Raw genomic sequence first — 113,827 nt, 5'->3', positions numbered from 1 at the left:
GCGAAGAGATGAGCTCCTCGTCCGAGAGCCTGTCCCAGGGCGCCACGGAGCAGTCCGCTTCCGTGGAAGAGTCCTCCTCGGCCATGGAAGAGATGGCCGCCGGCATCCAGCAGAACGCTGATAACTCGCGCCAGACCGAAGAGATCGCCCTGCGCGCCGCCGGCGACGCCGACAAGAGCGGCCAGGCAGTGCAGCAGGCCGTGGAAGCCATGAAGCAGATCGCCGAGCGTATCTCCATCATCCAGGAGATCGCGCGGCAGACCGATCTGCTGGCCCTGAACGCGGCCATCGAGGCCGCCCGCGCCGGCGAGCACGGCAAGGGCTTCGCCGTGGTCGCCTCCGAGGTCCGCAAGCTGGCCGAACGCAGCCAGAAGGCCGCCGAGGAGATCACCGACTTCTCGTCCAAGAGCACGGAAGTGGCCGAGAACGCCGGCGGCATGCTTGCCCGCCTGGTGCCGGACATCCGCAAGACGGCCGAGCTCGTGCAGGAGATCGCCGCGGCCAGCCAGGAGCAGAGCGCAGGCGCCGAGCAGGTGAACCAGGGTCTGCAGCAGCTCGACACCGTGGTCCAGCAGAACGCCTCGGCTTCCGAGGAGCTCGCCTCCACGGCCGAAGAGCTCTCCAGCCAGGCCGCGCAGCTCCAGAGCTCCATCGCCTTCTTCAGGACGGAGCAGGCAGCGGGCCGGTACGCATCACGGCCAGCCACGTCCAGCCGGGAACAGAGGTTCGAGGCCGTGTCCGTGCCCAAGAGCAGTTCGGCCGGCGGCAACGGCAAGTCCGGCAAGGACGCCAAGGTCAAGCTGGACATGAGTCTGGAAGACGATTCCCAGGATGAGTACTTCGAGTCCTTCTAGGGAAAAGGAGGCAGCCATGAGCGCCAACGAATCAAGAAAATACCTGACCTTCACCCTGGCGGACGAGATATTCGCCTTTGAGATCAGCTCAGTCCGCGAGATCCAGGACGTGGCGGACATTACGAGAATACCCCACAGCCCCGCCTACATGCGCGGCGTGGTCAACCTCCGCGGCGCGGCCATCCCGGTGATGGACCTGCGCGAGAAGTTCGGGCTCGGCCGCACCGAGCACACCATCAACACGCGCATCGTCATCGTGGTCATCGACAACGAGGACGGCGAGAGCATCATCGGCGCGCTGGCCGACTCGGTGCGCGAGGTCCTGGAGCTGGAAAACGATCAGATCGACGCCCCGCCCAAGATGGGGGCGTCGATCCACACAGGCTTCCTCAAGGGCGTGGCCCGGCAGGACAATGAGTTCATCCTGGTTCTCGACAGCGCCCGGGTCTTTTCCTCGGGCGAGGTCGAGGAGGCCGTCGACGAAGCCGCAGTCGCACATGAGGCTGTAGCCGCATGACCCACGGCAAGGAGGAACAAACCATGGTTATCAACTTCCAAGGTGACATGACGGTCGACAAGGCCGGGAGCGTGCGCGACGAGCTGCTTGCCGCGCTGCAGCAAGGCGAGCCGGTGCGTGTGAGCTGCGCCGGCGTGCAAGATGCGGACATGTCATTCTTTCTGGTGTTGCTTGCCGCCGATGAAAGCTTCCGTCGGGAGGGGGTGGAGCTCAGCTTTGCCCCCGACCTCGCCAAGGAGCTCGTACCCCTGGCAAAGGCTATGGGATGCCACAGGTTGTTCGAAGGTGGCGGCGCGGTGGAAAAGGCGGAGATCAACCTTTCCGAGAACGGAGCGCAGTGATGACGCAGCCGACCAACCCAGAGAGCATCTACCGCGACGAGGCCCTTGAGCTGTTGAGCTCCCTTGAGGAATCGCTGCTGGAGCTGGATGAGAATCCAGGCCGCAAGGACCTCGTCAATACAATCTTCCGATCCCTGCATACCATCAAGGGATCGGGAGCCATGTTCGGCTTTGACGAGATCGCCCGCTTCACGCACGAGATCGAAAATACGTTCGACGCCGTGCGGGAGGGCCGTCTTGCTCTGGAGCCGTCGATGATAACCCTGACCCTGAAGGCCAAGGACCACATCCATGACCTTCTGAACATGGCCGAGCCGGACGCCGCGGCCAAGGCGCATTCCGACGAGCTGCTGACTAAGTTCCGCGCGTTGACCGGCGGCGCGGCGGCGCCCGAGGCTCCGGTCAAGGAGCAGGTGCAGCAGGTGGTGGTGGAGAGCGAGGAGCTGCCGCGGGAGACCTTCTGGATCCGCTACATTCCTACGGCGGATTCATTTCTCACTGGCACCGATCCGCTGCGTCTGATCCTTGAGCTTTTCGAGATTGGCGCCGGAGACTCGCTCTTCACCCACCAGATCATGCCCGGCCTGGAGGAGATGGACCCGGAGCGGGCCTTTGGTTTCTGGGATGTTATCATCTCTACCGCACGAGGCGTGGACGCCATTCGCGACGTCTTCATCTTTGTGGAGGACGACCACGACATCACCATAGAGAAGATCGGCGACGACCGGCCACGCGGCAACGACGTCAACGACATGCTGGAGTGTTTGTCCAAGGCGGCCGATCCCAAGGCCGCGCTCCGGGAGATGCGGCAGACGTACGCCCAGAACCTGGCCAAACGCAACGCCGAGCCCGAGGAGCAGAGCGCGGCGCGCACCGAAACCAAGAGTAAGGCCACCTCCCTCCGCGTGGACGCGGCCCGGCTGGACCGTCTCGTGAACATGGTGGGCGAGCTGATCATTCTCCAGACCCGGCTCAACCGGGCCGCCGGCCGGCACGAGGACGACCCGGACCTGCACCAGATAGCCGAGGAGCTGGAGCGGCTCTCCGACGAGATGCGCGACGACGCCCTGGGCCTGCGAATGGTGCCCATCTCCACATCCTTCGGCTCCATGCGCCGGCTCGTACGCGACATCAGTGACGATATCGGCAAGGAGGTCGAGTTCGTCACCGAAGGCGGCGAGACCGAGCTGGACAAGAACGTCATCGAGGAGATCAAGGGCCCGCTCATGCACATCATGCGCAACGCCATCGACCACGGCCTGGAGACGCCGGAGCGGCGGCGGGAGGCAGGCAAGGCCGAAGCGGGCGTCATCCGCCTGAGCGCCAGGCACGCCAGCGGCGACGTGCTCATCGAGATCGCCGACGACGGCGCGGGCATCGATGCCCAGAAGGTGCGCGGCAAGGCCATCGAGCGCGGGCTCATCACTCCGGAGCAGCAACTGACCGAGCCCGAGCTCCTGAACCTGATTTTCGAGCCCGGCTTCTCCACCGCGGACCAGGTCTCGGACCTTTCCGGCCGCGGCGTGGGCATGGACGTTGTGCGCCGGGGCGTGGACGCCCTGCGCGGCAGCGTGGAGATACAGAGCGAGCTGGGCATGGGCACCACGGTGCGCATGCGCATCCCTCTGACCCTGGCCATCATCGACGGCCTGCACGTGCGCGTGGGCGGCGAGCTGTACATTCTGCCCATGTCCGCCGTGGAGTCCTGCCAGGAGCGGTTCGTGGACGGACCCACCAGGATCATCGAGAAGTTCGAGCTGCGCGACAAGATGGCTCCGTGCATCAGCCTGCGCAACCTGCTGCAGGTGGAGGGGGAGCAGCCCGATTACGAGCGCATCGTGGTGACGGAGGCCGACGGCATGTACGTGGGCCTGGCCGTGGACGCGGTGCTGGGCCAGCAACACGCCGTGATCAAGAGCCTCGACGAGTCGTGCAACCACTCCGAGTGGATTGCCGGAACCACGATCAACGGCGACGGCGGCATCTCCATCATCCTGGACGTGCCGCAGCTGGTGCGCTTCGCCAACCGCCAGCACAACTTGCAGTAGATTTTTGGCAGAACGGGCAGAGGAGAGCCGCGCGGGGAAGAGGAGAGATGGGGACGCACAAGGGGAAGGCGCGCCGGGAGAACGTCCAGGGGAGAACGCAGTCCGGGGGGACGGCGAAGGACGGTCGCCCGGCAGCCGTGTGCGGAAGACGACGTGGCGAGACTATGCTGAGGGATGCGTAGGAGACGCACCAGGATTTTCGAGGCGAACGGCCTCGACCGGAAGACGGGCCGGCCGGCGGTATTGCAGTCAGGATAAGCGGCTTGCGCAGCGGGGAATGAGTAAGCCGGACCGGGAAAGACGCCGGACGAGCGAGTCATTCCGGGAACCGGGCAGGGGTGGCAGCGTCAACAGCCAGCGCCTGTGGGGTTCGACAAAAGGGTATGCATGCGGGAACGGGACAACAGGAGACCACCCGCACTGCGTGCCCTTTTTTTAGGCAGGCACTGCGCAACCACAAAGACGCCGTGCGCCGAACGGGCACGGGCCAACTCGCATCCGCATCCAGTGCGGAGGGTTTTGCCGGCAGCTCCACCAGGTCATGCTTGGCAGGAACCGCGATACGCGATCCGTGAAAGACGAATTACGTCAGACGAACCGGGCGCTAGGCGTGGAGACGGGGCCGCTTCCGTTGCACGGGGCGGGCGTTCTTCCTGGCCGCAGCGATCTCGGGTTCACGCACGGTAGCGCGCGCCTCGTCCCACAGGCCGCCTTCGGCCAGGGCCGCGGCGGCGGTCCATCTTTCCAGAAACGCTCTGATCTTCAACATACAGCGATCTCCTTTGACCAGAATATTCCAATATCCATGCCAAGGATGTGCTGCGCTGCAATCGATTGATATATTGGGGAAAAGCTGGAGAAACAGGGGCGTTGCGAGGGCGTTTCGGCCCGGAAATCTGTTTCAAACTGAAACAAATATGGTCGGAGAACAAGATGGGCGCGGTGTGATCTGTGCGGCTGGGCCGCTCATTCGATATTGTACTGCTTGAGCTTGCGCCAGAGGGTGGTCCTGGGAATGTTCAGAATCTGCGCGGCCAGCCCCTTGTTGTAGCCGGTTTTCTCCAGCACCTTGGCGATGTGCCGGCGCTCCAGCTCCTCCAGGCTCTGGAGCCCCTCACCCTCCATGGTGTCCACTTCGAGCTGCTGCAGATCCTGCGGCAGGTCCTGCAGGCGTATCTCTTCGCAGTCGGTCAGCGCCACGGCGCGCTCGATGATGTTCTCCAGTTCGCGCACGTTGCCCGGGAAGCTGTAGCCGATGAGCAGGTTCATGGCCGAGGGATGGATGGAGGCCACGGTCTTGTGGAAGGCCAGGCTGTACTTTTCCATGAAGTGCTTGGCCAGAAGGGGGATGTCCTCCTTGCGCTCCACCAGCGGCGGCAGGTGGATAGTGACCACGTTGAGCCGGAAGAAGAGGTCCTCGCGGAACCCGCCGTCCGTGACCTCCTGCTTGAGGTCCTTGTTGGTGGCGGCCACGATGCGGATGTCGAGGTCGATGGGCCGGGTGCCGCCCACGCGCAGGATCTTGCGCTCCTGGAGCACGTGCAGCAGCTTCACCTGCATGGTCAGGGGCATCTCGCCGATCTCGTCCAGGAATACGGTGCCGCCGGCCGCGGACTCCAGCAGGCCGATCTTGGTTGCGGCCGCGCCGGTGAATGCGCCTTTCTCGTAGCCGAAGAGCTCGCTGGTGATGAGCTCGTCGGTAAAGCCGCCGCAGTTGAAGGAGACAAAGGGGTGGTCCCGGCGGGGGCTGAGGTCGTGGATGGCGCGCGCCACCAGGGCCTTGCCCGTGCCGCTGTCGCCTTCGAGCAGCACGTTGCAGTCCACCGGCGCCACCTTATGGATGAGCGAGAAGATGTCGCGCATGGCATCGCCCGCGCCGATGATGGAGCTGATGCCGCCTTCGGGCTTGATGACGTCGCGCAGGCGCTGGTTCTCCCGGCGCAGGGCGATCTTCTCCAGCGCGCCCTGGATGAGCACGCGGATCTCGCCCAGCTTGATGGGCTTGGTCACGTAGTGGTGCGCACCCAGCTTGATGGCCTCGATGGCCGTATCCACGGCGCCGTAGCCGGTGATCATGATGACCTCGATCTCCGGCCGCAACCCCTTGATCTTCTCCAGAATCTCCATGCCGGAGATGTCCGGCAGGCGCAGGTCGGTGATGACCACGTCGAAGCCGCCTTCCTCCAGCCGGGCGAGGAAGGCCGCGCCGGTGGTGAACGCCTCCACGTCCATGCCGTCCTTGGAGAGCGCCTGGCTGAGCCTGCGGCAGACCGTGACTTCGTCGTCAATGACGGCAATGCGTGTTCTGGACATACGTTTACTGCTCCGCCCTGGGCAGGATCACGGCAAAGACACTGCCTTTGCCCGGTTCGCTTTTCACCTCCACGCGTCCGCCGTGGCGCTGGACAATGGAGTACATCACGGCAAGGCCCAGGCCGGTGCCCTTGCCCACTTCCTTTGTGGTGAAGAAGGGCTCGAAGATGTGTTCGAGCACCTTTGGATCGATGCCTGCGCCGGTGTCGCGCACCTCGATGCGCACCATCTTCTGGCCCTGCTCCCGCGCGGCTATGGTGATGGCGCCGCCGCCCGGCATGGCCTGGATGGCGTTGAGCAGGAGATTCATGAACACCTGCTGGAGGTTGCGCAGGTTGCCCTGGATGTCCGGAATGTCCTCCGGGATGTCCATGTCCAGGGTGACGCCGGTGACCATGAGCTGGTTCTTGATCAGGGTTACGGTGCTGTCGATGACGTCCAGTACCTGAAGCGGCGAGAAGGCCGGCCGTTCCGTGCGCGAGAAGTCCAGGAGATTCTTGACGATCTCGCCGGCGCGCTCGGACTGCATGATGATGTCGTGGACCATCTCGTTGGCGTCTTCGTCCAGCTCCTCGCCGTAGAGCTCGCCCAACGTCTCGGCCGAGAGCGAGATGTTGTTGATGGGGTTGTTCAGCTCGTGGGCGATGCCGGCGGTGAAGGTGCCGAGGGCCGCGATCTTGCGCGCCTGCAGCAGGTCTTCCTGGTTGGCCTCCAGCTCCTGGGCCATGCGGTTGAAGGCGCCGATCAGGCCGGCGATCTCCTCGATCTGGTCGGCCGTGGGCGAGATGGGCCGGAAGTCGCCGCGCGCAACGCGCTGCGTGGTCACCTTGATCGTGGCCAGGGGCACGAGCAGCCCGCGGGAGATGAGCTTGACCACCAGGAACATGAGCAGGCCGAAGACCACGAGCGAGGTGAACGGGATGAACGAGGTGCGCACCACGGCGCGATGGATGCGCTCCCGTTTGTTCTTGAGCAGGGCGTCGGCCGATTCCACCAGCTCCTTGCCCAGGCTTCTGAGCTGCTCCTGGTGGGCGACGGGCTCGTCCCGCGCCTCCTCGATGATGTCCTCATACACAAGGAACACGCCGGTGAGCTGCCTGTAGGCGACGTTGCCGATGACTTGGCGGATGTCGGCGCCCAGCTCCTCGAAAATCACGTCGATGCGCTGCAGATACTCGAGGCTCTCCTGCAGGCTGGTGGGGTCGTTGTAGAAGAGGAAGTTCTTCTCGAAGCGCCGGACCTCCAGGACGTTGTTCAGGAGGTCTTCGTAGCGCTCCAGCAGGTGCAGGCGGTCCGTGACCATGCTCATGCTCCAATAATTGAGCAGCGTGAGCGCGGCAACGGAGATGAAGGTCGAAAAAAAGACAAGGAATATCTTGCCCTTGATCGACCGCCAAAACGTCCGCATCCGGGAGTAGCGGGAGGGTGTCTCAGCCGGTGTGTCAGTCATGCCGTTCCCCGTGTGCCGGCGAAAAAGCCTGGGCGCCGTGGCTGAATCTCTGCCGGCCGACAGACCATATGTTTCAGATTGAACCGTGTCCAGTGAGCAGAGCCGAGTTCCGTTTCATTTTGAAACGTCTGGCGTGGTTTGCGGCGCCTCACGATTTCATAACTACCTGATTTACAAATGTATGCAACTTTGGCTCAGGGCTTGCTAAAAATTTCACGAGGCGAACATGGAACGGATACTTGTCAGCATGAACAGAGGCAAAGTCCCTTGGGAGGCGCTCTCAAGGTCCATTGCATTGGCCAAGAGAATAGGCGCGAGCCTCTACGTGCTTTCAGTTTTTCCGCCGGGAAAACCCGATGCGGGACCCGATCCGGACTCCCGGCGCAAGCTCGATCAACAGATCAAAGACGCCAGTGACGACGGCCTGCACGTCGACTCGTTTATCTCGGAGGGTAGCTATGAGCAGGAAGTGATCAGGTTTGTGGAACAGAACAAGATAACCTTGTTGGTAACTGAATACGGCAACATCGGGCGTGGCCATTCAGAACAGGAGTGGGCGTCGCTGCAGACGATCCGCCATCGGGTCTCCTGCCGCGTCGAGATAGTCACCCCTAGACGAATGACCTCCAGAGGGGAATAACAATGACTCTACCTTTGCATCTTTACCTGCCAATCGCAGGCAACAGCGTTAATATCGCCGCGATCTTCGGACTCGGCGGCGGCGTTGGGTTGCTCTCTGGCATATTTGGCGTGGGCGGCGGCTTTCTCATGACGCCGCTGCTGATCATGCTGGGCATCCCCGCCACCGTGGCGGCGGCTTCGGACTCCAACCAAATTGTCGGTGCTTCGACGTCCGGCACCCTGGCGCACTTCCGCCTGGGCAACGTCGACTTCAAAATGGGCTTTCTGCTGCTGATCGGCGGCGTGCTGGGCGGCACGGTGGGTGTGCAGATAATCAAGGTCCTGCGGGCCATGGGCAACGCGGACTTCCTCATCAGCATCACATACGTGCTCATGCTCGGTTTCGTGGGCGGCTACATGTTCCTGGAGAGCCTGCAGTCCATGCGCAAGAGCAAGACCGCGGAAAAGGAAGCGGCCAAGCCCAAGAAGGAATCCAAGTACGCGCGCATGTTCCAGGCCCTGCCCTGGCAGACCGACTTCAAGCGCTCCGGCGTACGCATGTCCGTGATCATGCCCCTGGCGCTGGGCACTCTGGTCGGCATCCTCGCCGCCATCATGGGCGTCGGCGGTGGCTTCATCATGGTTCCGGTCATGGTCTACCTGCTGCGTATGCCCATGCACGTGGTTGTGGGCACCAGCCTGTTCCAGATTCTTTTCACCTGCATCAACGTCACCATCATGCAGGCCAGCCAGAACCACACGGTGGACTTCGTGCTGGCGTTCCTCCTGCTCATCGGCTCCTCCATCGGAGCGCAGGTCGGCGCCCGCATCGGCCGCAAGCTCCAGGGCGACCAGCTCAAGATCCTGCTCGCAACTCTGGTTCTGGTCGTGATGGGCAAGATGCTCTATGAACTCATCGCCCGGCCGGATATCCTGCTGGCGTACGTGGGAGGTCATTAATCATGAAGCTCAGACACCTCATCCTCACCACGATGCTGATCGCGGCCCTGTGTGTTCCCGCCTTTGCGCAAGGCGACATGTCCATGCAGGTCACGCCTGAGACCATCAAGATCGACACCACCTACAACGGCACCACCGTCAAGGTCGAAGGCCAGGCGCCCGAAGGCAGCCAGATCGTGCTGCGCATCGTCGGCGAGGCCGGCGAGCTGCACATGAAGCGCAAGGACAAGGCCCTGGGCCTGCTGTGGATGAACATGGACTCCCTCACCTTCCACGGCGTGCCGGTGCTCTACATCGTGGGCAGCTCCAAGCCTCTGGACGAGCTGGGCGCCGCCGGCAAGGAGCTGAAGGCCGAGTCCATGCTCAACACCATCGAGATCGAGCCCGACACCGCGGCCCGGCCCGAGCTCATCGATCAGCTCATCAAGCTGAAGACCAAGGAACGCCTGTATCAGGAAGAAGCCGGCGAGGTTGCCATGGGCGAGGTCAAGGACGGCATGCAATCGTTCATGGCCACGCTGCCCATTCCCTCCCGCTTGGCCCCCGGCGACTACAAGCTGGCCAGCATCGCCGTGAAGGACGGGCAGGAGGTCGCCATGACCGAGAAGGATCTCAAGGTCGAGCTGGTCAGCACGCCTCTGTTCATGGCAAAGCTCGCCTTCGGCCACGGCGCCTTGTATGGTATCCTGGCCACGATCATCGCACTTGTCAGCGGCCTGGTCATCGGCCTGATCTTCCAGAGCAAGGGAGAAGCGCACTAGGTCTCTGCGTTAAGGACAATACACGTGAATCTGTTAAACGTACTCGCCTTCTGGCGCCCCAAGAAGCCCCCGGTTTCCTTCACCACGCTCTTTCGCAAGTTCAAGGGGCTTATCGAGCGGAACAACCGCATCCTTGAGCTGATGGGCGACATGGGCGACAAGCTGGGAGGCGAGTACGTCTTTGACAAGCAGTACATCCTCTCCTCGTGCGAGCAGCTCGAGGACCTGGTCTTCAAGCTCATCTCCGACCTGAGCGTGCTGAACCAGGACAAGAACGTGGAGCTCTTCAAGGCGTACGAGCGCATCCGCCACGCCATCCACGAGGAACTCTCCGGCAGGCACGCCTTCGACCAGGTGAGCCTGACCATTCCCCTGGAATCTCTGGACCAGGGCACGGTGGACGCGGCCGGGAGCAAGCTCAACAACCTGGGCATCATCCGCAACACCCTGGGCCACCGGGTGCCGGACGGGTTCGTGGCCACCACCAAGGCGTTCTTCGCATTTCTCGACCACAACGGCCTGCGCCGCACCATCCACGAGGCCGTGACGGCCTGGGACGGCAAGGACGAGGCCGCCTTCGACCAGATGTGCGTGGAGATCCGCGAGAAGATCCTCAAGGCCGACATCCCCAAGCCTCTGGCCGCAGACATCATGGGCGAGGCCGACGCGCTCGTTTCCAGGCTCAGGCGCGAAGGCGATAAGGGGCCCCACCTTTTTGCCGTGCGCAGCAGCGCCTGGGGCGAGGACGAAGAGAGCAGCTTTGCCGGCCAGTACGAGAGCGAGCTGGGCATCAGGCAGGAGGGGCTGCTCGACGCCTACAAGATGGTCGTTGCCGGCGCCTACTCCCCGCAGGCCTGGCGCTACCGCATCATCAAGGGCTTTCATGAAGAAGAGCTGGCCATGGGCGTGGGCTTCCAGCTCATGATCGCCGCCGAGTGCAGCGGCACCCTGCAGACCTACCCGGCCGATCCGTCGCAGAAAGAGGTTATGGTGGTCAACTGCACGCCGGGCCTGGGCGCGCCGCTCATGGGCGGGGTGATCAAGTCCGATACTTTTTATATCGAGCGGCTGGCGCCGTTCGCCGTGCGCTCCACCCACACCGAGATCAAGGACCAGCTTCTGGAACTCAACCCGGAAGGCGGCACGGTCTGGAAGAATCTCTCCCAGGATGAGGGCAAGACGCCCTGCATCTCCAAGGAACAGCTCGTGCAGCTGGCCCGCGCCGGCCTGGACATCGAAAGTTTTCTCAAGCGGCCCGTCGAGGCGGAGTGGTGCTACGACGCGGACGGCGAGCTCTACATCCTCCAGGCGCGTCCCATACGTTTCGAGCTGCAGGCCGATACGCTGCCGCCGCCTCCCGCCCCGGACGTGGAGGACACGCTGATGGCCGGCCAGGGCATCATCGTGCAGCAGGGCGTGGCCTCGGGCAAGGTGTTCGTGGTGGAGAACGACGAGGACCTGCACGACTTTCCCTATGGCGCCATCCTGGTCAGCCACTTCACCTCGCCGCGCTTCTCGCGGATCATGTCCCACGCCAGGGGCATCATCACCGACATCGGTTCCCCGGCCGGCCACATGGCTACCATCGCCAGGGAGCACCGCGTGCCCACCATCGTGAATGCCGGCGACGCCACCACCCGGCTCCAAACCGGCGAGGAGATCACCCTGGACGCCGGCAACAACGTGGTCTACCGCGGCATCGTGCCCGGCCTGAGGCGCTACGAGCTCACCAGCCAGTGCGTGTTTGAAGAGTCGTACGAGTACCGGCTGCTCCGCCGGCTGCTCAAGCGCATCACGCCCCTGCACCTGGTGGACCCGAAGAGCGACGACTTCCGGCCCTCCAACTGCACCACGTTCCACGACATCACGCGCTACATCCACGAGAAGGCCGTGAGTGAGCTCATCCAGCTCAGCGAGCGCCGGGAGCTGCACGAGACCAAGCCCAGACGGCTGAACCTGCACATGTCCCTGGGGCTGACGGTTATCGACGTGGAAGACGGCATGTGCAAGACCGACGAGGACCTGGAGCTCAAGCACGTGCTCTCCGTGCCGCTCAAAAGTCTGCTGGACGGCATGTGCCAGCCCGGCATGTGGTGCACGCGGCCGGTCTCCGTGGACCTGTCCAGCTTCATGTCCAGCTTCACACGCACCTTCTCGGTGGCCGCCACCAGCCGCATCGGGCGGAACTTGGCCGTGGTCTCCAAGGAGTACCTCAACCTGCACCTGCAGCTCGGCTATCATTACAACATCATCGACGCGTTCCTGAGTGAATCCGAGAACGACAACTACATCTATTTCCGTTTCCTTGGCGGCGTCACCGATATCGAGCGCCGTTCCCGCCGGGCGAGCTTCATCGCCGAGGTCCTGGAGCGCTTCGACTTCAGGGTGGAAGTACGCGGCGACCTTGTCGTGGGTAGGATTAAAAAGATATCCTTGGCACGCGGCATAGAGAAGATGAACATGCTTGGCGGCCTGGTCGGCTACACCCGTCAGCTCGACGTGGTGTTGCAGAGCGACGAGGACGTGCAGGACCATCTTGCCGTCTTCATGCAACAGATTTCCAACGGCCCGGGAGAACAGGATGAACAAGGACAACGAGAAAGTTCGAATACTTATACTGGATGACGAGCCCATCGTCTGCAAGCGGCTCAAGCCGGCGTTCCAGAAGGCGGGGTACGATGTCGAGACCCTGAACGACAGCGCCTCAGCCATGGCCCGCATCGAGGAGGCGCACTTTGACGTGGTTATCACCGACCTGAAGATGGAAGGCGTGGACGGCATGCGCTTTCTCACCAGGATCAAAGAAATATCTCCGGATACCGGGGTCATCGTCATCACCGGCTTTGCCACTCTGGACACAGCCAAGGAGTCCTTCCGCAAGGGCGCCTTCGACTTTCTGGCCAAGCCCTTCAAGCTCAGTGAGATACTCGACGCCGTGAAACGCGTGGAGGCCGGGCGGCGGCAAGCCGACTCCGCTTCAGACCAGCCGCAGGACGACACCAACGGAAGCGCCTGATGGCCGGCTACTTGCGCTCACTCTTCTCGCGTCGGGGTGGATGCAAGCAAGAGCAGGAGAGCCCGACGTCGCTGCGCTCCCTGTTCCACAAGTTCAGACGCATTCTGGAGCTCAACAACGCCATCATGGAAAAGATGGCCGAGCTCGAAAGCGCCCTCGGCGGCGAGTACATCTTCGACAACGCCTTCCTCTCACGCGCCGTGCGGGACATGAGCGGTCTGGTCCATCAGGTGGCCTACAGCCTGAACGCCATGACCGACGACCGCTACGTGGAGCTCTACGACCGCTACGAGTACATCAAGGGCGTGCTCGACGACATTCTTTCGGGCGGCCTCGGCCCGCAGGCCTCCCGGCTGGCCATGGGCTTTCCCGAGCTGCATTGGGAGAACCTGCCCCTGGCCGGCATGCCCAACGTCTGTCTGGCCGAGCTGCTGCGCACTCCGCACATCGGCGCCGTGGACGGCTTCGTGGTTACGGTGACCGCCTGCCGCCTGATGCAGGAGAAGGGCATGACCCCGAAGCTGGAGCAGGCCATCTTGCGCGAGACCGACGCCCTGTGGCAGCGCCTGGGCCGTCCGGAAGGGCTAGCCGTCTCGGCCTGCCCGGCCGGCGGTAGCGAGCCGGCCTCCGGCCTGCCGGCGCAGGAATCGAACAGGGAGCACATCGTCCGGGACGTGCTGGAAGCGTGCCGCAAAGGCGTGGCCCTGGGCTGGCGCGATATGGCTGTGGGCGTGCGCGAGCGCGTGCCCAGCGAGTACTGGGGACGCCTGCGCACCTGCTGCCCGGAGTCCCGCACTCTGGGAGCCATGTCCCTGGCCATGAGCGGCCCGGCCGGTGAGGAGCATTACAACCTGCGCCGCGCCCACCCATTTCCGCCGGCAGAGTCCGACATCCGGCCCAAGGACGAGGCCGTGCGCCTGCCCGACGGCGTCAAACCACTCACGCCCGTGGGCGGCGGCCTGCTGCGCGGCTCCGGCCTGCTGCCGGCCGATTCCCAGCGGCTCATCGCCGAGGCGGGCATTGTGCTGGAGCGCGCCCTGGGCGCGCCGCAGGAGCTGCACCTCTGCCTGGACAGGGAAGGGGTTCCGCGCATCCTGGATGCGGCGGTCGCCGAGATCGTGGAGGAGGCCGCGGACGCCGACGATCTGGCCGCCGTGCTGGACCAGGCGAAAGTGCTGCTGCGCGGCGGCAACTCGGCACAGGCCGGCGCGGCCGCCGGCAAGGTGGTGCACATCAAGGAAGGCGACGACCCGGAGGAGTTCCCCCTGGGCGCAGTTGCCGTGGCCCGCGCCGCCTCGCCGCAGCTCGCCCCGTTCCTGCTCAAGGCCGGCGCCCTGGTCACGGAGTTGGGCTCCACCATCGGCCACCTCGCCACCGTGGCGCGGGAGTACCGCATCCCGGCCGTGTTCGGCGCGGCCGGCGCGCTCAAGACCCTCAAGCCCGGCGCGGAGGTCACCGTGGACGCCTCGGTCCCGGTGGTCTACGCAGGCTCCCTCGACATCCTTCTTTCCCAGAGCAGGGCAGGCTCCGAGCTCTACGCCACCGACCCCGAGTTCACCACCCTGCGCCGGCTGCTGCAGTTCATCATGCCGCTCAAGCTCACGGACTCCGGCTCCGAGTCCTTTGCCCCGCAGAACTGCCGCAGCTTCCACGACATCATCCACTTTGCGCACGAACGCGCCGTGGAGGAGCTGCTGGACGCGCACGAGGGCGGCGGCGCGTGCATCGAGCCGCATCGCCTGGAGATGCGCATCCCCCTGAACATCGGCCTGGTGGACGCCGGCGGCGGCTTGGCCGAGGACGCCGGCCCCGTGGTCACGCGCGATGATATTCTCTCCGAACCCATGCACCGCTTCCTGGGCGGCCTGCGCTACGCCTGGGACAACCGGGAGAACCTGCAGGTCTCCATGCGCGACATCTTCTCCGGCATGCAGCGCACCGCGGCCGTGCTCCAGGCACCGGCCGAGCAGGGCATGAACCTCGCCATCCTGGCCACCGGGTACTTCAACCTCAGCCTGCACATGGGCTACCACTACAGCGTGGTGGACGCTTTCATGCAGGACAATCCGCACCAGAATTACATCTACTTCCGCTTTGCCGGCGGCTTTGCCGACGCAGAACGCAAGAACAGGCGTGCGGAGCTGATCCGCCGTGTGCTGGCCACGCTGCAGTTCAACGTGGAGATGACCGGCGATCTGGTGACAGGCCGGCTCAAGATCGTAGACCGCGAGACCATGGCGGACGCGCTGGAGCAGCTCGGTATCCTCACGGCTTTCACTAGGCAGCTCGATATCTCCATGGGCCGGGAGGACAGCCTGGGCCGCATGGAGCAGGCCTTCCGCGAGGTGGCAGCTCAATACGAGGCCGCAAAGGAACTGCCATGATTCGCTGGGTCAGGGATATCTACGCCAGACGGCGGCTGGAGCGGGAACAGGAGGCCCTGCGCATCCTCAAGGCCCGCTACCACACCTTCCGCGCCGTGCTGCACAGCAACGAGCGCGCCCTGGAGCTCATCAGCTCGTTCGACGAGGCGCTGCTGAAACGCTCCGGCCTGAGCACCATCCTGGAAGAGCTGCTGGCCGTAACCTTCGAGCTGGTGGACGGCCTGAACCGGCTCTCGGACAACCGTTACCCGGCCCTGTACAGCGCGCACGACCGCCTGGCCCGGACCACGCGACAGGTAACCGCCCGGCTGGACTCCGAGGGCGACGCCGAGATCCTGGCTATACCCCTGGAGGACGCGGCCACGGAGCAGGCGCGCTCCATCGGCGGCAAGGCCGCCTTCCTGGGCGAGATGATCCGCTCCGGCATGCCGGTGCCGCCCGGCTTTGTGATGACGTCGCTGGCGTGCCGGCGTTTTCTGGAGCGTAGCGGCCTGGACGAGAGCATCCTGCGCATCCTGCGGCCCCTGGACGCCGGGGCAGGGGACCCGTCCGCCGCGGCGCGGGAAATTCGGGCGCTCATCAACGCCGCGCAGGTGCCGGATGACATCCGATCGGCCCTGGCGGATCACTGGCGCGCCATCGGCTCGCCTCCGGTCTCCGTGCGCAGCAGCGCTCTGGTGGAGGACAACCCGGCCCACTCCTTTGCCGGGCAGTTCACCTCCGTGCTCAACGTGTGCAGCGAGGACGCGCTCATCCAGGCGTACAAGGATGTGGTGGCCAGCAACTTCGGGGCCCGGCCCCTGACCTACCGCCGCCAGGCCGGGCTGCCCCTGGACGATTTTTCCATGGCCGCCATTGTCCAGACCATGGTCGATGCCCGCGCCGCCGGCGTGCTTTTCACGCTCAACCCCTCGGACCCGGAGAACGGGCGCATGCTGCTCTCCGCGGTGCGCGGCCTGGGCACCCAGGCTGTTGGCGGGAGCTCCCCGGCCGACGTTTTCCAGCCCCTGCGCGACGACCCGGCCGACGTGCTGAGCATCATTGCCGACAAGGAAGGGGGCGAGGTGCCTGCCGAAGGCGGCGGCCTGACCATGGCCACGCTTTCCGAGCAGGAGCGCGCCGAGCCGGCTCTGATTCACAATGAAATTTCCGCGCTGCTACGTTGGGGCCTGCTGGCCGAGGTTCTATTCGGCGCGCCCCAGGATATGGAATGGGCCGTGGACCAGAATGGCGATCTCTTTTTCCTCCAGTCCAGAAGCATCCGGCTGCAGGGCAAGGCTATCCGCGCGGCGCGCAGAATTACCGGCGAGAAGCTGGTTGCGGACGGCGTCTGCGCCGCATCTGGGCGGGCATTCGGCAAGGCCCGCGTCCTGCGCGACGCCGACAATCTTACCAAGCCCCTGCCCGAAGGCCCGGTGGTGCTCGTGCTGCACCAGAGTCTTGTGGACGCGGCGCAGCTCATGCCGCGGCTGGAGGGCGTGGTGGTGGAGTTGGGCAACCCCACCGACCATCTTTCCTGCGTGGCCAGGGAGTACGGCGTGCCCATGATCACCGGCGCGCCCGGCGCAGTGGACGCCATTCCCGAGGGTGAGCTGGTCATCGTGGATGCTGACGACCACGTGGTGACGCGGGTTCCGCCCGACGTGGTGGCGAGCATGCCGCAGCGCAAGCGCGAGCACGCGCCCCACGCCAGCCTCTCGGCCCGCGCCAGGGAGCTCCGCGACCTCATCGTGCCGCTCAACCTGACCGACGCGTATGGCCCCACCTTCTCCATCAGCGAGTGCCGCTCCCTGCACGACATCGTGCGCTTCTGCCACGAGAAGACGCTGCTCAGCCTGTTCCACGCCGGGGACGAGGCGGTGGAGGAGGCGGACAGCCTGGTCCACTGGCTGGACGACGTGCCGTTGCAGTTTCTGATCATCGACCTGGGCGGCGGCCTAGCCCCGGACGTGGGGCGCAGGATCAGCGTCAGGGACGTGCTCTCCGCGCCGCTCCAGGCGCTCTGCGAGGGCATGAACACTCCGGGCCTGCGCTGGCGGGCGGCCCCGCCCGTGCTTTCCGTGTCCGAGCTCATGTCCCGCTCCATGATCGACGGCGGCGGCGAGCGTCCCCTGGGCAACCAGAACTACGCCCTGATCACCCGCGACTACCTGAACCTCAACGCTCGCGTGGACTTCCACTTCGCCATGGTGGACAGCGTGTGCGGCCCCAACCAGCAGGAGAACTTCGTTCGCTTCCGCTTCAAGGGCGGGGGCACAGCGGCCGTGCAGCGGGAGCGCCGCGCCGAGTTCATCGGCCGGATTCTGCGGGCGAACGGCTACGCAACGGACACCCAGGGCGACCTGGTCACGGCCTCGCTCACGGAGGTGCCCGGCGACGACGTGCGCGAGCAGCTCCACATGCTGGGGCGTCTGCTCGGCTTCAGCCGGCTCATGGACGGCGCCATGGTGGACGACGACGCGCCGCGCAAGGCGGCCGAGGCGTTTCTGGAGGGCGATCTGGCCCTGGAGCACGTTGATTTTCAGGCGTGATAGAAGCGCAGCCGCGGCAGCTCCACGGCCGTGAGCAGGTTGCCGAGCACAGCCCCGGTATCGATGCCGATCTTGCGCTCCGCCACGAACGGCGTTTGGAAGGACGTGTGTCCGAACACGACGGTCTCCGGCCCCTGCCACGGGTCGGTCAGAAACGATCCCCGCAGGGCCAGCATCACGTCGAGCGGGCATTCTTCGGGCGTGCAGCCCGGCGTTACCCCCCCGTGCACGAAGAGATAGCCGTCCTGCCTGTAAAAGGGCAGCAGCTCCTCTAAAAAGGCGGCGTGCTCCGCAGGCATGAAGGAGAGATCGCGCAGCGCGCTGACCGGGGCGTCGCCATAGCTCTCCAGCGTGGCCTCCACGCCCAGGCGTCGCAGCGTCTGCAGATGCTCCGTATCGTGGGTGTGTGCATACTCCAGGAGCTCGTACTCGTGGTTGCCCATCAGAAAGATCGTGTCCGGATGGTGCGCGCGGAATTCGAGCAGCAGATCGATGACGCCTTTGGCGTCCGGCCCGCGGTTGATGTAGTCGCCCATGAACACGACCGTGTCCTGCTCCGTGACGGGCAGGCGGTCCAGCAGGGTGCGCAGCTTGCCCAGCGTTCCGTGGATGTCGCCGACGGCGAATATGCGCTGCTCCATGCGTCAGGGGCTCTGCATCGGCCGGAAGGATTCCGGGTTGGGGTGCTCAAAGGGGATCGTCCGCACTGTGGCCGGGCGCTATCTCTTGTACCGTAGTCCACGCCATCCGTCATGTCCGGACGGCGAGCGCGTTCGGGCAGGGCGTCCATGCTTCCATGGTTCTATCCTGCCGGAATAACAGGACCACACTGCCGTGCGGCGGAGGAATATCCACAACTTTTCGCCGAGCCATTCCGTCTGTGGTCCTGCCATGCTATAGTTCTCTGAAAAATGCGCGCAGTCGCCGCCAGGTCGCAGTGTTCGCGAACGCAAAGGCGGCGCCAGCCGGGCATTTACGGGGGGCAATCCGGATGCAGTATGGAGGGCGTTTTCCGCTGGCCGCGCTGTGCCTCGGCGTCTTGCTCTGTGCGCCGATTGCCGCATGGGGCCAGAGCCGGGAATCAGAGCGCATCGCACTGATGGACGAGATACGCGACGACGTCTCCCACACGGCGGAGCTCATCCAGGGCGAGCCCCTGGACCCGCGCGTGGAGGACGCCCTGCTTACCGTACCGCGTCACGAGTTCGTGCCCCTGGCGCAAAGGCGACACGCCTACGAGAACCGGCCCCTGCCCATCGGCTACGGCCAGACCATTTCCCAACCATACATCGTGGCCCTGATGACCGACCTGCTGGACCCGCAGCCGGATGACGTGGTCTTTGAGCTGGGCACGGGCTCCGGCTACCAGGCCGCCGTGCTGGCAGAGCTCGTGGCCGAGGTGCACAGCGTGGAGATCGTGCCGCAGCTCGCCGCATCGGCCAGAACGCGGCTGGCGGACCTCGGCTACGACAACGTACAGGCGACCCACGGCGACGGCTACTACGGCAAGCCGGGCGCGGCCCCCTTTGACGCGATCATCGTCACGGCCGCGGCCACGCACATACCGCCGCCGCTGGTGGAGCAGCTCCGTCCAGGCGGCCGGATGATCATTCCCGTGGGGCCGGCGTTTCACCTGCAACATCTCATGTTTGTGGAAAAGGACGCGGCCGGGGCGGTGCGAACCCGCAGCGTTCTGCCCGTATCATTCGTACCGCTCACCGGAGGGCATTGATGGCCGTCACGCAACGCCAACCCAGCACGGAGCGCAGCCCGGCTCTGCTGGCCGTGGCTCTGGTTTCCGCCGGAGCCATCGGCCTGGAAATCTCCTTCATCCGCCTCTTCTCCGCCTCCCTGGGACACGACCTGGCCGGCATGGTCATCAGCCTGGCCCTGCTGGGCGTGGGCGCGGCCGGCTCGGTCCTGGCCATTGCGGGGGGCCGCGCCACGGAGCGCTCGGACACGCTGCTTTTTGCGGCGGCCGCCGGGTTCGCCGTCTCGGCCATCATCTGCTCGGTGTGGGGCCTGTCCTGGGATATCCTGCCCGAGGCGTTCGCCTGGCAGCCGCTCCGGCTCGTCAAGCTCGGCTTCCTGTACGTGCTGCTGGCCGTGCCGTTCTTCTTTTCCGGCGGCGTCATTGGGCTGACCCTGGCCACGTACAGGCGCTATCCAGGCGCCATCTACAGCGCGGACCTTGTGGGCGCGGGCATCGGCGGGGGCGGGGCGCTGGCCGCGGCCTACTGGCTGGACCCGAGCCACGGCATTCTCGTTGCCAGCGCAGCCGGGTTCGCGGCCGCGGCGGTCTTCAGCACGCGCAACCCGAAGCGCTGGGTGCCGCTCTCCATGGCCGGGCTGATGGTGGTGTGCATCCTGGTGATTCTGGCGCTGCCCTCGTGGCGGCCGTCGCCGCATTACTCCGATTACCGCGACCTGGGCCGGGCCCTGACCGCGCCGGACTCCGAGATTGCCTACGAAGCGTGGGACCCCCTGGGCCTGATCACGGCCGTGCGCTCGCCGTCCTTTCCCATCCGGTTCGCCCCTGGCCTCAGCATGAACTGCCAGGACCCCATACCTGAACAGGTGGGCCTGTACCTGAACGAGGGCGCGCACGGCGCCGTGACCAGTGCGGCGGAGATTCCCGGATTCGTGCGTTGCCTGCCCACGGCGGCGCCGTTCCGGCTGCGGCCCCAGGCGCGGGTGCTGGTGCTGGACAACGCCGGCGGCCTGCCCGTGTTGGAGGCATTGGCCGGCGGCGCATCGCAGGTGGACGCCGTGGAGCCGCTCAGCCGTCTGCGCGAAGCCTTGACCACCGAGCTGGCCGGCGCGTCCAGCAACCTCTATGCGCGGCCCGAAGTGCACCTACTGCCCGGCACGGCGCGCGCCTATGTGGAGCAGACCGACAAGACCTACGACGTGATCCGCGTGAGCTTCCGCGGCCCGGCCGGGCCCGAGCTTTCCGTGGGTGAGGATTTCCTGCGCACGCGCGAAGGCGTGGTCGCCATACTCTCGCGGCTGGCGCCCAATGGCATCGTCTGTTTCTCCCGGCCCATGGAGGCGCTGCCCTCGGCCGGGGTCCGGCTCATTCCGATGGTGGCCGACGCGCTGGAGGCGCACGGCCTGCCGGAGGGGGCCGCAGCCAAGGATTGTCTGGCCATATTCCGCGGTCCCTTCACCCTGACCATGCTGGCGAGCACGTCGCCGTTCACGTTCGAGGAGCTGATGATCCTGCGCGGGTTCATGGATCAGCAGGGGCTGGACCCGGTGTGGCTGCCGAACATGATCCCCGCGGAGGCGAACCTGCGCAACGTGCTGGAACAGCCGCTGTTCTACGAGGCGGCCGAGTCGTTGCTGGGGCCGGACCGCGAGGCGTATATCGATGACTATCCCTACGACCTGACCCCGCCCACGGACAACCGGCCGTACTTCGCCTCCGTGTTCCGCTGGGGCAGCGCCGGCGAGCTCTATGCCGAGCGGATGCGCGGCTCCATGGGGCTCCTGCAGTGGACGTACCTGCTCATCCCCATCACCCTGGTCCAGGCCGTGGCGGCCGGTCTGCTGTTCATCATCGCGCCGCTCTTTATCGCCCGGCGCATCGCGCCCGAGGAGGAGACGCGGCTGGAACCGGGACCTGCCGCGCGGTTCACGCTCTACTTCATTGCATTGGGCCTGGGCTACATGATCCTGGAGATCATCGCCATCAAGCGGCTCACGCTGTTCATGGGCGGACCGGTGCAGACCACGGCCGCCGTGCTCGGGCCGTTTCTCGTGTTCTCCGGCGTGGGGGCCGGCTGGGCGCAACGCTGGGTGGAGCACTCGGCCAAGCACATCCGCAAGGTCCTGGCCATCGCCATCCTGGTCGCGGCAATCTCGGCGTTCGTGCTCTTCTTCATGGCGGCGCGGTTGCCCATGTGGGCCGGACTACCCGTGCTGGCCAAGGCCGGCATTGTGGCCGCGGTGGTCGCACCACTGGCTGTGTGTCTGGGCTTCCCATTCCCGCTGGGGCTGGCCCTGGTCTCGCGGCGCAACCCCCGCTGGTCGGCCTGGGCATTCGGTGTCAATGGCTGCGCCTCGGTGGCTGGTCCCCTGTGTGCGCAGCTCCTGGCCGTGGAGGCCGGCTTCGGCGCGGCCGCCTTGCTGGGGTTCGTGCTCTACCCCCTGGCGTGGTTCTGCCTGCGCGCAGAAAAGACCGAGCGGAAGCGCAAACGGCGCTCCTCCGGCAGCAGTCGCCGCCGCTGATCCCGACAAAAAAACGCCCCCTGGAGCCATCCTCCGGGGGGCGCGATAATCGCACTATTCTGCGCGGCAGCTACTTGGACTCGACGTAATCGTCGAAAGGCCAGCCGCCTTGCCCGCCTTCCAGGATGAAGATGCGCTCTTCCTCCACACCCTGCTTGGCCAGATAGTTGTAGCAGCGCTCAGCGCCGCCCTTGCCTCGGGGGCAGACGACCACGACGGGCGTGGTGTCGGCCTTGAGCTCGTCGATGATCACGTCGATCTTGTCCGTGTCCTCCTGGGACTTGACCGGGTAGGAGTATGTGGCCATGGCGTCGGCCAGATGGTGGTCGTCGAACTCCTCCTCCACCTGGATGTCCACGATGTGCATGGGCGTCTTGGAGTCGATCATCTCTTTGACCTGATCAGGGGTCATGTACTTGAAATCGCCTGCAGAAGCGGCCTGGGGAATGGCCGTGGCGAGGATGAGCATGCAGGCAAAAATGGCAAACAGGGAACGAGGTTGCATTGGGTCTCCTTGTGGTCAGGGATTGGTTCAGACTATGGAAACTAACCACAGGAGTGGGGAAAGGGAAATTGAAATAATTAGGAGGTTGGGGTGGGGTGGATAGACAGGGGTGATTAGGAGGGCTTGTGGAGGCGCATGAATGTGTGTTAAGTATTATAAGCTAGCCTACAAAATACAATCTATCAGAATTTTTTGAATGAATGGAGGTACTAATATGAGTAAAGTAATGAAGTGGGATGAATTAATTAAGCCCCACCGAGTCCAAAGAGGTAACAAAGGAATACAAATTGATCTACTTGACGGAGGCAGAAGTCCATTTCAAAAAGACCAAGACAAAATATTATTTTCGAATTCATTTAGAAGGTTAGGGAAGAAAACCCAGGTTCACCCGTTGGTGAATAATGATCATATTCATACGAGGCTATCCCATAGCTTAGAAACTGCAAGTGTTGGAAGGTCGCTCGCTGTAAAAATGGCAAAGAAGGTTGAAGACGTTTTTTTAAATAACGATATAAATGCCAAGCATGTCGGAGAAATAGTACAAGCAGCTTGCCTTGCGCATGATATTGGCAATCCACCGTTTGGCCATGCTGGAGAAGATGCAATCAAAGATTGGTTCAAAGATAACGACAACCATCATTTAATAAGCAAGCTGGATGCAAAGCAACAAGCTGATTTTAAATATTATGATGGCAATGCCATGGGGTTCCGCGTGTTGACAAAAACGGAATATGATTCCTTTGAAGGTGGAATGCGATTGTCATTTCCCACTCTAGCAGCGATGATGAAATATCCATGGTCAGCTTTGAAGTCAGAAGATTTTGGGAAAGAAAAATTCAGTAGCTTTAGTTCAGAAGTCGAGATGCTCAATGAAGTTGCAACGCATCTCGGTATGATCCGAAAAGGAGATGATTGGTGGTGCCGCCATCCCTTAGCTTATTTAGTAGAAGCGGCAGATGATATTTGTTATTCTTTACTGGATTTAGAGGACGCAAAAGAGTTGAGAATAGTTAATCTTAAGTATTTAAAAAGGGAATTATTTGATAAATACCACGACGGTGATGATGAATATAGTCATATCGTGGGGAAAAGGGACGTTTCTGACAGAAGGAAGCTTGCATTTATTCGAGGTATCACTGTTGATAAACTAATCGAAGACGTTTCAAATGCGTTCTCAAATAAGCATGAAGAGATCATGAAGGGGTGTCTTGAGGGGTCAATTATTGAGCATTGTACTGAGGACTCGCGGGAATTACTAAAAACGGCGGGAGAGATATGTGAAAGGAGAGTGTATCAACATCATAGAAAAATTGAGTTAGAAATTGGATCGTATAACGCTTTAGGAGCTATGTTAAGCGCGTTCGGTTTAGCGGCAAAAGAATTATCAGAGGTTAAAGAATACGACGAATTAGGTTTCAAGTCTAAAAGGGTTGTAGATTTACTGGGTGTCAATAGGCCTAAGCCAGGGACTGGGTTTCACGAAATTATGATGCGATTTTTGGATTATCTCGGCGGGATGACAGATAATTTCGCTACACATATTTCTTGCCAGATATTAGGACATGGCGCTTCAAGCACCACTAGGTAAGCAATTTATAGCATCGGTCATCCATTTGTCGAATTCGAAGGTCCCTTATTCAACGCATTTAGGTCATACGGCCGGGGTGAACTGAGATGGATATAACCTGACACCTGGGCCACCAAAAGGTTGTGGTCATGCCGTCCCTGGCTGGGTATCGATGGAGTTGCGAAGCTTCACGAACCCTTTCGAGGAGAACGCCATGACCACGAAACGCAAAGTAGCACGAAGGAAGATGAGTCTGCTAGAGCTGGCCACTGAATTGGGCAACGTCAGCAAAGCGTGCAAAATCATGGGCTATTCCAGGCAGCAGTTCTACGAGATCCGGCGCAACTACCAGACCTTCGGCGCCGAAGGTCTATTGGACCGCCTGCCCGGGCCGCGAGGCCCGCACCCCAACCGCGTCGACGAGGCTGTCGAGCAGGCCATCCTCGACTACTGCTTGGCTCACCCCACGCACGGGCCGCTCCGCGTCGCCCAACAGCTTGTCCTGCAAGGCGTCCAGGTCAGCTCCGGCGGTGTCCGCGGCGTCTGGAGCCGGCACGGCTTGCTCACACGCCACGAGCGGTTGCTGCGGCTGGAGAAGAGCGTGCGAGAGCAGCGTTTGGAGCTCTCGGACGAACAAATCCGCGTCCTGGAGCGCTTCAGTCCCGAGTTTCGCGACCGGCACATCGAGACGCGTCACACCGGCGACCTCGTGGCCGTGGACACCTTCTTCGTGGGCACGCTCAAGGGCGTTGGACGCGTGTATTTGCAGTCGGTTATCGACTGCCACAGCCGCTATGCCTGGGGCCGACTCTACACCACCAAGTTGCCGGTTACCGCGGTTCACGTGCTCAATGAGGACGTGCTGCCGTTCTTCGAGGAGCACATCGCGCGCATTTCGACGATTCTCTCGGACAACGGTCGCGAGTTCTGCGGTCGCCCGGACAAGCATCCGTACGAATTGTTCTTGCAATTAGAAGGGATTGAGCACCGGACAACGCAGGTTCGCCGGCCGCAGAGCAACGGCTTTGTGGAGCGGTTGCATCGGACATTGCTCGACGAGCATTTCCGCATCAAGGGCCGCGAGAAGTGGTACGAATCGGTGGAGGAAATGCAAGAGGATCTGGACAGTTACCTGAACCACTACAACCGGGAACGCACCCATCAGGGCCGCGGCATGGACGGCCGAGTGCCCTACCAAGCGTTCCTGGACGGCATCGTAATCGACGAAGCAGAGGTAGAAAAAGAAGAAGCAGCGTAGCCATCACCCCGCCAGGGGCGGAGTGTCAGGTGAATACTATCTCTGTACAGCCGGGGTAGCGTACGCGACAAGCCAGCGCTCAAAAGAGCGTGGCCCGACGGCTCAAGAAACCCAGACAAAGGCCCTCTTCAACCCCCCCCTCTACACCCTCGCTGAAAACCCGGTCGTTGGCCTCCCCTCCACCGGATTCGTGAACAACCCCGCCAATAGCTGGCCCGAGCCGGGGGGCAGTTGCCCTACGGACAGGATGTCGATGCGGTCGAGGTTCTGAACGTTCGGCAGCGCGGCCGCGGCGATTGTCTCCACGAGTTTTGGCAGGACGCGTTTGAGCGGCTCGATGTGCTCCGGCCGCTCCAGGAAGACGCGCGCGCCGGCCACGGGCGGGTGGTGCAGAATGCGCACCTGGCAGCGGCCCCAGTGCGGCAGGGTGAAGGCCCATGCCAGCTCGCGGCCGTGGTTGACGAGGAGCTCGTGGTCCCACGCCGCGGGCATGAGCTCCGGCCGGTAGAGCAGCATGATCTTGCGCGCCGGCACGAGCATGGCGTTGAGAGCTTCTACAGCCGACTGGGCGCGGAGCCATGCGGCCAGGGCGGGCGGATGGGCCGCGAGGTGCTTGTGGAGGCGTGCGCGCGGGTCAGGAGCGTCGGCCAGGTCCTCGGGCAGCGGGGCGTCCTGCACGGCGTGCTCGAAGCCGGCGCGGGCGGCCCAGAATCCGGCCACGGACTCGGCAATGAGACTGTCGCCTCCGGCGGCGGCCGGCAGCTCCTGGAGCACGATGTCGGGTTCGAGGGCCTTGACCAGAAAGGTGAGGGGCGCGCCGGGCTCCGGCCCGGACTCCAGCGCGGCGAGCAGCCGCACGCCCGAGATCTCCACCCAGGCCAGACCGGGAGACTCCCAGCCCAGCATTGTGCCGCGGACGCGGTCGCCCACGCGCTGCTTGCGGCGGAAGCTCTGGCGGCGTTCGCCGGAATCGTCGCGCCTGCCCGATCCCGAGGCGCCGCTGCCCGAACCGCCGGACGTGGAGCGGATGCGCATGCGCTACCTCGATCCTGTCTCCATGAGCATGAGCTCGACCTCGTCCACGGAGAGGTTCATGGCCTTGGCGATCTGTCGCGCACTCATGCCGCGGCGGTAGGCGTTGATAACGGCCTGGCGCTTGGTGCGTGGCGAGTGGGAGATGGAGTCGGCCTGCTTGATGAGCGAACGCAGCTCGTCGGATTTGCGCTCGATGTCGTCGGCCAGGCGGATGAGCTCGTTCTGGCGCTCGCGGAAGGTCTCCATGAGCTGCTCTTCGATGCGGGAGTTGAAGTCGAGCTTGTTCAGGAGGTTCTGCTGCTTGTCCTGGAGCGTGTTGAGCACGGACTCGGAGCGCTTGAGCCGTTGGAAAAATACGATCACGAGGGTGAGAAGGACGACCTCGAGGCAGGAGAGGAGGATGAAGGCCCACTGGAGCATAGAGTAATCGGGGTGCGGCGTCGCTAGATATTGCGGTTGACGATGTTTCCGGACCACGGGGTCTTGCCCTGGTCCTCGGCTGGTTCTTCCGGTTCGTTTTTCTTTCTGCGCCGGGCAGGGCGGCCGGAGCCGCCGCCGCGTTTGCCGGCGTCGAAGTCGGCCTTCACGTTCTCGCTCTTCTCGGTCTCGGGCACCTGCTCGCGCTGCTTGCGCAGGGCCTCGTAGGCCATGTGCGAGGCCGCCGCGGCCTGGGCCTCGGGCGCAGCCATTTCCGCGCCGGCAATCTGTCCGACAAGGGGCAATTGCTGGAAGAGAAGGCTGATCTGGAAGGAGGACATGACGGGCTCCTTGCGCGCGGGCCATTACTTGACCAGATATTCCTCGATAAGGATCGACTCCAGCTGCGCGTTTCCGAGATACTGGTTGATGACAGAGAGCAGGTCCTTCTTCAGTAGCTCCGCATTACTCTTATCGGCCAGGAATGTCAGGTCTTTATTCCGTAGATAGTAGAATATGGCGTCGCGCAGGACAACTTTTTTGTGGCGTATCTCCCAGGCCAGCTTTTCCGAGGGCGCGGGCGCGGCGAACTTGCAGTAGAGGAAGCGCACCGTGCCGTTGGCTTCCTGGTGCTCCACCCAGAAGGGCTCAAAGGATACGATGAACTCCTCGGGCTCTTCTTCAAGCGGCGGCGGAGGAGGCAGGGGCTGCTCGGTGGCTGCTGTCTGCTCGGGCAGCTCGACCGGGATGTCGGGGATGGGTTCATGGGACGGCCAGACGAGGAAAAAGAGCGCGACAAGCAGGATGAGGAGCCCGGCGCCGGAGCCGATCTGGAAGCGGCGGTCCCGGATCAGCGTCTTGATGTCGAACTTCTTGGGCGCGGCTTCGAGGTCGGAGAATTCCTCCTCGCCGGTGGCGGCGGCTTCCTCCTCCTCTTCCTCCTCGTCTTCGAGAAACGGCGCGTCTTCCAGATCCAGCTCGACCTTGTCCGTGTCCGGCGCAACAGGTTCGTCGTCGATGCCGCTCAGTTCCTCGGTGTCGAGGAGCGCTTTCTCGTTGTCGGAGAGGAGTTCTGACTGATCTGCCATGGACTGAAGGGCTCCCGTGGGGAGCTTAGAGGGTGAAATCGGCGCCGTAGCGTTCGCGGAAGAGCTGGCGGAGCCGGGCCATGGCCTGGGAGTGGAGCTGCGAGACGCGGCCCTCGGTGATGTTCATGACCTCGGCGGTCTCGCGCATGGTGAGCTCGTCGCCGTAGTAGAGGGACATGACCATTTTTTCGCGGGGTGTGAGCTCCTCGATGAGCAGGGCGACCTTGTCCACCACCTCCTGCAGGGCCGTGGTGTGGTAGGGTTCGTCGCCGGCCTTGCCCTTGCCTTCGGCGGAGAAAGTTTCCTGGATGGCGTCGATGTCCAGGCAGAGCTGGTTCTGCAGCGCCTCAAGACCGGTGCGGACCTCTTTTTCGGAGAGGCCGGTCATCTCCATGAGCTCTTCTTCACTGGCTTTCTTGCCGTGGCGGTTCTCGAACTGCTTGGAGGCGTCTTCCAGGGTGCGGACGCGCTGGCGCAGACCGCGGGAGAACCAGTCCATGCGCCTGAGCTCGTCGAGCATGGCGCCGCGGATGCGGTTCTCGGCGTAGGTCTCGAACTTGATGCCGAGGCCCGGATCGAACTTGCCGAGCGCTTCCATGAGGCCCAGGGTGCCGGACGAGATGATGTCGCCGAGCTCTACGTTCTGGGGCAGCTTGGCCTTCAGACGCAACGCAAGGAACTTGATCTTGGGCGCATAATGCTGGACGACGTGGCGGCGATCCACCGCGCCCATATCCTCCCATGCAACAGCGCCCGATTCGAGCAATTCCCAGGAATTGACGTCAGGCTTGCTGGAAGAGGAGTTTTTTCCAGAAAAACTTGATGTTACCATCGAGATTCGTTGCCACGTCCCAAGTTTGAATGCGTTTGGCCGCTTCGCGCACAGCCTTGGATGCCGGTGAGTCCGGCGCATACTTTACAAACGGCGTCTGCTGGATAACCGACTTTTTGACCATAGGATCGTACGGTACCGAGCCTACCAGATCGAGCGAGACGCCGTCCAGAAAGTGGTCGCAGGCGCGGTAGAGCCGCGAGAAGACTTCCTTGGCGGCGTCCTTGGTTCTGGCCATGTTCACCAGAATCTTGAAGTGCTCCATGCCGTGCTCCAGCTTGAGCACCTTGATCAGCGCGTAGGCGTCGGTCAGCGATGTAGGCTCCGGCGTGAGCACGATGATGCGCTCCTGCGCCGCAAGGTTGAAGTAGATGACGTTGTCGTTGATGCCTGCGCCGGTGTCCACCACCAGGTAGTCTACCTTGTCCTCCAGGTAGTCCATGGACTCGAGCAGCTCAAGCTTCTGGCCGGTGGAGAGTTCGAGCATCTCGGACACGCCGGACGAGGCTGGCAGGATATCGAATCCGAAGCCGGTGTCCAGAAGTATGGACTCCAGGCTCTCGCCCTCGCGGAAGAGGTGGAAGAGGTTACGCTCCGGCGTGAGGCCCAGGATAACGTCCACGTTGGCCAGACCCAGGTCGGCGTCGAGCAACACAACACGGTTGCCCTGCTCGGCCAGGGCCAGGGAAAGGTTGGCAGAGAGGTTGGTCTTGCCAACGCCTCCTTTCCCCGAGGTGACGGAGAAGACCAGGGGAAGCTCAGAACTCATGACGAACACGCGCTCCTCTTTGAACGTGGAGTGGACGCCGTGTCCCGGACGCCGGCGTGGTCCTCGGTCTTTTCTGCGCAGGGCAGCCTGTGCTTGAAGACGAGCCGCCAGAAGTCGACAGGCTTCGCCGGGGCCAGGGTGTCCCGAAGGCCAGAGCCGCACGAAAGCGCCACAGTGGGCAGGCCGGTGGATTCACCCGTGTTGACCATAGATCCGAAACTAAATGCTTCGTCGAGCTTCGTCCAGACGATACCTGCGAGTCTTTCCGATGCATAGCTGCGGGTGAACGCGGAAATCTGCTCGGGGCCGTAGACTGGCGAGAGCGCCAGATGGATGACGCCGTGGCCGCAGGAAGGGTCGGCGTCGGCCAGGGCGGCGAAGCCCAGGCGGTTGAGCACCTCGTCCAGGCTCTCGCCGCGCGCCAGGGCCGGCAGGTCCACCAGCACGCGGTGGAAGGAACGGGCCTGGGCCGCGGCTTCCATGAACTCCTGGCCCGTGGACGCCTCGCAGTACTCGAACTCGGCCAGCTCGGCATACTGGCGCAGGAGCATGCGGCCTGCGGATTTGGAGGTGTCCGCGTTGACGATGAGTATTTTCAGGGTAGGGTCCTCGTGCCGCAGGGCAAAGGCCATGCGGATGAGCGAGGAGGTCTTGCCTACGCCGTGGGGTCCGGTCACGCCGTGCACCTTCTGCGGCCAGCCCTCCATGGACCACGGCCGCATGGGCGTCAGCTTTCCCAGCGGGGCCAGCACCGAGGCGTTCCTGTCGTGCAGCAGCGAACGGTAGAGAGAGGCAATGACCTCGGTGGAGACGCCTTCGCGCTCCAGATACTCCAGGGGCATCCGCTGGCTCGGGGTCAGCCGGGCCAGGTCCATCTGCGGTTTCATCAGCGCGCTCAGGTGCTCCTTGATGGACTGCCACTCGCGGTGCCACTGCTCCCAGCCCGAGAACTGCGGCGGCTGCGAACCGATGAGATCCGTAACGATGGAGTCGCCCGGCTTTTCCGCCGTGCCGGCGCCGCCGGGTCTGGCCTTGCCGGCCGGGGGGCTGTCGTCCAGGGCGGCGGTTATTTCGCAGGCATTGGCGCCGTCGTCCTTGCAGGATCGTGTTGAGAGAATCACGGCGTCCGGACCCAGCTCGCTTCTGATGCGCGCGAGCACGCTCCGGGTGTCTGTTCCGCGGTAGGTTTTAACGCGCATTGTCGAGTACCACAGTGTTCACGGAGTTCAGGCGGATGTCAGAAGGTATCTCGGCCTGTGAGATGACGGGGAGTGTGGGAATGAAACGCAGGAGCAGCTGTGCCAGGTGGGCGCGAACCATGGGCGTGGTGAGCAGAACGGGCTGGCCGTCGGCCACGGCGCTGGACTCCACGGCCTGGTTGATCTTGCTGATGAGCTTGTGCGCCAGCCCCGGCTCCATGGCCAGGTAGGTGCCGCTGTCGGTCTGGCGGATGGACTCCTGCAGGCTTTTCTCCACGGAGTGGTCCAGGGTGATGATGGGCAGAGTGCCCTCGGAGTCCAGGTGCGGCTTGATGACCGTGCGGGAGAGCTTCTCGCGGACGAATTCGGTGAGCTGGTCCGGGTCCTTGGAAGACACGCCGTAGTCGGCCAGGGTCTCCACGATGGAGAGCAGGTCGCGGATGGAGACGCCCTCGCGCACGAGGTTCTGGAGCACCTTCTGCACCGTGCCCAGGGAGAGCACGTTGGGCACCAGGTCCTCCACGGCCTTGGGTGCTGTCTTGGAAAGGTTGTCCAGCAGGTTCTGCACCTCCTGGCGGCCCAGGAACTCGTGCAGCTGGCGCTTGAAGACCTCGGTGAGGTGCGTGGCGATGACCGTGGATGGATCGACCACGGTGTAGCCGGCGAGCATGGCCTCTTCCTTGTGCGACTCCGGAATCCAGAGCGCGGGCAGGTTGAAGGCCGGCTCCTTGGTCTCCACGCCCTTGATGCGGTGCTTCACGTCGCCGGGGTCCATGGCCAGCAGATGGTCCAGCAGGATCTCGGCCGAGGCCACCTCGTTGCCCTTGATCAGCACGGTGTACTGGCCGGGCTTGAGCTGCAGGTTGTCGCGCAGGTGCAGCGAAGGAACGATGACACCCATGTCCAGGGCGAACTGCCGGCGGATGGAGCGGATGCGGGTGAGCAGGTTGCCGTTCTGTTCCTCGTCCACCAGCGGTATCAGGCCGTAACCCACCTCCAGCTCCAGGGCGTCCAGGGGCAGCAGGCTCTGCACCTCTTCCGGAGAATCCAGCGAGGGAGCCTGTCCTTCCTTGGCGCGCTTGGCGCTGGGTGCGTCCTCGGTAATCTTGCCCTTGCTGACCAGCCTGGCCGCGCCGAACATGAGCGAGGCGAAGATGAGGAAGGGGATGGTGGGCATGCCGGGGACCAGGGCGAAGACAGCCAGCACTGCGGAGACGAGCTTGAGCGAGCGGGCGTTGTAGGCCAGCTGGCCGATGAACTCCTCGCCCATCTTGGCCTCGGAGGCGGAGCGGGAGACGATGATGCCGGCGGCCGTGGAGATGACCAGCGAGGGAATGGTCGAAACCAGGCCATCACCGATCGTCAAAAGGGTGTATGTCTGCGCCGCTTCCTGCCAGGTCATGCCTTGTTGCATGGTGCCGAGCAGGATGCCGCCTACGATGTTGATGATGGTGATGAACATGCCGGCCTTCACATCGCCCTGGACGAACTTGCCCGCGCCGTCCATGGAACCGTAGAAGTCGGCCTCGCGACGGATGGCGTCGCGCTGTCTGGTGGCTTCCTCTTCGTCGATGAGGCCGGAGTTCAGATCCGCCTCGATGGCCATCTGCTTACCGGGCATGGCGTCCAGGGTGAAGCGCGCGGCGACCTCGCCGATACGCGTGGTACCCGCGACGATGACGACCTTGTTCAGGATGAAGAGGATGACGAAGATGACGATGCCGATGATGAAGTTGCCGCCCACCACGAACTCGCCAAAGGACTGGATGACCTTACCGGCCGCGGCCGTGCCTTCTTCGCCGTGCAGCAGAATGAGTCGGGTGGAGGCCACGTTCAGCGCCAGGCGCAAGAGTGTCATGACCAGCAAAAGGGACGGGAAGACCGAGAACTCCATGGGGCTCGTCATGAACATCGCAGTGATGAGTGTGACGAGGCTCAGGGAGATGGACAGCGAGAGCATGAGGTCCAGGAAGATGGTCGGCAGCGGGATGAGCATCACAAAGAGGATGACCACCACGCCGCCGGCAAGGAGAATATCTCCCTGTTTGGCGAAACGCTCGTAATTTATGCGGGGGCCTGCGTAGTCAGCCATCTTTTTGACACCTCATTGTCGTTATCCGACGGGGCCTGCCTGACCCCGGTTCTTGAAGATCTGCGCGAGTATCGTGGCCACCGCCTGGTACAGCTCCTCGGGAATCGTATCTCCCACTTCCACAGCACTATACAAGGCTCGTGCCAGCGGCTTGTTTTCGCGGACAGGTACGTTGTTTTCGCGGGCGACTTCCTTGATCCGCTCGGCCACGGCGTCCGCGCCCTTGGCCAGAACCTGCGGCGCAGGCGCCTCTTGTGGATCGTAGCGCAGGGCCACGGCGATGTGCGTGGGGTTGGTGACGACCACGTCGGCCTTGGGCACCTGAGCCATCATTCGCCGGCTCGACATCTGGAGCATCTTCTGCTTCTGCTGCTGCTTGACCTTGGGGTCGCCTTCCATCTGCTTGCGCTCGTCCTTGACCTCGTCCTTGGTCATCTTCAGCTGTTCGGTGTAGTCCCAGCGCGTGTACCAGAGGTCCAGGGCCGTGATGATAAAGAGTGGCAGCAACACCCAGATCACCATGTCTCCGCCGGAGTCCAGCATGTAAGCAGCCACATTGCGCGCCGGCTGATAGAACATGGGTAGCGATTCCGAGAGCTTGCCCTTGACCATGTAGTAGGCGACCAGGCCGATGACCAAGGCCTGTCCCATGGACTTGAAGAGGCGAACCAGGGTGGAGAGGCTGAAGAAAATGCGCTGCATTCCGCCGACGACGTTGAACATCTTGCCGAATTTGGGCTCGAAGACCTTGGTGGTCCACAAGGAACCGACCTGCAGATAGTTGCTGAAGAAGGCGAAGACTGCCAGGGCGAGCATCACGGGCAGAACCATGACGGCCATGGCTTTGAGTATCATGGAGAATAGCGCGTAGAGACTCTCGGGCGTCAGCGCGAAGGTGGGGGCGGTCTCCATGAACCAGCGGAAGAGCTCCTCCATATCCTCACCTATGTACGACACGTACATCCTGAGAACGACCACGCCGGCCAGCAGCACAAAGGTCTTGCCCACCTCCTGCGACTTGGCGACGTTGCCCTCGTTGCGGGCTTTGTCGAGCCGTTTTTGAGTCGGCTCTTCTGTTCTGCTTGGATCTTGCTGGGGCATGCCGAGACCCTATGCCGCAAGGCGCATGAGCGAGTCGAAGATCGCCAGGAACTGGTCGATGAAGCGGCCCATGTAGTTGGAAATGATTGTGAAAACCAAGCCCAGGAAGAAGAAGCCCACGCCAACCTTGATGGGGAAGCCCACGAACAGGACGTTCATTTGCGGAGCCGCGCGGGAGACCAGGGCCAGGCCCAGGTCCACCAGAAAGAGCGAGACCATGATCGGCGCGGCAATGCGCACCGCGAGGATGAACATCTGCCCGGAGAACTCGAGAACCCGCCCGGCAACGGCAGGCGTGATGAACAGGCTGCCCGGCGGCACCAGCTCGAAGCTCTTGGTCACGGCGAACAGAAGATACAGGTGGCCGCCCAATGTCAAAAATGTGAGCATCGCAACCATCCACAAGAAGTGGGCGGTTACGGCCTCGGACGTGCCGGTGATGGGGTCGATCACGTTGACCATGGCGAAGCCCATCTGGAAGCCGACGATCTGGCCGCCGGTCTGGATGGCGGCGAAGATGAAATGGACGATGAGCCCCAGGGTCAGGCCCATGGCGGCCTCGCCGAGAATCATCAGGATGATGGAGACAGGGTGCGTCGGGAAGGCGGAGCCCGGCAGCGACAGGTGCGGCCAGAACGCCAGCGTGACCACCAGGGTCAGGGCGGCCTTGACCGATCTCGGGATGGTGTCCCCGCCGTAGAAGGGCAGCATGAAGAGCACGATGCTGACCCGGAAGAGGGTCAGCAGAAAGCTCAGGACTGTGTCTGGTGCGATGCCGAGAAACTCCATGCCCACGCGAGATGCAAGGGAGGGGCCAAGCGGCGAAGGTCAATGGATACGGCGGATCGTGCGGTTCAGGCAGGCGATTCTGACGGCTCGGGCGACGCTGCGCCGACACTGCCGCCGGATGCAGGATGGTACTCCGGAACCGCCATGGCCAGCAGCCGCCGCAGCTCGTCCGGCTCGCGCCGGGCGGCCGCATCGGCCAGCGTGGTCAGGATATCAGCATAGGTCCCGGGCGCCGGGCAGGAGGACTCCTCCAGGACAAGGATCTGCGAGTGCTCGGAGGGCGCGGCGTGCTCGTCCGCGCTCACCAGCTCCTCGGCCAGCTTCTCGCCGGGTCTGAGGCCGGTGATGCGTATCTCGATGTCCTTGTCCGGCTCTTTGCCCGAGAGGTGGATCAGGTCTCGCGCCAGGTCGATGATCTTCACCGGGTTGCCCATGTTGAGCACGAAGATCTCGCCGGCCGAGCCCATGGCCCCGGCCTGCAGGATGAGCAGGCACGCCTCCTCCACGGTCATGAAGAAGCGCGTCATCTCCGGGTGGGTCACGGTTACGGGACCGCCGTGGGCGATTTGCCGTCGGAAGAGCGGGATGACCGAGCCGGAGGAGCCGAGCACGTTGCCGAAGCGCACCGCGGCGAGCTTCATGGAGCCGCCCCGGCGGCACTGCATCAACCGTTCGGTGAGCCGCTTGGTCGCGCCCATGACGTTGGCCGGGTTCACGGCCTTGTCCGTGGAGACGATGATGGTGCGTTCCACGCCGTGGGCGTCGGCGATGTCCAACAGGCTCTCCGTGGCCAGCACGTTGTTGGTCACGGCCTGCCAGGGGTGGAGCTCCAGCATGGGCACATGCTTGTACGCCGCGGCATGGAAGACCACGTGGGGCTTGTGCTCGGCAAAGACCCACTCGGTCCACCGGCGGTCCGCCAGGGTGCCCAGCAAGGGCGTGTGCCTGGTAAAGCCCCGTTCGTGCTCCAGCTCCATGGCGATGGTGTAGAGGCTGGACTCGTTCATCTCCACCAGCAGCAGCGAGGCGGGGTCGAAGTGGGCGATTTGCCGGCAGAGCTCCGAGCCTATGGAGCCGCCAGCGCCGGTGACCAGCACCCGTCGGCCCGTGAGATAGGCGGAAATGCGCTCCCGTTCGGGCTGGGCCGTCTCGCGTGGCAGAAGGTCGCGGTAGTCCACCTCGCGCAGGGCGGAGACCGTGACCCGGCCCTGGGCGATCTCGTGCAGGGAAGGAATGGTCCGGTAGCCCAGGCCGGCGCGCTCGCACACGTCCACGGCGCGGCGCATGGCCTCGGGCACGGCTTCCGGCAAGGCGATGAGCGCTTCCTGCACGGGCGCGCGCTGCGTAGTAAGCCACTCCTCCACGTCGTCAAGCCCACCCACCACGGGCACGGCGTGCAGCCGCAGCCCCTGCTTGGACGGGTTGTCGTCAAAGATGGCCGCAACCTCGATGCCTGTCTCGGGGCGGTCCTCCATGTCGCGCAGCAGCGCCTCGGCCGCAGTGCCCGCACCGAACAGCACGCAGCGACGCCGGGCCGCCGGCCTCCAGCGGCCCCGCGCGAGGTGCATGAGCCGCTCCCGCGAGAGATCCGGCCAGCCCATGCCGGCCACCATGCGAATGAACACCCGCACGCCGCCCACCAGCAGCATGGTGAACAGCCAGTCGAGCACAAAGACCGAGCGCGAGAAGCCGTGGAAGCGGTGGGCGATGAGCAGCGCCGCAAGCATGACCAGGGAGGCCAGGGTGGCGGCCTTGGCCACGGCTGCGAGGTCGTGGATGCTGGTGAACCGCCACATGCCGCGGTGCAGGTGGAAGAGCCGGAAAAAGAGCAGCTTGAGCGCGGTGAAGGGGACGATGAAGGCCAGAAGATAGGTCCACTGCTCGGCCGGCAGAGCCCCGCCCTCGAAGCGCACGAGATAGGCCAGGGCATAGGCCGCAGCGGCGAGCAGGGCGTCCACGGCGTTGAACAGGGCGCCGGTGCGTTTCGGGGAGGATGGCATGTGCGTGGATGTACCTTTGGAGTGTGGAACCCCCTGTGCTCTATACCAGAACAGCCCGCAGGTGTGAACGCCTGCGGGCTGTGAAAGATTGTGCGGACCGGCGGCGCATCGCCGGTCCGCAGTCGAGGAGGCTGCGCGAGGCTAGGTCACGCTTAAGCCCTGGTAGAGGACCACTGCCAGGACGAAGCCGATGATAGTGGAGTAGGCGGTTGAGAATATCGCCCACTTCCAGTTTGTTTCCTTGGCAATGGTTACGACAGTCACAAAGCATGGCGCGTAGATCAGCACAAAGGCCATGAGCGCCACGGCGGTGGCCATGGTGAAGTTGGGGTTGCTCTCGATCCGCTCAGCCAGGGAGCCCGAGTCCTCCGGGTCCACCTCGCCCAGGGAGTACGACGTACCCAGCGTGGAGATGACGACCTCTTTGGCCGCGAAGCCGCCCACCAGGGCGATGTTCAGCCGCCAGTCAAACCCGGCCCAGCTGGTCACGGGCTCGAGGGCCGTGCCGATACGGCCGGCGTAAGAGTGCAGGAGCGCGGCCTCGGCCTCCTGGTTGGCAACGTCGTCCAGGGACGAGGTCACAAGGGCGTCGGTTTCCTCAGTCGAGAGGTTCTGAGCCTGGGCCTCGGCCAGGGCCTGGGTCTGCGCCGTCTCGGCCATGGTCTCGAACTGCGTGACCTGATCCTGGGGCAGGGACGGGAAGGTCATCAGCGCCCAGAGCAGGATGGAGACGGCCAGGATGACCGTACCGGCTTTCTTGATGTAGTGCCAGGTGCGCTCCCAGGTGTGGATGCACATGCCGCGGAAGGTGGGCATGCGGTACGGCGGCAACTCCAGGACAAAGGGGGTGGAGGGGCCGCGGATCACGGTGCAGCGCAGGACCTTGGAGGTGACCAGGGCCATGGTCCAGCCGGCCAGGGAAACCAGGAACAGGGCCAGCGCCTGGTGGGTGGGGAAGAACACGCCCACGAGCAGGATGAACACGGGCAGCTTGGCGCCGCAAGTCATGAACGGCGCGGTGAGCACCGTGGCGATCTTCTCCTTGGGGCTGCGCAGGGTGCGCGCGGCCATGACGCCGGGAACGGCGCAGCCGCCGGCGATGCCGCCCGAGATGATGAAGGGCATGACCGAGGAGCCGTGCAGGCCGAAGAAGTTGAAGACCTTGTCCAGCATGTACGCCACACGCGCCATGTAGCCGGAGTCCTCCAGGAAGGAGATGCAGAAGAACATGATCATGATGAGCGGCACGAAACCGAGCACGCCGCCCACGCCGTCAATGACGCCCGAGACCACGAGGGACTGCAGCAGGCCGTCTGGCAGTATGGAGGCGGCCGTGTCGTGCAGGAAGCCGAAGAGCGACTCCAGCCAGCCCATGGGCACCTCGCCCAGCACAAAGGTCAGGTTGTAGATGGCGAAGAGCACGGCGACCATGATGATGGGGCCGACCAGCCGCTGGGTCAGCACCCGGTCGATCTTGTCCGAGAGCAGGATGCGCTCCTTGCGGTCCTCGCGGGAGAGCACGCCCTGCTTGAGGATGGAGGAGATGAAGCCGTAGCGGTAGTCGGCGATGATCGCTTCCGGATCCATGTTCAGGGTGGTGCGGCAGTGCTCGGCAACGCGGCGGGCGAGGTCTTCCAGGGTCTCGGCCACCTTGCCCGCGTTGCGGCCCTGTTCGAGCACGGCGTCGTCGCGTTCGAGGTACTTGATGGCGGTCCAGCGGGCGGGGTAGCGATCGGTAAGGAACTTCTCGCGCTCGATGGCGTCGACCATCTCGGCGATGACAGGGTCCAGGTCCGGGCCGTAGGAGATGGTCAGCGGCTTCCAGTCCGCATTCTGGTTCTCTTGGGCGTGGGTGCCGGCGGCGGCAAGCAGCTCGTCCATGCCCTTGCCGGTGCGGGCGATGGTCTCCACCACGGGAAGGTCCAACAGCTTGGAGAGCCGCTCGGAATCCACGATCCAGCCGTGGGCTCTGGCCTCGTCCATCACGTTCAGGGCCAGCATCACGGGTGCGCCGAGCTCCAGGAGCTGGACGGTGAGGTAGAGGTTGCGCTCCAGGGCGCTGGCGTTGAGCACGTGGATGACGGCGTCAGGACGTTCGTCCGCCAGATACTCGCGTGCGACAACCTCTTCCTGGGAGTAAGCCGTAAGCGAGTATGTGCCGGGAAGGTCGACAAGCTGGAGCTTGCGATCACCGCAGGTCACGCAGCCTTCCTTGCGCTCCACGGTGATGCCCGGATAGTTGCCCACGTGCTGGCGGGCACCTGTGATGGCGTTGAATACTGTTGTCTTGCCGGCGTTGGGATTGCCGGCGAGGGCTATGACAAGGGGCTTCTGCATAAGGTCCCTTCTGTCCATTGTTGAACTCCGCATATTGTCTCGAGCGTCCTTGTGCTCGCTATTCTTAAAGAAATGGGGGTAGGCAGGAGATGTTGTTTATCTAGTTGGAGGAGGCGAGGGGCTCCACATAGATAAAGTCGGCTTCGTTGTTGCGCAGGGTCAGGGTGAAACCGCGGAGACGGAGGGCGACGGGGTCCTTGAGCGGAGCCCGGCCGATGACCTCGATCTCGGTGCCTGGAATCAGGCCCATGTCACGAATGCGGCGGCCAAGCTCGCCATGCGCTTCGATGCGGCGCACCTCGGCCTTCACACCGACAGCCAGACCGCGCAAGCTGTGAATTTGTTCGGACATATTTCATACCTCCATGGTGTGTATTGAACAGATAAAACAATGCGGGCAGGCGGCACGGCTAGGCAACCTACGTCAACGTCCCTTTCAGCTGGGGAAGGTGGGCCGGCGAAGCGGTTTTGCTTGCATCCGACTTCATGTTCGAGGCTGCTTCCTGCGCGGGAGCGGTCTCTTCCCCCCGAACGGCGGCGGAAGCGGGAATGCACAGGATCTTGTCCGCCTGACCACGACCAATGACGATGGAGCTGCCGCGGACCGAGCAGCGCACCGCACTCCGGCCAGGGGACTCGATGACAAGCGCAGTGCCAGGGGTGAACCCCATGGCGTATAGCCGGCAGGCCATGCGGCCGCGCTCGATTCTGTCCACCAGCACGGTTTCTCCGGCGCGGAAATCGGGCAAGGGTTTCGCGTCCGGATGCGCAACTCCGGCAGGTTGCTCGCAACACGGCTTGCCGCAGCCATGACGGCGGCGCCGTTTGTGATGTCTGTGGCCCGAGCCAACCTTGTCTGGTCCGTCGTCCGAGCCAAAAGTGAAGAAACGGAAGTTGCGCATGTCTTGATAGCTATTCTCGTTGAGAATGGTTGTCAAGCGCTGTGGGGAAAAAATCCTTCCGCGATGGTCAGTTTTTTAACAAAGAATGAATATCCTTTGAATAGGGTTGCTTGTGCAAAACGCTGGCAAAGTGGTATCGAGAGAAACACACTGTCTATCCGGTATGGTATCCTCGGCCCATGCAACGGCAAAAGCGAGACATTCATGCGTCGATTGGATGATAACGGCACAGTCGATGGAGGCCTGCTTGCCGTCGATGTGGGGCTTTCAACTGGATTCGCACGGTTCGACGACGAGTGCCGGCTGCTCTGGCATGGCTCGCACAACTTTGGCGCCGCGGCCCGGCACAAGCGCGGCGTTATCCATATATTGGACCGCGCCGGCGAGGTGGACTGGCTGGCCCTGGAGGGCGGGGGGCCGCTCCTGCGCCACTGGGAAAACGAGGCCAGGCGGCGGGGCATCGAGGTGCTGGTCTACAGCGCGGAGGAGTGGCGGGAAACGCTTTTCCCCCTGCGGGAGCGCGCGGACGGCGAGCGGGCCAAGTCCTATGCGCGGCAGGCGGCCGGGCGCATCATCCTGCGCGACGGTCCCTCCGGCCCGCGGGAGGCGCAGGCCGACGCGGCCGAGGCCATCTGCCTGGGCGTGGCCGCGTGTCTGGACCTGGGATTGCTTGTGGAACCGCCGGACGAACTGACCGGCTGAAAGGTCGCCGCAAGGCGCCGTATCAATACAGGAGACGAAACGCCATGCCCACGGGGAATGAAGCGATGGAGGCTCTGGAGGCCAGGCTCCGCGAGAATCCGCCCATGCTGCTGGACGGCGGCACCGGCACGGAGATCGAGCGCCGCGGCGCGGCCATGCACGAAAAGGCCTGGAGCGCCATGGCCTCGCTCACCGATCCGGACATCGTGCGCGGCGTACACCGTTCCTATCTGGAGGCCGGAGCGGAGCTCATCATCGCCAACACCTATCCTTCGAACCGCCATGTCATGTCGCGGGCCGGGCTGGCCTCGGAGTTCGAGCCGGCCAACCGCCGGGCTGTGGAGCTGGCGTTGGAGGCGCGCGCCGAGGTGGAGGCGCGGGGCAGGGCGGCTCCCGGCCGCCGTCTGTGGGTGGCGGGCTCCATGTCCACAACCACGTTTACCGGCGGACTGGACAGCGACGTGCTTGCCTTGGGCGGCGCTTCCGACCATGGCTACCAGGCGCAGGCGCGGATTCTGGCCGGCGCCGGGGCGGATCTGCTCATTCTGGAGATGATGCGCGACGTGGAGGAGACCCTGCTCTGCCTGGACGCGGCGCAGGATACCGGGCTGCCGGTGTGGCTCGGCTTCAGCGCGGAGCGCGACACCCGCGGCGGGCTGCGCTTCTACGGCTCGCAAGCACCCTTTGAGGAGGGCGTGGCCGAGGTACTGGACCAGGGCCGTGCGCCGCAGGCCGTGGGCGTGATGCACAGCCAGATGGAGCTGGTGGCGGACGCCGTCGCCGCGATCAGGCGTGCGTGGGACGGGCCGATCTTTGCGTACCCCCACCACGGCATCTTCGAGATGCCCAACTGGCGGTTCGACGACACCCTGGAGCCCGAGGCCTTTGCCGCGAGGGCCATGGACTGGGTCCGGCTGGGGGTGCGCGCCGTGGGGGGGTGCTGCGGCATCCGGCCGCCGCATATCGCCGCGCTGCAAGAGGCGCTGGCAAGGGACTACGGCGGGTAGGCTCGCTACTCTTCGACGTCGAAGCCGATGGCCTCGATGGCCGAACGGACCGTGTCCTTGTCCACCGGGCCGGAAGTCTCGAAGGTCACATCGCCGGAGGAGAGGTCCACCTGCACGTCATGGACGTTGGGAATGGCTTCGAGGGCCTGGGTGACGGACTGGCTGCAATGCTGGCAGCGCATGCCTTTGACGCGGATTGTCTGCGAGGAGCTCATAAATTCTCCGGAAATAGGGTAGATGCCGCAGGCCGGAGACTCCCCCGACCGTACGAAACAGTCACGTTTTCAAGGATGGTAGCACGGCTGTAGCGTGTGGTCCACAGGCACAGGACACGCACGTTGTCGGCAGGATCGCCTGTTCGTACCGCGAGTTTTCTGTGGGAAGGGAGGCCCGGACAGTTGAGCCGGGTGCAAGGGAAACGGACGGTTACGAATTTTTTATGAAGCCGTGGCAGCCGCGCCGATTCGGGCCGGAGGGGCTGGCGGTGCGCGCCGCGCAGGGATTCCGCCGGGAAGATTGTTGACAGGCCGGCCAACATTTTTATGATGCGCCCTCACCAATGGACAGCATGCACACCAGTTACCGGCCCTTGTGCGGCCGATTTTTCCAAGGATCATCCATGCCCAAGTCGTTGTGGAGCAGGCGTTTTTCGTCGCGTCGCGTCGCGTGTTTCTCCGTGTTTTTCACCCTGGCCGTGCTGCTGGCCGGCATGGCGCCCGCAGCCCATGCGGCGGACGATCTGCGCCGGACCCCGGTGGTGCGCGCCGTGGAGAAGGCCAGCCCCGCGGTGGTGAACATCACCACGGACCGCGTGGTGACGCGCAGCGCGCCCTTTGGCGGGGGCAACAACCTGTTCTCGCCGTTCTTCAAGGAGTTTTTCGGCGATCTGCCCCAGCGCAGCTATAACCAGCAGAGCATGGGCTCCGGCGTGATTATCGACGGCAAGCGCGGCCTGGTGCTGACCAACGCGCACGTGATCAACGGCGCCACCTCGGTTCGCGCGCGGCTGGTGGACGGGCGGGAGTTCAAGGCCCAGCTCGTGGCCTCGGACCCGGACTTTGACATCGCCGTGCTGCGACTGGACGACGCGGCCAACCTGCCGCAGGTGCCCATGGGCGACTCCGACGACATTCTTATTGGCGAGACGGCCATCGCCATCGGCAACCCCTTCGGCTTCACGCATACAGTGACCACGGGCGTGATCTCCGCCGTGGAGCGCTCCATCCGCACGGATCACGGCATCTACACGGACTTCATCCAGACCGACGCGGCCATCAACCCCGGTAACTCAGGCGGTCCGCTGCTCAACCTGCACGGCGAGCTCATCGGCATCAACACGGCGATTCACGCCCAGGCCGAGGGCATCGGCTTCGCCATTCCAGTGAACAAGGCCAAGCGCGTGGTGGGCGAGCTCCTTGGCACGGGCCGGGTAAGCCCGGTGTGGCTCGGTCTCTCCGGCCAGAGCATCGACCCCGGCACGGCCAGCTACTTCGGACTGGACCGGTTGCAAGGCATGATCATCACCAAGGTCTACGCCGGCCTGCCCGCAGCCCAGGCCGGTCTCAAGCCTGGTGACGTGCTGCTTTCCATGCAGGGCGTGCCCGTGCAGGACAAGGACCACTACATGGCCATGCTGGAGAACTACGTGCGCGGCGAGACGCTGACCCTGGGAATGCTGCGCGACGGCAAGCGGTTCCAGGCCAAGGCGATGCCCACGCCGTACGCCACGGACGAGGCGCTGGCCATGGCGCGCGAGCGTTGGGGGGTGGAGATAGGGGAAGCCGACGGCAAAGGCATCCCGGTGCGCAACGTTATATCCAACAGCCCGGCCAGCCAGCTTGGGCTGGAACCCGGCGACGTGCTGCTGCAGATCGGCAGCATCGAGCTCAAGTCGCGCGATGATTTCGCCAAGGCCTTCATGCGCCACCGGATGAACAATCAGGTGCTGCTCATCGTGGGCCGCGCCGGCCGGATGTATCACGTGCGCATGCAGATCTGACGCGGGCTCGCAGCCGGAAGCAGCAAGGCGCAGCAGGCCGCGGCCTCTGCCGGGTTTTCTTGACACATACAAGGCCGAACGCTATGCACGCCTATTGTTTTCCCAAGGGGGAGGCGTTGCGTGCGGCATGCGCCGTGTGGGGGCTGCGTCACAATTTTTGAGGAGAGTTTCGATGGGGTACAAAATCATTGTCGACATCGACAAATGCGTGGGGGACGGCGAGTGCGTGGACGTCTGTCCGGTGGAGGTCTACGAGCTCAAGGACGGCAAGGCCGTGGCGACCAACATGGATGAGTGTCTCGGCTGCGAATCGTGCGTCGAGGTCTGCGAGCAGGATGCGATCGTCGTCGAGGAAAAGTAATATCCACACGGCTTACGCCTGAGCCGTTCACCCGATCCGCATCATGCGTCGGCTCCCCCGCCGGGGGCTCCTTCCGGCGTCAGTCGCCCGTCCGTTTTTTTTCCGCCAGAGCTGTCGACAGCGGCGCAATCATGCTTATCTGCCATGTTGTGTGCCCGTGGCGTGGCGGTGTCTTGGGGTTTCCCCATGGGCGACTCGAGGGCGCACAGGTTGCAGGGCATTCTTCGCGGCGCCGAGACAGGGAAGCCGGCGTATTCCACATATCTAGGAGAGTTCATGGATTTCAAAGAGATATTTGATAAGTACGAAACCTTCGTCGCCGAGATTGACGCCATCTTCGAAAAGGTCAGAGAGGCTCATCCCGAAGAAGTGCAGTGCTCCAAGGGCTGCGACGACTGCTGCTACGCGCTGTTCGATCTCTCCCTGGTGGAAGCCATCTATCTGAACCAGAAGTTCAACGAGCAGTTCTCCGGTGCGGAGCGCGCCGAAGTGCTGGTGCGCGCGGACAAGGCCGACCGCGAGGCCTACAAGATCAAGCGCAAGGTCTTCAAAGCGTCCCAGGATGGCGTGAAGGCCGGCGATATCCTCAAGGAAGTGGCCGCCATGCGCGTGCGCTGTCCTATGCTGGACGATGAGCAGCGCTGCGCGATGTACGAGAACAGGCCGGTCACCTGCCGGCTGTACGGCATTCCCTCGGCATACGGCGGCGAGGCCCGCACCTGCGGCCGCTCCGGTTTCGCGCCGGGCAAGCCGTACCCCACGGTGAACATGGAGCAGATCCACGAGCGGCTCTACAACCTGAGCCGCGAGCTTGTTTCCTCGTTCAACACCAGCCACACGGGCCTGGACGAGATTCTGGTGCCCGTATCCATGGCCCTGATGAACAAGTACGACGACGAGTATCTGGGCGTTATCGAAGGCGAGGCATCGGAGGAAGAGGCGTCCGACTGCGGCAGCTGCGGTGGCGGCCACACCTGGGAGATCAAGGGACCGGAGCGGGAGCGCCACGCCGCGCCGGGCGGCATCGGCGATCTGCGCCCCCCGTCGGACGAGGAGGACTAGCCTGTGAGCCAGTACACCCCGGAGCACGAAGCGCAGAAGCGGGCCATCTACGAGAAGATGAACCCGCGCCGCAAGAAGTTCGTGGACCGCATCGGATACGACAAGTGGGACCCCTTTGCCATGCCGAAGGACCCCATCGAGATACGCAAGGACCCGACCAACCGGACCATCCAGCAGCTCGTTTCGGACTTTTTGCGCTCCCGCGAGGCGCACCAGGGCTACACCCAGGCTTTTGCCTCCGGCGCCATGGAGCTGGCCATGGGCGTGATGCGTCAGGAAGACCGTTATGAGGGCATGATGGAGTTCAGTGCCTGGTACAAAAAACTCATGGAAAAGGAAGGCGTGCAGAATGCAGACTAATGCCACCAATGTTGATGAATTCATCGCCGAGTGTAAGGAAAAGCTGAAGGACAACTCCGAGTGCGGCAACACGCACTACAACCTGGGCGTCGCCTATCTTTCCAAGGGTGACTTCTTCGAGGCCGAGTCCTGCTTCCGCGAGGCGGTGGAGAACTCCCCGACCATGGTCGAGGCGTACGTCCAGCTTGGCGGCATCGCCATGCACCAGGGCGACCTGGAAGGCTGCCTCAACTACAACAAGCTGGCCATCCAGGTGCGGCCCATGTTCGCCACGCCCCACGGCAACGTGGGCTTCGTGCTGCTGCAGATGGGCGAGGTGGACAAGGCGGCGCGCGCCCTGGAAAAGGCCGTGAAGATCGACCCCAACTTTGTGCAGGCCCTGGCCACTCTGGGCAGCGCCTATCTTATGGAAGGGGACCCGGAGCGCGCCATCGAGGTCTGCAAGCGCGCCCTGGAGATCGAGCCCATGTTCGGCCCGGCCTGGAACAACCTGGCCCTGGCCCATCTGGAAAAGGGCGAGACGGCCAAGGCCGTGGAGTACGTCGACAAGGCCATTGAAACCGGCTTCGATGTGCCCCAGGGGCTGCTGGACGAGATAGCCCAGTACCGCTGAGGCTGATCAAAGTCCTTCGCGGGCTGTCGTAGAGGACATATATCGGGCGGATCGGCTTCATTGCCGGTCCGCCTTTTTTTGTCTCCGCCGAGACGCCCTCTTGCCGGTCCGCGTGCGGCGACGTATGGTGCAATCATGGAAAAGGACTTTCGCAGACTCAAGACCAAGGTGCAGGCCCTGCTTGCCGCCGATGAGTGGGAAGCCAATCTCGATGCGTTCGAGGCGTACACCCCGCGTCAGCTCATCGGCCCGCTGTTCTCCACGCTGCTGCGGATGGACGAGGTTCGCTGGCGGGCGGTCACGGCCCTGGGCCTTACCGTGGACCGCATGTTCCAGAACAAGGCGGAGGACGCGCGCATCGTCATGCGCCGGCTGATGTGGAACCTCAACGAAGAGTCCGGCAACATTGCCTGGGGCGCGCCGGAGTCCATGGGCGAGATCATGGCGGTCAACGCCACCATGGCCCAGGAGTACTCTTCCATTCTCGTGAGCTACATGGACGACTCCATTACCTGCGGCAACTTTATCGACCACCCGCCGCTGCGGCGCGGGGTGTACTGGGGGCTGGGGCGGCTGGCCCAGGAGCGCCCGGCCATTCTGACCAAAGGAGCGTCGGCCGTGTGCGTCGGCCTGGAGGATTGCGAGGACGAGCAGATTCCCGGCCTGGCCGCCTGGGTGCTCTCTTCCATGGCTGGCCACCTGCCTGGGGATGTGGACCCGCTGCCCGGGTTGGAGGCGTTGCAGGACAACGAGACAGACGTGGAGCTCTATCGCGGAAGGCGCATGGAGACGACCACCGTCGGTGCGCTGGCTAAAGAGGCGCTTGCCGCGCTTTCAGGTAGCTGACAAAGCCCGCTAGCTTCGTTTCTTCGAAAGATTCAAATCCTCGCGTATGAGGAAGTGTGCGTCGTCCTTGAGTTTTTCTTGCGCCTTGCTCTCAAGCCTTCTCTGCAGCCTGCCAGAGTGCACGGTGTCATCCGTCTGGAAGCGCTCACTGCATCTTCATGCATTTTTCACGCAAAAGCAGAAGCCCAGGGCTTTCCCGGCCCTGTCCTTTCCGGTAGGAAGCATGGATGTCGGACGCGATACGACGCTCCGGCGTTCTTTTTTTGAATACGTATTGGAAAAAAATGATTCCCTACCCGCAGTTCGATCCCGTCGCCATTGAGCTCGGTCCGCTGGCCATCCGCTGGTACGGCCTGATGTACGTCATCGGCTTCCTGACAGCGTGGTTCCTGGGCCGTTGGCGCGCCACCCGCAGCAGGGCCGACTCTCCGCAGGGCGCCTGGACCCCGGCCGAGGTGGACGACCTCATCACCTACTGCATCGTGGGTCTGCTTCTGGGCGCGCGCCTGGGCTACGCCCTGTTCTACGATTTCCCAACGTTCATCGCCCGGCCTCTGGAAATCTTCAAGATCTGGCACGGCGGCATGTCCTTCCACGGCGGGGCTATCGGCGTTGCCCTGGCCTTTATCATCTTCGCCCGGATCAAACACAAGCCGTTGCTGGCGGTGACGGACTTCACGGTGGTGCTCGCGCCGCCCGGCCTGCTTTTCGGCCGGCTCGGCAACTTCATCAACGGCGAGCTCTGGGGCCGCCCCACGGATGTGCCCTGGGCCATGGTCTTTCCGGACCCAGCGGCCGGGGGCGTACCGCGCCATCCCTCCCAGCTGTACGAGGCCGGGCTCGAAGGCATCGCGCTCTTCGCGCTGCTGTGGTGGTTCTCGTCCAGGCCACGGCCCCGCGGCTCGACTACCGGGCTGTTCCTGTTGGGCTACGGCGTGTTCCGCTCCCTGGTGGAGTTCACGCGGCAGCCGGACGCGCAGCTCGGTTTCCTTGCCTGGGACTGGCTGACCATGGGCCAGCTTCTTTCCGCGCCCATGATCCTCTTGGGCCTTGGATTCATCCTGGTATCGTACGCAAAGCGTACGTAAGTTTTTTCGTCATCAAGACGTCCATAACTCGCTGACTCAGTTGACAATCATCAGGTCTCGTGAAAAAAAGAACCAGCTGACGAATTTAAGCACCCCTTGTTAAGGAGTTCTTGAATGGCCAAGGAAGAATCCATTGAGGTCGACGGAATAGTCCAGGAGGCGCTGCCGAACGCCATGTTCCGCGTCGAACTGGAAAACGGCCACGAGGTCCTGGCGCATATCTCCGGAAAGATGCGCAAGTTCTATATCCGCATTCTTCCGGGCGACCGCGTGCGGGTGGAGCTCTCGCCGTACGATCTCTCCCGTGGGCGCATTACCTACCGCATGAAATAGCCACGCCGGTCTTTCTTTTCCACTTCTGCAGGCGAACCTGAGCGCACGCTGCCGTGCGGTCGCACTGCTGCGTCCAGCGTCCGGCCGTGCGTCCACATAAGAAAAGGCCCGCACCGGTACGCCGATGCGGGCCTTGTGACGTTGATGGTATGAAAAAATCTCCTTACGCAACGCAGCCAGCGGGAGATTTTCAACAGTCTGCTAGGGGGCGGTGCCCAGCATGCGCGCCGAGGCCATGCCGCCCTGGAGGTTCTCGGAATCCTTGATGCCTGCGGCATCCAGCATCACCTGCGCCTCGTAGGAGCGCGCGCCGGTGTTGCACACCAGCACCAGCTTCTTGCCGCGGGGCACCTCGTCCATGCGCGCGGGCAGCTCGTCCTGGGGAATGGCCTTCCAGTACGGCGCATCGAGGCGCTTGGCCAGGGGGCCGGAGTCGGCGTCGGCCCGCACGTCCAGGAAGCAGATGTCGCCGGACTCGCGGTCAGCCCAGCGCTCGGCGAACTCCTCGGGCGGAAGGCCGCGGTTGATGCCGTCCAGGACGTTGGCCGCCACGTTGCCCGCGGAGTTGACGATGTCCATGGCCGCGGAGAAGGGCGGGGAGTAGGCGAACTCCATGACCTGCAGGTCGTCCACCGTGATGCCGAAGGGCAGGGCGGCCGCCACGGCGTTGATCCGGCCGACCAGGGCGTCGCGCATGATGGACAGGCCCTGTATGCCCAGGACCTTGCTGCTCTTCTTGTCCACCACCAGGTCCAGGTACATGAGGCCTTTTTCCGGATAGAAGTGGGCGCGGTCCAGCTGGGAGATGTGCACGTTGACGGGGTCGAACCCGGCGCGCGTTGCCGAGGCCATGGTCAGGCCCACGCCGGAGACGGCGATTTCGAAGAGCTTGACGGCCCAGCTGCCCAGCACGCCCGGGAACTTCTTGTGCCGGCCCGTCAGGTTGTCGGCGATGATCCGGCCCTGGCGGTTGGCCATGGAGCCCATGGGCAGGAACACGGGCTGGCCTGTGATGAGGTTCTTGACCACCACGCAGTCGCCGCCGGCGTAGATGTCCGGGTCCGAGGTGCGCAGCTCGTCATCCACGATGATGCCGCCGCGCTCGTGCACGTCCAGGCCGGCGTCGCGCGCCAGGCCGTCGTTGGGCGCCACGCCCACGGACAGGATCACCAGGTCCGCATCCAGGGTGCGCTTGTCCGTGACCACCTTTGTCACGCGGCCGTCCTCGCCTTCCATGGCCGTGACCTTCTCGCCGAAGTGGAAGGTGATGTCGTTCTCTTCCATGTCCCGGCGGGCCATCTCGGCCAGATGCGGGCTCACCAGGCCGGGCAGGAGCTGGTCGGTGATCTCCACCACGGTGGTGTCGATGCCCCACATGTCGGACAGGGCCTCGGCCATTTCCAGGCCGATGAAGCCGGAGCCCACGATGACGGCCTTGCTGACGGAGCCGCTCTGGATCTTCTCGCGAATCTCCACGGCCTCGTCCAGGCCGGACACGGCGTGCACGCCTTCGAGGTCGGTGCCCGGAATGGGCAGCTTGCGCGGGCTGGAGCCCGTGGCGATGACGAGCTTGTCATAGGGCAGGGTGTCCTGCGCGCCGGTATTGAGGTCTTCCACCAGGACTTCCTTCTTCTGCCGGTCGAGGGACACGGCGCGGGTGGAGGGCCGCACGTGCACGCCCTTGGCCGTCTCGAAAAAGGCCGGGGTGCGCACGACGTGAAAGCTTGTGGTCTTCAGCTCATCCGCAGTGGAGACGTCGCCGGAAACATAGAAGGGGATACCGCAGCCGCCGTAGGAGATGGACGGGGACATGTCCACCATGGTCACCTCGGCCGAAGGAACGAGCCGTTTGTAACGGGACGCGGCCTTTGGGCCAAGAGCGACGGCGCCGATGATGACGACTCGATCGGCCATGAATCAACTCCTTGCAAGAGATTGGGTGATATTGCTTGTCAATGGGCTAACAGGTGGGGCACACCTTAGACAAAATTCCCAATAAGGAACAGGGGGATTCCGTGAACAGTTTTTCAAAAACCGGGAGATAGGCGTGTCATCGTCCAATTCAGGCAGAATCAAAATACAAATGAGGCAAGTTGCCGATATTCGACCTGAGACATTTCTGGAAGGTGCGAAGCCCTTTTGGGATAAGGGGTATCTGTTCATGGTTGTTGAGCTGGAAGCATCTGGATATGTGGAGGAGACTGTCGGATGTTGCATGATGGATTTCATAGCCAGATGTGAAAAGGACGTAATGCTTCTGGATTATCATACACTACGCACGGTTTTAGCGGCATCAAGCGTCGATACTTGCATCATCAAAGTTTTTAGACCAGGCACACCGCTTTCGGAGATGGTTGCATGTCGGAATGAAGAGAACACCGCATTTGTTGAGATGGAACTAACAGATGGAGAAGTGTGGGAATTGTATGCGGAAGATCTTCGATTCAACAGGGCTTTTATGAAAGTTTGGCAGGATGCTGATATTGAGCGTGAATGTTAGATAAACGGAGCAAGATTCCATGGCCCATTCAGAGCAACAGACGGAGCTGGTTCGCGAGATTCTGGAAATCCTCCGCCGCACGGCGATTCATTATGGCCTGTGGTACGCCGAGGCCGAGCGCCAGCTGGGCACGGCCGACGCCCACCACGCCGAGATGGAGGCCGGCGACAGGCTGCAGGCCATCCTGCTCGGCCGGCTGTCCAAGATTCTGGGCATGGGCGTTACCGAGGACGGCCTGCCGCAAGGGCTGGTGGACCTGGACGTGGACACGCTGCAGACCCTGCGCGACGGCATGGCCACCAACTGGCTGGCCGCGGACGGCGTGTGGTTCCAGGCCATCGAGAACCGCATCTCCATGCACGACGCCAAGCGCGTGAACGACACCTGCTGGACCAAGTTCTCGCCGTACGAGGCGCTGCGCATCAAAAGCCTGCTGGAACTGCCCGAGTTCGGCGGCCTGCCCGCGCTGCAGACGGCGCTCGCCCACCGCATCTACGCCCGGGTCAATCCCTGGGAGATCGTGGAGGACCGCGAGCACTCCTTTGTCTTCCGCATGAAATCGTGCCGGGTGCAGACCGCGCGCACCAGAAAGGGTTTGGCCGAGTACCCCTGCAAGTCCGGCGGCATGGTGGAGTACCGCACCTTTGCCCACGCCATCGATCCGCGCATCCAGACCGAGTGCGTGGCCTGCCCGCCGGATACGCACCCCGAGGACTGGGTCTGCGCCTGGCGCTTCACTGTGGCCTGATCCGGGAGCCCAGGCATGACGGTGGGCAAAGCCCTTTACAGGATAATCTGGACCACGGGCCTGTTGGTGTGGGGGCTGTACTTCATCCTCGTGCTTTTCAGCCAGTTCGACGAGCAGCAGCTGCCCGAGGTTCAGCAGGTATTGGCGTACAGGCTGGAGCCGAGCGCCATACCGACTGAGGAGAACGGCTTTTATGCGCTCATGGGCTTTGCGGTGCCTGCCGGGCAAGCTCCCTATGGGGCCGGGCTCGTGGCCGTTCACTCACTGCGGGACCGCTCGGCCTGGGGAGAATGCCCGAGCTGGAACGAGTGCTTTGACGCGAAGCCCCTGGAGTTCAAAGGGGGCCCACCGGACATGCCCTCCCGGCTGAGCGAGTACGAAGGCCTGGATGGGGTTCCCGAGCTGCTGCGCGACAATGCCGAGCTGGTCGAGCGCTACGTGCAACTGACCTCGTATTCGGCCATGGACGCCGGCCCGGTGCTGGCGCTTACATTCCAGGGCTTATGCCCCCCGTTCCCACTCCCCCTCGGCCAGGTCTACGAAGTGCACAGGCTCTTTCTGGCGCAGATTGCCCGCGACGTTCTGGAGGGCGCGCCCGTGTCTCGGGCTGTAGATGCGCTCGCCCGGGACCATGCGTTCTGGCGCATGGCGGCCGCCGGCAGAATCGGGGTGATGGAGAAAGCCGCTGCCGCATTGATGGTCTGGCAGAACCTCGATTTTCTGTCGTTGCTTCTGAACGCGTACCCGCACGAGTTCGAGGACGAAGCTTTGTACCATACGGCGCGAGGGATGGTGGTGCCGCCCGAGGCGGACGAGTACTCCCTGCAGTTCCAGACCAGGTTGGACCTGACCGCGATCCTTCACTCCCTGGAGGAGAAGGAGGACGAACCGACGCTGTATAGCTTGAGGGAGCGGCTGCCTATTGAGGAGGCGGGCATTCCGGCGTGGACGCTGCCGTTTATCCAGCCTTTGTACCTGCAGAACCAGACGCTCAATAACGTGTACCGGGTCTATGCGCCGCAGCTGTCCATGCAGGTCGAAGATCCGGCAAGCCGGCGCCTATGCGCATCGGAGTTCAGAACGTATATGGAAGGGGCGCAACCAGGCCTGCATTGGCTGCGCAATCCCAAGGGCAAGCTGTTGATGTTGGGGCTGTCCACCCCGTACTGCGAGATCGCCGAGCGCTGCTATACCTCCCACGTGCTCGAGAACCTGATGGCCCGGCTGCACCTGGAGCTGGTGCACAACGCGGTGCCGCCCTCACAGACCGAGGCGTTTCTGGCGGACCTGCCGGCCGAGCTCCGGAGCCCGGAGACGGGCAAGCCCGTGGGGTACAACGCCACGACAGGCAGGATATTCATGGAGCGTCCGCACGAGAGTGAGCTCCGGCTCATCGTCCATCACGTGCAGTAGCCCAATACACAAAAGAGCAACGCCGGGGTTTCTGTCCCGGCGTTGCTTTTTTATCAGGAGTGCGGGCTGGAGCAGCCGGCGGTTTCCCTTGGTGGGGGCATCCGCTGGTGACGCCCCCTGTTTCGAATCTGCCTACAGCCGTTGCCGCACGGTTCCCGGCTTCGCGGACGGGTGGAAGAGAATTGCCGCGGCGGCGAGGAGTCCGGCTGCAAGAACCAGGCTTCCCGATTCGAGACCCACGCTGTTGGCCAGCAGCGGCCCGGCGAAGTAGCCGCTTCCCCATACCAGATAGTAGTAGCCCGAGACGGTTGCCTGGCGGCCCTCAGCCACGGTCTCGTTGACCAGGGCCATGGACGACACGGCAAACGCGCCCATCGACAGCCCGAGCAGAATGGTGCTGGCAGGCAGCAACGGTTGGGAGCCGGACAGCAGCCCGACCAGTCCCGCAGCTATGCCCAGCAACCCGCCGACCATGAACGGCCTGCGGCCGTAGCGGTCGGAGAGCCTTCCCGCCAGACACTGCGCCGCCGCGATGCCCGAGAAGAGACAGAACAGGAACACGCCCAGTCGGCTTTGCGAGAACCCCCGCGCCGCGGTGAGATAGACCGGGATGCTGCTGGTGATGAGGCCGTAGACGGCGCCGGAAAGAGGCAGGCAGCACGCCAGAGGCCACAGCGATCGCACTGCTGCCGGTGTATCGTGCGTCTTGCCTGACTCCAATCTGGGTGAGGCCGCCGTCCGCACCGTCACCAGGACCAGGACCACTGCAGCAAGGCAGAGCCATGCAAAGGCGGCAAAGGGGCTGCCCGCAATGTGCGCGGCCTGCAACGCTCCGGCAATGGGCCCGAGCATCAGGCCCAGGTGGAACGCGGCGTTGTAGAAGCCCATGGCCCGGCCGCGGTTGTCCGGATACAGGCTTCCGAGCAGGGCGGGAGCCGACGCCCAGACCGGCGCTTCCCCGGCTCCCTGGAGAAACCTGCCGGCGTAGAGGGCCATTGTCGTGTCGGCCTCGCTGAATACCCATGCAGCGGCGGCCATCAGAAGAAAGCCGCAGGCCAGGACGCGGCGGTAGCCGAAGGTGTCCGCCATCCGCCCGGCCGGGTACTGGCAGGCCATGTAGGAGATGGCGAAGAACGAGGACAACCATCCGGCGGAGCGCATGCTGCCGGACAGCTCGATATATTTCTGGGGCAGGGCCACTCCGGCCATGCCCATACCGATCATGGCAAGGAACACGGCGAGACACAGCCCCGCCAGCGGAAGAACGCGTTGCATATTCCCTCCTGGGAACAATCGCTTGCGCCGCGGGTAAAGAGCCCGCGGTCAATCAGCTCGGGGTAGATTCCGAACACGCCTGACGGCTCAGGAGGGGATGAGAAAGACAGGGCGCAACACAGAGCGAACCCGGTGTAATGATTCCATTACAGGTTCGATGGCGGCCCGCTTGCCGGAAAAGCCCCTCCCGTTAGCAGGGAGGGGGAGAAACGCAAAGAAGGGGATGGATCATAGTGTGACGTCTCTTTCCTGTTTTGGAAAAAATGATCGGCGCCGTAGAAATTGTCAATCAATTGCTTGCGCAGGGGGCGGGTTTGCGAGCGGCCGGACCCACAAAAAAGAGCAACGCCGGGGCAGGGATCCCGGCGTTGCTAGAGGGAGGAAAAACTTCTTCGAAGGGCGGGTACGCGGGCTGGAACAGCCAGCTGATTCTGACGGTGGAGCGTCTCAGAACTGTCATGCGTACCTATTCGAATTCTCCCGTGCGCCACAATGCGCCGTTATGAGCGTTCGAATCCATTATTTCGGTCTACCCTCCGTTTACACGTTGCCCGCGTGGTTGTGTGGAGTGTCCTCTGCCGTACTCAAATGATAACCATTCTCATCACCCTGTCCAGGCCGGGGACGCATTTTTTCTCAAAATAATTTCCGGCAGCCCGGCGCGGTGCTGCTGCCGAAGCCGGCCGTTGCCGCGGGGTATTGCGTCCAGATGGTTGTGGGGCTACATGATGAACCCATGAGCGAGTACATCGACGGACTTTCCAACCGCGCCGAATCCGTCGGCATTGTGGAGCGCAAGAGCTTCACCCTGCCGGACGATGCCGGCCCCTTCGAGCTGGAGGGCGGGGCGCATCTTTCTCCTGTGACCATCGCCTACGAGACGTACGGCGAGCTTTCTCCGGCGCGCGACAACGCCGTGCTTATCTGCCACGCCCTGACCGGCGACGCCCACGTGGCCGGCTACTACTCGGAGACCGACCCCAAGCCGGGCTGGTGGGATATCATGGTGGGACCGGGCAAGCCCATCGACACTTCGCGCTACTTCGTGCTCTGCGCCAACGTGCTGGGCAGTTGCTCCGGTTCCACCGGGCCCAGCTCGGTCAACCCGGCCACGGGCAAGGCGTACGGGCTGGAGTTTCCGGTGGTCACCATCGGCGACATGGTCCGGGCCCAGAAGCTGCTTGTGGAGCACCTGGGCATCGAGCGGCTGCTGGCCGCCGTGGGCGGCTCCATGGGCGGCATGCAGGTGCTGGAGTGGGCCGTGCGCTATCCGGACATGATCGCCGCAGCCGTACCCCTGGCCACCACGCCGCGCCATACCGCGCTGAATATCGCCTTCCACGAGGTCGCGCGCCAGTGCATCATGGCCGACGTGAACTGGAACCGCGGCGCCTACTACGACAGTGAGAAGCCCTCCATGGGCCTGGCCGTGGCGCGGATGATCGGCCACGTGACCTATCTTTCGGACGAGGCCATGCGCGTCAAGTTCGGCCGCAAGCTGTACGAGAAGGAGGCCTACAAGTTCGGCTTCGACCTGGAGTTTCCGGACTTCCAGGTGGAGAGCTATCTGCGCTACCAGGGCGGCAAGTTCGTGGAGCGGTTCGACGCCAACTCCTTCATCTACATCACCAAGGCGGCCGACTACTTCGACCTGGCCCAGCAGCACGGCGGCGGTTCGCTGACCGAGGCCATGACCAAGGCCCGCTGCCGTTTTCTGGTGGTGTCCTTTTCCACGGACTGGCTTTACCCCACGTCGCGCTCGCGCCTGCTGGTGCAGGCCATGAAAAAGGCCGGGCTGGAGGTGAGCTTCTCCGAGGTGGAGGCCGAGTTCGGCCACGACGCCTTCCTGCTGCGCAACGAGCGGTTGTTCGATCTGGTGGAGAGCTTTCTGGAGCACGCGCTGGCAACGGAGCGCAAACGGGCCGAGACCGCGCCCAAGGAGGCGTGGGGCTGATGCGCTTCGATTTGCAGGTCATTGCCTCGTGGGTGCAGGCCGGCTCCAAGGTGCTGGACCTCGGCTGCGGCACGGGCTCCTTGCTGGAGCATCTGGTGCGCGAAAAGCACGTGGTGGGCCGGGGCATCGAGATGGACGAGGAAAAGGTCTCCAAAGCCATCGGCCGCGGGCTCAGCGTGGTGCAGGGCGACCTCATCAACGAGGTGCGCGACTACCCCAGCGGCTTTTTCGACGTGGTCATCCTGAGCCAGACGTTGCAGCAGGTCTACCAACCGGAGGAGGTCATCCGCGAGATGCTGCGGGTGGGCAAGCGCTGCATCGTGAGCTTCCCCAACTTCAGCCACTGGCGCATCCGCGCGCAGATCCTGTTCCAGGGCAGGGCGCCGGTCACGCGGGAGCTGCCGCATGAGTGGTATGACACGCCGAACATCCGGGTGATAGCGCTCAAGGATTTCCGGCGGTTCTGCCGCGAGCAGGGCTTTACGGTGGAAAAGCAGGTGGCCATCGACACGGACTACCGGCAGGAGCAGGGCCACGCCCTGCGATTTTTCGCCAACTGGCGTGCGTTTTACGGGATATTCTTGTTGGGGAAGGAGCGATGACAACAACAATTGTATTCTCAAGATCAGCCGGGAGTTGTCTCTCAGCTAATCTCGAACCATGAATAGTTGTTTCCTCGTAATGGAGAATGCCTGCTGGTACAGCGTGTCAAGCGATTGAATACGGTCCACCAAGATAGTCTGCTGAATTACATCAGTCTCGAATTTGATTTATTATATTCTGTACCTGCAGCTCAAGTTCATCTTGGTTGCAGGAATATTCATCGATGCTACCAAAGCATGAGAATGTGGATTGATTGAAGCCATCTTCGATGTCATTAAACCAGATGGCAATACTGCCCACTATTGCAACAACCCAGAAGCCACCACCTTTATTCCCATAGGGCTCTTGACGCCATTTTTGTGGAGGGATTTTTATCATCTCCCATATTTTTCGTTGCTCTGGAGTCATTCTGTCATAGGATTCATTGATGATATTCCAGAGTTCTGCCTCCGTGGCGGGCTTCCATTCCATATGGTTAACTCCACTTCCTAACAACCAACGCCACAAAGCGTTTAGTCGATTTGATGTAGCATGTTTAGTTTTTCCATGCTTCTATTAACACTGGCCCGAATTTGTTGTTACCATCCACATTGTTGAGGCTCAACATGTCACGATGGAGGTAACGTGTTCATTCCCTTCAGAAAAAGCTGGGCCTTGGGTCGGACGGTCTGGAGTCAGTGCGTTATGCGGCCTGAACATATTGTGTTCCTTTCGGCACCGTTTAATCAAGCACGTGGTTATAGTGTCTTTGAAGATACGTAGAAGGGCATGTTTTGAGCCGTCAATCGCACAGCCAGCGTCCACTCGTTCACTTTTGTAACATTTTCCGCCTCTGATGCGCCCTCATAACTCCCCGTCATCGCCTAGGAATTGACTCCAAGCTGTAACACTCTTGCCTCATTTCCCATTGTCAGCTAAGCATTGTGGGTTGGACAATTTTTGTACCCGGGCATAAAGGCGTGTGTTTGCCGCTTATGTCGGTCCGGGACTTCGAGCCGTTTTGATTGCATAGATTCCGCGAGGGATAGAGAAGCTTCTCGCGGTCAACCAACACCACTTGGAGGCATTGATGAAACGACTCTTCGTCGCCGTGCTCGCCGCAGCGCTCGTCATGACTGCCGGCTTTGCGCACGCCAAAACGCTCAAGCTAGCCATGGATGCCGACCCGGTTTCCCTGGATCCCCAGGTCCAGCTCTCCGGCGGCATGCTCCAGTACTCCCACCTTGTCTTCGATCCGCTGATCCGCTGGACCAAGGACATGAAGTTCGAGCCGCGTCTGGCCGAGAAGTGGGAGCGCACCGACGACCTCACCGTGCGTTTCTACCTGCGCAAGGGCGTCAAGTTCCACTCCGGCAACGAGTTCACGGCCAAGGATGTGGCCTGGACCCTGGCCCGCCTGAAAAAGAGCGCCGACTTCAAGGGCCTGTTCGAGCCCTTTGCCGAGCCCAAGATTATCGACGACTACACCATCGACATCGTCACCAAGAAGCCCTATCCGCTGCTTCTGAACATGGCCACCTACATCTTCCCCATGGACAGCGCGTTCTACTCGGGAACGGATGAGAGCGGCGAGCCCAAGGACGCCATCGTCAAGACCGGCCCCTCCTTTGCCAACGCCAACGAGTCCGGCACAGGCAAGTACGTGGTGGCCGAGCGCGAGCAGGGCGTGAAGACCGTGTTCAAGGAGTTCGACGGCTATTGGGACACCAAGTCCCCGGGCAACGTGGACGAGATCATCCTGACCCCCATCAAGGAAGACGCTACCCGTACGGCAGCACTCCTTTCCGGCGATGTGGACTTCATCATGCCCGTGCCGCCCCAGGATCTGGACCGCCTGCGTGAGAGCGACAACGTGAAGCTGGTGACCATGACCGGTTCCCGCATCATCACCTTCCAGCTCAACCAGAAGCGCCGCGAGGAGTTCAAGGACCCCAAGGTCCGTGAAGCCATCGTGTGGGCCACCAACAACCCCGGCATCGTGCAGAAGATCATGAAGGGCTTCGCCACGGCCGCCGGCCAGCAGAGCCCCAAGGGCTACCAGGGCTACAACCCCGATCTGACCCCCCGCTACGACCTGGAAAAGGCCAAGCAACTCATGGCCGAGTCCCAGTATCCCGACGGTTTCACCGTCACCATGATCGCCCCGAACAACCGCTACGTGAACGACGAGAAGGTCTCCGAAGCGTTTGTTTCCATGATGGCCAAGATCGGCATCACGGTTGATCTGAAGACCATGCCCAAGGCCCAGTACTGGGATCAGTTCGACGCTCAGGTGGCCGACATCCAGATGATCGGCTGGCACGCCGACACCGAGGATTCCGCGAACTTCTTCGAGTTCCTGCTGATGTGCCCCAACAAGGAAACCGGCTACGGCCAGTACAACTCCGGCAACTACTGCAACGCCGACGTCGATCAGATCATCCTCGACTCCCAGTCCGAGACGGATCGCGCCAAGCGCTCCGCGATGCTGCAGAAGGCCGAGAAGATCGTCTATGACGAAGCCGCCTACGTGCCCCTGCACTGGCAGGACCTCTCCTGGGCCGGCAAGCCGAACCTGGAGATCGAACCCATCGTGAACGTTATGAACTTCCCCTACTTCGGGGACCTCGTCATCAAGTAACGTTTGCTCCTGACGTATAGTTAATCGCCGGGGGACTCGGACGACCGAGTCCCCCGGTTTGCTTCGCAACGCACCGAACTCCATTTCTGAACAAGGACCAGCACTACCAGCCATGTTCGCTTTCGCCGTCCGCCGTATTCTCCAGGCCCTCGTGGTCATGGTGGTCATCAGCTTTATCGGCTTCTCCATCAAGTTCGCCATCGGCGACCCGGTGCGAGATCTGGTGGGCATCTCCGTCTCCGCCGAGGAGCGCGCTGAAATCCGCGACCAGCTCGGGCTCAATGATCCTTTCATGGTTCAGTGGGTCCGCTTCATGGGCAACGCCATCCACGGCGACGTGGGGCGCTCGTTCTTCTTCAAGAAGCCGGCCATGGACGTGATCGTCTCCAAGGCCCCGGCCACGCTGGAACTGGTCCTGGTCAGCTCCATCATCGTCATTGTCTTTTCGGTGCCCATAGGAATTTTCTGCGCAGTACGGCCAAACCACTGGCTCTCACGAATACTGATGGGCTTATCCATTGTGGGGGTGTCCATTCCGGTTTTCCTCACAGCCATCCTCCTCATCTACGTCTTCGCGGTCGAGCTCCAGTGGCTGCCGTCATACGGACGCGGCGAGACCATCCAGCTGTTCGGATTCTGGGAGTCCGGGCTGGCCACCAGAGACGGTCTGCTGCACATCATCCTGCCGTCCATCGCGCTCTCGTCCATCATGCTGCCGCTCTTCATCCGCCTTATCCGCGCGGAGATGAAGGAAGTGCTGGAGACCGAGTACATCAAGTTCGCCCGGGCCAAGGGCTTGTCCCCCCGCCGGGTGCTCTACCTGCACGCCTTCAAGAACACGCTCCTGCCGGTCATCACTGTGGGCGGCGTGCAGCTCGGCATCATGATCGCCTTCACCATCCTCACGGAAACGGTCTTCCAGTGGCAGGGCATGGGCTTCATGTTCCTGGAAGCGGTGGAGCGCTCGGACACCTCGCTGCTGGTGGCCTACCTCGTCTTTGTGGGAGTAATTTTTGTGATCGTGAACACCGTGGTGGACCTTGTCTACGGCCTCGTGAACCCTATGGTCCGCGTGGCGGGCAGGAAGTAGGAGCGCGCTATGGAACTCTTGCGACGCTTCAAGGACTCGTACTTCCTGTTCTCCTTTCTGCGCGATCCCGTGGCCATCGGGTCCTTCGCCATATTTTTCGTCCTGGCCGTGGCCGGGTTCTCTGCGCCTATCAGCGCGCCGCACGACCCGTACGACACCGCGACCATCGACGTCATGGACTCGGAGCTGCCGCCCGCTTGGATGGACGGCGGGGAGAACCGCTTCCTCCTGGGCACGGACGACCAGGGCCGGGACATGCTCTCCACCATCCTGTACGGTACGCGCGTCTCGCTGATTATCGGCCTGGGCGCCGTGGCCCTGCAGGCGTTTCTGGGCATCCTTGTGGGGCTGGTGGCCGGCTACTCCGGCGGCCGCCTCGATGCCTTGCTCATGCGCATCGCCGATGTGCAGCTCTCATTCTCCACGTACATGGTGGCCATATTTTTCGGGGCCATATTCCAGGCCGTGTTCGGGGTGGGCCGCTATGCGGACATCGCCATCCCGTTCCTGATCTTCGTCATCGGCCTGGCCGAGTGGCCGCAGTATGCGCGCACCGTGCGCGCCTCTGTGCTGGGCGAGAAGAAGAAGGAGTACGTGGAGGCCGCGCGGGTCATCGGTCTGCCGGCCGGTCGCATCGTGCGCCGGCATATTCTGCCCAACACGCTCACGCCCGTGCTCGTCATCTCCACCGTGCAGGTGGCCAACGCCATCATGTCCGAGGCGGCGCTCTCCTTCATCGGCCTGGGCATGCCGGCCACCAAGCCGTCCCTGGGCTCGCTCATCAAGGCTGGGTTCGAGTACATCTTCTCCGGCTCCTGGTGGATCACGCTGTTCCCGGGCATCGTCCTCGTCGCGCTCATTCTGGCCATCAACCTCCTGGGCGACTGGCTGCGCGATTTCCTCAACCCCAAGCTGTACAAGGGATGATTGTGCCGTGACCGCAGCGACGCAGAACACACCCCTGCTCGAGGTCAAGAACCTCACCGTCTCCTTCGCCTTCCGCGGCCTGGAGTTCGACGCCGTGCGCGACGTCTCCTTCTCCCTGGGACGCGGCGACAGGCTCGGCCTGGTGGGCGAATCCGGCGCCGGCAAGTCCGTCACCGGCTTCTCCATCATCAACCTCATCTCCAAGCCGGGCTTCATCAGGGAAGGCCAGGTGCTCTTCGAGGGCAACGACCTGACCAAGCTGTCCGACTCGGCCATGCGTGGCATCCGGGGCAACCGCATCTCCATGATCTTCCAGGACCCCATGATGACGCTCAACCCGGTGCTCACCATAGGCACCCAGATGGTGGAGACGCTGCAGGCCCATCGCAACATCTCCAAGAAGGAAGCCGAGGCCATCGCTCTGGAGAAGCTCCGGCAGGTCTACATCCCCTCGCCGGAAAAGCGGCTGGCCCAGTACCCGCACGAGTTCTCCGGCGGCATGCGCCAGCGCATCGTCATCGCCATCGCGCTCTTGTCCGACCCGGCCCTGATTATCGCCGACGAGCCCACAACCGCGCTGGACGTAACCATCCAGGCCGAGATCATGGAGCTGCTGCTGGACCTCTGCGAGAAGTTCCACATGAGCCTCATCCTCATCACCCACGACCTCGCCGTGGTCAGCCAAGTCACCAAGCGCATCGCCGTGATGTATGCCGGCCGCATCGTGGAGACCGGCGAGACCGAGCGCATCGTCAGCGAGCCGGCGCACCCATACACCAGGGGCCTGCTCGCCGCGCTGCCCGGCGTGGGCGGAGCCCGGCGTTCGCGCCTCAGCCAGATTCCAGGACTCATGCCCAGCATCAAGAACATGCCTGAAGGCTGCGCCTTCCACCCGCGTTGCAGCGACTGCTCCGAGGTCTGCGGCGCCTCCATTCCGCTGCTCTCCCCGGCCCCGCACGGCGGCTACTTCGCCTGCCACATGGAGCAACCCTGCAAGGACCCGCGGCCTGACGAACGAGAGCTCATGCGCGACCGAGGAGCCCCGGAATGAGCACGCCCATAGTCAGCCTCAAAGGGGTCTCCAAGCGTTTCGATATCTCGGGCGGCCTGCTGGACCAGCTCGCTTTCAAGGGCGGCCGCGTCATCCGCACCCGCACCGAGGTCAAGGCGGTCAACAACGTTTCCTTCGACATCCAGGAAGGCGAGACCCTCTCCGTGGTGGGTGAGTCCGGCTGCGGCAAGTCCACCCTGGCGCGCACCGTCATCGGCCTGTTCCCGCCTACATTCGGCGAGATCTACTACCGCGGCGAACGCATCGACCACCTCTCCCCGTCCAAGATGCTGCCTTACCGCACGCGCATGCAGATGGTCTTCCAGGACCCGTACGCCTCGCTCAACCCGCGCATGAAGGTGAAGGAGATTCTGGAGGAACCCGTGCTCTTCCACGGCTCCAGGAACGGCTCCATCAGCCGCGTCGAGGTGGAGGAGCGCGTGGCCGCCGTGATGGAGCAGGTGGGCATCGATCCGGCCTGGGCCAGCAACTACCCGCACGAGTTCTCCGGCGGCCAGCGGCAGCGTATCTCCCTGGCCCGCGCCCTGGTGGTGGACCCGGAGTTCATCATCGCGGACGAGCCCATCTCCGCCCTCGACGTCTCCATCCAGGCGCAGATCCTCAACCTGATGCTCGACCTGCAGGAAGAGCGCGGCCTGACGTATCTCTTCATCAGCCACGACCTCTCCGTGGTGGAGCACATTTCCTCCCGCGTGGCAGTGATGTACCTGGGAACCCTGTGCGAGCTCGCCAAGGCCTCGGCCATTTTCCAACGGCCGCGGCATCCCTACACGCGGGCGCTGCTCTCGGCCATCCCCACGCTGGGCGGCTCGCCTCGCGGCCATGTGAAGCTGGAAGGGGACGTGCCCACGCCCATACGCCTGCCCTCGGGCTGTGTGTTCCACGGCCGCTGTCCCTACGCCAACGCTCGCTGTATGGAAGAGGTGCCCATGGCCATCGAGCAGGACGACGGCGCACTCGTGGCCTGCCACGGCGTGGAGGAAGGCCGCATTCCAGAGGACTCGCCGATCTAGCAGGCTGTCGAAATCTCCGGCCGGCGAAGTTGTCGTATACAGTTCAGACTCTCGCGTATTTTTTGTACGCGTCAGCCTTGAACTTTTCACGCGCCTTGGCAGCACGATTTTTGAACAGCCTGCCATGAGAATATTTTTATTACCAGGAGCACGAAGTTGTTCACTTGGTGCTCCTGCGGCATTCGCCGCGAAGCCCGCCCGAGGCGTGGCCGTTCTTATAACTGGAGAGCGAAAATAGAAGTATTGTCTGCTCCCGGTAATAACAGCTTCCTGAACCTCCTGGCCCGCCAGGGCTGCGAGTAGAGGACGTTGCCGTGTCGTCTTCCGCATCACAGCACCTTTCCACCGGCCTGCCCATAGGGGGGGACGCGCCATGGCTTGCGCCCCTGGCCGGGTACTCCGACTTGGCGTTCCGGCTGCTCTGCCGCGAGCAGGGCGCCGCCGTGGCCTGCACCGAGATGGTCAGCGCCAAGGGCCTGGCCTACAAAAGCCCGGGCACGCAGCCACTGCTCGATACCCTGGCCGAAGACGCACCCCTGGTGGTTCAGCTTTTCGGGGCCGAGGAGTCCTTCCTGGTCCGCGCCGTGGCAGAGCTTGCGGGCCGCGGCTACACGTGGTTCGATCTCAACGCCGGCTGCCCGGTGCCCAAGGTGGTCAAGACCGGGGCCGGAGCCGGCATGATCCGCACGGCGGAAGACCGCGCCAGGCTCGCGGCCATCATCCGCGCCATGGTGCGCGAGGCCGGCGAGGGCCGCATGGGCGTGAAGTTCCGCATGGGATATCACGGGGCCGACGACACGGCCGTGGAGACTGCGCGCCTGCTGGAGGACGCCGGCGCGGCCTGGATCACCATCCATCCCCGCTTTGCCAAGCAGGGCTACGGCGGCCATTCCCGCTGGGAGGTCACCCGCCGGGTGGTGGAGGCCGTCTCCATTCCGGTCATTGCCAGCGGCGATTTGTTCAGTGCGGAGGACGGCCGTCGCTGCATTGCCGAAACCGGCGCTGCAAGCGTCATGTACGCCCGCGGCGCATTGCGCGATCCTCTCGTCTTTGCCAAGTATCTCGGAAGGATGAGCGAGCGCCCGGACCGCGCAACCCTGGCCGCCCTGGTACGGCGGCATGCCGAGCTTTGCCGCGCCCACGGGGACCAGCACCGCTCTCTGCTCAAGATGCGCACCTTTGTGCCGCGTTACGTTCGTAACCTGGATGACGCCTCCGCCTTGCGCAAACGGTTGATTGCATGCAAGACTTGGGAGTGCATTGAAGAGGTGGCCGCCGCCATAGCCGAGCCGGCCGCCGAGTAAACAGCCGGCTCCGCCGTAAACATGGACGGCGTATTGGCCGAATAGAGAGTGAAGAGCATCGACGTGAGCGCGGAGAACGAAACCACACGCATCGTACGGGCCAAGACCGCCGGCTTCTGCATGGGCGTCGGTCTGGCGTTGCGTAAGCTGGACGCTGAAACGCGGGAGGGCAGATTGCCGCTGTTCACCCTGGGCCCCATTATCCACAACCCCCAGGTTCTGGAGCACTACGAGAAACTGGGCGTGCACCAGGAGAACGATCCGGACGCCATCCCGGCCGGTGCGACGGTGGTTATCCGGGCGCACGGCGTGCCCCGCGAGATTGAGAGGGGCCTGCGCGAAAGGGGCGTTTCCATTATCGACGCCACCTGCCCCAAGGTGAAGAAGGCGCAGCTGCTCATCGAGGAGCTGGCCAGCGCTGGCCGCAAGCTGTTGCTGTTCGGCGAGGAGGATCACCCGGAGGTTAAGGGGCTGGTCAGCTATGCGAACGCCGGAGCCCACGTGTTCGGCTCCATCGCTGCGCTGGAAGCGCTGCTCAAAACAGAGATCGACAAGGGTGACAAGTTTTTCCTTGCGGCGCAGACCACCCAGGACCGGGACGTCTTCGAGTCCATCGTGGAGCTCTTGCGCAGACGGCTGGACCCCGAGCTGCCCGTGCATGAGACCATCTGCAACGCGACCCGGCAGCGGCAGGACGAAGCGAGGTCCATCGCCCACCAGGTGGACGCCATGGTGGTTGTGGGCGGATACACCAGCGGCAACACGCGCCGGCTGGTGGACGTGGCCCGAGGGCGGGGCATCCCGTGCCAGCATGTGGAGATCGCCGACGAGCTGGACCTGGACGCTTTGGCCGGCAAACAGCGAATCGGCTTGACAGCAGGCGCGTCCACGCCGAAAGAAATAATAGACGCCGTCGAACATCGGCTCGGAACCTTGTAGCACCCGGGAGGCCCCGTGGCTCAAACAAATATTTTGCTCGAATCCGGAACCAACGAGCTCGAAATCGTTGAATTCTACCTGGAGGAGGAGACCGCTCCCGGCCAGGAGCAGCCGTACCGCGGCTACTATGGCGTGAACGTCGCCAAGGTGCTGGAGATCATCCGCCAGCCCAAGATCACCGAAATGCCGGAGGTCAACCATCCCTCCGTGCTGGGCGCGTTCAACCAGCGCTCCAACATCATCCCCCTGGTGGACCTGGCCATGTGGCTGGGCAAGGACAGGCGCCAGGACGGCGAAGCCAAGGTCATCGTCACCGAGTTCAACAACGTGACCACGGCCTTCCTCGTCTCCGGCGTCACGCGCATCCATCGCATCAGCTGGGAAGAGGTGGAGCCGCCCAACGCCTATGTGGCCTCCATGTCCAACAATTCCATCACCGGCGTGGTCAAGCTGGAGAACCGCATCGTCTTCATCCTCGACCTGGAGAAGATCGTCTCCGACCTGAACCCCGGCCTGGCCATGCGGCTGGACGAGGCCGTGGACTGGACCTCCGACGCCACCTACCACGCCGTGGTGGCGGACGACTCCACGCTCATCCGCGAGATGCTCAAGGATCTGCTGGAAAAGGCCGGTTTCGTGGTCACCAGCTACAACAACGGCCGCGATGCCTGGGAAGCGCTGGAAGCTCTGAAGACCAAGGCCGTGGAAGAGGAGTCGCCCATCACCGAGTACGTCCACGTGGTGGTCTCGGATATCGAGATGCCCTCCATGGACGGCCACAACCTCACCAAGCGCATCAAGGAAGACGGCGTGCTGCGCGATCTTCCGGTCATCCTCTTCTCCTCGCTCATCACGGACAAGCTGCGCCACAAGGGCGACGCCGTGGGCGCGGACGACCAGATCTCCAAGCCCGAGGTAACGCAGCTGGCCAAGCGCGCCAAAGCGCTTATCGAGGAAAAGACCAAAGCCGCGGCGGACTGATACGAGACGGGTCGACCCGCCGGCCGCTGAGCGTGACGCAATACACACTTTGCCTGCCTGCTCACCGAAGACATCCGCCGGCTTCGGCACAACAACTCTGGCCCAGACCCTGCGGGGGTGCTGGGCCTTTTCTTTTGCCGCGTCCAGTTCCCTCCCATATGTTGCACGGCGATACCCCGGACGCGGCCCTTGCCCGCCTTGGCAGCGTGGGCTCGACAGGCGGTGACGCCGCGTGGTGTCGGCGTATTGGCAAGGGTGCGAGCACGTGGGAAAACGGGCCACAGGAGCCGCCGAACATGCGGTTGGGGATGCGGGACGTTTGGGGTAGTATGGGCGCCAACCGGCCATGGAGCGGCAGCGCAAAGCCCCGGACGGCGTGTGGCCGGAACTGAAGCATCCATAGAGGAAGTGCATGAAATCACGAATAGTTTCCAGGCTCATCGCATTAATTTTGGGTGTCGCGTGCTGCGGATCGGCCAACGCATGGGCCGCGCCGTGCGGAACACTGCTGCAAGAGGGCAACCGGTTCGACGCGGTGGTCACGGCCTCTAGCGGCAGGCTGCTCGCCCGCGGCCCGCTGGTGGTGAACGAGGTCCGGCCCGGCCGCGAGGATATCTTTTTTATTGCCGGCTTCGCGCCCAACGACGGCCCGCCACAGCAGCTGAGCGGCATGGCCAGGGGTGGAGAGGTGTCCATGGTTGTGGACGCCGGCGAGCTGCCCGAGGCCGCCGGACAGCCGGCGTGGCTGGGCGTGTGCGGCGATGCCGGCATCACCGGCCGCATCGGCGGCGAGCAGGAGTTTGAGCTTCTGCCCGTGGCGGCGGACGCCAACGGGACCATCGGGATCATCGAGACTGGCGTCACCAATGGCACGGCGAATCAGACTGCCATGAACCAGGACGAGTGGCCGGCAGCCTCCGAAGCGCCGATTATCATCCCGGAGCCCGAGGACGAGTATCAGGAGCGCATGGCCCGCGAGCAGGAGAATGCCTCCGACGCCCAGAACGAGACGGTTGGCGAGGACCCCGTGGCCAAGGCGCTGCGCGAGCTGCAGATGGAAACCCAGGGCGGGGCCGTCAACCAGACTGCGACGGTGGCGGGGCCGGAGTCCGGAGAGCAAGGCGTCAACGGTACGGAAGGCGCGGCGCCATCCGCAAACCAGACGTCTGGGGAGCCGTCCTCGGCTCTGGAAACGGGCTACGCCCTCAACGGCACGGCCGGGCCTGAGGGGCAGGCCAACCAGACCGGAGAGGGCAACGTCACTGCGCCCACTGCGACCGCCGCGCTTGGCAACGAGACGGCGTCTGTCGGCGCAGGCACGGACCTGATCGACAGCGCTGCAGGACTGGACCTTTCGGACACGGACTGCCGCTACCTGCCCAGCGCGGTGTACGCCGGGCAGTTCCCCCACATGCGGCTCTCGCCCATACACTCCACCGAGGCTTTCGTGCCCGGCCAGGACGAGCGGGTCTGCTTCCTTGCCTTGCAGGGCGGCAGCGGCCAGCGCGGCCCTGTGGACTTCGCCTTCTACACCGGGCCCAGGCTGCTGGCCACGCTGCACGGGCCGGGCATTCCGGTGACGGTGAGCGGCATGAGCCTGCGCGATCTGAACGGCGACGGCGCGCCCGAAGTGGTGGCCGTGATGCAGCGCGCGGACGGCGGCTACGAGAACCGCGTGTACTGGTCAGAGAAGAAGGGCGGCGGCTACGAGTGGGTGGATGACCCGGTGGTGAACCGTTACGTGTCCGAACAGCCCACGGTGGGCGGCGTCATCGCCATCGTGACCGGGGAAAAGACCTCCAGCGTTACAGAAGCCTCGGAGACGCCCGCACAGATGCAGCGTCAGGCGATTCCGGCCGAGCCGGCATTGACGCCGGAGCCGATGCGGGCCAGAGACTCCAGCCAGCCCGCGATTAAGCCCGCCTCCCAGGTGCGCCAGGGCGACGTGCTCGACCTTTCCGGCCGCTTTGTCCGGGGGCCCGGGGGCCTTTTGTTCACCACTCATGGCAGCGCGATGAGCGCGACCTACATGGTGGCCTCCATGCCGCCGGACGACGAGGCGCGGCTGGGCGAGCTGACCCGCCGGGACAGCCGCATCTCGGCCGAGGTGATGCGGGTGGAGACGGATGGCGGCAAACGCGTCATCCGCATTCAGGTGCTGCAGGTTGTGCTGCTGTAGGTACTGACAGGCTGTTCAAAAGCACGAGGGCAAGGCGCAAGAAAAGTTCAAGGCCGATGCGTATACAACGATACGAAAGGGTTTGAATGTTTCGAAGCAACGCTGCCGGCGTGGGAATTTCAACAGCCTGCTACCCTGGTATGGTGATGGTTCCGCTCATGTAGAGCACGGCGTCGCCGGCCATGCTTACGCGGTCGCCGTTCAGGGTGCAGAGGAGCTCGCCCCCGCGGGCCGAGACCTGACGCGCGCGCATGGTGCTTTTGCCAAGGCGTTTTGCCCAGTACGGGGTGAGCTGCGTGTGCGCCGAGCCGGTGACCGGGTCTTCCGCCACGCCGTGGCTGGGCGCAAAGACTCGGGAGACAAAATCCACGGCTCTATCCTTGCCCGGAGCCGTAACGATGACGGGCTTGAGCGGCGTCAGGGCCTGCATGTCCGGCGCAACGGCCCGCACCTGCTCCTCATTCTCCAGAACCACAAGATAGTCCCGCGCGGCAAGGACCTCCACGGGCTGTACGCCGCCCAAGGCCGCGACCATGGTCGAGACGTCGCCGTCACCATCGGTGATGGGTCCGGGCTCCCACGCCGGGAAGTCCAGGGCGAGCAGGCCGTCGTCGGTGTACTCCACGGACAGGGGGCCGCTGGCCGAGTGGAAGCGGATCACGGGATCGCTGTACCCCATTTGCGAGATGAGGACGTGGGCCGAGGCCAGGGTGGCGTGGCCGCACAGCTCCACTTCCGTTGTGGGCGTGAACCAGCGGATGGCGAAGTCCTTGCCTTGGGGCGCAAAGAAGGCGGTCTCGGAGAGGTTGTTCTCTGCCGCAATGGCCAGCATCATGGATTTGTCCAGCCAGGATTCCAGGGGACAGACCGCAGCCGGGTTGCCGCCGAAAATACTGCTGGTGAAGGCGTCCACCTGATAGATCGCGATATCCATGGCGAATTTCTCCAAAAAAAAGCCCCCGCACTGGGCGGGGGCTCGTTGTCAGCGTTTTGCGGTGACGTATAGCTCGCCGCCGTGGCTGTCATTGATGACGGTCACGGGGAACTCCTCCACGGTGAGCTTGCGGATGGCCTCGGGGCCGAGCTCTTCGTAGGCCACGATCTCGGCCGCCTTGATCTTCTGCGACAGGAGGGCGCCGGCGCCGCCTGTGCCCCCGAAGTACACGGCCGTGTAGTCCTTGAGCGCCTGCTTGACCTCGTCGTTGCGGCGGCCCTTGCCGATGGAAGCCTTGAGACCCAGGGAGTACAGCCGCGGGGCGTAGGCGTCCATGCGGTAGCTGGTGGTGGGGCCGGCCGAGCCGATGGGGCGACCGGGCGGGGGCGGCGTGGGGCCTACATAGTAGACCACGGCGCCTTTGAGGTCGAAGGGCAGCTCCTCGCCGCGGTCCAGGGTGTCGACCAGGCGTTTGTGCGCCGCGTCGCGCGCGGTGTAGATGGTGCCGGAAAGAAAGACAACGTCGCCGCTCTTGAGCGGGGCGATGTCCTCGTCGGTAAGCGGGGTGGTGAGGTGGTACTCGGCCATCAGAGAGTGACCTCCTTGTGCCGCGCGGAGTGGCACTGGATGTTCACGGCAAGGGGCAGGCTGGCGATGTGGACCGGAGCCATGGCGATCTTCACCGCCAGGCAGGTGGTCTTGCCGCCCAGGCCCATGGGGCCGATACCGAGATCGTTGACGAGCTGAAGCAGCTCCTTCTCCTTGGCCGCGGTCTCCGGATCGGGATGGGTGTCGTCCAGCTCGCGCAGCAGGGCCTTCTTGGAAAGAATGGCCGCGTTCTCGAAGGTGCCGCCGATGCCGACGCCGATGAGGATGGGCGGGCAGGGGTTGGGGCCGGCCTCGGCCACGCGGTCCAGGATGAAGTCCTTGATGCCCTCGTAGCCCTGGGAAGGAGCGAGCATGGTCACGCGGGACATGTTCTCGCTGCCGCCGCCTTTGGCCATGAAGGAAATCTTCAGGGTGTCGCCGGGCACCACGTCGAAGTGGATGATGGCCGGGGTGTTGTCGCCCCTGTTGGCGCGGGTCATGGGGTCGCAGGACGACTTGCGCAAAAAGCCGTCGGCGTAGCCCTTGCGCACGCCCTCATTGATGGCGTCGCGCAGGCCACCGTTCACCGCGACCTCCTCGCCCACCTCGACAAAGAGGACGGCGAGGCCGGTGTCCTGGCAGAGCGGCAGGCCTGATTTTTCGGCAAGGTCGGCGTTCTCCAGAAGCTGGCGGAACACTTCCTTGGCCACGGGGTTGTCCTCTTTGGCCTGGGCCGCTTCGAAGGCGCGGCGAACATCGGCTGGGAGGTACCTGTTGGCGTCGATGCATAGCTTGGCCACGGCATCGACAACCGTGTCACGCTCGATTGTGCGCATCCGTATCTCCTACGGGAGTTGAGGGTTCTTGGGACCCTTGCGTCCAATGGCGGTAAGCGCCGCCTTGCGCCGTAGGTAACCGAGCTGATCTTGCAGGGGCAGCTCCTTGGGGCAGACGTCTTCACAGGCGAGCAGGCCCATGCAGCCGAAAATGCCCTGGTCGTTGCCGATGATGTGGAAGTACTCGGCGTCCGAGCGCTTGTCGCGGGGGTCGACAATGAAACGGGCGATACGGTTCAGGGCCACGGCGCCCAGGAAGTCCTGGCGCATGCGGGCCGTGCCGCACGCGGCAACGCAGCAGCCGCACTCGATGCAGCGGTCCAGCTCGTAGATCGCATTGGCCACGTCGTTCTCCATCCGAGCTTCCTGCTCGTTGGAATCGAACTCGATGTCCGTGTGAATCCACGATTCCACGCGCTGGTACATCTCGCGGAACCAGGTGCCCGTGTCCACGGAAAGGTCGCCCACCAGCTTGAAGAACGGCAGCGGCAAGAGGGTGATCTCCGCGGGGTAATCTGCGGTTTTGGTATGGCAGGCCAGGGTGGGCCGGCCGTTGACGACCATGGCGCAGGAGCCGCACACGCCGGCCCGGCAGCAGAAGTCGAACTGCAGGGAGGCGTCCTGCTCCTCGCGGATACGGTTCAGCGCGATGAACAGGGTCATGGACTCGGTCTCGTCCAGGACAAAGGTGTCCATGTGGGGCGCGTCGTCAGCGTCCTGCGGATTGTAGCGGAAGATGTGGAATGTGAGCGTTCTGGCCATGGCTACTTGTCCTCTTTCGCTGCATCACGGGGGATGATCTTGCCGCCTCCGTAGCCGCGATCGCCAGGAGGTAAGGTGTAGACAGGGGAGGCGTCCTCATAGGTCAGGTTGGGCAGGGACGCGCCTTCTTTCCACGTGGCCAGGGTGCGGGAGAGCCAATCGCGGTCGTTGCGCTCCGGGTAGTCTTCGCGGGTGTGGGAGCCGCGGCTCTCGGTGCGCATCAGCGCGCCGTAGGTCACGCACAGGGCCAGGCGGACCATGCCGGGCATCTTGAGGGCCAGGGCCAGCTCCGGGTTGGCGCCCAGGCCGTTGGTCTTCAGGCCTATCCTGTTGGCGCGCTCGTGGATCTCCTGCAACTCGCCCACGCCGCGCTCCAGATCGTCGCCGTTGCGGTAGATGCCGGCGGCGTACTCCAGCACGTCGAACATGGCCTCGCGCACGTCGTAGACGTTCTCATGGCCGTGCTCGCCCTTGATGAGGGCGTCGATGCGTTCCCTGTCTTTCGTCACCTGCTCGCGGACGATGCCGGTGGGGAAGCTGACCTCGCTGCCCTTGAGGAACTCCACGATCTTCTTACCTACGATGCCGCCGGCCACCACGGTCTCGGCCAGGGAGTTGCCGCCCAGGCGGTTGAAGCCGTGCATGTCCCAGCAGGCGGACTCGCCGGCCGAGAACAGACCGCTCAGGCCGTAGGCCGCGCCGTCCTTGTTGGTGCGGATGCCGCCCATGGAGTAATGCTGCGTGGGCCGCACCGGGATGAGCGACTTCACCGGGTCGATGCCCAGGAAGTACTGGCAGATCTCGTCTACCTCGCGGAGCTTGGTGCGGATGTGCTTTTCGCCCAGGTGGCGGATATCCAGCCAGAGGTGGTCGCCGTACGGGCTGGGCACGCCCTTGCCCTTGCGCATGTGTTCGGTCATGCGGCGGGAGACCACGTCGCGGGAGGCGAGCTCGGCCTTCTCCGGCTCGTAGTCGGGCATGAAGCGGTGCAGGTCCTTGTCCAGCAGGGTGCCGCCGTCGCCGCGGCAGCCTTCGGTCACCAGGATGTCGGTGGGCACGATGCCGGTGGGGTGGAACTGGACCGCCTCCATGTTGCCGAGCGGCACCACGCCGGTGTCCAGGGCAGCGATGTGCGCGCCGCCGTCGTTGATCACGGCGTTGGTGGAGTTTCTGTAGATGCGGCCGAAACCGCCGGAGGCGATGAGTGTGGCGCGGGCCATGTAGACCACCAGCTCGCCGGTGCGCAAAGAGCGGGCCACGGCGCCCAGGCAGTTGCCGTCGTCGTGGATCAGGCTGATGACCTCGGTGCGGTCGTGCACCTGCACGCCCAGCTGGGCCGCGCGGTTGTCCATGGTGTAGAGCACGGAGTGGCCGGTGCCGTCCGAGGCGTAGCAGGTGCGCCACTTGGCCGTGCCGCCGAAGGCGCGGGCGTGGATCAGGCCGCGATTTTCCTCCAGCTCTTCCTTCTCGAAGGGCTTGCCGCCTTTATAGTAGGTGTGCACGCCGGGCTCCACGCGGTTCCACGGCACGCCCCAGTGGGCCAGGCGGCGCATTTCCACGGGCGCGGCCTCGGCAAAGAGCCAGGCTACCTCCTGGTCCGCGCCCCAGTCCGAGCCTTTGACAGTGTCCTGGAAGTGGATGTCCGGGCAGTCGCCCTCGCCCATGGCGCAGTTGCCGAGGGCTGCCTGCATGCCGCCCTGGGCGCAGCAGGAGTGGGAGCGGCGGGCAGGCACCAGGGAGAGGCAGACCACCTCGAATCCGGCCCCGGCGGCTTCCACGGCGCAGCGTTCTCCAGCCAGGCCTGCGCCGATGCACAACAGATCGGTGTAGAAAGTCAGCATGGGTGTCTCCTTAGCAGCCTGTTGAAATTCCCCTGCTGGCTGTGTTGCAAGTAAAGTTCAAACCCTCACGTGCCTTCATGTACGCATCGGCCTTGAACGTTTCTTGCGCCCTGCCAGCGCGGTCTTTGAACAGTCTGCCGAAAAGCATTTTGACAGCCCGTCAGCTCGCGGCGGCCGTGAGGGTGAGGAAGCGGATTATGGTAAGGAAGCCGATGACCAGGAAGACGATGAGCAGTCCGCGCTCCAGCTTCTTGCCGCCGGTGCGGGAGGAGCGCTTGATGAAGCCCCACTTCACGCCAATGCGGTAGAAGCCGATGGAGACGTGCAGCTCCACCAGCGGCAGCAGGCAGAGGTAGAAGATCAGCCACGGCCAGTGCTGCATGCGCGCGGCGCTTTTGGCCGCGGTGATGGGCAGGTCCGTGAGCACGACCCACATGTGCGCGGCGCCCATGATGAGGATGATCATGGCTGAGACGGCCTGGATGACCCAGAGCCAGGTGTCGCCGTGGTGCAGCATGCGAGAATGCTTGAGGAAGACTTTTTGCTGGTCGAGGCGGAAGGGCACCTTGCGCGCCGCGAGCACGAAGTGGAACAGGAACAGCACACCGATGATCGGGCCGCCGACCTGTGCCAGACCGGTGCTTTCGAAGAATACGGCGAGGGCGTTCATCGCTCCGGGACCGATGATCACGCTTGAGACGAGGATCATGTGCGACCACATGAACAGGATGAGAATCGCGCCGGTGAGCATCTGCGCCCAGTCCATGTAGGCGGCGGTTCTGCTCGACACCTTGGCGGGCATGGCGCTGTCCATTGCTGTGTAGGCCATCAGGCTACCTCCAGTGCATCAGTTTCGACATGATATATGTGGCGTTCCGTGGTAGCGTTGAATCAAAGCACAAGGAAAGAGCACACTCGTAACCTGACGTCTAATTTTTTGGACGCTGCCGGTGCGTTGTGCGGAGTAATTTATCAACATAATCAACATGAATTTGAAAGGATTGTCGGCAAGGATGTAAACTAAACTGAATGTCATGTCCATCAGGTTGGCACACTGGCCAGAACGTGCGATGCGCACGGAGGGGGAGAACCGCAATGAATACCAAGGGTTCGAGGTACGGCGCGAAATCGCGCTCGTTGCGGAAGGCGGCAGAAGAGGTGGAGGGGCTGGAGCTTGGCGAGGTTGGCATGGACGAGGCAGAGCTCACGGCGCGGATTGCCGCGCTCGATATGGACGGGACGTTGCCGGAACCCCTTGCAGCAGCACTGCGTACGTTGTCCGGGGGCCTGCGCAGGAGCCATGACGCCCTGCATGGGGACGACGGCACTCCTGCAGAGTAGACCACCCATAGCCCGTGACCATCGCGCGCCGCTCCACGAGACGGCATGCACCATGCGTGGCGGCATCAGTCCGAATCGCCATGCATAGCGGGTTTCGCTGTTCTTGCCTGCATGAATACCCCTAAGGTTTTGGCGCACAATGCCGATAGATACGGATAGTAACGGCGGCATGAATGCACCAACCATAGGCGGTGGTCATGAAGATAGAAGGCGGAACAGGGTTCAACCTGAACACGCTGCTTGGCGCGGACGCAGCGAACACAGCGCAGGATTCAGGCGAAGCTGTGGAGTCCCGGAAGACAACGCAGGCCGTTACGGTTGCGGCTCCTCCACGGCCGCGGAACCTGCTGGAAAACAATTTCGTCACGGCCAACAAAGAGCCGTCCAAATATGTACTGGGCATCCTCTCAAACCTTCGGGTCCAAAATCAGTTCCAGGATAAGCTGACCGGCATTGTCGAGCTGTACAGGCTGGAAGCCGAAAGCGCTGAAGGCTACGCCGGGAAGAACTTGGCCGGGGCTAAGGCGGCCAAGGCGACAGAAGAGCTGGCCGAAAAGGAAGTGCGCGACAAAGAGGCGGAGCGCATGGAAGAGGAACGCAAGGAGTCCGAAGAGCAGAGCGAGAAAAAGCTCGAAGAAAAGGCTACGGGGCAATCCGACGATACGGCTGCTGCGGAGACCGCTCCCGTGGAGCAAGACGACGAGACAGCGGTTGAGCAGATCCCGGCCGAGGACGAACCTGGTCAGGCGGACCGGCAGCAGAAGGCCGAGGCCCCGACCGCAGAGAGTGCGCCGCAGAACGGCGGCGCCGTGGAGGCGCAGCCGGAAGAGACCGGCGCCAGCGCCGCCCCAACAGCGCCACAGGAAGGAAGCACCGCCAGCATGGACCAGATGCGCGTCGATATCGTTGTCTAGAGGATAACGCAGATACCGATGCGCCTTTTCGATCCTTTCAGAGCATCCTGATCCTGAACAGATCTCGATGTTCGCATGCGCTTGTCCGAGATAATCACAGATTGTCTCAGCGCACGAGAACACTCCACCGTCAGCAAGCGCCAGCATGCGCATCCGGCATGCCGGTGAAAGCTTCGCCCCTCGCGATGATCTAGTCGTCCACTTCGATGGACAGGCCCACCGGGCAGTGGTCCGAGCCCATCACGTCCGTGGCGTGCCAGCAGTCCTTCACGCGGCCGGCCAGCTCCTCGGTCACGAAGAAGTAGTCGATGCGCCACCCCACGTTGTTCTGCCGCGCGTTGCGCCACGGCGCCCACCACGTGTAGTTGCCCGGCCCCTCGTGGAACATGCGGAAGCAGTCCACCCAGCCGTGGGCGGTGAACTTGTCCAGCCACGCGCGCTCCTCGGGCAGGAAGCCCGACGTCTTCGCGTTGCGGTCCGGGTGGGTCAGATCCTCAGGCGTATGCGCCGTGTTCACGTCGCCGCACAGGATCACCGGCTTGTCCATGCGCAGGGTTTCCGCGTACTCCAGGAATACGTCGTAGTAGTCCAGCTTGAACTTCAGGCGTTCCTCGTCCCTCTGGCCGTTGGGGAAGTAGACCCCGGCGGCGTAGAAGGCGGGGTACTCCAGAAGCACGAGGCGTCCCTCGCCCTGGAACCGCGCGTCCGGCAGGCCGGTGGATACGGAGAGCGGCTGCCTGCGGTGCAGCGCGGCAACGCCCGAGTACCCCTTTTTGACCTGGGCCGGGTTCCAGATTCCTGTGTAGCCGTGGGGATGGCGCGCCTCGTCATCCAGCTGCTCGGGATGCGCCTTGATCTCCTGCAGAAAGACCACGTCCGCGTCAGAGGACGTGAGCCATTCGCCAAAGCCCTTCTTCCAGACGGCGCGATAGCCGTTCACATTCCATGAGTAGAATTTCCAGAGTGCCATGGCCCCGTTGTACAGATTGGGGCCTGTGTGCGCCACCCCGGATTACCCAAAATGCGGTTCTGGAGCTGAGGAGTGCGGAACGCGTTAGCCGATGATATCGCGCGCCTTGTCCACCTGCGACGGCGAGAGATCCCCGGGCACAGCGCCGCGGCCCTTGGCCTTCAGGACCATGTAACGGGCGCAACCGCTGTTGTCCGACTGGCAGTATTTCTTTTTCATCATGCCTGCCATGGCCGGCATGTTCGCCATGCGGTCATTGAAAAAGATACACGTCTGGAGACATTCGCATTTGGCCATTCGATAAACCACCTGGGTTAAAAAGGGAGAAAACGGGTAGGAGATTTGTAAGCCAATGGATATAAAAAAGGAAGAGAATTCTTTGCAGAAATAGGAAAAGGCGCATCGAATCATTTTCAATGCGCCTTGCTTGTTTTCTAGATAGACGATTGCCTACATGGGCCGAGCGCCGAGGCCGGGACGGGCCATGGGCTGGTGCTCATTGGCCGGGATCAGCCGACCGTCGCGGGTGAGCACCATGTCGGTGATCGCCACGCCGGTTCCCGAGAGCTCGGCCGCCTTGTGTGCGATGGTGGACAGGCCGGTGCAGCAGGGCACCTCCATGCGCACCACGGTAACCTCGCTGGGCTGCGTGGCCTGGAACATGGCCGTGAGCTTCTCCAGAGTGGCTTGCGGGTCCTCGAACTTGGGGCAGGCGATGGCCACGGCCTTGCCGGGCAACAGCTCGCCGTGCAGGGCCGGGTGGGCCACCGGGGCGCAGTCCGCGGCCAGCAGCAGCCTGGAGCCTTGCGGGAAGGGCGGGTTCTGCGGGTTCATGAGGCGCAGCTTGACGGGCCAATGCTCCAGGGCGGACTCGAAGGTTCCGGGCACCTGGCCGGCGCCGGTCTTCTGCACAGCGCCTGCGGCCGCGCCAGGGCATCCGCCGGCAGGGGCGGGGCGTTCGATGCGTCCTGCCTGGCTGCCGGGGCAGCCGCAGCCCATGGGGGCCTTCTCGGCATTCTTCATTTCGGCCAGCCGCTTTTCCACGGCGTCTTCGTCAAAGGGCGGGGCTTCGCGCTCCACGAGCTTGAGCGCATCCTGTGGACACTCGCCCAGGCAGGCTCCCAGGCCGTCGCAGAGCACCTCGCCCACGAGACGGGCCTTGCCGTCCACGATGGCGAGTGCGCCCTCGGCGCAACCGATGATGCACTGGCCGCAGCCGTCGCAGAGCTCTTCGTTGATCTCGATGATGGGTCGGGTGATGGTAGTGGTCATGGAGTGATTCCTCCTATATGGCATGGTGGTTCGTTGAAAAAGTAGTCGTTGTATGGCTCCTGTCTAGCGCAGTGGACCGCGCCGTGCTTTGATCCAGATCAAATGACGCGGTTTTTTTGAAAAAAGTTTCGCCACGGGAATATCCGCCATGGATCAGGAGAAGGCGGCGTATCCGGACAGGATGCGCCGGAAACCCCGCCTCGCATGTTTCCTTTCAATTCACCCCTATGTTACATGGTGTTCATGATTCATCCCGCGACCCCGTGAAGGAGACGTTGCAATGCGCATGAAAAAAGCCGCCGGCCCCCTTGCCGGCGTTTTTGGGCTCGTCCTGCTGATTCTCTGGTCCGGCGGGTTTCTGGAGAAGAAACCCGTAGGGCCCGACACGGCGCTGACCATGCAGGTGGAGAAGCGCTATCCCGAGGCCCCGCCCACGGCCACGGCGGAACGGACCGAGATCGTGGATTGGTACGAGGCCGTGGGCACCGTGCGGCCGCGCACCGAGACCCAGGTGGAGGCGCAGGTCACGGCAATTATCAAGGAAGTCCGCGTGAACCCCGGCGACAGCGTGACCAAGGACGAGGTTCTGGTGGTGCTGGACGACCGGCAGCTCCAGTCCCGTCTGGAGCAGGCCAAGCGTTCGATGGAGTCGGCCCAGGCCGGGGTGGATCAGGCGGCCCAGGCCGTGCAGGCGGCCATGGCGTCCTTTGACCGCGCCAGCTCCCAGTACCGGCGCATCAAGTCCCTATTTGAAGAAAAGGCCGTGGCCGAGAGCGAGCTGGACCAGGCCGAGGCCGAGTACCTGCGCGCCAAGGCCGGCCTGGAGGAGGCCCGCAAGGGCCACACCGCGGCGCAGGCATCTGTGGAGCGCGCGACCGAGGCCGTGCAGGAGGCGAACATTGCGCTCTCCTACGCCACCATCAAGGCGTACGAGGGCGGCGTGGTCACGGAGCGCGACGCCGACCCCGGCGACCTGGCCGTGCCGGGCAAGCCGCTGTTGGTCATGCGCACGGGCACTAACATCCGGCTGGAGGCGCTGGTGCGCGAGAGCCTCATCGGCAAGGTCCGTCCGGGCAAGGAGTTTCCGCTGCACATCCCGGCCCTGGACCTCACCATCACCGGCGTGGTGGACGAGGTGGTGCCCTCGGCCGATCCCCAGACCCGGACCTTTCTCGTGAAAGTCACCATGCCGGACCAGCCGGGCATCTACCCCGGCATGTTCGGCCGGCTGCTCATCCCCATGATCAAGCGCGAGGCCGTGCTGGTGCCGCCGCAGGCGCTGCGCCGCGTGGGCCAGCTGGAAACCGTGGTTATCCACGACCCGAACCAGGAAGGCTGGCGCACCATCTTCGTGACCACGGGCCAGGCCAACGCCACGGCCGTGGAGGTGCTCTCCGGCTTGCACGGCAACGAGACCCTGGCCCTGCCCGTGTCCGTTGCCGGACCAGATAGCGGTAGCCCTGCCGAGGAGGGCGCCGATGGCTGAGCCAAAGCGCCGCGGCGTTATCGAAGCCATTGTCGCCACCTTTCTGCGCGGCAAGCAGGCCATCCTGCTGCTGGTGTTCGCCCTGGGGCTGGGCGCCACGGCGGTGATGATTACCCCGCGCGAGGAAGAGCCGCAGATTGTGGTGCCCATGGCCGACGTCATCGTCCAGGTGCCGGGCGCCTCGGCTGAGGAGGTGGAGAAGCTCGTCACCGCGCCGCTGGAGCGCATCCTCTGGCAGATCGACGGCGTGGAGTATGTCTACGCCAACGCCAGGCGCGACATGGCCATGGCCACAGTGCGCTTCTATGTGGGCGAGGACCGCGAGCGCTCGCTGATCAAGCTGCACAACGCAATCACCACCAACCAGGACCTTGTGCCGGACATCGTCACCGGCTGGGTGGTCAAGCCGCGCGAGGTCAACGACGTCCCCATCCTGCTGCTGACATTCTACTCCGACTCGTATGACGACTACGCCCTCAGGCGCATCGCCGAGGAGTTCTACAACCGCCTGGCCGAGGAGGAGGACATCAGCCGGCTGCAGCTCGTGGGCGGCCGGTCGCGCGAGGTCCGGGTGGAGCTCTCGCCCGAGCGTCTGGCAGGCTTCAACATCTCGGCGCAGGACGTGATGAAGGCGCTTGGCGGGGCCGACGCCTCTGTAACAGCCGGCACGGCGACTCTGGACGATAAGACCTTTTCCGTCACCTCGGACTCCTTCCTGATGGACCCGGCCGAGCTGGGCAGCCTGGTGGTGGGCGTGTTCGAGGACAAGCCGGTCTCGCTCTCGGACGTGGCCGAGATACGCGACGGACCGCAGGAGCCCGCGGCCTACTCGCGCCTGGGCTTCTCCAACTACCACGCCCAGGAGCGCGCCAGGCTGGGCATCCTTCCCGGCGTGAACAAGGACGCCACGGCGCTGCCGGCCAGACTGGACTACCCGGCCGTGACCCTGGCCATCGCCAAAAAGAAGGGCACCAACGCCGTGGACGTAGCCCGGCGGCTGACAGATCGCGCCGAGGAGCTCATACCGCTGCTGCCGGACGGCGTGCGCGTGGAGATAACCCGCGACTACGGCAAGACCGCCCAGGCCAAGGTCAACGAGCTGCTCGCCTCGCTCTTCTTCGCCATCGTCACGGTGGTGGTGCTGCTGGCCATCACCCTGGGCAGGCGGGAGGCGCTGGTGGTGGCCGTGAGCGTGCCGGTCAGCTTCGCCCTGGCGCTGTTCGTATCCATGCTGCTCGGCTTCACCATCAACCGGGTCACGCTCTTTGCGCTCATTCTTTCCATGGGTCTGGTGGTGGACGACCCCATCATGAACGTGGACAACATCCAGCGCCACATCCTGATGCGGCGGGAGGACCCGTTCAACGCGACACTCACGGCGGTGCGCGAGGTGCTGCCCCCGGTGCTTCTGTCCACGCTGGCCATCATCGTCAGCTTTGCGCCCATGTTCTTCATCACAGGCATGATGGGCCCATATATGGCGCCCATGGCGGCCAACGTGCCCCTGGCCGTGACCTTCTCCACTGTGGCCGCGCTCACCGTGGTGCCGTGGCTCTCCTACCACCTCATCAAAGGCCGGGTGGAGAAGGGCGAGGCGCCGTCGGCGGACGAGGCGTCGCAGTCCGAGGACACCACGCCGGTGTGGGTGCGCAAGAATTACAGAAGGATACTGGGGCCGTTCCTTTCCTCGCGGGGCATGCGGTTCGGGCTGCTCGTGGTTGTGCTGGGGCTGCTGGTCGGGTCACTTGCCCTGGCCGGCTTGCGCTACGTGCCACTCAAAATGCTGCCGTACGACAACAAAAACGAGCTGCAACTGGTCATCGACATGCCCGAGGGCTCCAGCCTGGAGGAGACGGACCGCGCTGTGCGCGCCTTCGAGGACTACCTGCGCACCGTGCCCGAGGTGACCACCTACGTGACCTATGCGGGCGACCCCTCGCCCATCGACTTCAACGGACTGGTGCGCCAGTACTATCTGCGGGAGAGCCCGCACCAGGCGGACATCCGCATCAACCTGGCCGGCAAGGACGAGCGAGTGATGCAGTCGCACTCCATTGTGCTGCGGCTGCGCCATGATCTGGAGACAATCGCCAAAGAGCAGGGCGCGACGCTGAAGATCGTGGAGTCGCCGCCCGGCCCGCCCGTGGTGGCCACGCTTACGGCCGAGGTCTCCGGCCGGCCCGGAACCCCGTACAGCGACCTCATCGCGGCTTCGCAGGAGCTTATGGCCAAGATGGAGCAGGAGCCCGGCGTCACGGACATCGACGCCAGCTTCCAGGAGCCATTCACGCGGATCAACTTCGTGGTGGACAAGCAGAAAGCCTCGCTGCATGGCGTGTCCACAGAGGCCATTACCGAGACCCTGCGCATCGCCGTGGGTGGAGCCGATCCGGCCACCATCCACCTGCCGGACGAGCGCCAGCCCCTGTTCATCCGGGTGATCCTGCCGCGGGAGCTGCGCGTCTCCCCGGCGAGCCTGACGCAGATACCGGTGCGCACGGAGTCCGGCGCCATGATCGAGCTGGGCGAGCTGGGCGACTTCGAGCGGCTGGCCGAGGACCAGCCCATCTACCATAAGGACCTCAACCGCGTGGTCTGGATATTCGCGGAGATGGCCGGCCGCGCGCCGGGCGAGGCTGTTCTGGACCTGGACGCCCGCCTGAAGGACGAGCCGCTGCCGCCCGGCGTCAAGGTGGACTGGGCCAGCGAGGGCGAGTGGAAGATCACCCTGCGCGTGTTCCGCGACCTGGGCATCGCCTTTGGCGCGGCGCTGCTGTCCATCTACATCCTGCTGGTTCTGCAGACCAACTCCTTCTCCATGCCGCTTCTGTTGATGACGGCCATACCGCTCACCCTGCTCGGCATCATGCCCGGGTTCTGGCTGATGAACATCCTGTTCACCTCGCATATAGGCGGCTACACCACCAACATCTTCTTCACGGCCACATCCATGATCGGGATGATCGCCCTGGGCGGCATAGTCATCCGCAACTCGCTGGTGCTTCTGGAGTTTATCGAGGAGAGCCGCGCACAGGGCATGGACGTGAAGGAGGCCATTCTGGAGAGCGGGGCCGTACGCTTCCGGCCCATCGTGCTCACCGCGCTGACAACGGCGCTGGGCGCGTGGCCCATCACTCTGGACCCCATCTTCTCCGGCCTGGCCTGGGCGCTCATCTTCGGCCTGGTGGCGTCCACGGCGTTTACTCTGCTGGTGGTGCCGGTGGGCTACTTCGTCACGCGGGGGCAAAAGCCCATGCAGACGTGAGGTCACGCAAGCGTGTTTTTTAATTCTGGATAAGGCGTTGCGAGAGGGGCAGAGCCCCTGGGCAATCCATCGGGGGAGGCTTGCGCAAGCGTTTGCCGGGCGGGATAAATTCATCTAGGCTCACCGGCGAATTCACACCAAGGAGTCTTCATGTCTGAACGCGACGAAACCCAGGCGTTTCTGGACAGCCTGCCCGAGCTCAAGCACGGCGAGCAGTTCTGCTTTCAATGCCACCCCAGCATCGAGTGCTTCAACGCCTGCTGCGCCGATCTCAATCTCTCCCTGACCCCCTACGACGCGTTGCGGCTGCGGCGCGCCCTGGGCGAGGACAGCGAGACCTTTCTTACGACGCGCACTGACATCTCCACCTACCCGGACACTGGCTATCCCCGCGTGCACCTGCGCATGCGCGACGATACGGCGCGGCGGCCCTGCCCCTTCGTCACCGAAGAAGGCTGCAGCGTCTACCTGGACCGGCCGGCGGCCTGCCGCACGTACCCTGTAGGCCGGGCCACGCGCGTTGTCCGAGGCGGCGTGGGCGAACGCTTCTTCGTGGTGCGCGAGGACCACTGCCAGGGCTTTACCGAGCCCAAGGAGTGGACGCCCGAGACCTGGATGGCCGACCAGGGTCTGGAGCCGTACAACGTGATGAACGACCGGACCATGAAGCTCATGGCCCAGCAGAAGTCCCAGGGCCTGGCGATCACGGCCAAGCAGGCCACCATGCTGCTGCTGGCGCTGTATCAGCCGGACAAGTTCCAGAAGTTCGTGGGCGAGATGGGCGTGTTCGAGCACGTGGAGGGCGAGTTTGACCCGCAGACCGTGCTCGCTGACGAGGAAACCGCCCTGGGCTTCGGCCACGACTGGGCCGCGCTCATCCTTTACGGCGATCACGACCGGCTGCAGCGCAAAAAGTAGCCGCAGCCGCTCCGGTTCGGGGCTCCTCTTCCCATATCCTCCCGGATAGGGCATGAACACGGCATGGCCGACCATGTAAACGCCCCCCAACTTGGTAATTTGGAGGTTCCGCCACATCCCGGCGTGCTGGAACGCGCCGCCGTGGCGGAGCGTGTGGCCGCGCACAAGAAGGCCGGCGCCAGCGTTGTCTTTACCAACGGCTGCTTCGATCTGCTCCACCCCGGCCATGTGGACCTCCTGGCCAGGGCGCGCTTTCTGGGGGACATCCTTGTGGTCGGGCTGAACACGGACGCGTCTGTGCAGCGGCTGGGCAAGGGACCGGGCCGGCCGGTGATGCCCTTTGCCGCACGGGCCTACGTGCTGGCCCATCTTGCCAGCGTGGACTACGTGACCGGCTTTGACGAGGACACGCCGTACGAGCTCATCAAGCTGCTGCGGCCGCAGGTGCTGGTCAAGGGCGGGGACTGGCCCGTGGACACAATCGTGGGCGCGGACATAGTGCAGTCGGATGGCGGCTTGGTGGTGAGCCTGCCGCTGCTCCAGGGCTTCTCCACCTCTTCCACTGTGTCCAGAATTCTGGACACATGCGGCCAGGGCCGTCAGTAGGCACGCCCCGCATTTCCCTGGGCGTTGTCCCTACGCCGCGCATTTCGTTTCCCTGTTCCATCCGGAACCATTTCTGATCAGTCTTGGCTCGTGCAGGCCAAGACGTGACCCGGCTCCTCCGGCGCGGTTCCCTCTGTCGGCTGCGTTTCGCGGCCTGCGTTCGCCGGCAACAAGTCTCGTGGAATCGTTCACAGAAAATGCTTGCCGGAACCCCGGCCGGGATGCATACAGCCTTCGTCATGAGGGATGCGCTCCGCGCGCCTCCGCAATGTGTTCCTCGGTCCATGATTCCAGGAGGAACCGGTGCCCACGAAGATCAGGAATACGCACCACTCTCACCACGCCGGCAGTGCGGCCTCGTCCAGGGGCCGTCGCGTGCTGCTCATCGCCACGCCGCGGCGTGACGAGCTCGAATCGTTGCGCACGGCCCTGACCGGGCAGTGGCGTATCGTCAGCTGCACCAACCCCGGCGAGCTTGTCGCCATGAACCTCGCCGGACCGTGCTTCGCCGTGCTGGTGGATGCGGAGTTCCTGCACCGCCTGGCCGGAGAGAACGATGCTGCGGCCGAGGCGTCTGAGCCCTGCGGTTCGTCCGAGGCCGGACTGCACGCCCTGTGGAAGCGCTTCCCCAACGCCAGCGTGGTCATCATGGCCGGCAGCGGGGACATGCGCGAGGTCGTGGCCACGGTGAAGAAGGGCGCGGACAATTATCTGACCTACCCCATTCACCCGGACGAGGTGCGCTACGTGCTGGAGAGCCTGGAGGCCGCCGACCGCATGGAGGGCGAGCTCTCCTACCTGCGCGACAGCTTCTGGGGCGAGGACGTGAAGCGCCTCACGCGCACCGAGAGCCCGGCCATGCGCGAGGTCCTGGCCAAGGCCAAGGCCGCCGCCCCCACCAGCGCGCTCATCCTGCTCACCGGCGAGTCCGGCACGGGCAAGAGCGCTCTGGCCAAGCTCATCCACACCCACTCCATGCGCAAGGACAAACCGTTCGTGGCCGTGCACTGCGGCGCCATCCCCGAGACCCTGGTGGAAAGCGAGCTCTTCGGCCACGAGAAGGGCGCCTTCACCGGCGCGGTGCGACGCAAGCTCGGCAAGTTCGAGATCGCCCACGGCGGCACCATCTTCCTGGACGAGGTCGGCACGCTCTCCATGGCCGCGCAAGTCAAGCTGCTCCAGGTGTTGCAGGAAAAAACCTTCCACCGCGTGGGCGGGGAAACCGACATTCACACCGACGCCCGGGTCATCGCCGCCGCCAACCAGGACCTCAAGGCCATGGTGCGCGAGGGCCGCTTCCGCGAGGACCTCTACTACCGCCTCAATGTCTTCCCCCTGGAGATCCCGCCCCTGCGCGAGCGCAAGGAGGATATCCCCCTGCTCGTGTCCGGCTTTCTGGAGCGCCTCAGCGGCGAGTATGGCAAGGGCGTGTACGGCGCCACACCGGAAACGCTGGACGCCCTGGCGCAGTACGACTGGCCCGGCAACGTCCGCGAGCTGGAAAATCTCGTGGAGCGCGCCTACATCCTGAGCGGCTCGCGCATGCTCACCCTGGAGCACTTCCCGGCCGAGTTCCATCCCGCCCACGGCAGCTACGCCAGCCAGGCCCAGCGCATCGCCGGCACCGGCATGACCCTGGCCGAGGCTCGGGAGCACGCCAAGGATGCGTTGGAAAAGCAGTACCTGCACGATGTCCTGACTCTCCACCACGGCCGCATCAACAAGACCGCGGCCCACGCCGGCATCACCACCAGGCAGCTCAACAAGCTCATGACCCGCCACGGCCTGGACAAGAACGCGTTCAAGTAGCTGGTCCGGGAATGGTCCGAGGGCTTTGCCCTCGGGCTCCCCCAGAAAAGGGTCAAGGGGCCATTGGCCCCTGGCGGGGTGTTTGAGGGGCAGCGCCCCTCAGTAGTCGGTTCCCCTGGCCGCCAGAGGCATACAAGAAAAGCAGGACCCTGCGCTTCCGTCTTTTTTATCGATTTCGGAACGTCGGGTTCCTGTTTGCGCCGGTCTATCCAGGAATCTCCAATAAAATAAGTGCAGTGCATTTCGGACCGGTGTTTGCTCATGGCGCAGCATCGAGGAGGCCGCAAGAACATGCACGCACCGCTGCGAATCTTCACGGGCATTGTCTGCCCGGTATCCACCAAGAAGGATGGTTCCGTGGCCGACGTCGTGCTCGCCTGTGCGGGGGAGCGCGACGTGCGCATCCATATGGATGCCAAGGGCAAACGGTTGGTCCATGCCGCCTTGTCCGGCGGCCGGGGGTCGCTGGTGCATGTTCTGGGCTGGCTGCAGCAATCCTCGAAGGATGACGCATCCGGGGGCGGTGTCCGCCTCCATGTTCATCGATTCGAGCTCTTTTCCGGTGCGGGGCCGGAAAGCAAGCCCAAACCTTTCCCTGACCAGGAGACCGTTGAACGAAAATGACGCGTGACAACGAGATCGAGGCGCTCGAGCCTCCCAGTAGCCGAAAGGCCGCACAAACTGTCCGGGCATCAGCGCCCAAATCCAAACGCACTGGCTTTGCCATGGGGGAGGAGCGCGACGCCTTCCGCAAAGAGTTCTATCCGGGCGTCACGCGCGCCGAGTGGAACGACTGGCACTGGCAGATCGCGCACCGCGTGACCTCCCAGGCCGAGCTCTTCCGACACATCAATCCCACGCCGCAGGAAACGCTGGCCCAGGGCGGCGAGTTCCCTCTGGCCATCACGCCGTACTACCTGAGCCTTGTGAACGGGGCTGATCCGTCGTGCGCCATCCGCCGCGCCGTATCGCCCACCATGCAGGAGGCGGTGCTGGGCCCTGGCGAGGCCGACGACCCCCTGGGCGAGGAGGGCCACAGCCCGACTCCCGGTCTGGTGCACCGCTATCCGGACCGCGTGCTCTTTTTGTCCACAGACTTCTGCTCCACGTACTGCCGCTACTGCACACGCTCCCGCCTGGTGGGACGTGGCAACGCCGGCTCCGTGCGCAAGCGCTGGGACGCCTGCCTCGACTACATCGCGGCCACGCCCACGGTGCGCGACGTGGTGGTTTCCGGCGGCGATCCCCTGACCATGCCGGACGAGGCCATCGACTACCTGCTGGGCAGGCTGCGCGCCATCAGCCATGTGGAGATCGTGCGCCTGGGCACCAAGGTGCCGGCCGTGCTGCCGCAGCGCGTCACGCGCGACCTCGTGCGCATGCTCCGGAAACACAACCCGCTGTTCATGAGCTGCCACATGATGCACCCCAGGGAGCTGACCCCGGAGACGAACCAGGCCTTCGAGCGCCTGGCCGACGCCGGCTTGCCTTTGGGCAGCCAGACCGTGCTCCTGGCCGGCATCAACGACGCGCCGGAGACCCTGGCAGCGTTGTTCCACGGCCTGCTCAAGGTGCGCGTGCGGCCGTACTACCTCTACCAGTGCGACCCCATCCATGGCTCGGCGCATTTCCGCACCAGCGTGGCCAAGGGCGTGGAGCTGATGAGCGCGCTGCGCGGCCACACCTCGGGCTACGCCGTGCCCACCTACGTGATCGACGCGCCCGGCGGAGGCGGCAAGGTGCCCATCTACGCCAACACCATGCTGGGCCGCGACGAGCAGGGCCTGGCCCTGGTGAACTACGAGGGCCGCGTCTACCACTATCCGGACTATGCGCCCGAACCGGTGCCCGCCGCTGCGGATGCAACCTCGTTCGCGACATGTCCGGCAGGATGCCCGGCCGCTTCCCATGCGGCTCCGGTTGTGGGGGCGCACTAATGACCACCATCGCCCTGACATACGATCTGCGGGATGACTATCTCGCGCGCGGCTTCAACGAGCATCAGACCGCGGAGTTCGACCGCGTGGACACCATCGACGCCATCGAGCGCGGCCTGCGCATGCTGGGCTACAGCACGGTGCGCGTGGGCAGCGCCTATGATCTCGTAAGCGCCCTGGCCTCCGATGCGAGCTGGGACCTGGTGTTCAACATCTGCGAGGGGCTCTACGGCTATGGTCGCGAGTCCCTGGTGCCGGCCCTGCTGGACCACTACCGCATTCCCTACGTCTTCTCCGATCCGTTGACCCTGGCCGTGACCCTGCACAAGGGCGTGGCCAAGCGCGTGGTCCGGGACCAGGGCGTGCCCACCCCGGACTTCGTGGTGCTGGAGAGCGTGGACCAGGCCGAGCGGGTGGACCTGCCGGCGTTCCCGTTGTTCGTGAAGCCTGTGGCCGAAGGCACAGGCAAGGGCGTGGCCTCCTCGTGCCTGGTGCACGACAGGAATGCGCTTGTGGAGCGCGCTGCTGCGCTCATCGCCGAGCACGAGCAGCCCGTTCTGGTGGAGGCGTTTCTGCCCGGCCGGGAGGTCACGGTGGGCATCACCGGCACGGGCGAGAACGCTCGCGTGGCCGGCGTCATGGACATCGTGCTGAACAAGGACGCCGACCCGGCCTGCTACACCTACCGCAACAAGGAAGAGTGCGAGCAGCTTGTGGAGTATCGGGCCGTGACCGGGGCTGAGAGCGAGGAGCCCGTGCAGGTGGCCCTGGCCGCCTACCGCGCCTTGGGCGTTCGCGACGCCGGACGGGTGGACCTGCGCCAGGACGCCCACGGCCGCTACCAGTTCATGGAGATCAATCCGCTGCCTGGCATGCATCCGGAGCACTCGGATCTGCCCATTCTCTGCTCGCTGAACGGCATCAGCTTTCTCGATCTGCTCTCGCGGATCATGCGCTCGGCAACGGACCGAATCGCCGCTGCGCGCCAGCCGGGCCGCCGCATTGCGGCATAGGGGGCGAGATGCGCATAGCCGTGATCCATTCGGACGTGGGACCCAGCCCCACGCCCGACGATATGGATACCATCGTCCAGGCTGAGACCGTGGCCGCCGTGCTGGGCGGGCAGGGCCACGATGTGACCATGACGCCGGTGCGCCGCGCCGTACGGCACACCGTGGACGCGCTGCGCCGCACCAGCACGGAAGTGGTCTTCAACCTGGTGGAGACGATTGGAGGCACGTGCGAGGGTGCGTACCTGCTGCCCTCGGCCCTGGAGCAGGCGGGCATTCCCTTCACGGGAGCGGGCTCCCACGCCATGCTCCTTGCCGGCAACAAGCTGGCGGTCAAGCGGTTGCTGCGCAGCGCCGGGGTTCCCACGCCGCCGTGGGTGGAAGAGATGGGCGGCGAGCCCGAACACATGGCCGGGGCGAGCTTTCTGCCTGGGCCGTATGTGGTGAAGTCGGTATGGGAGCATGGCTCCCACGGCCTGGACCAGGGCTCGATCATCGAGTTTGCGGACCGCGTGGCAGTGCAACGCTCCCTGGCGCAAAAACGGCGGGAGCTCGGCGGCGCATGGTTTGCCGAGGCGTTTGTCTCCGGCCGGGAGTTCTGCGTAGGCGTGGTGGAAGAGGCGGACGGACCGCGGCTCCTGCCCACGTACGAGATCTGCTTCGAGGGTGGGAAAGACGCTCCCAGGCTGGTGGACTACGCGGCCAAGTGGGACGAGGCCTCGGCCCAGGCGCTGGCCACGCCGCGCAACTGGGAGTTTTCAGCGGAGGAAGGGGTGCTCCTGCAGCGGATGGAGGCGTCGTCGCTGATGTGCTGGCGTTTTCTCCGGCTCGCCGGGTATGCGCGCGTGGATATGCGCGTGGACAGCGCCGGCGTGCCCAACGTGATCGACGTGAACAGCAACCCGTGCATCAGTCCGGAGGCCGGGTTCGCCGTGCAGCTCGAACGCTCCGGCATTGGCCTGGGCCGCGGCGTAGGCATGATCGTGGAAGCCGCGTTACGTCGCCGCGGGGCTCCGTTCCACAACACGCCCACAAGGAAGGCCGCCTGATGTTCCGTATTCGACGAGTGTTCGACGGCGTGTTGCCGCGCGACGCCCGGACCGTCGAGCAGGTCCAGGCGTTGCTGCGGGAGCGCTTCCCCGGCGTGGAGGAAAAAGAGATCCGGCAGATACCGGCCATGCTGCGCGATCCGCTGCACCACCGCTTCCGGGCCGTGCTTTTCGTGGCGGAGTCGGCGGACAAGCTCGCGGGCTTCGCGCTCATGCTGCACGTGCCGGACGTGGGGTTCTGCTGGCTGGACTATGTGGCGGCCCAGCCCGGCTCGGCCGGCCGCGGCGTGGGCGCGGCGCTGTATGATCGCGTTCGCGAGGAGGCGCGCTTCCTGGGCGGCATCGGCCTGTTCTTCGAGTCTCTGCCGGCCGATCCCGAATTCTGCATGGACGCTTCCCTGCGCAAGGAGAACCGCGCCAGGCTGCGCTTCTACGAGCGGTTCGGCGTGCGCATCGTGGCCAACACGAAGTACGAGACGCCGCTCATCGATGAGCCGGCGCCGTGCCCGCCGCATCTGTTGTTCGACCCCTACACGGCCAAGAAACCGCTGGGCCGCAAGGACGCGCAGCAGGTGGTTCGGGCCATTCTGGAGCGCAAGTACGGCGGCCGGTGCCCGGAAGGGTATGTGGACATGGTGGCGGACTCCTTCCGCGACGATCCGGTTCGGTTGGCCGAGCCGCGCTACGCCACGCCTGCTCCGCCTCCGGCGGCCCAGGTGTCCCCGCAGATCGCGCTCACGGTGAACGATCGCCACGAGATCCACCACGTACGTGAGCGCGGATATGTGGAGTCGCCGGCGCGCATCGACGCGATCCTCAAGAAGATCGAGCCTTCCGGGTTGTTCGAGCGCCTCCGCGTGCAGGGCTACCCCCTGCGCCACGTCACGGCGGTGCACGACCCCGGCATGGTCGGCTACTTCCGCGCCGTATGCGCTAGGCTGGGGGAGAAGGAGGCGGTCTATCCGTACGTCTTCCCCATCCGCAACCAGGCTAGGCCGCCGCGGGAGCTGCCCCGCCGGGCCGGCTACTACGTCATCGATACTTTTACGCCGCTGAGCCGCAACGCATTCCTCGCGGCGCGCGGGGCCGTCAACTGCGCTCTCACGGCGGCGGACTCCCTGCTGGACGGCCAGCGTCTGGCATACGCGCTGGTCCGTCCACCAGGGCATCATGCGGAGCGCCGCGCATTCGGCGGGTTCTGCTATCTCAACTCCACGGCCGTGGCCGCCAACCATCTGTCCGAGTTCGGCAAGGTGGCCGTGCTGGACGTGGACTACCACCATGGCAACGGCACGCAGGACATCTTCTACGAGCGCGCCGACGTGCTCACCATCTCCATCCATGGCCATCCCAACGGCGCCTACCCGTACTTCTCCGGCTTCGCCTCGGAGCGCGGCGAGGGCCAGGGACGCGGGTTCAACATGAACCTGCCCCTGCCGGACGGCGTGGACGGCGAGGCGTACCGCACAGTGCTGGCCAAGGCGCTCAAGCGGCTGGCACGGTTCGGCCCGCGGTTTCTGGTAATAGCGCTGGGTCTGGACACGGCCAAAGGCGACCCCACGGGCACGTGGCGGCTCACGCCAACGGACTTCGAGAAAAACGGCCGGATGCTCGGCCGCCTGTGCCTGCCCACCCTGGTGGTGCAGGAGGGCGGCTACCGCACGTCCAGCCTGGGGCCCAACGCCCTGGCGTTTTTCCGCGGCCTGAGCGAGGGCACGCGGGAACGGACACGGAACATGGAGTGTGCGGAATGAGCGTACAGACGATGCGCACCGAGCCCACGCCCAGGGACGCCGCCCGAGTACGCGCCCTGGTTGAGGCGACAGGCTTCTTCAGCTGGGACGAGGCCGGCGTGGCCGAGGAGCTGGTGACCGAACGGCTGAGCAAGGGGCTTGCCAGCGGTTATTACTTTCTTTTTGCGGATGGCCCGGATGGAGGGCTGGAGGGCTATGCGTGCTACGGGCCGGCGCCGTGCACCGTGGGCTCGTTCGATCTCTACTGGATAGCCGTGCATCCGGCCGCCCAGGGCAACGGGCTGGGCAAGGCGCTGTTCCACGCCGTGGCCGAAGCCGCCGCGGCCCAGGGAGGGCGCATCCTTTTTGCGGAGACGTCCTCGCGGGAGCAGTACGCGCCTACGCGGCGGTTTTACGAGGGGTGCGGGTGCACGGTTCGCGCCGTGGTCCGCGATTTCTACGATGCAGGCGAGGACAAGGTGATCTACGGCGTTCAGCTGGCGTGATGCTATTGCCGAAATCGGAACCCTGTGTTCCTGTATGGTGTGAACAGACAATTATTCCGAGACGATGCTTTGCGTGTTTTTGGCGGAATCCAGTTTGCAGATGGATTTCGTTGCCCGTGCTTCACCCTGGTAGTGAATAGTGTCTGAACAGAGAAGGCGCCCCGGTGTTCGTTCGGGACGCCTTCTGCCGTTGGCGGGGGGCGTTAGGGGGGCGATCTGTTGACGGCGGCTGTGTGGACAGGTTCCGGCCAAGACCCTTCTCACGCTGCCGTCAGATGCTGCCAAAAGCACCGCCCTGGGCTCATGATCGCCGCTGTGTCACCATGGAGCGTGAGCCGTCGCCGAATCCGCCGTGGCTGCGATCGCGGGCGGCACGGGCCGGAGGGGGAGCCCTGTACAGGCGCGCGATGCAGCGGGTTGCTCATGAAGAGTTGCAATCCGGAGGCATTGGAGCAGGGCTACTGGCCCAGCACCTCGTCCACCTTTTTGATCAGCGCCAGAGGGCTGAAGGGCTTGGTGATGTAGCCGTCGGCCCCTGCCTGGCGGCCCATTTCCAGGTCGCGCTGCTGGCCGCGCGCCGTGAGCATGAGGATGGTGGTGGCGGAAAGCTCCGGCAGCTGACGCAGGCGGCGTGTGGCCTCGAACCCGTCGATCTCGCCAGGCATCACCGCATCCATGAGGATGAGGTCCGGGTGGGAGTGCCTGGCCAGGGCCACGCCGATGGAGCCGCTGTCAGCCTCCAGAATCTCGAATCCGCCCAGGCTGAGCGTGACCTGCACAAGCTCGCGCACTTCCGGTTGGTCTTCGACGATCAATATTTTTTTCATGGGATAGATCTCCTGGCATGTTTCGGAAGTTGGGAGTCTCATGCAGTGTGACAGTGGGCATATACGTTTGCACAAGCCGCAAGCGCGCGCACGCGCTGCAACAGCGTGTCCGGGGGAACCGGTTTGACCAGCCCGGCATCCGCGCCGAGCTCGGCGGCGATGGCCAGGGAGCTTTCCGCGCGACAGGCGCCGTGGTTCTGAGACAGGGCGATGATGCCGACGCCGGGTCTACGGGCCTTGACGTCGCGAATCATGTCGAACTCCCATCGCCTGGGCAGAAAGACGTCTACAAGGATGAGGTCGCAGTGCTCGGGCAGGTCGACCTCCCGCGTCAGAGCGATGCCGCGGGGGTAGAGGACCGCGTACCCCTCATCCACAAGGAGCTTGGCCGTGTAGGAGCGCGACTCGGGGTCGGGCTCGATCAGAAGAATCGCCGAAGATGACACATCTTTTTGCCACAGCATTCCTCTCTCTGAGCAATGGATATGCCAGTATTGGTAACTAGTTTAATTTAAAGAGGATAATTGTGACCTCGCGGTAATGCACCAGAATAATTATGTTTATATTAACATGCTAAGATGATGAGTAAAAAGATTCATTGCAGATGTCTTGGGAGGAAATCGGCGCATAAGATGAGACATTCGGACGTTCGGGGATTTTTCCGATCACGGGAGATCGGGATATATTATTTGGAATAACGGTATGATGCGCAAGTCTCACTTTGTGAGATTGTGTGGCAATCTGGCGAAAACGCTTGTCATTCCTCTTCGAGGATGCTTACGGTATTCGTACGGGGGGAAAAGATAATTGATACTTCATTTGCGATTTGACCAGATTGCATGGCGACATGCTACCGAGCCCTGCATGAAGCCGGGGACTTCGCGTGAATTTTTCCTTTGATCATACTGGCCGGTACTTCTTTGATGCGATGCCGGAACCCGCCTATGTGGTCGATCCTGAGACCGGAACGATTCTGGCGGCGAACGTCGCGGCTGGCGCAACAGGGGCCTATCAAGGCGTCGATTTAATCAGTTTGCCTATAGAAAGAGTAAAGGCAGGTGACGCGCCCCTTCTCGCAGAGGTTCTCCCGCATCTTTCCCCGGGTGGCGGCGAAGTTGAGCACTCGGGATTCGTGCTCAGGGAGGGACGGAAGGTCGCTGCCAGCGTCACCGCCTCGTTCAGGGCGCACGCCGGCGCTCATGTGGTCGTAGCCATGGTGCGGCTGGCGGAGGAGGGGGATTCCCGGACCGTGGCACGCCAGGACGCCGGGCAGGAACCGGCGACCGCCCCGGAGCTTGCATCCGGTCTGGACATCCCTGCCTGGCGCGCGCTGATCGACGCCACTTCGAATCCGATGGTTCTTTTCGACCGCAACGGTCACATCGTCGTGGCGAACCGGAGCGCCGGCGAGTATGCCGGCCTGTCAATCAGCGAAGTAGAGGGCCGATCCTCTGCGGATATCTACGACAGGGAAACCGCCATCCTGCGGCAGGCGGTCATCGACGGCGTGGTCCAGTTCGGCAGCCCGCGCACCTTTGACGAAAAGGTGCAGAACACCATGTTCCGAGTCTGGGCGGAGCCTGTGAAGGATGCGGCAGGCAACGTCCTCGGCGTTGCCGTACACAGCATCGATATAACCGACTACGTGGCCATGCAGAAAGAGGTCATCGAGAAGGAACGGTTCTACGCAGGCATTATTAATGCGATTCAGGACGGCGTGGAGGTGGTGGATGCCGGCAAGCGCGTCCTCCTCGTCAACAGGACCTTCAGCGAATGGTTCGGGCACTTGGGGCCGTTGCAGGGGAGAGAGCACAAGGCCGTGCACGGGGAGTCCGAAGCGTTCTTCACTTGCCCGGTGGATACAGTGCTGGAGACGGGTAAGCCAGCGCAGGTGGTGCGTCCTTTCCGCAGGCAGGGGGTGGAAGCTGGCTGGCTTGAGGTGTTCTCGTATCCGCTCATGGGCTCCGACGGAGGAATACGGGGCGCTGTGCAGTACTGCCGCGACATAACGGAAAAGGTGCTGCTGGAACGGCGTCTGTACAGGGAGCGCCGCCGTTTTCGCGAGTACTACGACGTCTCTCCGGTGGGCATCGCAACGGTCACGCCAGTCGAGCAATGGCTGGACGTGAACATGACGTATTGCCAGCTGCTGGGCTACACCAAGGAAGAGCTTCTGAAAACGAGCTGGGCCGAGGTCGTGCACCCGGACGACCATGGGGCCATCGAGAAGTTCCATAAGGATGCGCTGGCCGGCAACGCGGTCACGTTCCACGGCGATATCCGGTACATCCATCGAAGCGGAACGGTTCTGTACGTCACGGCAACGGCCAAGTACATTCGCGATGAGGAGGGGACCCCCGGCTACTTTCTTATCGTGGTGCAGGACATCGGCTCGCGCAGGGAGGCGGAGGAAGAGCTGCGCAAGATACGGCGCGACCTGGAGCGCCGCGTGGTGACCCGTACGCGCCAGCTTCTCGAATCGGAATCGAACCTTCGGGCGCTGCTCAACGCGCCGGTGGTCAGCTCCTTCCTGCTCGACGTGAGCGGCCGCATTCTGGCGGTCAACGACGTGGGTGCGGAGCGCCTTTCCTACGCGCCGGCCGATATGTTGGGCCGGCAGTTCACCTCGCTTTTCCCGCCCAAGCTAGCCGCCTCCCGCAATGCGAGCCTGGTGCGGGCAAGGGAGCAGGGCCGCGTCGTCAAGTTCCAGGACGAGCGCGACGGCCTGGTCTTCGACATCTCGGTGTACCCGGTGCGCGACCGCGGCGGCGAGGTCTCGCGGCTGGCCGTGTTCGCCGAGGACGTCACCAAAACGCGCACCCTGGAGAGGCAGCTTCTGCAGGCCCAGAAGATGGAGGCCCTGGGCATCATGGCTGGCGGCATCGCCCACGATTTCAATAACATCCTCGGTGTCATCATCACCAACGCCGAGCTGCTGCAGATGGATGCCCTGGCAGAAAAAGCCGGCAGGCGCGTGTCCAGAATTCTGGACGCCGGCACGCGCGCACGCGATGTAGTCAAGCAGATACTGACCTTCAGCCGCTCGGAAATGGAGGAGCGCACCTCCTTTGATCTGGGCGATGCGATCACCGCATTCTGCGACCTCGTCAAGACATCGCTGCCGGAGAACATCGAGCTGTCCGTCGAAAGGCTCCAGCCGTGCAGGCTGCCGGTTAACATGGACCTCACGCAGCTCCAGCAGATGCTGATGAACCTCTGCGTCAACGCCAGGCACGCCATCGGCGAGGAGGGCGGGGTCATCTCCGTGCAGCTCGATCCGCCGGTGCGCCTGGATACGCGGGACTGCCTCGTCTCCTACCCCGAGCTTTCCGCCGGAAGCTATGCGCGCATCAGCGTCCAGGACACCGGCCAGGGCATCGAGCCGGCCATCATCGAGCGCATCTTCGAGCCGTTTTTCACCACCAAGCCCAAAGAGATGGGCACCGGCCTCGGCCTGTCCATGGTCCACGGCATCATCCGGAGGCACGCCGGGGCCATACGCGTGCAAAGCGAGCCGGGCAACGGCGCGGTGTTCACGGTGTTCTTTCCTCTGCATGAGGAGGCGCTGGAGGAAACGGCGTTGGAGGGGGTCTCCACTGCGGTTTCCATGGCCAACGGACGTATCCTGTTTGTGGATGACGACGCCGAGTACAGAAGCTCCGTACTTCAGGCGCTGGAGCGCATCGGCTACGAGGTGGATGAGGCCGGCAACGGTCTGGAGGCGCTGGGCACGCTGATCGAGGACCCGGAGCGGTACGGCCTGGTGCTCACGGACCAGACCATGCCGGGCATGAGCGGCCTTGATTTTGCCGAATGCGTCCGCGCCCGAAACATCAACACCCCGATTCTGTTGTGCACGGGGTACAGCCAGCATGTCACGGAGGCCAGGCTGAGCGAGCTCGGCCTGGGGCTGCTGCTGAAGCCGTTCACGGTCAAGGGGCTGGAGCAAGCCATCATTAATCTGCTGCACAACGACACAGGCCAATAACCATGATCCGCGTTCTTATCATCGACGACGAACCGGCGTGGAGCGAGACGCTCTGTGACCTCGTGGAGGAGCTGGGGTTCCTGGCGTTCACCGCGTCCAGGCTGGAGGAGGGCGTGCACCTGACCAACGCGCCGGACTCCATCGACATCGTGCTGCTCGATGTGATGCTGCCGGACGGCAGCGGTCTCGACGCCATCCAGACGTTGAAGGCAAGCTCGTCCAGTCCGGAGATCATCATCATTACCGGCAAATCGAGCGAGGAGGCGGCGCGTCTCGCCCTGGAGCACCAGGCCTGGGACTACATCACCAAGGGCGCATCCCTGGGCGGCATCCGGCTTTCTCTGATGCGCGCCGTGGACTACCGCAGGAAGAAGCGCTCCGAGGCGCAGTACCGCCAGACCGCCACCTTTGACCGCGGCGGCATCGTCGGCAAGGACCCCGGCCTCATCCGCGCCCTGGACCTGGCCGCCAAGGCCGCGCCCACGGACCTGCCCGTGCTCATCACCGGCGAGACAGGGACGGGCAAGGAGCTCATGTCCCGGGCGCTGCATGCCAACAGCCTGCGCGGCGACAAGCCCTTCATCGTGGTGGACTGCGCCTCGCTGCCGTCCAGCCTGATGGAGAGCGAACTCTTCGGCCATGCCAAAGGCGCCTTTACCGGCGCGGACATGGCCAAGGACGGCCTGGTGTACATGGCGCACGGCGGCACGCTCTTTCTGGACGAGGTTGGTGAGCTGCCCCACCATGTGCAGCAGAAGTTTCTGCGCCTGCTGCACGTGAAGCGCTACCGCCCGGTGGGAGCCGCCTCGGAGCGGGACGTGGACTTCCGGCTGGTCGCCGCGACGAACCGGAACCTGGAGGCCATGGTGGAGGAGGGCGTCTTTCGCAAGGACCTGCTCTACCGTATCAAGGCCATGGCCATCGACCTGCCGCCCCTCAGAACACGGGGGGAGGACATCCGGCTGCTGGCGCAGAGCTTTGCCAGGGAGTGGTCGCAGCAGCACCCCAACAGGGCCAAGGAGTGTTCCGAGGAGTTTCTGAAGACGCTGGAGGCGTATGACTGGCCGGGCAACGTGCGCGAGCTGCGCAACGTGATGGGCACGGCCCTGGCGCTGGCCACGGAGAGCGAGGTCCTCTTCCCCATCCACCTGCCAGCCCACGTGCGCATCCACTCCGTGGACACGGAAAAGACGGCTGAAAAAGAGGAAGGCTCCAAGCGGCCGCCCTCCTGGCGGAGCTATCGCGAGAAGGAGCTGGGCGACATCGAGTACCAGTACTTCTCCAATCTGCTGGTCTACACCAGCTACGACAAGCATCTGGCCATGGAGATCGCGGACATCTCCAGGGCGCAGTTCTACCGCATGCTCAAGAAGTGCGGGCTGGCCTGATTCGCCAGGGGTGATTTCAGATGTGACGTGCGCGGGCCGCGCCTACTCCTTGTCCCTGGCCGGGCATCTGGGCGCCAGGGGCTCGAAGCTGCGCGTCTGTGGCAGGTAGCTGAAGAGCTGGCCGCACGCCATGTCGAAGTACCAGCCGTGGATGGTCAGCGAGCCGTCGGCCACGCGTTCCGCCAGCCAGGGGAAGGTCAGGAGGTTGCCCATGGAGGTCAGAATGCCGGCCATCTCCAGCGCCTTGGCCGCCCGCTCGTCCGTGCACTCGAAGCTCTCCATCACCTGGCTGCGCGCCGGGTCCAGGATGGAAGTCCACTTGCCCACGAACTCCCCGCCGCGGGCCGAGTCCTCCAACAGCGATTTGATGCCGCCGCAGGAGCTGTGGCCCAGGATGATGATGTCCGCCACCTTGAGCGAGAGCACTGCGTACTCCAGCGCGGCGGAAACACCGTGGTAGCCGGCGTCCGGCTCGTAAGGGGGCACGATGTTGGCGATGTTGCGGACCACGAAGATGTCGCCCGGCTCGCACTGCATGATCAGGGACGGGTCCGTGCGCGAGTCGCAGCAGGCCACCACCAGGGTGGACGGTGACTGGCCCTCGCGCAGCTCCGAAAAGGGCGAGCCCTCACGGCAAAAGTACTGGTCCTGGAAGCTCTTGAAGCCCAGGATGAAGTCGCGGATTTTCTGCATGGCCTCTCGTTATCCCAGGTTGCGTGGCGGCGCAATTCGTATGCGGTCAGATGGACTCGCCAGGGACTAGGCGGCTAGCCGGTCCGGCCCGCCTGCAGGAGCCGCCTGAGCTCGAAAAGGTCGTCCACAAAAACCGTTGGCTCGATGTCCGGCTCGCCCTCGATGGGGTTGCCCGTGGCCACAAAGGCGGAGCACAGCCCGGACTGGGTTGCGCCGAGGATGTCCACCTCCAGTGTGTCCCCGATCATCAGGGTCTCGCCGGCCGACCGGCCGATGGCGGCCAGACCCTGCGTGAAGAACTCCGGATTGGGCTTGCCCACGAAACGGGCCGTGCGACCGCCGGCCATCTCCAGCAGGGCGGCCACGGCGCCGCACTCCGGTTGGAACCCGCCAGGCACGGGAAGCATGGCGTCCGGGTTCGTGGCCACAAGCTCCGCGCCGTCGCGCAACATCCGCACGGCCTCGGCAAGCTGCACCATGGTCAGGTCCATGCTCATACCCAGGGCGACCACGTCCGCCTTCTCCGCATCCGGCCCCACACACTGCACGTCCACGTTGGCCATGGCCTGGTGCATGTAGCTGCTGCCCACCACGTGCACCCGGCTGCCGGGCCAGAGCTTGGCCACGTAGGACGCCGCGGCCGTGGCCGAGGTGATGATGCGCTCCAGCGGAAAATGCATGCCCAGACGGGCAAGCCGGTCGCGCAGGTTCTCCGGACCGGTCTGGGAGTTGTTGCTCAGCGCCGCATAGGGAATGCCCGCATCGGCGAGGAACTTCACGAACTCACACGCGCCGGGAATCGCCTGCTCCCAGCGGTACAACACGCCGTCCAGGTCGAACAGCACGCCGCGGACACCGGCCAACGCCTGGATTGCGTCCGCTCGCGACCGATCGCCGGGACCATGCGACATCTCGTTCATCACAACGTCAACGTCCTCGTTCGATATATTCTCAGGGATTCGCCGCCGGGCGGCGTCTGTTGCAGACTGAACAATGCCAGGACATGAGCGCTACCCATAACGCCCCTGCCGGCGGTCGAGAATACAGATTCCTGCGCCGGTTGCAAACTGCGCCGGTACAGGTGTCATACCGAGGGCTTTGCCCTCGGGCTCCCACCAGGGAGCTAAGCTCCCTGGACTCATATCTGGATCCATAAGACTTCGTTCTGGGGTCCAGGGGAATTGAATTCCCCTGGCAGGGGGTATGGGGGACAGAGTCCCCCGGACTGCTTGGCCGTGCCTACTCCTCGTCTGCGTCTTCGGCCTTTTTGCGCTGCTGCGCCGCGGCTGCTGCTGCGCCTTGCCTGGCTGCTTCGGCGTCCTCGGCGGCCAGGTTGGCCGTATAGACGGTCACGCCGGGTGCGGCAAAAGTCAGGCCGGCCTTTTTCAGCTCTTTATAGAGCCGGGCGTACACTTCCTTGCGGATGGAGAACTGCGTGCCGGGTTTGGCCATGAACTTCACGCCGAAGATCATGGTGGAGTCCTGGATTTTTTTGACGCCCTGGGACTTGATGGGCTGCACGAGATCGTCCTTGAACTCCTCGTCGTTCATCAGCTGCTCGTTGATCTTGCGCACGATCTTCTTGAACACCTTGGGGTCCGTCTCCAGCGGCATGGGGAACTTGATCTTGATGGAGATGGGGTTGCGCGAGAAGTTGACGACGTTTTTGATGTCGCCGTAGGGGATGATCAGCACGTAGCCCAGGTAGTGCTCCAGCAGGATGGTCCGCACGGACATCTTGACCACGTAGCCTTCGGTCTTGCCCATCTGCACGTAGTCGCCCACGCGGAAGGCGTCGTCCATGAGGAAGAAGACGCCGGCCACCACGTCCTTCACCAGGGTCTGGCTGCCCAGGCCGATGGCCAGGCCGAACACGCCGGCGCCGGCCAGCAGCGGGCCGATGTTGACCCCGAACTGCGAGATGACCATGAGCGCGGCCGTGACCAGGAAGAACACGCCGAGCACCTTCTGGAAGAGCGGCAGCAGCGTTCGCAGTCGGGGGCTTGATGCGCCTTCCTCCGGTCCGTCGCGCAGCTTGCGCTCTATGGCGCGTTTGATGAGCGACCACAGGCCCACGGCCAGGAACAGGATGACGAGGATGTTGATTCCGGACTCGATGATCAGGCCGGCGCGCGGCACCGGCACGTGCCACGCCCACAGCAGGACGAGCAGCACAAAGCCGATGAGCAACAGCCGAGTGATGCGCCGCGTGGCATCGTAGTATGGGTGGGAGCTCGGCCGGGGCTGCTCCACCGATATGGCTGGGGGTTCCTCGCTCTCGGCCTGCGCTCCCTCGCCTTCGGCAGGAACCGAGTGGCCTGCGCCGCCGTCTTCCATGTCCCCCCGGACCATGGAGATAGGCTTGGGCGGCCTGGCCACCAGGATGCCGAACACGCCGTCCAGGATGCGCCGGGCGATCCAGTCCAGGAAGGAGTAGAACGGGATGACGCCGAGGCTCATGAGGAACATGCCCTGCGGACCGTCCGGCCCGTTGATGAGCAGAACCGCCACGTAGAGAACCGCCACGAGGCTGATGTAGAGGAGCGCGAAGATGTGCCAGCGGGATGCGAACTGGCTTCTGTACCTGGCGGACAGCCCCTGCGAGTCCGGCCGTTCGGCAATGGCCTTGGCCACGTCCTCCCGATAGAAAAAGATGGCCACGCACATGAACAGGAGCAGCACGCAGGCAATGGCCAGCTGCAGGGCTATGACGGCCGATTCCGGCGTGTCCACGGCCTGGAACGCGTCGAGGATGAACTTGCCGCCCAGGGACAACAGCATGATCGTGTCGATGACGTTGCTCAGGTTGGCGGCGGCTGTATTGCTTACCGGGATGGGCCGCAGATCGGGCGTTTTGGGCCGCAGGAGCAGCCGTGTGACCACCTGGACCGGCCGGTAGACCAGGAAGAACAGCAGGATGTGCGCGGCCGCCACGTAGCCCGGGGTCTCCTTGCCGAAAAACGCGGAGAACAGCGCGAGGACCACGGCGCCGTAGAGCAGCAGGCCCGACACGGCAATGAAGAGATCGACGGCCAGGGTTCTGCTTTTGAGCGGGGCTTCGTCCCCGTCGCGGGTGCGGTTCCGCAGCCCGGAGACCCTGCGGCGGAACGCTGTTTCCAGCGCCCAGGCAACGAAGACGATGAGCAATGCGATCAGACAGGCGTACAGGAGCGCGCCGGTCCCCTCGCCTTTGGCCATGGTGCGGAGTGCGAGGCCCAGCTCGTCGAGGATGCGGCCGTGGCTGGCCTTGAGGGCGAGCAGCCGTTCGCGGACGCTGGTGCTCGCATCCATGAGCAGGCTTGTGCGCGTTTTGGTTGCCGACTGCGTCTCGCGCTCCCGGGCCTGCTCCGTCAGACGCTTGTGGAGCAGGGTGCGCGCCTGCTCGTCGTCCATATCCGCCAGGGCCTTGTCCACCTCGGCCGGGGTCATGGTGTCCGTGATCACCGGCGCGGGAGGCGGGCTCTTCTTCTTGGACGCCGCGTACGAGAGCGAAGCCCCGGTCAGAGCGAGGGCGATGCAGCACAGACAGAGAATCCGGAACAGCTGAACAGGCGTTGTCGAACGCAGGCGCGCCATGCCATCCTCCACGGTATGGTCGTCAATGGATTGTATTGTGCGGGCGCCAGACGCAATACACCAGTGGGTGGCGCCGTTTTGCTGCTGAACCGGTTCCGTTTGCGTGCCGCTGTCGCCCCTGTGCATCGATGGAGCCGCGGCGTCACGCCCGCAACCATAGAGAAAACACGCTTCCGCTGCTGAATCAAGTGGATATTGTAATATGTAATACGGCGGCCTGTACCAGGTCGTGGTGTTGGCCGGGGGCGGCAGGAAGCCGCGGAGGGAGAAGCTACGTTGCTTTGGACGCAGACGTGCTCAATGCGTCCTTGAGGGCGGCGCGCAACGCCTCGATGTCGCCAGTGCGTTTCACAGGGGTCTGGGGCATGTCGGCCAGCGGCGCAAAGGTCTGGGCACCGAAGCTGTGCACCAGCAGGATGGAGCCCTGCGCGGCCTGGCGCAGTCGTTTCAGCACGCCGTCGTCCGCCAGGCCGGGGAGATCGGGGTCCAGCAGGATGACGCGCGGGGCGTGGCTCGTCTCCAGCTCCTGGCACAGGTCCGGACCGTTGGCGAAACACGCTGTGGTGTACCCGTCACGGCTGAGCTCGCGATGGAGCAGTTGACGAACATTCCGTGTTCGCTCGGCGATGATGAGCGCGCAGGGAGGGGGAACCGCCGGAGTTGTGCCATGATGCATGGGTGCGTCCGAGATTGTGCCGGAGGGGGCCGGGGCCCCCTCCGGGTGGGCGTAGTCGGAGACCTACTACTGCTGTTGCTGGTCCTGATCGAAGGCCTTCATGGCGCCCTCGGCGTCGCCTTCTTCGGCGTAGCCGGCGCTGGCCATGGTGCTTTCCATCTTGGCCGGCAGGGACTTGATGAAGTCCCAGAAGCGACCCATCTCGCCCTTTTCGAAATATACTGACTCCAGCCCTTCCGTGGCTTCCTTGACCTTGGCGTCGCCGTAGCCGGTCAACAGCACGGTCTTCAGGCCCCGGTGGATCTCCTTGAGCTTGGCGATGCACACCAGGCCGTCCATGCCCGGCATCTTCAGGTCCACGATGGCGGCGTCAATGGCGTGCTCCTTGGCCAGCTCCAGAGCGTGTTCGCCGCTGCTGGCCAGCACGGTGTTGAAGCCCTTCAGCTTCATGCGCTCGTTCAGGTTGTCCAGGAAGCTCTGCTCGTCATCAACCAACAGGATGGTGAGTTGCTTGGCCATGGGTTGTCCTCCGCAGGTATGTCGGCCGCAGCCGGCTTGTAGGTTACGCCTCTTCGCCCGGCACCGCGCCGGCCGAAGCTGTTTCCGTGAGCAACTTCGAGAGGGTCTCGATGTCTATGGGCTTTTGCAGATAGGTGGCGGCGCCGCTGGCCAAGGCCTCGTCGCGCTCCTGCTCGGAGCCGTGGCCCGTGAGCATGATCACCGGTAGCTCCGGCATCTTGCGCAGGGTCTCGCGCAGCACCTCCAGACCGCTCATGCCGGGCATTTTCAGGTCCAGCACCATGACCTGGGGCCTGATCTCGTCCAGGCGCTCCAGGGCGGCGGTCCCGTTCAGGGCCACGGCGGGTTCGAAGCCGCGGATCTCCAGTCGTTCGGCCAGGGTCTCCACGAACTCGGATTCGTCATCCACAAGCAACACGCGTATGGCGTTGGTCATTGGAAACTCCCTTCAGGGTGAGGCGCAGACGGCCGCCGCAAGGTTCCAGGGACAGGCCGGCAGCTCCCAGAAGCCGCGCCGTGCCTTCGGGCATGCTCCCCAAGTCCGCCATGGCGTCGATATCCAGGGCCGGGTCCAGCGCGACGGGCTGCGGCGCGATAACACCGCCGGGTTCGAGCGGCAGGTACAGCCACTCCAGCAGCACCATGCAGGCGGCCATGCAGCGCTGCGGATCGGCCGGCACGGTGACGCCCACGCACGGCGGCGGCACCAGCGTCACCTGGCAGCGCCGGGCGGAACGCTCCAGAAAGCGGCAGGCCAGGGCCGTGATTTGTCCCAGGTCCACGTCCGGCAGCGTGTGCTCCAGCCTCCGGTCAGGCATGTGCGCCAGCATGTTCAGATCCGTGGTCATGCGGTGGCCTCGCTCCACCTGGGCTGTGATCGAGCCCAGGGCTTTGTCCATGCGTGCGGCCATCTCCGCCGGTATGGCGCCTTCGGGCCGCTGTGTGCGATACAGCTCCAGAAGGTCCTCCATGAGCCCAGCCGCCTCGCCCACGATGGCGAGCACGTTCTTCAGCTCGTGGCTCTGTGCCGCCAGGGCCCGACCGATGGCCATGCTTTCCAGGTCGCCAATCTGCATGTCATTTCTCACTTGGTTCCGCCGTGGGCGGGCTGTGGATTCAGTTCGACTGCGGCCGCCGGCTGCTCGGCAATGGCTGCGCGCAGGGGCAGATGGATGGTGAACATGCTGCCCTCGCCCTCGGCGCTGGCCACCTCGATGGAGCCGCCCAGCTTGTCCACGATGCCGTAGGTGATGGACAGCCCGAGGCCGGTGCCGTGCTCGCCCTTGGTGGAGAAAAATGGTTCGAAGATGTGCGCCAGTGTCTCGCGGGACATGCCCATGCCGTTGTCCTCGATCTCCACGGCCACGCCGCTCTGCTCACGCCGGGTGGCCACGCGGATGCGGCCCTTGTCCGGCACGGCGGCCATGGCGTTGTTCAGGAGGTTGAGGAATATCTGCTGGAGCTGGCCGCGGTCGCTTTCGATGCCTGGCAGTTCCGGATCGAGCTGCAGATCCAGCGTGATGTTGCGGAACAGGGCGTCGCGTTCCAGAAAGCCCAGGGTCTCGCGGAGCACGTCGTTGAGGTCCAGCTCCATGGGCCGCACCTCCATGCGCCGGGCGAATCCCAAAAGCCGGTGGGTCACGGCCCGGCAGCGGGTCACGGCCTGGAGGATGGAGTCTGTCATCGTGATGAAGCGCTGCGCCTTGGGCATGTCCTGGGCCGCGCAGGCCAGGTCCTTCATCAGGCCGGCCTTTTCGGCGATGATTGCCAGCGGGTTGTTGATCTCGTGGGCCACGCCGGCGGCAAGGCGGCCGATGGAGGAGAGCTTCTGTACATGCTCCATCTCCTGGAAGGCCAGGGTGCGCTTCTGCTCTGCCTCCATGAAGCGCCGTCGCACCAGGGCGGTGAGCAGGATCACGCCCGCTCCGGCCAGGAGCAGGCAGGTGGCCGCGCCGACGGCAAGAGCGCTACCGTCTTGCATGAGCACGGCCCAGTATCCGGGCATCGGCCGAGCCAGGCCGATGTATAGCGGAAACTCAGGAACAGGCCGGACAGTGCGGAGCATGCCGTCGACGCGGGCGGGTCCGCCGGAGGCGGAAATATCATTCCATATGGCGGGATCGCTCGCCGTGAGCAGGGGATGGTGGGCGCGATCCAGCAGTGCCAGAGAGGCCAGGGGCTCCCGCCGGGGCACGGCGGCCATCAGATCTTTCGGTGCGACCACGGCCACGGCAATGCGGCTGGGCCGGTCCGGATGGTCCGAGGCGGCCAGCACCAGCGCGGCGGGTTGTGCGCGGCCGTCCACGAGCAGGCTCCATCCGGCGGCGCGCGCCTGGCGCACGGCCTGGGCCTGGGCCGGGTCGGCAGGCGCTTCGTTTGCCGCAACCAGGGCGGTGGAGCGCAGAACCGCCGACCGTGTGACAGCGGAGTCCTCCCAGCCGTGCAGCGCGGCGGACTTCAGCTCGCCCAGGAGTTGGAAAAGCTGTACGTCCACGCGGTTGGCCAGCAGGTCGGCCTCGGTGCGCAGGTCGCGCTCGGCGTATGCCCTGTTCTGCGCGTTCAGGGCGTTGGCGCCGAGCCACGCCGGCACGAGGACGGCGGCCAGGAACAGGATGAGCGCCGCGGCCACGAGCCACCAGCCCAGGCCAGAGCCGGTCTCGCCTGTGGTTGCGCGTCGGGATGGTTGAATATGGTGCCGGGTCATCGCATTCCTTCTTGCTGGTTCCAACAAGGAAAGAGCGAGAAGGATGCCAAGATCAGACTAAATGAAAAGCGTGTGCGGGCAGTGGGTTATGTGGCGGAGAAAGGCGTCTGGCAGGGGCAGCCCTGTCAGCATTTTTTACACCTCGTCAAGGGAGTGGATCGTTCAGGAGGCGATCTCGGCCAGGTGGCTGGAAAGCGACTGGCGATAGGATTCCACCGCGCCGTCAGAGCCCATCACCATGTCGAGCTGGCGGGTATGCATGGTGAGGAAGCCGAGGGCCGCGAGACGCGAGACCATGGTCTCGGCCCGGCGGTTGTCCATGCGCGCACGGACGGCGTCGAAGTTGCGTACGGTGTCGAAGCCGAGATCGTCCAACAGCGAGGCCACGAGAGCCGCGCGGGACTCCCGCCTGTGCTGATCGGCCGCGCCGCCGGCAAAACGGAAGCTGATGTAGTTCTCGCGCGTGCGCTCGCCCACCAGTGCCTCTACCGTGGCGAAGTGGAAGCCGAAACGCGACTGGGCGCTCATGAAGTCCCTGGCCACCATGAAGTAGTTCTGCACGGCGTAGGCCGAGGGCATGGATGGCTCAAGGTTCGTGTTGAGCAGAGCCTCGTGGAAGATGGAGGCAAGGCCCTTCGTCTCTACGGCCGGCGGGCCGGCCCAGGGCACGGCGGTCATGCCGCGCCAGAACGCCTGGAAGGGCAGGGAGTCGATGTCCTCCACGCGGACCGTGTTGTTGTGGGTCTTGTCGTGGAAGGAGTCGCCCAGGTCGATGACCTTGAACTGGGAGCTCTTGCCACCGGCCAGGAGCCGGGCCGCGCGCTCGGGAAAGGGCGTGTCCTCGCCGAAATCGAACATGGCGAGCAGGGCGCGCTCGTGGCAGAATCGGAAAATATCGTGCATTGTCTGGCAGTTGCGTGCGGCAAATGCGTCGGACTGCGGGTCGAGCAGGGTGAGCCGGACGATGTGCGGCATCACGGCAAGGAGCATGGTGTGCACGGCCGAGCCGCGCATGAGGTTCGTGCGGGGCGCCGTGCGGGTCAGGCGTTCCTCCACGCGGCCGTCCAGCAGCACCATGGAGTCGGCGTCCACGGTGACCTCATCGCCGGGCGTGAGCCGGCGCATGGCGTCCACCATGCCGAAGAGTGCGGGCTTGTCCAGCTCGCGGGCCACGCTGGCCAGGTGCCCGGCCGCGCCGCCTTCCTCTGCTACGATGGCCGACGCCTCGGCCAGGGCGGGGGCGAAACGCGGCAGTGGCCGCTTGACCACGATCACGGCGCCGGCAGGCATGGTGAGCATGTCGGCCTCGCGCTCGATGCGATGCACCGGGCCGGCCGCCACACCAGGGCTGGCGGCGATGCCGCGGCCCAGCTCCCTGTGCGGTTCGGACTCTGATAAGGGCTGCAGCTCCCGGCGGGAGTCCGGCAGAGGCAGCTCCAGCTCGAAGGCGGAGACCTCGCGGTCAATGGCCGCCGGCAAGGGGCGCGACTGCAGCACAACGATGGCGCCGTCATCGGTTCCGGCCCATTCCATATCCTGCGGCTCGCCGAAGTGGCGCTCCAGCCGCATGACCAGATCGAAAATTTGTTTGGCCGTGGCCAGGTCGATGGAGGAGCGGCTTGCCAGGGAGGGATCCAGCTCCTCGCGGCAGACCCCCTCGTCCTCGAAGCAGACGGTGCGCTGGTGCTTGGCCGCGATGTCGTGCTCCAGCACGTCGCCGCTCTCGCGGTCCAGGGCGATGAAGTCCGCGGCGTCCGCGCCGTCCACGATCTGCTTGGGCAGGCCAAAGACGGAGTAGACGAGCGCGGAGTCGGCGCGCACGCCCAGGGGATCGCGGGAGTAGGCCACGCCGCCGGCCTCGGGCTCCACCATCTGCAGAACGCCTACGCACATCACGGCGCTCTCCTCGGGGATGCCCTTGGTCAGACGGTAGCTGATGGCCTCCAGGCTGTAGGTGGAGGCCACGACCTCCTTGTAGACGCGGGTCAGGGAGTCCACGCTCACATTGACGGCGGAGCGGTGCTGCCCGGCAAAGGATGCGCCGGTCTGGTCCTCGCCCAGGGCGCTGGAGCGGACCACGAGCCGCGGCGCGGCGCCGAGGCGTTGGGCCAGGCCCTCGCACGCCTCGCATATGGCGGTCTCCAGCGCGGGGGGCAGGGGTGATTCCAGCACCAGGGCCTGCAGCTCCAGGGCCAGGGTCATGCGGGAGGTGAGCTCGTCGCTCTTGGCCTGCATGCGGCGGTTGATTTCCTCGCGCAGGCCGGAGGCGGCCATGAACTCCTCGCATGCCGCTGCCGTGATGACGAAGCCGTCCGGCACCTGCATGCCCAGCACGTTCCTGGCCTCGCCCAGGCGGGCCATCTTCGGCCCCACCTGGTCCACATCCTGCTTGGTCACGGCGTCCATGGTCAGGATGCGCGGACCGGGCAGAACGTTGTCCTTGGCGTGGTGCGGCGCAAGGATGGCGTCTACCTCGCCCCGGATGGCGTCGAAGCGCTCCCGCAGCGTGGTCTGGCGCTCGCCCGTGATGGCTTCGAGATGTTTGATGGAGCGGTAGGCCAGGGTGGTGATGCGTGCGGCGGCCGCCCGAACGGCCTGGCCGCCGAAAGGACGCACGCCTCGTGCGAGGTCCTCCAGGCGGCCGATGTGCTCCAGGGCCTCATTGTTGCCCGAGAGCAGCAGCTTGAAGTTGTGATGGCGAGCCCTGAACCTTTGACGCAACGCTTCCAGCTCCTTTTCTCCAAGGGGTTCTTGATGCTGCTTCCGGGCGCGCATCCAGGAAAGGAACGGGACGAACAAGTTGGTCATAGAGTTCAGGGCTCGCACAATTCAGAGCAATTCAGGGCTTAGGTTTCCTTCTTGGCGGACTTTGTCATGGTCAGGCCGATGCCCTCGAAGAGCTCGAAGATGGCAAAGCCGTACCACACCGTATAGATCACGTAGAAGATCAGGGCGAAAGCCAGGATGGCGACGCGCTCGGTGGCCGGCGTGGGGTTCACGCCGTAGTAGTTGTACGACACTTCCACAGCCTTCGTCTTCACCTCGTCGATGATCTTCGAGGTGTCAAAGCGCTTCTGCAGCAGGAACTTCTTCGACGCGGTGGAGGCGTACATCCACCACGCATACAGAGCGGCCTTGGGCTCGATGCCGTATGCGTTCTGAAGGACCTCGCCGTTGTTGGCGAACATGGCCTCAGAGTCGCTCAGCATGCGGTCGAGCAGGGGGTTGATCTCGCCGCGCACGGTGAGGATGCCGTCAGCATAGGTGGCTTCCTGGCCCGTCGCATTGATGATGGTGGCGACGTTTTTGCCCACGCCTTCCGAGAGCTTGAGCTCCTGATCCGCAGACTTGGTCTCGAAGCCGGCAAGGCTGGTGCGAACCACGGCAAAGTGGCTGGCCGACGCCTTGGAGATGGAGTTGAACAATCCGTCCGCGGCGTGGAAGGCGTTGGTGCCTCCAAAGAGCGGCATGAACATGATGACCAGTATTGCCGCGAACGAGAGGGTCATAGTCAAACCGAAGGCGAACTTCTTCTTGTTCTTGATAAGCATGATCAGGCCTCCGCACGGAGCTTGGAGATGTTACGGAAGAACACGCTGAACACCCAGATGGCGAAGAGCCCCACCACGATAAAGAACGTGACGTTGCCGACCTGGGTGATGACCGCCGCCGTGGACTTGGACATGCTGATGTACTCCAGATCCACGAGCTTGGAGGGCAGGGCGAACAGCCGGTTCACGAAGCCCGCCATGATGGCGATGGCGTAGAAGCCGCGGATGTAGATGCCCTTGACCAGCTTTGTGGCCAGCGCGCCGATCTGGATGCCCACCAGGGAGCCCAGCAGCATGCCCATGGCCAGGGTGTAGAAGATGAAGCCGTAAATGGCGTACTGGGTGATGGACGCGAAGCCAGCGGTGAAGATGATCTGCAGGATGTCCGTACCCACGGTGGTGAAGGAGGAGACGCCCAGGACGTAGACGAACATGGGGAAGGTGAGGAAGCCGCCGCCCACGCCCATGATGGCGGCCACGAAGCCCACGAACGCGCCGCACAGCGCCACGTAGATCGCGGGGATTTTCTTGCCACCGGGGGTCAGGTCCTCGTCAAAGGTGATCATGGGAGGAATGCGGGAGCCCTGCAGGATGGCCGGCAGGCTCTTCTTCGTATTGGCCTCGCCCTTGCCGCCGTGGCCGTGTGCGTCGCCATGCTCGCCGCGGCGATAGGAGCGGATGAAGTCCGTCATCGCATATATGCCGAGGAAGCCCAGCAGGATGACGTAGACAAAGCTGATGAACGAGTCGGAGAGCATGGGGTCGAACTCGTAGATGGCGCGGTTTATTATACCGCCGCCGAGCACGCCGCCGATGGAGCCCACCAGGAAGGCGATGGCCAGGCTGACCGAGACGTTGCCCAGCTTTTTGTGCGCCACGGTGCCCATGATGGCCTTGGCGAAGATGTGGAAGAGGTCCGTGCCCACGGCGAGGATGCCCTTGATGCCCGCGCTCATGAGGGCCGGCGCGATGATGAAGCCTCCGCCGGCGCCGATGCATCCGGTGATGAGGCCGGCGCACAGGCCGATGGCGATGGAGACGCCGAAGATGGCGGGCGTGTAGTACGCCGGGCTGTATGCGTGTTTGCCGCCCAGGATGGACGGCATGTCCTGCCCGCCGGCCAGGACGTAGCCAGTGAAGAGCAGCAGCGGCAAGGTCACCGCGAGGATGATGATCATCCGCTTTCTGCTGCTGAGGATGTTCATGGAGGCCTCGAACTCCCAGCGCGCCTGGGCGCGTGCAGCCTCCCGCATGAACCCATAGGTCTGGCGAAGCATCTTTCTCATGGTTTCTTTCCTTTGGTTGTTACCGGGTTGCAGAACCGTTTATTTTATGGCGGAGCCGATTCCCTCAGCGAGACGCTTTCGCTCCGCGGCATCGAGCAGCTTGTCGTAGAGAGCATCCAGGTCGATGGGCTTGAGGCAGTAGTCGAAGGCGCCCATCTCCAGGCCGGCCAGCGCGCTGTCCGTATCCACATGGCCGGTGAGGAAGATGACCTCCGTATCCGGCGCGAGCTCCTTGATGGCGCGGAATGTGTCCACGCCGTCCATCCCGGGCATGCGCATGTCCAGCACCACCACGTCGGCCAGCCGCTCTTCCAGGGCGGCCAGGCCCTTGGGGCCGGAGTTGGCCGTGCGCACGTCCAGGCCGCGCTTGCCCAGACGCTTTTTCAGGATGTCGGAAAAGGGGACCTCGTCGTCGATGATCAGGACGTCGAGCGTCTTGTCGGGACTCATTGCGTTGCCCTCGCTTTGCATGCGGCCTTCGTGATCTTGTGGAAGAGCACGTCGAGATCGCAGGGTTTGAGGAGGTAGTCGCTGGCGCCCAGGGTCACGCCCTCGCGCGCGGCCTGCTCCGAGCCGTGGCCGGTGAGCATGATGACCGGGGTTTCCGGAGCCACGATGCGCACCGTCTTGAGCACGTCCAGACCGCTCATCTCCTCCATTTTCAGGTCCAGAACCATCACGTCGTACTCATACTTGCGCATCAGCCGCAGCGCCTCCGCGCCGGAAAGCACGGGCGTTACCTCCACCCCGCGGCGCGTCAGCCGTTTGGTCAGCACGTTCACGAAGCTCTCCTCGTCGTCGACCAGGATCAGCCGGATGGGGCGTGTCGCATTCTCTGCGTTCATCGCGTCCCTCCTTTCGGTTGGTTCAGACTGAAGGAGCTCACGGCGGATTCGGGAGTCCGGGGGATGCGGATGCGGAACTCGGCGCCTTGACCCACCGCACTGTTCACGGTGATGTCGCCGTTCATGTTCTTGATGAGGCCGTAGCAGACCGCGAGCCCCAGGCCGGTGCCCCGGCCCACGGGCTTGGTGGTGAAAAAGGGGTCGAAGATTTTGGGCAGCACGGACTCCGGAATGCCCGGCCCGGTGTCGCGGATTTCGATCTCCACCACGGAGTCCAGGGTGCGCGAGGCTATGGACAGCTTGCCGCCGGTTTCCTCCATGGCGTCGAGGCTGTTGTTGATGAGGTTCAGCAGGATCTGCTGCATCTCCGTGACAGACGCCTGGATGTGCGGCGGCAAGGGCGAGAGCCTGGTCTCGATATGCACGTTGGCGTAGCGGGCCTTGGAGGCCACGAGCTCCACGGTCTCCAGGATCAGGCTGTTCACGTCCAGGGCGCAGCGTTCCGGCTCGGTCTTGCGCGCAAAGGACAGGAGCTTCTGGGTGATGTCCTTGCAGCGGTTGCCCTGGGTGCGGATCTGGTTCACGGCGCGCTGGATCTCCTGCACGTCACCCGGTTCGCCCTCGGGCGCATCCTCCAGGATGTCCTGAATCCAGCCGGCCTCCTCCACCATGACGGCCACGGGGTTGTTGATCTCGTGGGCGATGCCGGCGGCCATCTCGCCCAGGGAGGCCATCTTGGAGGCGTGCACCACCTGCTCGTTCATCTTTTCCTTGTCCGCATCGAGCTTGGCGATATAGGCCACCACCCGCCGCGTGAGCAGGATGGCCGTGACGATGATGCCCAGGGAGCCGAGGGCCAGCACCGAGAGGACGATGAGCCGGGCCTGGTAGAGGTCGCGGAAGGCGTCGGCCGCGATCTGCTCGTAAATCATCACCCAGTCGCCCTGCTTGAGCGTGGCCAGCACGTACACGGCGTCGGCGTTGGTTTCGCAGGAGTGTCCTTCCGTAAATACGAGGGTCGGCCCTACGGCGTGGTCGGCCGGCAGGGACTCGCGCATGAGCTCCAGCAGGAGCTCCTTGCACTGGGA

102 protein-coding genes (2 of these 102 running past the window's edge) are annotated in these 113,827 nt (G+C 63.9%); 54 read left to right on the top strand and 48 right to left on the bottom strand.

What is annotated here, in order from left to right; all coding sequences use genetic code 11:
* The 4 genes in view from E8L03_RS12660 to E8L03_RS12645 are tightly spaced (at most 16 nt apart) and all read left to right on the top strand, a layout consistent with a single transcriptional unit that may run on beyond the window.
* On the top strand, positions 1-854 hold the final stretch of the coding sequence (locus E8L03_RS12660; protein WP_171267540.1) for a methyl-accepting chemotaxis protein. Its footprint begins 1,261 nt before the window's first position; 854 of the gene's 2,115 nt are visible here — the last part of the coding sequence; its start codon lies off the left edge, out of view; its stop codon occupies positions 852-854.
* A 16-nt stretch (positions 855-870) separates the two neighbouring features.
* On the top strand, positions 871-1,371 hold the full coding sequence (locus E8L03_RS12655) for a chemotaxis protein CheW (protein WP_208738277.1): 501 nt from the start codon (positions 871-873) through the stop codon (positions 1,369-1,371).
* The gene (locus E8L03_RS12650) at positions 1,368-1,712 is read left to right on the top strand and encodes an STAS domain-containing protein (protein ID WP_144306765.1); all 345 of its coding nucleotides are present in this window, start codon (positions 1,368-1,370) and stop codon (positions 1,710-1,712) included. The genes E8L03_RS12655 and E8L03_RS12650 overlap by 4 nt, the downstream gene beginning before the upstream one ends.
* On the top strand, positions 1,712-3,760 hold the full coding sequence (locus tag E8L03_RS12645) for a chemotaxis protein CheA (RefSeq protein WP_167512608.1): 2,049 nt from the start codon (positions 1,712-1,714) through the stop codon (positions 3,758-3,760). Before E8L03_RS12650 ends, E8L03_RS12645 begins: the two co-directional genes overlap by 1 nt.
* A gap of 604 nt (positions 3,761-4,364) precedes the next feature.
* Here the strand turns inward: E8L03_RS12645 and E8L03_RS12640 are convergent.
* The 3 genes from E8L03_RS12640 to E8L03_RS12630 all read right to left on the bottom strand — a co-directional run bounded on the left by E8L03_RS12640 (position 4,365) and on the right by E8L03_RS12630 (position 7,523).
* Positions 4,365-4,529, bottom strand: a complete 165-nt coding sequence (locus E8L03_RS12640) for a hypothetical protein (RefSeq protein WP_171267539.1) — start codon at positions 4,527-4,529, stop codon at positions 4,365-4,367.
* A 197-nt stretch (positions 4,530-4,726) separates the two neighbouring features.
* Positions 4,727-6,073: a sigma-54-dependent transcriptional regulator gene (locus tag E8L03_RS12635; RefSeq protein WP_171267538.1), complete on the bottom strand. Its 1,347-nt coding sequence runs from the start codon at positions 6,071-6,073 to the stop codon at positions 4,727-4,729.
* A gap of 4 nt (positions 6,074-6,077) precedes the next feature.
* Positions 6,078-7,523: a sensor histidine kinase gene (locus E8L03_RS12630; RefSeq protein ID WP_171267537.1), complete on the bottom strand. Its 1,446-nt coding sequence runs from the start codon at positions 7,521-7,523 to the stop codon at positions 6,078-6,080.
* A gap of 226 nt (positions 7,524-7,749) precedes the next feature.
* On the opposite strand from E8L03_RS12630, the gene E8L03_RS12625 reads away from it, so the two are divergent.
* From E8L03_RS12625 to E8L03_RS12595, 7 genes are read left to right on the top strand one after another with little or no spacing between them, the layout of a single operon-like run.
* Positions 7,750-8,163, top strand: a complete 414-nt coding sequence (locus E8L03_RS12625) for a universal stress protein (protein WP_144306761.1) — start codon at positions 7,750-7,752, stop codon at positions 8,161-8,163.
* A 2-nt stretch (positions 8,164-8,165) separates the two neighbouring features.
* Complete coding sequence (locus E8L03_RS12620; RefSeq protein ID WP_144306760.1) at positions 8,166-9,104, top strand: sulfite exporter TauE/SafE family protein; 939 nt, start codon at positions 8,166-8,168, stop codon at positions 9,102-9,104.
* A gap of 2 nt (positions 9,105-9,106) precedes the next feature.
* A complete protein-coding gene (locus E8L03_RS12615) occupies positions 9,107-9,865 on the top strand; it encodes a TIGR02186 family protein (protein ID WP_171267536.1) in 759 nt (252 codons plus the stop codon).
* Positions 9,866-9,889: 24 nt separating this feature from the next.
* Positions 9,890-12,490 carry a PEP/pyruvate-binding domain-containing protein gene (locus E8L03_RS12610; RefSeq protein WP_244963521.1) on the top strand — a complete coding sequence of 867 codons (2,601 nt, stop codon included), beginning with the start codon at positions 9,890-9,892 and terminating at the stop codon, positions 12,488-12,490.
* Positions 12,447-12,881 (top strand): response regulator, encoded by a 435-nt coding sequence (locus tag E8L03_RS12605; RefSeq protein ID WP_144306757.1) that lies wholly within the window; start codon positions 12,447-12,449, stop codon positions 12,879-12,881. The genes E8L03_RS12610 and E8L03_RS12605 overlap by 44 nt, the downstream gene beginning before the upstream one ends.
* The gene (locus E8L03_RS12600) at positions 12,881-15,265 is read left to right on the top strand and encodes a PEP-utilizing enzyme (protein WP_171267535.1); all 2,385 of its coding nucleotides are present in this window, start codon (positions 12,881-12,883) and stop codon (positions 15,263-15,265) included. Before E8L03_RS12605 ends, E8L03_RS12600 begins: the two co-directional genes overlap by 1 nt.
* Complete coding sequence (locus tag E8L03_RS12595) at positions 15,262-17,796, top strand: PEP/pyruvate-binding domain-containing protein (RefSeq protein WP_171267534.1); 2,535 nt, start codon at positions 15,262-15,264, stop codon at positions 17,794-17,796. The genes E8L03_RS12600 and E8L03_RS12595 overlap by 4 nt, the downstream gene beginning before the upstream one ends.
* On the opposite strand, the gene E8L03_RS12590 is transcribed toward E8L03_RS12595, so the two are convergent.
* A complete protein-coding gene (locus tag E8L03_RS12590; protein ID WP_171267533.1) occupies positions 17,787-18,437 on the bottom strand; it encodes a metallophosphoesterase family protein in 651 nt (216 codons plus the stop codon). The genes E8L03_RS12595 and E8L03_RS12590 overlap by 10 nt on opposite strands.
* A gap of 458 nt (positions 18,438-18,895) precedes the next feature.
* On the opposite strand from E8L03_RS12590, the gene E8L03_RS12585 reads away from it, so the two are divergent.
* Together E8L03_RS12585 and E8L03_RS12580 are read left to right on the top strand one after the other, a co-directional pair.
* On the top strand, positions 18,896-19,528 hold the full coding sequence (locus E8L03_RS12585) for a protein-L-isoaspartate(D-aspartate) O-methyltransferase (protein ID WP_235896721.1): 633 nt from the start codon (positions 18,896-18,898) through the stop codon (positions 19,526-19,528).
* A complete protein-coding gene (locus E8L03_RS12580; protein ID WP_171267531.1) occupies positions 19,528-22,029 on the top strand; it encodes a spermidine synthase family protein in 2,502 nt (833 codons plus the stop codon). Before E8L03_RS12585 ends, E8L03_RS12580 begins: the two co-directional genes overlap by 1 nt.
* A 70-nt stretch (positions 22,030-22,099) precedes the next feature.
* Here the strand turns inward: E8L03_RS12580 and E8L03_RS12575 are convergent, their stop codons facing one another.
* A complete protein-coding gene (locus E8L03_RS12575; RefSeq protein WP_171267530.1) occupies positions 22,100-22,534 on the bottom strand; it encodes a rhodanese-like domain-containing protein in 435 nt (144 codons plus the stop codon).
* Positions 22,535-22,748: 214 nt separating this feature from the next.
* Here E8L03_RS12575 and E8L03_RS12570 point away from each other — a divergent pair, with 214 nt between their 5' ends.
* Both E8L03_RS12570 and E8L03_RS12565 read left to right on the top strand, forming a co-directional pair.
* Positions 22,749-24,122: a deoxyguanosinetriphosphate triphosphohydrolase gene (locus E8L03_RS12570; RefSeq protein ID WP_171267529.1), complete on the top strand. Its 1,374-nt coding sequence runs from the start codon at positions 22,749-22,751 to the stop codon at positions 24,120-24,122.
* Between the two features lie 193 nt (positions 24,123-24,315).
* Positions 24,316-25,359 carry an IS481 family transposase gene (locus E8L03_RS12565; protein ID WP_171266993.1) on the top strand — a complete coding sequence of 348 codons (1,044 nt, stop codon included), beginning with the start codon at positions 24,316-24,318 and terminating at the stop codon, positions 25,357-25,359.
* 141 nt (positions 25,360-25,500) lie between these two features.
* Here the strand turns inward: E8L03_RS12565 and E8L03_RS12560 are convergent, their stop codons facing one another.
* From E8L03_RS12560 to E8L03_RS12495, 14 genes are all read right to left on the bottom strand, one after another.
* Entirely contained in the window at positions 25,501-26,394 is an 894-nt protein-coding gene (locus tag E8L03_RS12560) for a hypothetical protein (RefSeq protein ID WP_171267528.1), read from the bottom strand.
* 3 nt (positions 26,395-26,397) lie between these two features.
* Positions 26,398-26,814 carry a DUF6115 domain-containing protein gene (locus tag E8L03_RS12555; protein WP_171267527.1) on the bottom strand — a complete coding sequence of 139 codons (417 nt, stop codon included), beginning with the start codon at positions 26,812-26,814 and terminating at the stop codon, positions 26,398-26,400.
* Positions 26,815-26,837: 23 nt separating this feature from the next.
* The gene (locus tag E8L03_RS12550) at positions 26,838-27,152 is read right to left on the bottom strand and encodes a hypothetical protein (protein WP_144307118.1); all 315 of its coding nucleotides are present in this window, start codon (positions 27,150-27,152) and stop codon (positions 26,838-26,840) included.
* 24 nt (positions 27,153-27,176) lie between these two features.
* Positions 27,177-27,899: a flagellar basal body-associated FliL family protein gene (locus E8L03_RS12545; protein WP_171267526.1), complete on the bottom strand. Its 723-nt coding sequence runs from the start codon at positions 27,897-27,899 to the stop codon at positions 27,177-27,179.
* A 25-nt stretch (positions 27,900-27,924) separates the two neighbouring features.
* Positions 27,925-28,731, bottom strand: a complete 807-nt coding sequence (locus E8L03_RS12540; RefSeq protein WP_144307116.1) for a FliA/WhiG family RNA polymerase sigma factor — start codon at positions 28,729-28,731, stop codon at positions 27,925-27,927.
* A complete protein-coding gene (locus E8L03_RS12535; RefSeq protein WP_171267525.1) occupies positions 28,682-29,500 on the bottom strand; it encodes a MinD/ParA family protein in 819 nt (272 codons plus the stop codon). The genes E8L03_RS12540 and E8L03_RS12535 overlap by 50 nt, the downstream gene beginning before the upstream one ends.
* Entirely contained in the window at positions 29,497-30,699 is a 1,203-nt protein-coding gene (locus E8L03_RS12530; RefSeq protein WP_144307114.1) for a flagellar biosynthesis protein FlhF, read from the bottom strand. The genes E8L03_RS12535 and E8L03_RS12530 overlap by 4 nt, the downstream gene beginning before the upstream one ends.
* Complete coding sequence (gene flhA / locus E8L03_RS12525; protein WP_144307113.1) at positions 30,689-32,791, bottom strand: flagellar biosynthesis protein FlhA; 2,103 nt, start codon at positions 32,789-32,791, stop codon at positions 30,689-30,691. The genes E8L03_RS12530 and flhA overlap by 11 nt, the downstream gene beginning before the upstream one ends.
* Positions 32,792-32,812: 21 nt before the next feature.
* Positions 32,813-33,892, bottom strand: a complete 1,080-nt coding sequence (gene flhB, locus E8L03_RS12520; RefSeq protein ID WP_144307112.1) for a flagellar biosynthesis protein FlhB — start codon at positions 33,890-33,892, stop codon at positions 32,813-32,815.
* A gap of 9 nt (positions 33,893-33,901) precedes the next feature.
* Entirely contained in the window at positions 33,902-34,681 is a 780-nt protein-coding gene (fliR, locus tag E8L03_RS12515; RefSeq protein WP_144307130.1) for a flagellar biosynthetic protein FliR, read from the bottom strand.
* A 65-nt stretch (positions 34,682-34,746) separates the two neighbouring features.
* Positions 34,747-36,681 carry a polysaccharide biosynthesis protein gene (locus E8L03_RS12510; protein WP_171267524.1) on the bottom strand — a complete coding sequence of 645 codons (1,935 nt, stop codon included), beginning with the start codon at positions 36,679-36,681 and terminating at the stop codon, positions 34,747-34,749.
* Positions 36,682-36,822: 141 nt separating this feature from the next.
* Positions 36,823-39,018 (bottom strand): ferrous iron transport protein B, encoded by a 2,196-nt coding sequence (gene feoB, locus E8L03_RS12505; RefSeq protein WP_171267523.1) that lies wholly within the window; start codon positions 39,016-39,018, stop codon positions 36,823-36,825.
* Positions 39,019-39,118: 100 nt separating this feature from the next.
* Positions 39,119-39,370, bottom strand: a complete 252-nt coding sequence (locus tag E8L03_RS12500) for a FeoA family protein (protein WP_144307110.1) — start codon at positions 39,368-39,370, stop codon at positions 39,119-39,121.
* A 67-nt stretch (positions 39,371-39,437) separates the two neighbouring features.
* Positions 39,438-39,920 carry a FeoA family protein gene (locus E8L03_RS12495; protein WP_144307109.1) on the bottom strand — a complete coding sequence of 161 codons (483 nt, stop codon included), beginning with the start codon at positions 39,918-39,920 and terminating at the stop codon, positions 39,438-39,440.
* A 204-nt stretch (positions 39,921-40,124) separates the two neighbouring features.
* Between E8L03_RS12495 and E8L03_RS12490 the strand changes: the two genes are divergently transcribed.
* Complete coding sequence (locus E8L03_RS12490) at positions 40,125-40,622, top strand: hypothetical protein (RefSeq protein ID WP_144307108.1); 498 nt, start codon at positions 40,125-40,127, stop codon at positions 40,620-40,622.
* Positions 40,623-40,666: 44 nt separating this feature from the next.
* Entirely contained in the window at positions 40,667-41,629 is a 963-nt protein-coding gene (locus tag E8L03_RS12485; protein ID WP_144307107.1) for a homocysteine S-methyltransferase family protein, read from the top strand.
* A gap of 5 nt (positions 41,630-41,634) precedes the next feature.
* On the opposite strand, the gene E8L03_RS12480 is transcribed toward E8L03_RS12485, so the two are convergent.
* A complete protein-coding gene (locus E8L03_RS12480; RefSeq protein ID WP_171267522.1) occupies positions 41,635-41,844 on the bottom strand; it encodes a heavy-metal-associated domain-containing protein in 210 nt (69 codons plus the stop codon).
* A 404-nt stretch (positions 41,845-42,248) separates the two neighbouring features.
* On the opposite strand from E8L03_RS12480, the gene E8L03_RS12475 reads away from it, so the two are divergent.
* The 8 genes from E8L03_RS12475 to infA all read left to right on the top strand — a co-directional run bounded on the left by E8L03_RS12475 (position 42,249) and on the right by infA (position 48,291).
* A complete protein-coding gene (locus tag E8L03_RS12475; RefSeq protein ID WP_144307105.1) occupies positions 42,249-43,628 on the top strand; it encodes a trypsin-like peptidase domain-containing protein in 1,380 nt (459 codons plus the stop codon).
* Between the two features lie 172 nt (positions 43,629-43,800).
* Complete coding sequence (locus E8L03_RS12470; protein WP_144307104.1) at positions 43,801-43,989, top strand: ferredoxin; 189 nt, start codon at positions 43,801-43,803, stop codon at positions 43,987-43,989.
* A gap of 276 nt (positions 43,990-44,265) precedes the next feature.
* Entirely contained in the window at positions 44,266-45,051 is a 786-nt protein-coding gene (locus tag E8L03_RS12465; RefSeq protein WP_171267521.1) for a YkgJ family cysteine cluster protein, read from the top strand.
* A gap of 3 nt (positions 45,052-45,054) precedes the next feature.
* Positions 45,055-45,411, top strand: a complete 357-nt coding sequence (locus tag E8L03_RS12460) for a hypothetical protein (protein ID WP_144307102.1) — start codon at positions 45,055-45,057, stop codon at positions 45,409-45,411.
* Positions 45,401-46,024 (top strand): tetratricopeptide repeat protein, encoded by a 624-nt coding sequence (locus E8L03_RS12455; protein WP_144307101.1) that lies wholly within the window; start codon positions 45,401-45,403, stop codon positions 46,022-46,024. The genes E8L03_RS12460 and E8L03_RS12455 overlap by 11 nt, the downstream gene beginning before the upstream one ends.
* Positions 46,025-46,159: 135 nt before the next feature.
* Positions 46,160-46,870 carry a DVU0298 family protein gene (locus E8L03_RS12450; RefSeq protein ID WP_144307100.1) on the top strand — a complete coding sequence of 237 codons (711 nt, stop codon included), beginning with the start codon at positions 46,160-46,162 and terminating at the stop codon, positions 46,868-46,870.
* Between the two features lie 284 nt (positions 46,871-47,154).
* On the top strand, positions 47,155-47,958 hold the full coding sequence (gene lgt, locus E8L03_RS12445; protein ID WP_144307128.1) for a prolipoprotein diacylglyceryl transferase: 804 nt from the start codon (positions 47,155-47,157) through the stop codon (positions 47,956-47,958).
* 114 nt (positions 47,959-48,072) lie between these two features.
* Positions 48,073-48,291 carry a translation initiation factor IF-1 gene (gene infA / locus E8L03_RS12440; protein ID WP_144307099.1) on the top strand — a complete coding sequence of 73 codons (219 nt, stop codon included), beginning with the start codon at positions 48,073-48,075 and terminating at the stop codon, positions 48,289-48,291.
* A gap of 201 nt (positions 48,292-48,492) precedes the next feature.
* Here infA and E8L03_RS12435 read toward each other — a convergent pair whose 3' ends face one another.
* On the bottom strand, positions 48,493-50,205 hold the full coding sequence (locus E8L03_RS12435) for an FAD-dependent oxidoreductase (RefSeq protein WP_171267520.1): 1,713 nt from the start codon (positions 50,203-50,205) through the stop codon (positions 48,493-48,495).
* Between the two features lie 133 nt (positions 50,206-50,338).
* Between E8L03_RS12435 and E8L03_RS12430 the strand changes: the two genes are divergently transcribed.
* The 3 genes from E8L03_RS12430 to E8L03_RS12420 are packed head-to-tail and all read left to right on the top strand — an operon-like array spanning position 50,339 to position 52,952.
* Positions 50,339-50,791, top strand: coding sequence for a hypothetical protein (locus E8L03_RS12430; protein ID WP_171267519.1), 453 nt, complete (start codon positions 50,339-50,341; stop codon positions 50,789-50,791).
* Positions 50,792-50,810: 19 nt separating this feature from the next.
* Positions 50,811-51,539 (top strand): DUF6125 family protein, encoded by a 729-nt coding sequence (locus E8L03_RS12425; RefSeq protein WP_171267518.1) that lies wholly within the window; start codon positions 50,811-50,813, stop codon positions 51,537-51,539.
* Between the two features lie 15 nt (positions 51,540-51,554).
* On the top strand, positions 51,555-52,952 hold the full coding sequence (locus E8L03_RS12420) for a hypothetical protein (protein WP_171267517.1): 1,398 nt from the start codon (positions 51,555-51,557) through the stop codon (positions 52,950-52,952).
* Between the two features lie 132 nt (positions 52,953-53,084).
* On the opposite strand, the gene E8L03_RS12415 is transcribed toward E8L03_RS12420, so the two are convergent.
* Positions 53,085-54,227, bottom strand: coding sequence for an MFS transporter (locus tag E8L03_RS12415; RefSeq protein WP_171267516.1), 1,143 nt, complete (start codon positions 54,225-54,227; stop codon positions 53,085-53,087).
* A 736-nt stretch (positions 54,228-54,963) separates the two neighbouring features.
* On the opposite strand from E8L03_RS12415, the gene metX reads away from it, so the two are divergent.
* Positions 54,964-56,181: a homoserine O-acetyltransferase MetX gene (gene metX, locus E8L03_RS12410; protein ID WP_171267515.1), complete on the top strand. Its 1,218-nt coding sequence runs from the start codon at positions 54,964-54,966 to the stop codon at positions 56,179-56,181.
* A complete protein-coding gene (gene metW, locus E8L03_RS12405) occupies positions 56,181-56,783 on the top strand; it encodes a methionine biosynthesis protein MetW (RefSeq protein WP_171267514.1) in 603 nt (200 codons plus the stop codon). Before metX ends, metW begins: the two co-directional genes overlap by 1 nt.
* Positions 56,784-56,934: 151 nt before the next feature.
* Here the strand turns inward: metW and E8L03_RS12400 are convergent, their stop codons facing one another.
* Complete coding sequence (locus tag E8L03_RS12400) at positions 56,935-57,255, bottom strand: hypothetical protein (protein ID WP_171267513.1); 321 nt, start codon at positions 57,253-57,255, stop codon at positions 56,935-56,937.
* A 598-nt stretch (positions 57,256-57,853) separates the two neighbouring features.
* On the opposite strand from E8L03_RS12400, the gene E8L03_RS12395 reads away from it, so the two are divergent.
* The 9 genes from E8L03_RS12395 to E8L03_RS12355 all read left to right on the top strand — a co-directional run bounded on the left by E8L03_RS12395 (position 57,854) and on the right by E8L03_RS12355 (position 68,909).
* The gene (locus E8L03_RS12395) at positions 57,854-59,404 is read left to right on the top strand and encodes an ABC transporter substrate-binding protein (protein WP_144307090.1); all 1,551 of its coding nucleotides are present in this window, start codon (positions 57,854-57,856) and stop codon (positions 59,402-59,404) included.
* A 112-nt stretch (positions 59,405-59,516) separates the two neighbouring features.
* Positions 59,517-60,494, top strand: a complete 978-nt coding sequence (locus E8L03_RS12390) for an ABC transporter permease (RefSeq protein WP_144307089.1) — start codon at positions 59,517-59,519, stop codon at positions 60,492-60,494.
* A 9-nt stretch (positions 60,495-60,503) separates the two neighbouring features.
* Positions 60,504-61,421 carry an ABC transporter permease gene (locus tag E8L03_RS12385; RefSeq protein WP_144307088.1) on the top strand — a complete coding sequence of 306 codons (918 nt, stop codon included), beginning with the start codon at positions 60,504-60,506 and terminating at the stop codon, positions 61,419-61,421.
* A 7-nt stretch (positions 61,422-61,428) separates the two neighbouring features.
* Positions 61,429-62,472: an ABC transporter ATP-binding protein gene (locus E8L03_RS12380; RefSeq protein ID WP_144307087.1), complete on the top strand. Its 1,044-nt coding sequence runs from the start codon at positions 61,429-61,431 to the stop codon at positions 62,470-62,472.
* A complete protein-coding gene (locus E8L03_RS12375; protein ID WP_144307086.1) occupies positions 62,469-63,506 on the top strand; it encodes an ABC transporter ATP-binding protein in 1,038 nt (345 codons plus the stop codon). Before E8L03_RS12380 ends, E8L03_RS12375 begins: the two co-directional genes overlap by 4 nt.
* 314 nt (positions 63,507-63,820) lie before the next feature.
* On the top strand, positions 63,821-64,810 hold the full coding sequence (locus E8L03_RS12370) for a tRNA dihydrouridine synthase (RefSeq protein ID WP_244963520.1): 990 nt from the start codon (positions 63,821-63,823) through the stop codon (positions 64,808-64,810).
* A gap of 120 nt (positions 64,811-64,930) precedes the next feature.
* Positions 64,931-65,749, top strand: a complete 819-nt coding sequence (gene ispH, locus E8L03_RS12365) for a 4-hydroxy-3-methylbut-2-enyl diphosphate reductase (protein ID WP_171268483.1) — start codon at positions 64,931-64,933, stop codon at positions 65,747-65,749.
* Positions 65,750-65,764: 15 nt separating this feature from the next.
* A complete protein-coding gene (locus E8L03_RS12360) occupies positions 65,765-66,730 on the top strand; it encodes a chemotaxis protein (RefSeq protein ID WP_171267512.1) in 966 nt (321 codons plus the stop codon).
* A gap of 412 nt (positions 66,731-67,142) precedes the next feature.
* Positions 67,143-68,909, top strand: coding sequence for a hypothetical protein (locus tag E8L03_RS12355; RefSeq protein ID WP_144307084.1), 1,767 nt, complete (start codon positions 67,143-67,145; stop codon positions 68,907-68,909).
* A gap of 130 nt (positions 68,910-69,039) precedes the next feature.
* On the opposite strand, the gene E8L03_RS12350 is transcribed toward E8L03_RS12355, so the two are convergent.
* The 6 genes from E8L03_RS12350 to E8L03_RS12325 all read right to left on the bottom strand — a co-directional run bounded on the left by E8L03_RS12350 (position 69,040) and on the right by E8L03_RS12325 (position 74,699).
* Positions 69,040-69,843 carry a PhzF family phenazine biosynthesis protein gene (locus E8L03_RS12350; RefSeq protein ID WP_144307083.1) on the bottom strand — a complete coding sequence of 268 codons (804 nt, stop codon included), beginning with the start codon at positions 69,841-69,843 and terminating at the stop codon, positions 69,040-69,042.
* Positions 69,844-69,891: 48 nt separating this feature from the next.
* A complete protein-coding gene (locus E8L03_RS12345) occupies positions 69,892-70,431 on the bottom strand; it encodes a Fe-S-containing hydro-lyase (RefSeq protein ID WP_144307082.1) in 540 nt (179 codons plus the stop codon).
* A complete protein-coding gene (locus E8L03_RS12340; protein WP_144307081.1) occupies positions 70,431-71,267 on the bottom strand; it encodes a fumarate hydratase in 837 nt (278 codons plus the stop codon). The genes E8L03_RS12345 and E8L03_RS12340 overlap by 1 nt, the downstream gene beginning before the upstream one ends.
* Positions 71,268-71,276: 9 nt before the next feature.
* Positions 71,277-72,029: a fumarate reductase iron-sulfur subunit gene (locus E8L03_RS12335; RefSeq protein WP_144307080.1), complete on the bottom strand. Its 753-nt coding sequence runs from the start codon at positions 72,027-72,029 to the stop codon at positions 71,277-71,279.
* A gap of 2 nt (positions 72,030-72,031) precedes the next feature.
* Positions 72,032-73,870: a fumarate reductase flavoprotein subunit gene (locus E8L03_RS12330; RefSeq protein WP_144307079.1), complete on the bottom strand. Its 1,839-nt coding sequence runs from the start codon at positions 73,868-73,870 to the stop codon at positions 72,032-72,034.
* Between the two features lie 160 nt (positions 73,871-74,030).
* Positions 74,031-74,699 (bottom strand): succinate dehydrogenase/fumarate reductase transmembrane subunit, encoded by a 669-nt coding sequence (locus E8L03_RS12325; protein WP_412973813.1) that lies wholly within the window; start codon positions 74,697-74,699, stop codon positions 74,031-74,033.
* Positions 74,700-74,965: 266 nt separating this feature from the next.
* Here E8L03_RS12325 and E8L03_RS12320 point away from each other — a divergent pair, with 266 nt between their 5' ends.
* Both E8L03_RS12320 and E8L03_RS12315 read left to right on the top strand, forming a co-directional pair.
* Entirely contained in the window at positions 74,966-75,211 is a 246-nt protein-coding gene (locus E8L03_RS12320) for a hypothetical protein (RefSeq protein WP_144307078.1), read from the top strand.
* Between the two features lie 197 nt (positions 75,212-75,408).
* Positions 75,409-76,125 carry a prolipoprotein diacylglyceryl transferase gene (locus E8L03_RS12315; protein WP_171267511.1) on the top strand — a complete coding sequence of 239 codons (717 nt, stop codon included), beginning with the start codon at positions 75,409-75,411 and terminating at the stop codon, positions 76,123-76,125.
* A gap of 190 nt (positions 76,126-76,315) precedes the next feature.
* Here E8L03_RS12315 and E8L03_RS12310 read toward each other — a convergent pair whose 3' ends face one another.
* The 3 genes from E8L03_RS12310 to E8L03_RS12300 all read right to left on the bottom strand — a co-directional run bounded on the left by E8L03_RS12310 (position 76,316) and on the right by E8L03_RS12300 (position 78,367).
* Entirely contained in the window at positions 76,316-77,095 is a 780-nt protein-coding gene (locus tag E8L03_RS12310) for an exodeoxyribonuclease III (RefSeq protein WP_144307076.1), read from the bottom strand.
* An 84-nt stretch (positions 77,096-77,179) separates the two neighbouring features.
* On the bottom strand, positions 77,180-77,392 hold the full coding sequence (locus E8L03_RS12305) for a hypothetical protein (RefSeq protein WP_144307075.1): 213 nt from the start codon (positions 77,390-77,392) through the stop codon (positions 77,180-77,182).
* A 153-nt stretch (positions 77,393-77,545) separates the two neighbouring features.
* The gene (locus tag E8L03_RS12300) at positions 77,546-78,367 is read right to left on the bottom strand and encodes an ATP-binding protein (RefSeq protein WP_171267510.1); all 822 of its coding nucleotides are present in this window, start codon (positions 78,365-78,367) and stop codon (positions 77,546-77,548) included.
* A gap of 280 nt (positions 78,368-78,647) precedes the next feature.
* On the opposite strand from E8L03_RS12300, the gene E8L03_RS12295 reads away from it, so the two are divergent.
* The 11 genes from E8L03_RS12295 to E8L03_RS12245 all read left to right on the top strand — a co-directional run bounded on the left by E8L03_RS12295 (position 78,648) and on the right by E8L03_RS12245 (position 92,686).
* Positions 78,648-79,853: an efflux RND transporter periplasmic adaptor subunit gene (locus E8L03_RS12295; RefSeq protein WP_171267509.1), complete on the top strand. Its 1,206-nt coding sequence runs from the start codon at positions 78,648-78,650 to the stop codon at positions 79,851-79,853.
* A complete protein-coding gene (locus tag E8L03_RS12290; RefSeq protein ID WP_171267508.1) occupies positions 79,846-83,118 on the top strand; it encodes an efflux RND transporter permease subunit in 3,273 nt (1,090 codons plus the stop codon). Before E8L03_RS12295 ends, E8L03_RS12290 begins: the two co-directional genes overlap by 8 nt.
* Before the next feature lie 150 nt (positions 83,119-83,268).
* Positions 83,269-84,036 carry a YkgJ family cysteine cluster protein gene (locus tag E8L03_RS12285; RefSeq protein ID WP_144307072.1) on the top strand — a complete coding sequence of 256 codons (768 nt, stop codon included), beginning with the start codon at positions 83,269-83,271 and terminating at the stop codon, positions 84,034-84,036.
* A gap of 63 nt (positions 84,037-84,099) precedes the next feature.
* Positions 84,100-84,642: a D-glycero-beta-D-manno-heptose 1-phosphate adenylyltransferase gene (gene rfaE2 / locus E8L03_RS12280; RefSeq protein ID WP_171267507.1), complete on the top strand. Its 543-nt coding sequence runs from the start codon at positions 84,100-84,102 to the stop codon at positions 84,640-84,642.
* A 303-nt stretch (positions 84,643-84,945) separates the two neighbouring features.
* The gene (locus E8L03_RS12275; protein WP_244963519.1) at positions 84,946-86,451 is read left to right on the top strand and encodes a sigma-54-dependent transcriptional regulator; all 1,506 of its coding nucleotides are present in this window, start codon (positions 84,946-84,948) and stop codon (positions 86,449-86,451) included.
* A 261-nt stretch (positions 86,452-86,712) separates the two neighbouring features.
* Positions 86,713-87,075 (top strand): hypothetical protein, encoded by a 363-nt coding sequence (locus E8L03_RS12270; protein WP_171267506.1) that lies wholly within the window; start codon positions 86,713-86,715, stop codon positions 87,073-87,075.
* Complete coding sequence (locus tag E8L03_RS12265; protein WP_144307069.1) at positions 87,072-88,388, top strand: KamA family radical SAM protein; 1,317 nt, start codon at positions 87,072-87,074, stop codon at positions 88,386-88,388. The genes E8L03_RS12270 and E8L03_RS12265 overlap by 4 nt, the downstream gene beginning before the upstream one ends.
* The gene (locus E8L03_RS12260) at positions 88,388-89,401 is read left to right on the top strand and encodes a D-alanine--D-alanine ligase family protein (RefSeq protein ID WP_144307068.1); all 1,014 of its coding nucleotides are present in this window, start codon (positions 88,388-88,390) and stop codon (positions 89,399-89,401) included. The genes E8L03_RS12265 and E8L03_RS12260 overlap by 1 nt, the downstream gene beginning before the upstream one ends.
* A gap of 8 nt (positions 89,402-89,409) precedes the next feature.
* Positions 89,410-90,447 carry a D-alanine--D-alanine ligase family protein gene (locus E8L03_RS12255; RefSeq protein ID WP_171267505.1) on the top strand — a complete coding sequence of 346 codons (1,038 nt, stop codon included), beginning with the start codon at positions 89,410-89,412 and terminating at the stop codon, positions 90,445-90,447.
* Complete coding sequence (locus tag E8L03_RS12250; RefSeq protein ID WP_171267504.1) at positions 90,447-92,201, top strand: histone deacetylase family protein; 1,755 nt, start codon at positions 90,447-90,449, stop codon at positions 92,199-92,201. The genes E8L03_RS12255 and E8L03_RS12250 overlap by 1 nt, the downstream gene beginning before the upstream one ends.
* Positions 92,198-92,686, top strand: a complete 489-nt coding sequence (locus E8L03_RS12245) for a GNAT family N-acetyltransferase (RefSeq protein WP_171267503.1) — start codon at positions 92,198-92,200, stop codon at positions 92,684-92,686. Before E8L03_RS12250 ends, E8L03_RS12245 begins: the two co-directional genes overlap by 4 nt.
* Before the next feature lie 458 nt (positions 92,687-93,144).
* Here E8L03_RS12245 and E8L03_RS12240 read toward each other — a convergent pair whose 3' ends face one another.
* Entirely contained in the window at positions 93,145-93,513 is a 369-nt protein-coding gene (locus tag E8L03_RS12240) for a response regulator transcription factor (RefSeq protein ID WP_144307064.1), read from the bottom strand.
* A 38-nt stretch (positions 93,514-93,551) separates the two neighbouring features.
* On the bottom strand, positions 93,552-93,977 hold the full coding sequence (locus tag E8L03_RS12235) for a response regulator transcription factor (RefSeq protein ID WP_144307063.1): 426 nt from the start codon (positions 93,975-93,977) through the stop codon (positions 93,552-93,554).
* Positions 93,978-94,762: 785 nt separating this feature from the next.
* On the opposite strand from E8L03_RS12235, the gene E8L03_RS12230 reads away from it, so the two are divergent.
* Positions 94,763-97,501: a hybrid sensor histidine kinase/response regulator gene (locus E8L03_RS12230; RefSeq protein WP_171267502.1), complete on the top strand. Its 2,739-nt coding sequence runs from the start codon at positions 94,763-94,765 to the stop codon at positions 97,499-97,501.
* Positions 97,502-97,503: 2 nt separating this feature from the next.
* Entirely contained in the window at positions 97,504-98,889 is a 1,386-nt protein-coding gene (locus E8L03_RS12225; RefSeq protein ID WP_144307061.1) for a sigma-54-dependent transcriptional regulator, read from the top strand.
* 42 nt (positions 98,890-98,931) lie between these two features.
* On the opposite strand, the gene E8L03_RS12220 is transcribed toward E8L03_RS12225, so the two are convergent.
* From E8L03_RS12220 to E8L03_RS12155, 14 genes are all read right to left on the bottom strand, one after another.
* Positions 98,932-99,582: a carbonic anhydrase gene (locus tag E8L03_RS12220; RefSeq protein WP_144307060.1), complete on the bottom strand. Its 651-nt coding sequence runs from the start codon at positions 99,580-99,582 to the stop codon at positions 98,932-98,934.
* Positions 99,583-99,656: 74 nt separating this feature from the next.
* Positions 99,657-100,502: an HAD-IIA family hydrolase gene (locus tag E8L03_RS12215; RefSeq protein WP_171267501.1), complete on the bottom strand. Its 846-nt coding sequence runs from the start codon at positions 100,500-100,502 to the stop codon at positions 99,657-99,659.
* Positions 100,503-100,821: 319 nt separating this feature from the next.
* Entirely contained in the window at positions 100,822-103,158 is a 2,337-nt protein-coding gene (locus tag E8L03_RS12210; protein ID WP_171267500.1) for a mechanosensitive ion channel family protein, read from the bottom strand.
* Between the two features lie 271 nt (positions 103,159-103,429).
* The gene (locus E8L03_RS12205; protein WP_144307057.1) at positions 103,430-103,834 is read right to left on the bottom strand and encodes a response regulator; all 405 of its coding nucleotides are present in this window, start codon (positions 103,832-103,834) and stop codon (positions 103,430-103,432) included.
* A 66-nt stretch (positions 103,835-103,900) separates the two neighbouring features.
* The gene (locus E8L03_RS12200; RefSeq protein WP_171267499.1) at positions 103,901-104,353 is read right to left on the bottom strand and encodes a response regulator; all 453 of its coding nucleotides are present in this window, start codon (positions 104,351-104,353) and stop codon (positions 103,901-103,903) included.
* Positions 104,354-104,396: 43 nt separating this feature from the next.
* A complete protein-coding gene (locus E8L03_RS12195) occupies positions 104,397-104,789 on the bottom strand; it encodes a response regulator (protein WP_144307055.1) in 393 nt (130 codons plus the stop codon).
* Positions 104,755-105,429 carry an ATP-binding protein gene (locus E8L03_RS12190; RefSeq protein ID WP_144307054.1) on the bottom strand — a complete coding sequence of 225 codons (675 nt, stop codon included), beginning with the start codon at positions 105,427-105,429 and terminating at the stop codon, positions 104,755-104,757. Before E8L03_RS12190 ends, E8L03_RS12195 begins: the two co-directional genes overlap by 35 nt.
* Positions 105,430-105,437: 8 nt before the next feature.
* The gene (locus E8L03_RS12185) at positions 105,438-107,057 is read right to left on the bottom strand and encodes a sensor histidine kinase (protein ID WP_171267498.1); all 1,620 of its coding nucleotides are present in this window, start codon (positions 107,055-107,057) and stop codon (positions 105,438-105,440) included.
* A 162-nt stretch (positions 107,058-107,219) separates the two neighbouring features.
* Entirely contained in the window at positions 107,220-109,865 is a 2,646-nt protein-coding gene (locus tag E8L03_RS12180; protein ID WP_171267497.1) for a PEP/pyruvate-binding domain-containing protein, read from the bottom strand.
* Positions 109,866-109,903: 38 nt separating this feature from the next.
* The gene (locus E8L03_RS12175) at positions 109,904-110,608 is read right to left on the bottom strand and encodes a hypothetical protein (RefSeq protein ID WP_144307051.1); all 705 of its coding nucleotides are present in this window, start codon (positions 110,606-110,608) and stop codon (positions 109,904-109,906) included.
* A gap of 2 nt (positions 110,609-110,610) precedes the next feature.
* Positions 110,611-111,894 carry a sulfite exporter TauE/SafE family protein gene (locus E8L03_RS12170; RefSeq protein WP_235896732.1) on the bottom strand — a complete coding sequence of 428 codons (1,284 nt, stop codon included), beginning with the start codon at positions 111,892-111,894 and terminating at the stop codon, positions 110,611-110,613.
* A gap of 39 nt (positions 111,895-111,933) precedes the next feature.
* Positions 111,934-112,344, bottom strand: coding sequence for a response regulator (locus E8L03_RS12165; RefSeq protein WP_144307050.1), 411 nt, complete (start codon positions 112,342-112,344; stop codon positions 111,934-111,936).
* Positions 112,341-112,739, bottom strand: a complete 399-nt coding sequence (locus E8L03_RS12160; RefSeq protein WP_144307049.1) for a response regulator — start codon at positions 112,737-112,739, stop codon at positions 112,341-112,343. Before E8L03_RS12160 ends, E8L03_RS12165 begins: the two co-directional genes overlap by 4 nt.
* Positions 112,736-113,827, bottom strand: partial view of a sensor histidine kinase gene (locus E8L03_RS12155; RefSeq protein WP_167512635.1) — the 3' portion only. 645 nt of this gene lie beyond the right edge of the window; 1,092 of the gene's 1,737 nt are visible here — the last part of the coding sequence; its start codon lies beyond the right edge, outside the window; it ends in the stop codon at positions 112,736-112,738. The genes E8L03_RS12160 and E8L03_RS12155 overlap by 4 nt, the downstream gene beginning before the upstream one ends.

Origin of the sequence: Oceanidesulfovibrio marinus, from assembly GCF_013085545.1 — a bacterium.
GTDB lineage: Bacteria > Desulfobacterota > Desulfovibrionia > Desulfovibrionales > Desulfovibrionaceae > Oceanidesulfovibrio > Oceanidesulfovibrio marinus.
The sequence above is the reverse complement of the archived record's forward strand: the minus strand, read 5'-3'. Positions and strand labels throughout refer to the sequence as shown.

Bases quoted from the DNA above. Each gene is read 5' to 3' on its own strand.
- E8L03_RS12655 (WP_208738277.1), top strand. From the start codon at position 871: ATGAGCGCCAACGAATCAAGAAAATACCTGACCTTCACCCTGGCGGAC.
- E8L03_RS12650 (WP_144306765.1), top strand. From the start codon at position 1,368: ATGACCCACGGCAAGGAGGAACAAACCATGGTTATCAACTTCCAAGGT.
- E8L03_RS12645 (WP_167512608.1), top strand. From the start codon at position 1,712: ATGACGCAGCCGACCAACCCAGAGAGCATCTACCGCGACGAGGCCCTT.
- E8L03_RS12640 (WP_171267539.1), bottom strand. From the start codon at position 4,529: ATGTTGAAGATCAGAGCGTTTCTGGAAAGATGGACCGCCGCCGCGGCC.
- E8L03_RS12635 (WP_171267538.1), bottom strand. From the start codon at position 6,073: ATGTCCAGAACACGCATTGCCGTCATTGACGACGAAGTCACGGTCTGC.
- E8L03_RS12630 (WP_171267537.1), bottom strand. From the start codon at position 7,523: ATGACTGACACACCGGCTGAGACACCCTCCCGCTACTCCCGGATGCGG.
- E8L03_RS12625 (WP_144306761.1), top strand. From the start codon at position 7,750: ATGGAACGGATACTTGTCAGCATGAACAGAGGCAAAGTCCCTTGGGAG.
- E8L03_RS12620 (WP_144306760.1), top strand. From the start codon at position 8,166: ATGACTCTACCTTTGCATCTTTACCTGCCAATCGCAGGCAACAGCGTT.
- E8L03_RS12615 (WP_171267536.1), top strand. From the start codon at position 9,107: ATGAAGCTCAGACACCTCATCCTCACCACGATGCTGATCGCGGCCCTG.
- E8L03_RS12605 (WP_144306757.1), top strand. From the start codon at position 12,447: ATGAACAAGGACAACGAGAAAGTTCGAATACTTATACTGGATGACGAG.
- E8L03_RS12600 (WP_171267535.1), top strand. From the start codon at position 12,881: ATGGCCGGCTACTTGCGCTCACTCTTCTCGCGTCGGGGTGGATGCAAG.
- E8L03_RS12595 (WP_171267534.1), top strand. From the start codon at position 15,262: ATGATTCGCTGGGTCAGGGATATCTACGCCAGACGGCGGCTGGAGCGG.
- E8L03_RS12590 (WP_171267533.1), bottom strand. From the start codon at position 18,437: ATGGAGCAGCGCATATTCGCCGTCGGCGACATCCACGGAACGCTGGGC.
- E8L03_RS12585 (WP_235896721.1), top strand. From the start codon at position 18,896: ATGGACGAGATACGCGACGACGTCTCCCACACGGCGGAGCTCATCCAG.
- E8L03_RS12580 (WP_171267531.1), top strand. From the start codon at position 19,528: ATGGCCGTCACGCAACGCCAACCCAGCACGGAGCGCAGCCCGGCTCTG.
- E8L03_RS12575 (WP_171267530.1), bottom strand. From the start codon at position 22,534: ATGCAACCTCGTTCCCTGTTTGCCATTTTTGCCTGCATGCTCATCCTC.
- E8L03_RS12570 (WP_171267529.1), top strand. From the start codon at position 22,749: ATGAGTAAAGTAATGAAGTGGGATGAATTAATTAAGCCCCACCGAGTC.
- E8L03_RS12565 (WP_171266993.1), top strand. From the start codon at position 24,316: ATGACCACGAAACGCAAAGTAGCACGAAGGAAGATGAGTCTGCTAGAG.
- E8L03_RS12560 (WP_171267528.1), bottom strand. From the start codon at position 26,394: ATGCGCATCCGCTCCACGTCCGGCGGTTCGGGCAGCGGCGCCTCGGGA.
- E8L03_RS12555 (WP_171267527.1), bottom strand. From the start codon at position 26,814: ATGCTCCAGTGGGCCTTCATCCTCCTCTCCTGCCTCGAGGTCGTCCTT.
- E8L03_RS12550 (WP_144307118.1), bottom strand. From the start codon at position 27,152: ATGTCCTCCTTCCAGATCAGCCTTCTCTTCCAGCAATTGCCCCTTGTC.
- E8L03_RS12545 (WP_171267526.1), bottom strand. From the start codon at position 27,899: ATGGCAGATCAGTCAGAACTCCTCTCCGACAACGAGAAAGCGCTCCTC.
- E8L03_RS12540 (WP_144307116.1), bottom strand. From the start codon at position 28,731: ATGGTAACATCAAGTTTTTCTGGAAAAAACTCCTCTTCCAGCAAGCCT.
- E8L03_RS12535 (WP_171267525.1), bottom strand. From the start codon at position 29,500: ATGAGTTCTGAGCTTCCCCTGGTCTTCTCCGTCACCTCGGGGAAAGGA.
- E8L03_RS12530 (WP_144307114.1), bottom strand. From the start codon at position 30,699: ATGCGCGTTAAAACCTACCGCGGAACAGACACCCGGAGCGTGCTCGCG.
- flhA (WP_144307113.1), bottom strand. From the start codon at position 32,791: ATGGCTGACTACGCAGGCCCCCGCATAAATTACGAGCGTTTCGCCAAA.
- flhB (WP_144307112.1), bottom strand. From the start codon at position 33,892: ATGCCCCAGCAAGATCCAAGCAGAACAGAAGAGCCGACTCAAAAACGG.
- fliR (WP_144307130.1), bottom strand. From the start codon at position 34,681: ATGGAGTTTCTCGGCATCGCACCAGACACAGTCCTGAGCTTTCTGCTG.
- E8L03_RS12510 (WP_171267524.1), bottom strand. From the start codon at position 36,681: ATGCCATCCTCCCCGAAACGCACCGGCGCCCTGTTCAACGCCGTGGAC.
- feoB (WP_171267523.1), bottom strand. From the start codon at position 39,018: ATGCAGAAGCCCCTTGTCATAGCCCTCGCCGGCAATCCCAACGCCGGC.
- E8L03_RS12500 (WP_144307110.1), bottom strand. From the start codon at position 39,370: ATGTCCGAACAAATTCACAGCTTGCGCGGTCTGGCTGTCGGTGTGAAG.
- E8L03_RS12495 (WP_144307109.1), bottom strand. From the start codon at position 39,920: ATGCGCAACTTCCGTTTCTTCACTTTTGGCTCGGACGACGGACCAGAC.
- E8L03_RS12490 (WP_144307108.1), top strand. From the start codon at position 40,125: ATGCGTCGATTGGATGATAACGGCACAGTCGATGGAGGCCTGCTTGCC.
- E8L03_RS12485 (WP_144307107.1), top strand. From the start codon at position 40,667: ATGCCCACGGGGAATGAAGCGATGGAGGCTCTGGAGGCCAGGCTCCGC.
- E8L03_RS12480 (WP_171267522.1), bottom strand. From the start codon at position 41,844: ATGAGCTCCTCGCAGACAATCCGCGTCAAAGGCATGCGCTGCCAGCAT.
- E8L03_RS12475 (WP_144307105.1), top strand. From the start codon at position 42,249: ATGCCCAAGTCGTTGTGGAGCAGGCGTTTTTCGTCGCGTCGCGTCGCG.
- E8L03_RS12470 (WP_144307104.1), top strand. From the start codon at position 43,801: ATGGGGTACAAAATCATTGTCGACATCGACAAATGCGTGGGGGACGGC.
- E8L03_RS12465 (WP_171267521.1), top strand. From the start codon at position 44,266: ATGGATTTCAAAGAGATATTTGATAAGTACGAAACCTTCGTCGCCGAG.
- E8L03_RS12455 (WP_144307101.1), top strand. From the start codon at position 45,401: ATGCAGACTAATGCCACCAATGTTGATGAATTCATCGCCGAGTGTAAG.
- E8L03_RS12450 (WP_144307100.1), top strand. From the start codon at position 46,160: ATGGAAAAGGACTTTCGCAGACTCAAGACCAAGGTGCAGGCCCTGCTT.
- lgt (WP_144307128.1), top strand. From the start codon at position 47,155: ATGATTCCCTACCCGCAGTTCGATCCCGTCGCCATTGAGCTCGGTCCG.
- infA (WP_144307099.1), top strand. From the start codon at position 48,073: ATGGCCAAGGAAGAATCCATTGAGGTCGACGGAATAGTCCAGGAGGCG.
- E8L03_RS12435 (WP_171267520.1), bottom strand. From the start codon at position 50,205: ATGGCCGATCGAGTCGTCATCATCGGCGCCGTCGCTCTTGGCCCAAAG.
- E8L03_RS12425 (WP_171267518.1), top strand. From the start codon at position 50,811: ATGGCCCATTCAGAGCAACAGACGGAGCTGGTTCGCGAGATTCTGGAA.
- E8L03_RS12420 (WP_171267517.1), top strand. From the start codon at position 51,555: ATGACGGTGGGCAAAGCCCTTTACAGGATAATCTGGACCACGGGCCTG.
- E8L03_RS12415 (WP_171267516.1), bottom strand. From the start codon at position 54,227: ATGCAACGCGTTCTTCCGCTGGCGGGGCTGTGTCTCGCCGTGTTCCTT.
- metX (WP_171267515.1), top strand. From the start codon at position 54,964: ATGAGCGAGTACATCGACGGACTTTCCAACCGCGCCGAATCCGTCGGC.
- metW (WP_171267514.1), top strand. From the start codon at position 56,181: ATGCGCTTCGATTTGCAGGTCATTGCCTCGTGGGTGCAGGCCGGCTCC.
- E8L03_RS12400 (WP_171267513.1), bottom strand. From the start codon at position 57,255: ATGGAATGGAAGCCCGCCACGGAGGCAGAACTCTGGAATATCATCAAT.
- E8L03_RS12395 (WP_144307090.1), top strand. From the start codon at position 57,854: ATGAAACGACTCTTCGTCGCCGTGCTCGCCGCAGCGCTCGTCATGACT.
- E8L03_RS12390 (WP_144307089.1), top strand. From the start codon at position 59,517: ATGTTCGCTTTCGCCGTCCGCCGTATTCTCCAGGCCCTCGTGGTCATG.
- E8L03_RS12385 (WP_144307088.1), top strand. From the start codon at position 60,504: ATGGAACTCTTGCGACGCTTCAAGGACTCGTACTTCCTGTTCTCCTTT.
- E8L03_RS12375 (WP_144307086.1), top strand. From the start codon at position 62,469: ATGAGCACGCCCATAGTCAGCCTCAAAGGGGTCTCCAAGCGTTTCGAT.
- ispH (WP_171268483.1), top strand. From the start codon at position 64,931: ATGGGCGTCGGTCTGGCGTTGCGTAAGCTGGACGCTGAAACGCGGGAG.
- E8L03_RS12355 (WP_144307084.1), top strand. From the start codon at position 67,143: ATGAAATCACGAATAGTTTCCAGGCTCATCGCATTAATTTTGGGTGTC.
- E8L03_RS12350 (WP_144307083.1), bottom strand. From the start codon at position 69,843: ATGGATATCGCGATCTATCAGGTGGACGCCTTCACCAGCAGTATTTTC.
- E8L03_RS12345 (WP_144307082.1), bottom strand. From the start codon at position 70,431: ATGGCCGAGTACCACCTCACCACCCCGCTTACCGACGAGGACATCGCC.
- E8L03_RS12340 (WP_144307081.1), bottom strand. From the start codon at position 71,267: ATGCGCACAATCGAGCGTGACACGGTTGTCGATGCCGTGGCCAAGCTA.
- E8L03_RS12335 (WP_144307080.1), bottom strand. From the start codon at position 72,029: ATGGCCAGAACGCTCACATTCCACATCTTCCGCTACAATCCGCAGGAC.
- E8L03_RS12330 (WP_144307079.1), bottom strand. From the start codon at position 73,870: ATGCTGACTTTCTACACCGATCTGTTGTGCATCGGCGCAGGCCTGGCT.
- E8L03_RS12325 (WP_412973813.1), bottom strand. From the start codon at position 74,699: ATGGCCTACACAGCAATGGACAGCGCCATGCCCGCCAAGGTGTCGAGC.
- E8L03_RS12320 (WP_144307078.1), top strand. From the start codon at position 74,966: ATGAATACCAAGGGTTCGAGGTACGGCGCGAAATCGCGCTCGTTGCGG.
- E8L03_RS12315 (WP_171267511.1), top strand. From the start codon at position 75,409: ATGAAGATAGAAGGCGGAACAGGGTTCAACCTGAACACGCTGCTTGGC.
- E8L03_RS12310 (WP_144307076.1), bottom strand. From the start codon at position 77,095: ATGGCACTCTGGAAATTCTACTCATGGAATGTGAACGGCTATCGCGCC.
- E8L03_RS12305 (WP_144307075.1), bottom strand. From the start codon at position 77,392: ATGGCCAAATGCGAATGTCTCCAGACGTGTATCTTTTTCAATGACCGC.
- E8L03_RS12300 (WP_171267510.1), bottom strand. From the start codon at position 78,367: ATGACCACTACCATCACCCGACCCATCATCGAGATCAACGAAGAGCTC.
- E8L03_RS12295 (WP_171267509.1), top strand. From the start codon at position 78,648: ATGCGCATGAAAAAAGCCGCCGGCCCCCTTGCCGGCGTTTTTGGGCTC.
- E8L03_RS12290 (WP_171267508.1), top strand. From the start codon at position 79,846: ATGGCTGAGCCAAAGCGCCGCGGCGTTATCGAAGCCATTGTCGCCACC.
- E8L03_RS12285 (WP_144307072.1), top strand. From the start codon at position 83,269: ATGTCTGAACGCGACGAAACCCAGGCGTTTCTGGACAGCCTGCCCGAG.
- rfaE2 (WP_171267507.1), top strand. From the start codon at position 84,100: ATGGCCGACCATGTAAACGCCCCCCAACTTGGTAATTTGGAGGTTCCG.
- E8L03_RS12270 (WP_171267506.1), top strand. From the start codon at position 86,713: ATGGCGCAGCATCGAGGAGGCCGCAAGAACATGCACGCACCGCTGCGA.
- E8L03_RS12265 (WP_144307069.1), top strand. From the start codon at position 87,072: ATGACGCGTGACAACGAGATCGAGGCGCTCGAGCCTCCCAGTAGCCGA.
- E8L03_RS12260 (WP_144307068.1), top strand. From the start codon at position 88,388: ATGACCACCATCGCCCTGACATACGATCTGCGGGATGACTATCTCGCG.
- E8L03_RS12255 (WP_171267505.1), top strand. From the start codon at position 89,410: ATGCGCATAGCCGTGATCCATTCGGACGTGGGACCCAGCCCCACGCCC.
- E8L03_RS12250 (WP_171267504.1), top strand. From the start codon at position 90,447: ATGTTCCGTATTCGACGAGTGTTCGACGGCGTGTTGCCGCGCGACGCC.
- E8L03_RS12245 (WP_171267503.1), top strand. From the start codon at position 92,198: ATGAGCGTACAGACGATGCGCACCGAGCCCACGCCCAGGGACGCCGCC.
- E8L03_RS12240 (WP_144307064.1), bottom strand. From the start codon at position 93,513: ATGAAAAAAATATTGATCGTCGAAGACCAACCGGAAGTGCGCGAGCTT.
- E8L03_RS12235 (WP_144307063.1), bottom strand. From the start codon at position 93,977: ATGCTGTGGCAAAAAGATGTGTCATCTTCGGCGATTCTTCTGATCGAG.
- E8L03_RS12225 (WP_144307061.1), top strand. From the start codon at position 97,504: ATGATCCGCGTTCTTATCATCGACGACGAACCGGCGTGGAGCGAGACG.
- E8L03_RS12220 (WP_144307060.1), bottom strand. From the start codon at position 99,582: ATGCAGAAAATCCGCGACTTCATCCTGGGCTTCAAGAGCTTCCAGGAC.
- E8L03_RS12215 (WP_171267501.1), bottom strand. From the start codon at position 100,502: ATGAACGAGATGTCGCATGGTCCCGGCGATCGGTCGCGAGCGGACGCA.
- E8L03_RS12210 (WP_171267500.1), bottom strand. From the start codon at position 103,158: ATGGCGCGCCTGCGTTCGACAACGCCTGTTCAGCTGTTCCGGATTCTC.
- E8L03_RS12205 (WP_144307057.1), bottom strand. From the start codon at position 103,834: ATGCATCATGGCACAACTCCGGCGGTTCCCCCTCCCTGCGCGCTCATC.
- E8L03_RS12200 (WP_171267499.1), bottom strand. From the start codon at position 104,353: ATGGCCAAGCAACTCACCATCCTGTTGGTTGATGACGAGCAGAGCTTC.
- E8L03_RS12195 (WP_144307055.1), bottom strand. From the start codon at position 104,789: ATGACCAACGCCATACGCGTGTTGCTTGTGGATGACGAATCCGAGTTC.
- E8L03_RS12190 (WP_144307054.1), bottom strand. From the start codon at position 105,429: ATGCAGATTGGCGACCTGGAAAGCATGGCCATCGGTCGGGCCCTGGCG.
- E8L03_RS12185 (WP_171267498.1), bottom strand. From the start codon at position 107,057: ATGACCCGGCACCATATTCAACCATCCCGACGCGCAACCACAGGCGAG.
- E8L03_RS12180 (WP_171267497.1), bottom strand. From the start codon at position 109,865: ATGACCAACTTGTTCGTCCCGTTCCTTTCCTGGATGCGCGCCCGGAAG.
- E8L03_RS12175 (WP_144307051.1), bottom strand. From the start codon at position 110,608: ATGCTTATCAAGAACAAGAAGAAGTTCGCCTTCGGTTTGACTATGACC.
- E8L03_RS12170 (WP_235896732.1), bottom strand. From the start codon at position 111,894: ATGAGAAAGATGCTTCGCCAGACCTATGGGTTCATGCGGGAGGCTGCA.
- E8L03_RS12165 (WP_144307050.1), bottom strand. From the start codon at position 112,344: ATGAGTCCCGACAAGACGCTCGACGTCCTGATCATCGACGACGAGGTC.
- E8L03_RS12160 (WP_144307049.1), bottom strand. From the start codon at position 112,739: ATGAACGCAGAGAATGCGACACGCCCCATCCGGCTGATCCTGGTCGAC.